At 41.0% G+C, this 115,343-nt stretch carries 100 protein-coding genes, 1 tRNA gene and 4 pseudogenes (1 of these 105 cut by a window edge); 61 read left to right on the top strand and 44 right to left on the bottom strand.

Annotation, left to right across the window (positions count from 1 at the left end):
• Window positions 1-53: 53 nt before the first annotated feature.
• Window positions 54-1,961 carry a PAS domain-containing hybrid sensor histidine kinase/response regulator gene (locus INE92_RS00990; RefSeq protein WP_008644426.1) on the bottom strand — a complete coding sequence of 636 codons (1,908 nt, stop codon included), beginning with the start codon at window positions 1,959-1,961 and terminating at the stop codon, window positions 54-56.
• A gap of 134 nt (window positions 1,962-2,095) precedes the next feature.
• Here INE92_RS00990 and mnmE point away from each other — a divergent pair, with 134 nt between their 5' ends.
• The 9 genes from mnmE (at window position 2,096) to INE92_RS00945 (ending at window position 10,909) form a co-directional block, all read left to right on the top strand.
• Window positions 2,096-3,493: a tRNA uridine-5-carboxymethylaminomethyl(34) synthesis GTPase MnmE gene (gene mnmE / locus INE92_RS00985; protein WP_009040376.1), complete on the top strand. Its 1,398-nt coding sequence runs from the start codon at window positions 2,096-2,098 to the stop codon at window positions 3,491-3,493.
• A 270-nt stretch (window positions 3,494-3,763) separates the two neighbouring features.
• Complete coding sequence (locus INE92_RS00980) at window positions 3,764-4,642, top strand: helix-turn-helix domain-containing protein (RefSeq protein ID WP_032581293.1); 879 nt, start codon at window positions 3,764-3,766, stop codon at window positions 4,640-4,642.
• Window positions 4,643-4,759: 117 nt separating this feature from the next.
• Window positions 4,760-5,875: a tyrosine-type recombinase/integrase gene (locus tag INE92_RS00975; protein WP_211421282.1), complete on the top strand. Its 1,116-nt coding sequence runs from the start codon at window positions 4,760-4,762 to the stop codon at window positions 5,873-5,875.
• Window positions 5,876-6,042: 167 nt separating this feature from the next.
• The gene (locus tag INE92_RS00970) at window positions 6,043-6,888 is read left to right on the top strand and encodes a membrane protein (RefSeq protein WP_032531600.1); all 846 of its coding nucleotides are present in this window, start codon (window positions 6,043-6,045) and stop codon (window positions 6,886-6,888) included.
• Between the two features lie 99 nt (window positions 6,889-6,987).
• Entirely contained in the window at window positions 6,988-7,362 is a 375-nt protein-coding gene (locus tag INE92_RS00965) for a helix-turn-helix domain-containing protein (RefSeq protein WP_014774676.1), read from the top strand.
• A 2-nt stretch (window positions 7,363-7,364) separates the two neighbouring features.
• Entirely contained in the window at window positions 7,365-8,435 is a 1,071-nt protein-coding gene (locus INE92_RS00960) for an AAA family ATPase (protein ID WP_014774677.1), read from the top strand.
• Between the two features lie 314 nt (window positions 8,436-8,749).
• Window positions 8,750-9,169: a plasmid mobilization protein gene (locus INE92_RS00955; protein WP_014774678.1), complete on the top strand. Its 420-nt coding sequence runs from the start codon at window positions 8,750-8,752 to the stop codon at window positions 9,167-9,169.
• Complete coding sequence (locus INE92_RS00950) at window positions 9,166-10,377, top strand: relaxase/mobilization nuclease domain-containing protein (protein ID WP_032531601.1); 1,212 nt, start codon at window positions 9,166-9,168, stop codon at window positions 10,375-10,377. Before INE92_RS00955 ends, INE92_RS00950 begins: the two co-directional genes overlap by 4 nt.
• A 4-nt stretch (window positions 10,378-10,381) precedes the next feature.
• Window positions 10,382-10,909 (top strand): hypothetical protein, encoded by a 528-nt coding sequence (locus INE92_RS00945; RefSeq protein WP_014774680.1) that lies wholly within the window; start codon window positions 10,382-10,384, stop codon window positions 10,907-10,909.
• A 60-nt stretch (window positions 10,910-10,969) separates the two neighbouring features.
• Here the strand turns inward: INE92_RS00945 and INE92_RS00940 are convergent, their stop codons facing one another.
• On the bottom strand, window positions 10,970-11,356 hold the full coding sequence (locus INE92_RS00940) for a hypothetical protein (RefSeq protein ID WP_032531602.1): 387 nt from the start codon (window positions 11,354-11,356) through the stop codon (window positions 10,970-10,972).
• 105 nt (window positions 11,357-11,461) lie between these two features.
• A complete protein-coding gene (locus INE92_RS00935) occupies window positions 11,462-12,388 on the bottom strand; it encodes a tyrosine-type recombinase/integrase (RefSeq protein WP_014774681.1) in 927 nt (308 codons plus the stop codon).
• A 58-nt stretch (window positions 12,389-12,446) separates the two neighbouring features.
• On the opposite strand from INE92_RS00935, the gene INE92_RS00930 reads away from it, so the two are divergent.
• The gene (locus INE92_RS00930; protein ID WP_233476921.1) at window positions 12,447-13,568 is read left to right on the top strand and encodes a restriction endonuclease subunit S; all 1,122 of its coding nucleotides are present in this window, start codon (window positions 12,447-12,449) and stop codon (window positions 13,566-13,568) included.
• Here INE92_RS00930 and INE92_RS00925 read toward each other — a convergent pair.
• Window positions 13,561-14,151 carry a restriction endonuclease subunit S gene (locus INE92_RS00925; protein ID WP_211421281.1) on the bottom strand — a complete coding sequence of 197 codons (591 nt, stop codon included), beginning with the start codon at window positions 14,149-14,151 and terminating at the stop codon, window positions 13,561-13,563. The two genes, INE92_RS00930 and INE92_RS00925, sit on opposite strands and share 8 nt — an antisense overlap.
• A gap of 82 nt (window positions 14,152-14,233) precedes the next feature.
• Between INE92_RS00925 and INE92_RS00920 the strand changes: the two genes are divergently transcribed.
• A complete protein-coding gene (locus INE92_RS00920) occupies window positions 14,234-14,704 on the top strand; it encodes a restriction endonuclease subunit S (RefSeq protein WP_192919023.1) in 471 nt (156 codons plus the stop codon).
• Here the strand turns inward: INE92_RS00920 and INE92_RS00915 are convergent.
• From INE92_RS00915 to INE92_RS00875, 9 genes are all read right to left on the bottom strand, one after another.
• The gene (locus tag INE92_RS00915; protein ID WP_211421280.1) at window positions 14,697-15,902 is read right to left on the bottom strand and encodes a restriction endonuclease subunit S; all 1,206 of its coding nucleotides are present in this window, start codon (window positions 15,900-15,902) and stop codon (window positions 14,697-14,699) included. The two genes, INE92_RS00920 and INE92_RS00915, sit on opposite strands and share 8 nt — an antisense overlap.
• A gap of 5 nt (window positions 15,903-15,907) precedes the next feature.
• Window positions 15,908-17,314 carry a RhuM family protein gene (gene rhuM, locus INE92_RS00910; protein ID WP_014774686.1) on the bottom strand — a complete coding sequence of 469 codons (1,407 nt, stop codon included), beginning with the start codon at window positions 17,312-17,314 and terminating at the stop codon, window positions 15,908-15,910.
• A 7-nt stretch (window positions 17,315-17,321) separates the two neighbouring features.
• Window positions 17,322-18,875 (bottom strand): type I restriction-modification system subunit M, encoded by a 1,554-nt coding sequence (locus INE92_RS00905; RefSeq protein ID WP_014774687.1) that lies wholly within the window; start codon window positions 18,873-18,875, stop codon window positions 17,322-17,324.
• Between the two features lie 4 nt (window positions 18,876-18,879).
• Window positions 18,880-19,584, bottom strand: a complete 705-nt coding sequence (locus INE92_RS00900; protein WP_014774688.1) for a GIY-YIG nuclease family protein — start codon at window positions 19,582-19,584, stop codon at window positions 18,880-18,882.
• A 13-nt stretch (window positions 19,585-19,597) separates the two neighbouring features.
• Window positions 19,598-22,426: a type I restriction endonuclease subunit R gene (locus INE92_RS00895; protein ID WP_014774689.1), complete on the bottom strand. Its 2,829-nt coding sequence runs from the start codon at window positions 22,424-22,426 to the stop codon at window positions 19,598-19,600.
• A 23-nt stretch (window positions 22,427-22,449) separates the two neighbouring features.
• Window positions 22,450-22,731, bottom strand: coding sequence for a helix-turn-helix domain-containing protein (locus tag INE92_RS00890; RefSeq protein WP_080714326.1), 282 nt, complete (start codon window positions 22,729-22,731; stop codon window positions 22,450-22,452).
• A gap of 112 nt (window positions 22,732-22,843) precedes the next feature.
• Entirely contained in the window at window positions 22,844-23,905 is a 1,062-nt protein-coding gene (locus INE92_RS00885) for a DUF2971 domain-containing protein (protein ID WP_032531604.1), read from the bottom strand.
• 26 nt (window positions 23,906-23,931) lie between these two features.
• The gene (locus INE92_RS00880; protein WP_014774692.1) at window positions 23,932-25,305 is read right to left on the bottom strand and encodes an ATP-binding protein; all 1,374 of its coding nucleotides are present in this window, start codon (window positions 25,303-25,305) and stop codon (window positions 23,932-23,934) included.
• 119 nt (window positions 25,306-25,424) lie between these two features.
• Window positions 25,425-25,745, bottom strand: coding sequence for a helix-turn-helix domain-containing protein (locus INE92_RS00875; protein WP_032581284.1), 321 nt, complete (start codon window positions 25,743-25,745; stop codon window positions 25,425-25,427).
• A gap of 792 nt (window positions 25,746-26,537) precedes the next feature.
• Between INE92_RS00875 and INE92_RS00870 the strand changes: the two genes are divergently transcribed.
• From INE92_RS00870 to INE92_RS00860, 4 genes are all read left to right on the top strand, one after another.
• Window positions 26,538-30,368 (top strand): YecA family protein, encoded by a 3,831-nt coding sequence (locus INE92_RS00870; protein ID WP_014774694.1) that lies wholly within the window; start codon window positions 26,538-26,540, stop codon window positions 30,366-30,368.
• A gap of 368 nt (window positions 30,369-30,736) precedes the next feature.
• Window positions 30,737-31,462, top strand: coding sequence for a hypothetical protein (locus INE92_RS00865; protein ID WP_014774695.1), 726 nt, complete (start codon window positions 30,737-30,739; stop codon window positions 31,460-31,462).
• A gap of 167 nt (window positions 31,463-31,629) precedes the next feature.
• Complete coding sequence (locus tag INE92_RS27060) at window positions 31,630-31,755, top strand: hypothetical protein (protein WP_255021542.1); 126 nt, start codon at window positions 31,630-31,632, stop codon at window positions 31,753-31,755.
• A gap of 224 nt (window positions 31,756-31,979) precedes the next feature.
• Complete coding sequence (locus INE92_RS00860; RefSeq protein ID WP_004310964.1) at window positions 31,980-32,822, top strand: TrmH family RNA methyltransferase; 843 nt, start codon at window positions 31,980-31,982, stop codon at window positions 32,820-32,822.
• A 14-nt stretch (window positions 32,823-32,836) separates the two neighbouring features.
• On the opposite strand, the gene INE92_RS00855 is transcribed toward INE92_RS00860, so the two are convergent.
• Both INE92_RS00855 and INE92_RS00850 read right to left on the bottom strand, forming a co-directional pair.
• Entirely contained in the window at window positions 32,837-33,313 is a 477-nt protein-coding gene (locus INE92_RS00855; protein WP_004302014.1) for an arsenate-mycothiol transferase ArsC, read from the bottom strand.
• A gap of 15 nt (window positions 33,314-33,328) precedes the next feature.
• A complete protein-coding gene (locus tag INE92_RS00850) occupies window positions 33,329-34,369 on the bottom strand; it encodes an alcohol dehydrogenase (protein ID WP_032842214.1) in 1,041 nt (346 codons plus the stop codon).
• Window positions 34,370-34,618: 249 nt separating this feature from the next.
• On the opposite strand from INE92_RS00850, the pseudogene INE92_RS00845 reads away from it, so the two are divergent.
• From INE92_RS00845 to INE92_RS26825, 5 genes and pseudogenes are all read left to right on the top strand, one after another.
• A pseudogene (locus INE92_RS00845) lies at window positions 34,619-34,825 on the top strand (hypothetical protein); the annotation flags it as partial.
• Between the two features lie 105 nt (window positions 34,826-34,930).
• Window positions 34,931-35,398 carry a DUF4425 family protein gene (locus tag INE92_RS00840; protein WP_008644421.1) on the top strand — a complete coding sequence of 156 codons (468 nt, stop codon included), beginning with the start codon at window positions 34,931-34,933 and terminating at the stop codon, window positions 35,396-35,398.
• A 262-nt stretch (window positions 35,399-35,660) separates the two neighbouring features.
• Entirely contained in the window at window positions 35,661-38,492 is a 2,832-nt protein-coding gene (locus INE92_RS00835; RefSeq protein ID WP_008644420.1) for a type I restriction endonuclease subunit R, read from the top strand.
• A gap of 15 nt (window positions 38,493-38,507) precedes the next feature.
• Window positions 38,508-40,052 (top strand): type I restriction-modification system subunit M, encoded by a 1,545-nt coding sequence (locus tag INE92_RS00830; protein ID WP_151927467.1) that lies wholly within the window; start codon window positions 38,508-38,510, stop codon window positions 40,050-40,052.
• A 46-nt stretch (window positions 40,053-40,098) separates the two neighbouring features.
• Window positions 40,099-41,357, top strand: a pseudogene (locus tag INE92_RS26825) (restriction endonuclease subunit S).
• On the opposite strand, the gene INE92_RS00815 reads toward INE92_RS26825, so the two are convergent.
• Complete coding sequence (locus INE92_RS00815) at window positions 41,350-42,057, bottom strand: restriction endonuclease subunit S (protein ID WP_233476920.1); 708 nt, start codon at window positions 42,055-42,057, stop codon at window positions 41,350-41,352. The pseudogene INE92_RS26825 and the gene INE92_RS00815 sit on opposite strands and share 8 nt — an antisense overlap.
• 22 nt (window positions 42,058-42,079) lie before the next feature.
• On the opposite strand from INE92_RS00815, the gene INE92_RS00810 reads away from it, so the two are divergent.
• A complete protein-coding gene (locus tag INE92_RS00810; protein WP_233476919.1) occupies window positions 42,080-42,508 on the top strand; it encodes a restriction endonuclease subunit S in 429 nt (142 codons plus the stop codon).
• On the opposite strand, the gene INE92_RS00805 is transcribed toward INE92_RS00810, so the two are convergent.
• On the bottom strand, window positions 42,501-43,676 hold the full coding sequence (locus INE92_RS00805) for a restriction endonuclease subunit S (protein ID WP_233476918.1): 1,176 nt from the start codon (window positions 43,674-43,676) through the stop codon (window positions 42,501-42,503). The genes INE92_RS00810 and INE92_RS00805 overlap by 8 nt on opposite strands.
• Before the next feature lie 76 nt (window positions 43,677-43,752).
• Between INE92_RS00805 and INE92_RS00800 the strand changes: the two genes are divergently transcribed.
• The 5 genes from INE92_RS00800 (at window position 43,753) to INE92_RS00780 (ending at window position 47,455) form a co-directional block, all read left to right on the top strand.
• The gene (locus INE92_RS00800; RefSeq protein WP_008644409.1) at window positions 43,753-44,679 is read left to right on the top strand and encodes a tyrosine-type recombinase/integrase; all 927 of its coding nucleotides are present in this window, start codon (window positions 43,753-43,755) and stop codon (window positions 44,677-44,679) included.
• A 123-nt stretch (window positions 44,680-44,802) separates the two neighbouring features.
• A complete protein-coding gene (locus tag INE92_RS00795) occupies window positions 44,803-45,654 on the top strand; it encodes a GIY-YIG nuclease family protein (RefSeq protein ID WP_008644407.1) in 852 nt (283 codons plus the stop codon).
• Window positions 45,655-45,852: 198 nt separating this feature from the next.
• Window positions 45,853-46,260 carry a helix-turn-helix domain-containing protein gene (locus INE92_RS00790; protein ID WP_008644405.1) on the top strand — a complete coding sequence of 136 codons (408 nt, stop codon included), beginning with the start codon at window positions 45,853-45,855 and terminating at the stop codon, window positions 46,258-46,260.
• 35 nt (window positions 46,261-46,295) lie between these two features.
• Window positions 46,296-46,694, top strand: coding sequence for a helix-turn-helix domain-containing protein (locus INE92_RS00785; protein ID WP_004301999.1), 399 nt, complete (start codon window positions 46,296-46,298; stop codon window positions 46,692-46,694).
• A 326-nt stretch (window positions 46,695-47,020) separates the two neighbouring features.
• Entirely contained in the window at window positions 47,021-47,455 is a 435-nt protein-coding gene (locus tag INE92_RS00780) for a DUF6078 family protein (protein WP_008644403.1), read from the top strand.
• 100 nt (window positions 47,456-47,555) lie between these two features.
• On the opposite strand, the gene INE92_RS00775 is transcribed toward INE92_RS00780, so the two are convergent.
• The 7 genes from INE92_RS00775 to INE92_RS00745 form a co-directional block, all read right to left on the bottom strand.
• Complete coding sequence (locus tag INE92_RS00775; RefSeq protein ID WP_083823419.1) at window positions 47,556-49,646, bottom strand: BT4734/BF3469 family protein; 2,091 nt, start codon at window positions 49,644-49,646, stop codon at window positions 47,556-47,558.
• A gap of 605 nt (window positions 49,647-50,251) precedes the next feature.
• On the bottom strand, window positions 50,252-51,139 hold the full coding sequence (locus INE92_RS00770; protein ID WP_032842199.1) for a HEPN domain-containing protein: 888 nt from the start codon (window positions 51,137-51,139) through the stop codon (window positions 50,252-50,254).
• An 87-nt stretch (window positions 51,140-51,226) separates the two neighbouring features.
• Window positions 51,227-52,981 (bottom strand): SWIM zinc finger family protein, encoded by a 1,755-nt coding sequence (locus tag INE92_RS00765; RefSeq protein ID WP_195365681.1) that lies wholly within the window; start codon window positions 52,979-52,981, stop codon window positions 51,227-51,229.
• 9 nt (window positions 52,982-52,990) lie between these two features.
• Window positions 52,991-53,851, bottom strand: coding sequence for a DUF7281 domain-containing protein (locus INE92_RS00760; RefSeq protein ID WP_195365682.1), 861 nt, complete (start codon window positions 53,849-53,851; stop codon window positions 52,991-52,993).
• Window positions 53,848-57,516, bottom strand: a complete 3,669-nt coding sequence (locus tag INE92_RS00755; RefSeq protein WP_195436634.1) for an ATP-binding protein — start codon at window positions 57,514-57,516, stop codon at window positions 53,848-53,850. The genes INE92_RS00760 and INE92_RS00755 overlap by 4 nt, the downstream gene beginning before the upstream one ends.
• A complete protein-coding gene (locus INE92_RS00750) occupies window positions 57,500-58,051 on the bottom strand; it encodes a condensin complex protein MksE (protein ID WP_004308256.1) in 552 nt (183 codons plus the stop codon). The genes INE92_RS00755 and INE92_RS00750 overlap by 17 nt, the downstream gene beginning before the upstream one ends.
• A gap of 29 nt (window positions 58,052-58,080) precedes the next feature.
• A complete protein-coding gene (locus tag INE92_RS00745; protein WP_004320669.1) occupies window positions 58,081-59,277 on the bottom strand; it encodes a hypothetical protein in 1,197 nt (398 codons plus the stop codon).
• A 285-nt stretch (window positions 59,278-59,562) separates the two neighbouring features.
• On the opposite strand from INE92_RS00745, the gene bla reads away from it, so the two are divergent.
• The 3 genes from bla to INE92_RS00730 all read left to right on the top strand — a co-directional run bounded on the left by bla (window position 59,563) and on the right by INE92_RS00730 (window position 62,476).
• Window positions 59,563-60,444: a class A beta-lactamase, subclass A2 gene (gene bla / locus INE92_RS00740; RefSeq protein WP_134993462.1), complete on the top strand. Its 882-nt coding sequence runs from the start codon at window positions 59,563-59,565 to the stop codon at window positions 60,442-60,444.
• A gap of 71 nt (window positions 60,445-60,515) precedes the next feature.
• Complete coding sequence (locus INE92_RS00735) at window positions 60,516-61,928, top strand: GNAT family N-acetyltransferase (protein ID WP_004308259.1); 1,413 nt, start codon at window positions 60,516-60,518, stop codon at window positions 61,926-61,928.
• Window positions 61,929-61,948: 20 nt separating this feature from the next.
• Window positions 61,949-62,476, top strand: a complete 528-nt coding sequence (locus INE92_RS00730) for a hypothetical protein (RefSeq protein ID WP_004308260.1) — start codon at window positions 61,949-61,951, stop codon at window positions 62,474-62,476.
• Window positions 62,477-62,504: 28 nt separating this feature from the next.
• Here the strand turns inward: INE92_RS00730 and INE92_RS00725 are convergent, their stop codons facing one another.
• The gene (locus tag INE92_RS00725) at window positions 62,505-63,179 is read right to left on the bottom strand and encodes a MarC family protein (protein ID WP_004308261.1); all 675 of its coding nucleotides are present in this window, start codon (window positions 63,177-63,179) and stop codon (window positions 62,505-62,507) included.
• 158 nt (window positions 63,180-63,337) lie between these two features.
• Here INE92_RS00725 and INE92_RS00720 point away from each other — a divergent pair, with 158 nt between their 5' ends.
• Window positions 63,338-64,318 (top strand): linear amide C-N hydrolase, encoded by a 981-nt coding sequence (locus INE92_RS00720; protein WP_004308262.1) that lies wholly within the window; start codon window positions 63,338-63,340, stop codon window positions 64,316-64,318.
• A 115-nt stretch (window positions 64,319-64,433) separates the two neighbouring features.
• Here INE92_RS00720 and INE92_RS00715 read toward each other — a convergent pair whose 3' ends face one another.
• Both INE92_RS00715 and INE92_RS00710 read right to left on the bottom strand, forming a co-directional pair.
• Window positions 64,434-64,898 carry a MaoC family dehydratase gene (locus tag INE92_RS00715; protein ID WP_004308264.1) on the bottom strand — a complete coding sequence of 155 codons (465 nt, stop codon included), beginning with the start codon at window positions 64,896-64,898 and terminating at the stop codon, window positions 64,434-64,436.
• 120 nt (window positions 64,899-65,018) lie between these two features.
• Window positions 65,019-65,546, bottom strand: coding sequence for an SGNH/GDSL hydrolase family protein (locus INE92_RS00710; protein ID WP_008771180.1), 528 nt, complete (start codon window positions 65,544-65,546; stop codon window positions 65,019-65,021).
• A gap of 119 nt (window positions 65,547-65,665) precedes the next feature.
• Between INE92_RS00710 and INE92_RS00705 the strand changes: the two genes are divergently transcribed.
• Complete coding sequence (locus INE92_RS00705; RefSeq protein ID WP_015532535.1) at window positions 65,666-67,360, top strand: RluA family pseudouridine synthase; 1,695 nt, start codon at window positions 65,666-65,668, stop codon at window positions 67,358-67,360.
• A gap of 39 nt (window positions 67,361-67,399) precedes the next feature.
• Here INE92_RS00705 and INE92_RS00700 read toward each other — a convergent pair whose 3' ends face one another.
• Both INE92_RS00700 and INE92_RS00695 read right to left on the bottom strand, forming a co-directional pair.
• The gene (locus INE92_RS00700) at window positions 67,400-68,773 is read right to left on the bottom strand and encodes an MATE family efflux transporter (RefSeq protein WP_015532534.1); all 1,374 of its coding nucleotides are present in this window, start codon (window positions 68,771-68,773) and stop codon (window positions 67,400-67,402) included.
• 120 nt (window positions 68,774-68,893) lie between these two features.
• Complete coding sequence (locus INE92_RS00695; protein ID WP_225472758.1) at window positions 68,894-69,097, bottom strand: hypothetical protein; 204 nt, start codon at window positions 69,095-69,097, stop codon at window positions 68,894-68,896.
• A gap of 184 nt (window positions 69,098-69,281) precedes the next feature.
• Here INE92_RS00695 and INE92_RS00690 point away from each other — a divergent pair, with 184 nt between their 5' ends.
• From INE92_RS00690 to INE92_RS00670, 5 genes and pseudogenes are all read left to right on the top strand, one after another.
• Complete coding sequence (locus INE92_RS00690; RefSeq protein ID WP_049703237.1) at window positions 69,282-69,581, top strand: nitrous oxide-stimulated promoter family protein; 300 nt, start codon at window positions 69,282-69,284, stop codon at window positions 69,579-69,581.
• Window positions 69,582-69,601: 20 nt separating this feature from the next.
• Window positions 69,602-70,333 carry an SDR family NAD(P)-dependent oxidoreductase gene (locus INE92_RS00685; RefSeq protein ID WP_015532531.1) on the top strand — a complete coding sequence of 244 codons (732 nt, stop codon included), beginning with the start codon at window positions 69,602-69,604 and terminating at the stop codon, window positions 70,331-70,333.
• Window positions 70,334-70,451: 118 nt separating this feature from the next.
• Window positions 70,452-70,577: pseudogene (locus INE92_RS00680) on the top strand (zinc ribbon domain-containing protein); the annotation flags it as partial.
• Between the two features lie 131 nt (window positions 70,578-70,708).
• The gene (locus INE92_RS00675; protein ID WP_172725346.1) at window positions 70,709-72,067 is read left to right on the top strand and encodes a transposase; all 1,359 of its coding nucleotides are present in this window, start codon (window positions 70,709-70,711) and stop codon (window positions 72,065-72,067) included.
• A 225-nt stretch (window positions 72,068-72,292) separates the two neighbouring features.
• Window positions 72,293-72,439 (top strand): annotated as a pseudogene (locus INE92_RS00670) (zinc ribbon domain-containing protein); the annotation flags it as partial.
• Between the two features lie 85 nt (window positions 72,440-72,524).
• Here INE92_RS00670 and INE92_RS00665 read toward each other — a convergent pair.
• A complete protein-coding gene (locus INE92_RS00665) occupies window positions 72,525-72,800 on the bottom strand; it encodes a GNAT family N-acetyltransferase (RefSeq protein ID WP_004314771.1) in 276 nt (91 codons plus the stop codon).
• 180 nt (window positions 72,801-72,980) lie between these two features.
• Window positions 72,981-74,294 carry a TIGR01777 family oxidoreductase gene (locus INE92_RS00660; protein ID WP_195436780.1) on the bottom strand — a complete coding sequence of 438 codons (1,314 nt, stop codon included), beginning with the start codon at window positions 74,292-74,294 and terminating at the stop codon, window positions 72,981-72,983.
• Window positions 74,295-74,605: 311 nt separating this feature from the next.
• Here INE92_RS00660 and INE92_RS00650 point away from each other — a divergent pair, with 311 nt between their 5' ends.
• On the top strand, window positions 74,606-75,586 hold the full coding sequence (locus tag INE92_RS00650; RefSeq protein ID WP_008021109.1) for a lytic transglycosylase domain-containing protein: 981 nt from the start codon (window positions 74,606-74,608) through the stop codon (window positions 75,584-75,586).
• A gap of 131 nt (window positions 75,587-75,717) precedes the next feature.
• Window positions 75,718-76,587: an ion transporter gene (locus tag INE92_RS00645; protein WP_004314767.1), complete on the top strand. Its 870-nt coding sequence runs from the start codon at window positions 75,718-75,720 to the stop codon at window positions 76,585-76,587.
• A gap of 3 nt (window positions 76,588-76,590) precedes the next feature.
• Here INE92_RS00645 and INE92_RS00640 read toward each other — a convergent pair whose 3' ends face one another.
• Entirely contained in the window at window positions 76,591-76,959 is a 369-nt protein-coding gene (locus tag INE92_RS00640; RefSeq protein ID WP_004314766.1) for a ribosomal maturation YjgA family protein, read from the bottom strand.
• A gap of 175 nt (window positions 76,960-77,134) precedes the next feature.
• On the opposite strand from INE92_RS00640, the gene INE92_RS00635 reads away from it, so the two are divergent.
• The 3 genes from INE92_RS00635 (at window position 77,135) to INE92_RS00625 (ending at window position 78,553) form a co-directional block, all read left to right on the top strand.
• Window positions 77,135-77,803, top strand: coding sequence for an MgtC/SapB family protein (locus tag INE92_RS00635; RefSeq protein WP_004314765.1), 669 nt, complete (start codon window positions 77,135-77,137; stop codon window positions 77,801-77,803).
• A gap of 82 nt (window positions 77,804-77,885) precedes the next feature.
• Window positions 77,886-78,251, top strand: coding sequence for a type II toxin-antitoxin system RelE/ParE family toxin (locus INE92_RS00630; protein ID WP_008644356.1), 366 nt, complete (start codon window positions 77,886-77,888; stop codon window positions 78,249-78,251).
• Complete coding sequence (locus INE92_RS00625) at window positions 78,239-78,553, top strand: helix-turn-helix domain-containing protein (RefSeq protein WP_004314764.1); 315 nt, start codon at window positions 78,239-78,241, stop codon at window positions 78,551-78,553. Before INE92_RS00630 ends, INE92_RS00625 begins: the two co-directional genes overlap by 13 nt.
• A 6-nt stretch (window positions 78,554-78,559) precedes the next feature.
• Here INE92_RS00625 and INE92_RS00620 read toward each other — a convergent pair whose 3' ends face one another.
• The gene (locus tag INE92_RS00620) at window positions 78,560-79,333 is read right to left on the bottom strand and encodes a TIGR03915 family putative DNA repair protein (RefSeq protein ID WP_008016343.1); all 774 of its coding nucleotides are present in this window, start codon (window positions 79,331-79,333) and stop codon (window positions 78,560-78,562) included.
• A gap of 186 nt (window positions 79,334-79,519) precedes the next feature.
• A complete protein-coding gene (locus INE92_RS00615) occupies window positions 79,520-80,782 on the bottom strand; it encodes a putative DNA modification/repair radical SAM protein (RefSeq protein WP_004314762.1) in 1,263 nt (420 codons plus the stop codon).
• Between the two features lie 279 nt (window positions 80,783-81,061).
• Here INE92_RS00615 and INE92_RS00610 point away from each other — a divergent pair, with 279 nt between their 5' ends.
• The 6 genes from INE92_RS00610 (at window position 81,062) to INE92_RS00585 (ending at window position 85,697) form a co-directional block, all read left to right on the top strand.
• Window positions 81,062-81,337, top strand: coding sequence for a DUF4248 domain-containing protein (locus INE92_RS00610; RefSeq protein ID WP_004314761.1), 276 nt, complete (start codon window positions 81,062-81,064; stop codon window positions 81,335-81,337).
• A 601-nt stretch (window positions 81,338-81,938) separates the two neighbouring features.
• Complete coding sequence (locus tag INE92_RS00605) at window positions 81,939-82,559, top strand: hypothetical protein (protein WP_008016337.1); 621 nt, start codon at window positions 81,939-81,941, stop codon at window positions 82,557-82,559.
• A gap of 17 nt (window positions 82,560-82,576) precedes the next feature.
• Window positions 82,577-83,938, top strand: a complete 1,362-nt coding sequence (gene dnaB / locus INE92_RS00600) for a replicative DNA helicase (RefSeq protein ID WP_008021099.1) — start codon at window positions 82,577-82,579, stop codon at window positions 83,936-83,938.
• A gap of 190 nt (window positions 83,939-84,128) precedes the next feature.
• Entirely contained in the window at window positions 84,129-84,653 is a 525-nt protein-coding gene (locus INE92_RS00595; protein WP_008021096.1) for an HU family DNA-binding protein, read from the top strand.
• Between the two features lie 267 nt (window positions 84,654-84,920).
• Entirely contained in the window at window positions 84,921-85,244 is a 324-nt protein-coding gene (locus INE92_RS00590; protein WP_004314756.1) for a hypothetical protein, read from the top strand.
• A gap of 3 nt (window positions 85,245-85,247) precedes the next feature.
• Window positions 85,248-85,697 (top strand): N-acetylmuramoyl-L-alanine amidase, encoded by a 450-nt coding sequence (locus tag INE92_RS00585; protein WP_004314755.1) that lies wholly within the window; start codon window positions 85,248-85,250, stop codon window positions 85,695-85,697.
• A 432-nt stretch (window positions 85,698-86,129) separates the two neighbouring features.
• Here the strand turns inward: INE92_RS00585 and INE92_RS00580 are convergent, their stop codons facing one another.
• Both INE92_RS00580 and INE92_RS00575 read right to left on the bottom strand, forming a co-directional pair.
• The gene (locus INE92_RS00580; RefSeq protein ID WP_229097091.1) at window positions 86,130-89,159 is read right to left on the bottom strand and encodes an ATP-binding protein; all 3,030 of its coding nucleotides are present in this window, start codon (window positions 89,157-89,159) and stop codon (window positions 86,130-86,132) included.
• 373 nt (window positions 89,160-89,532) lie between these two features.
• Window positions 89,533-90,471: a tyrosine-type recombinase/integrase gene (locus INE92_RS00575; RefSeq protein ID WP_074909532.1), complete on the bottom strand. Its 939-nt coding sequence runs from the start codon at window positions 90,469-90,471 to the stop codon at window positions 89,533-89,535.
• A 150-nt stretch (window positions 90,472-90,621) separates the two neighbouring features.
• Here INE92_RS00575 and INE92_RS00570 point away from each other — a divergent pair, with 150 nt between their 5' ends.
• Both INE92_RS00570 and INE92_RS00565 read left to right on the top strand, forming a co-directional pair.
• Complete coding sequence (locus tag INE92_RS00570) at window positions 90,622-92,370, top strand: ATP-binding protein (RefSeq protein WP_009041271.1); 1,749 nt, start codon at window positions 90,622-90,624, stop codon at window positions 92,368-92,370.
• Between the two features lie 253 nt (window positions 92,371-92,623).
• Window positions 92,624-94,372, top strand: a complete 1,749-nt coding sequence (locus tag INE92_RS00565; RefSeq protein WP_008644306.1) for an ATP-binding protein — start codon at window positions 92,624-92,626, stop codon at window positions 94,370-94,372.
• Window positions 94,373-94,461: 89 nt separating this feature from the next.
• Here INE92_RS00565 and INE92_RS00560 read toward each other — a convergent pair whose 3' ends face one another.
• Window positions 94,462-94,638 carry a histone H1 gene (locus INE92_RS00560; RefSeq protein ID WP_004301965.1) on the bottom strand — a complete coding sequence of 59 codons (177 nt, stop codon included), beginning with the start codon at window positions 94,636-94,638 and terminating at the stop codon, window positions 94,462-94,464.
• A 147-nt stretch (window positions 94,639-94,785) separates the two neighbouring features.
• Here INE92_RS00560 and INE92_RS00555 point away from each other — a divergent pair, with 147 nt between their 5' ends.
• The 4 genes from INE92_RS00555 to INE92_RS00540 all read left to right on the top strand — a co-directional run bounded on the left by INE92_RS00555 (window position 94,786) and on the right by INE92_RS00540 (window position 100,233).
• Window positions 94,786-95,433 carry an AlbA family DNA-binding domain-containing protein gene (locus tag INE92_RS00555; protein ID WP_008644298.1) on the top strand — a complete coding sequence of 216 codons (648 nt, stop codon included), beginning with the start codon at window positions 94,786-94,788 and terminating at the stop codon, window positions 95,431-95,433.
• Window positions 95,434-95,473: 40 nt separating this feature from the next.
• Window positions 95,474-96,862, top strand: a complete 1,389-nt coding sequence (locus INE92_RS00550; RefSeq protein ID WP_009041270.1) for an alanine/glycine:cation symporter family protein — start codon at window positions 95,474-95,476, stop codon at window positions 96,860-96,862.
• A 111-nt stretch (window positions 96,863-96,973) separates the two neighbouring features.
• On the top strand, window positions 96,974-97,606 hold the full coding sequence (locus INE92_RS00545; RefSeq protein WP_004314086.1) for a hypothetical protein: 633 nt from the start codon (window positions 96,974-96,976) through the stop codon (window positions 97,604-97,606).
• 485 nt (window positions 97,607-98,091) lie between these two features.
• On the top strand, window positions 98,092-100,233 hold the full coding sequence (locus INE92_RS00540; RefSeq protein WP_015532525.1) for a KamA family radical SAM protein: 2,142 nt from the start codon (window positions 98,092-98,094) through the stop codon (window positions 100,231-100,233).
• Window positions 100,234-100,349: 116 nt separating this feature from the next.
• Here INE92_RS00540 and INE92_RS00535 read toward each other — a convergent pair whose 3' ends face one another.
• The 4 genes from INE92_RS00535 to INE92_RS00520 all read right to left on the bottom strand — a co-directional run bounded on the left by INE92_RS00535 (window position 100,350) and on the right by INE92_RS00520 (window position 107,328).
• Window positions 100,350-101,663: a nucleobase:cation symporter-2 family protein gene (locus tag INE92_RS00535; protein ID WP_008644291.1), complete on the bottom strand. Its 1,314-nt coding sequence runs from the start codon at window positions 101,661-101,663 to the stop codon at window positions 100,350-100,352.
• Window positions 101,664-101,804: 141 nt separating this feature from the next.
• Window positions 101,805-102,512: a nucleoside-specific channel-forming Tsx family protein gene (locus INE92_RS00530; RefSeq protein WP_134993398.1), complete on the bottom strand. Its 708-nt coding sequence runs from the start codon at window positions 102,510-102,512 to the stop codon at window positions 101,805-101,807.
• 73 nt (window positions 102,513-102,585) lie between these two features.
• Complete coding sequence (locus INE92_RS00525) at window positions 102,586-104,181, bottom strand: SusD/RagB family nutrient-binding outer membrane lipoprotein (protein ID WP_015532524.1); 1,596 nt, start codon at window positions 104,179-104,181, stop codon at window positions 102,586-102,588.
• A gap of 15 nt (window positions 104,182-104,196) precedes the next feature.
• The gene (locus INE92_RS00520) at window positions 104,197-107,328 is read right to left on the bottom strand and encodes a SusC/RagA family TonB-linked outer membrane protein (protein WP_015532523.1); all 3,132 of its coding nucleotides are present in this window, start codon (window positions 107,326-107,328) and stop codon (window positions 104,197-104,199) included.
• Between the two features lie 108 nt (window positions 107,329-107,436).
• On the opposite strand from INE92_RS00520, the gene INE92_RS00515 reads away from it, so the two are divergent.
• From INE92_RS00515 to INE92_RS00505, 3 genes are all read left to right on the top strand, one after another.
• Window positions 107,437-108,015: a uracil-DNA glycosylase family protein gene (locus INE92_RS00515; RefSeq protein WP_195436777.1), complete on the top strand. Its 579-nt coding sequence runs from the start codon at window positions 107,437-107,439 to the stop codon at window positions 108,013-108,015.
• 69 nt (window positions 108,016-108,084) lie between these two features.
• Window positions 108,085-108,438 carry an arsenate reductase family protein gene (locus tag INE92_RS00510; RefSeq protein WP_008021073.1) on the top strand — a complete coding sequence of 118 codons (354 nt, stop codon included), beginning with the start codon at window positions 108,085-108,087 and terminating at the stop codon, window positions 108,436-108,438.
• 65 nt (window positions 108,439-108,503) lie between these two features.
• Window positions 108,504-108,576, top strand: a tRNA-Trp gene (locus INE92_RS00505).
• A gap of 120 nt (window positions 108,577-108,696) precedes the next feature.
• Here INE92_RS00505 and INE92_RS00500 read toward each other — a convergent pair.
• The 3 genes from INE92_RS00500 to INE92_RS00490 form a co-directional block, all read right to left on the bottom strand.
• Window positions 108,697-109,632, bottom strand: a complete 936-nt coding sequence (locus INE92_RS00500) for an ISAon1 family transposase (protein WP_008025715.1) — start codon at window positions 109,630-109,632, stop codon at window positions 108,697-108,699.
• A gap of 40 nt (window positions 109,633-109,672) precedes the next feature.
• Complete coding sequence (locus INE92_RS00495; protein ID WP_008640050.1) at window positions 109,673-110,044, bottom strand: ISAon1 family transposase N-terminal region protein; 372 nt, start codon at window positions 110,042-110,044, stop codon at window positions 109,673-109,675.
• 249 nt (window positions 110,045-110,293) lie between these two features.
• The gene (locus INE92_RS00490; protein ID WP_211421279.1) at window positions 110,294-112,138 is read right to left on the bottom strand and encodes a vWA domain-containing protein; all 1,845 of its coding nucleotides are present in this window, start codon (window positions 112,136-112,138) and stop codon (window positions 110,294-110,296) included.
• 188 nt (window positions 112,139-112,326) lie between these two features.
• On the opposite strand from INE92_RS00490, the gene INE92_RS00485 reads away from it, so the two are divergent.
• The 5 genes in view from INE92_RS00485 to INE92_RS00465 are tightly spaced (at most 24 nt apart) and all read left to right on the top strand, a layout consistent with a single transcriptional unit that may run on beyond the window.
• Complete coding sequence (locus INE92_RS00485; RefSeq protein WP_004325081.1) at window positions 112,327-112,983, top strand: CDP-alcohol phosphatidyltransferase family protein; 657 nt, start codon at window positions 112,327-112,329, stop codon at window positions 112,981-112,983.
• Entirely contained in the window at window positions 112,980-113,936 is a 957-nt protein-coding gene (locus INE92_RS00480; RefSeq protein ID WP_004325080.1) for a phosphatidate cytidylyltransferase, read from the top strand. Before INE92_RS00485 ends, INE92_RS00480 begins: the two co-directional genes overlap by 4 nt.
• 24 nt (window positions 113,937-113,960) lie before the next feature.
• Window positions 113,961-114,617 carry a lysophospholipid acyltransferase family protein gene (locus INE92_RS00475; protein ID WP_212702053.1) on the top strand — a complete coding sequence of 219 codons (657 nt, stop codon included), beginning with the start codon at window positions 113,961-113,963 and terminating at the stop codon, window positions 114,615-114,617.
• Window positions 114,618-115,190: an RNA polymerase sigma factor gene (locus tag INE92_RS00470; RefSeq protein WP_004325078.1), complete on the top strand. Its 573-nt coding sequence runs from the start codon at window positions 114,618-114,620 to the stop codon at window positions 115,188-115,190.
• Window positions 115,187-115,343 carry the 5' end (the start) of an energy transducer TonB gene (locus INE92_RS00465; RefSeq protein WP_087318273.1) on the top strand. 1,109 nt of this gene lie beyond the right edge of the window, so the window shows 157 of its 1,266 coding nt (coding positions 1-157); it begins with the start codon at window positions 115,187-115,189; the stop codon falls past the right edge of the window. Before INE92_RS00470 ends, INE92_RS00465 begins: the two co-directional genes overlap by 4 nt.

Below are 115,343 nucleotides of genomic sequence, written 5' to 3'. Positions count from 1 at the left end.
ATAATAAATAACACTACAACATTCAGAATGTTAGTTCTCTTTTAGAAAATTAATTATCCGATATAAGATTCTATTGTCTCTTTCAACCTTTCCAAAGAATAGGGCTTTGAGATAACAGCGTTGCATCCTGCCTGAATAGCCTGTTGCTGTTCAGTATAGAAAGCATACGCGGTCACTGCAATAATAGGCACAGTCAGAGAAATAGTACGGATCTTTTCAGTGGCTTGAATACCGTCCATGATCGGCATACGAATATCCATCAGAATCAAATCCGGCTTTTCGCGGATAAAACTATTGATGGCTTCCTGTCCATTGCGTACCCATGAAATAATATATTCCTTATTCAGAAAAATATTAAGTTGGACAAAGTTCGACTCAATGTCTTCTACCACCAATATCTTTTTACGTTTATCCTCATCGACATTCTTCTTATGCGGAAGTCTTCTTTCGGCAACCTCCTTCGGTATTTCCTGATAGGGTAAATAGAGTGCAAACATACTCCCCTGCCCTAATTCTGAAGTTACTTCGATACGGCCGCCCAGTCGTTCTACAATGCTTTTACAAATTGAAAGCCCTAATCCGGTGCCTTGCACAAAATCATTCAGTTTCTCAAACCGGGTGAAAATTTGAGGGAGTTTCTCTTTGGATATACCGCAACCCGTATCGCTGACATACAGTTTCAGCCAGGGTCCTTCATGTTTCAAGCCTAAAGTTATACTTCCCTTTTCCGTATTTTTAATCGCGTTCGACAAGAAATTGAACAATACCTGCATCACACGGTTACGATCAGTAGAAGTCCAGTATTCTCCTTCGGGACGAATCACTTTCAATTCTACATTCGACTTCATCTTCAGCTGGTGCACTTTTTCCACTTCTTCCACTAGTCCTGCGATCTCAACCTGCTGGAAATGCATTTCCGATTTGCCGGATTCAATACGGGAAAGGTCTAAAATATCATTAATCAACTGCAGTAACAGGTTGCTATTTCTCTGAATAATTTCCAGATACTCCATTTTCTCTTCTTCACTTTCTGTCACTGCGATAATCTCCGAAAAACCGACAATAGCATTCAACGGAGTACGAATTTCATGGCTCATATTAGCTAAAAAGACCGACTTCATTTTATCAGCATCTTCCGCACGACGTTTAGCTTCGATCAATTCCTGCGAACGCTGAATCCGGTCTCCGATATCATGTATCAACGCAAGTACCCTGTTTCCTTCAAAGGGGGCGATACGTGCCTGAAAATAATGCAGACTTCCATCCACTTCAAGCGGATATTCTATTTCCTTCAACTTACCATCACGCAAACATTCCCTAATGTTACAAATAAACAAGTCGCTAACCTCCGGTGAATAAATAGATCGTCCATCTGCTCCGCGTAGCACTTCCACAGGGTGAAGCAATATCGTTCCCGGTGCCATCAGGACATCGGTAATAAAGAAATTATCATCAAAAATAAAAATGAATTCTGGCAATGCTTCAATTATTTTGCGATTATACTCTTCCAGATATTTGATATGTTGCTCCTTTTCGCATTGTGAAGTGACGTTCACCGTATATGCCAGCAGTTTACCCGGATGACTTTCGCAACTCTCTTTGTAAGACAGAAAATGATCTTCCAGCCAAATTACTTTCCCTTGTTCACTTATACAACGAACTCTAATTTGTGAGGTCTTAGAGTCTGATGAAAGCATTTCTGCAAAGGCTTGTTTATAGAATTCAATATCTTCCGGATGAATAAACCGATAGAAATCATCTATATCTTCAAAAATGATCCCGGCATCCTTTAATCCCAGTGTAAAAAAATAATCGTTTGAAAAGGAGCATTTGCCCGTAATGATATCATATTCCCACAAAGCTATTTGATGAGCTGCAAGGACAGAAAGTATTTCTTGTGAGTTCTCCCGTATGAGTTCACTCTTTTCATTGGAAGAATATAAATTAATCGCTGGTTCCATAAGCATTATTGTTTTATTTTGTTTGGTGTACCACTGCATGGCAGCAAATATAAACAAATAAAGCACAAGTTGTGCTCAATTTTCTGTTTTTTACTTAGAAACAATTATCTTTGCTCATCCAAAAAGAAAAAACAATGATTCAAGATACTATCTGTGCCATCGCTACCGCTCAAGGCGGTGCTATCGGAAGCATCCGCGTTTCCGGTCCGGAAGCTATTTCTATTACCGGCAGCATCTTCAAGCCAGCCAAAGCTGGCAAATTATTGAGCGAACAAAAACCATATACTTTGACATTCGGGCGTATTTATGACGAAGACGAGATGATTGATGAAGTGCTCGTCAGCCTTTTCCGTGCTCCTCATTCGTATACGGGAGAAGACAGTACGGAAATCACGTGTCATGGTTCCACTTATATTCTTCAACAGGTAATGCAGTTGCTTATTAAAAACGGTTGCCGCATGGCCCAGCCGGGAGAATATACGCAACGTGCTTTCCTCAATGGAAAAATGGATTTAAGTCAGGCAGAAGCTGTGGCGGACTTGATTGCTTCTTCATCTGCTGCCACTCACCGATTGGCAATGAGCCAGATGCGGGGTGGATTCAGTAAAGAGCTGACAGATCTACGCAACAAGTTGTTGAATTTCACTTCCATGATTGAATTGGAGTTGGATTTCAGCGAAGAGGATGTGGAATTTGCCGATCGTTCGGCATTAAGGAAACTGGCAGATGAAATTGAACAGGTCATTTCGCGGTTGGCTCATTCATTTAGTGTCGGCAACGCCATTAAGAATGGTGTTCCCGTAGCTATCATCGGTGAAACAAATGCCGGAAAATCGACTTTACTGAATGTATTATTGAATGAGGATAAAGCCATTGTCAGTGATATTCACGGGACAACACGTGATGTAATCGAAGATACTGTCAATATCGGAGGAATCACTTTCCGGTTCATTGATACCGCCGGAATCCGGGAAACCAATGACACGATTGAAAGTTTGGGTATTGAACGTACTTTTCAGAAGTTGGATCAGGCGGAGATTGTTCTTTGGATGGTAGATGCTGTGAATGCCGCTTCTCAAATTGAACAGTTATCGGAGAAAATAATTCCACGTTGCGAAGGAAAACATTTGATTGTTGTATTCAATAAGGCTGATTTGATTGAAGATAAACAGAAAGAGAATGTATTATCTTTATTAAAAGACTTCCCCAAAGAATCTACGGAATCTATTTTCATCTCGGCCAAACAACGAAAGAATACAAGTGAGCTACAAAAAATGCTTATTGATGCCGCACACTTGCCTACAGTGACACAGAATGATATTATTGTGACAAACGTAAGACATTACGAAGCTTTAAACAAAGCTTTGGAAGCTATTCATAGAGTACAAAACGGACTTGATTCGCAGATTTCCGGGGATTTTCTTTCGCAAGACATACGAGAGTGTATCTTCTTTATTTCGGACATAGCGGGGGAGGTTACGAATGATATGGTGCTTCAAAATATCTTTCAACATTTTTGCATCGGAAAGTGATGGCTTGGAAATAGCCATAAGCAACCATAACCATTTAGAATAAAGTCGCTGTATTTCAGTGACTTTTCTATTTTAACGGTTTCCAATCCGTATTTGGAGATAACGGTTTTTATCCATATTTTTCTATCATATTTCTACCACGACAGAAATTCACGGTTAACCCGAATGTCACAGTGACGCATTAGTTGACGTGTGTTGACAGTGGTTTACATGTGTTGACAAAAATCGGGAGAAATAAGGCGAAATTACCGCCAATATAAACGAGAAAATATGGAAGTAAGAAAGATTTGTCAATGGTGCGGAAAGCCATTCATAGCTCAAAAAACAACGACCTGTTATTGTAGCCATCAGTGTTCCAATCTTGGCTACAAGGAGCGCATCCGGGAACGTAAGCGACAGTTGAAACGGTCGCAAGAATTATTGCAACCTCGACAAGCCGCCGAGGGGCAGGATTTCTTCTCTTTTGCCCAAGCAGCAAAGTTAATAGGCGTAACCAGACAGTACATATATAAATTGGTAAAGGAATCCAAACTTCGGGCTTCACGCATCAGCGGCAAGAAGTCACTCATCCGCCGTGCTGACATTGAACTGATGATGAAAACCAAACCTTACGAGCGTGTCGTGCCCAAAGAGGACTTCGACATCTCTGAGTATTGCACAGCCGAAGAGATTGCAGAAAAATACAAAGTCAACGCTAAATGGGTGTGGACTTACACAAGGCAACATAAAGTGCCGAAAGTGAGAATCCGCCAGTTCAACTATTACAGCAAGAAACATATCGATGCCGCCTTTGCCAAATACGAGGTGGATTCCGACCTTACTGAATGGTACACACCGGAAGAGATTCAAGAGAAGTACGGCATGACACGTGTCGCCATCCGTTCGCAGGTGTATCGGAACAACATTCCATCCAAGAAGGAGCATGGGCAGATATTCTACTCCAAGCTCCACTTCGACCTCTCAAAGAGTTCCGAACAGGAGAGCAAGGCGGAATACTATACCGTCAAGGAGGCAATGGAGAAATTCAAGCTCTCTCGTGATTCGGTTTACGGTATTCTGCAATTCCATCAGATCAACCGTGAGAAGAACGGACGGTTCGTCAGATTCCTGAAAGTGGAGTTTGACCGGGTAATGGGTGTCCGCAAATAGTCTAATTTATGACTATCCGTAAATTATTCAAAAATTAATCCCTGCTGTAGGTAATCTGCATGATTACATTATAGAGTTTCGCCGACGAATTAATAATAACCATAAAAATATAACATTATGCATGAATGCAAGACCGTGACATTAAGGACACGTCCGCTAAAAGGCAGGATGATGTCTTTCTATCTGGATTATTATCCGGGGTATCGAGACAAAGAGACAATGAAAGTTATCCGTCATGAATCGCTTGGTATTTATATCTATGCCAATCCGAGAAACAAACGTGAACAGAATTTCAACGAGGTAATGACCGAGAAAGCCGAAGCCATCCGTTGCCGCAGGTTCGAGTCGGTAGTCAATGAACGGTATGACTTCTTTGACAAGTACAAACTCAAGGCAGACTTTCTGGAGTATTATCGCAAGCAGCTCCGTAAGCATGACCAGAAATGGGAGTTTGTCTATCTGCATTTCAGTAACTTCGTACATGGTAAATGCACCTTTGAAGAGATTGACATCGACCTCTGTAACAAGTTTCGGGAATATCTGCTGAGTGCCAAGAAGCTAAGGCGTAACGGACGTATCACACGGAACTCCGCATCAGGATACTGGTCTACTTTCAGAGGTTTCCTGAAAATACTCTATCGTAATGGGATGACAAAGACCAATGTCAATGATTTCTTGGAAAAGATAGAGACAGAAGATGTAATGAAAGAGGCCCTGTCAGTTGAGGAATTGTACAAATTGGCTGAGACACCTTGCAAGAAACCTATTCTGAAAACGGCATCGCTGTTTTCCTGTATGACCAGCTTGCGCATCAGTGACATTCTCTCGCTATGTTGGGAAGACATCGTGGACTATTCTGCCGGTGGGAAATGTGTACACATCATTACGCAAAAGAACAAGGCGGAAGACATCATTCCCATCAGTGAAGAAGCTTTGGGATTGATTGGCTATAATTCTGAAAAGAAAGGTTTGGTATTCAAGGGGCTTATGCGCAGTTGGACGCAAATACCGATGAAAGAATGGATTCGTTCTGCCGGAATTACCAAGAACATAACATTTCACTCGTATCGTAGAACATTTGCGACGCTACAAGCAGCTGCCGGGACGGACATCCGCACCATACAGAGCATCATGGCACACAAGAGTATCACCACCACTCAAAGGTATATCAAAGTCGTGGATGCCAACAAACGTGAAGCCAGCAAGAAAATCACCCTGACACGGCAAGACTGACAGCTGCTTTGTCCTCGATTTCTGCAGTCAGAGTATGATTTTTCACCCAAAATCATACTCTAACCGTTATTTTTTACAAATATTGAGCGATTCGTCATCACTAATTATATATATCTGGAATATAGCACATAACTTTGCCATATAACCATTTCAAATACTTGCAGCAGATGACAAATAATACTCAAATTCGGACCAAGAGGATAAGTTTTATTCTTGCATTATTGGTAATTGCCTATGTGGCAGTAGACACTTACCTATTCACTTATCACCAAATCAATACCACAACAATAACAACTCCAGTTATAATAGGCCTTGTGGTTACAATTATATTGTGCGGTCTCCTGCAACGATTTTTCTACACTTGGCTAACGAAGAATCCTATCAACTTCTCTTTGGGCGAGCTATTTACGCCTATTGTAGAATCAGAGAACGCCATAGAATCTATGGATGCTACTGAAATACTGCCCATCGAGCAACCGATGGGTTTGGCTGAACAGGAGTGTCCTCCGTCCCAACAGTCAAATCAAAATACTGTAAACTCTGATTGTCCGCAAGATTCTCATTTGAATAAATATGATTCCATATTAGTGGAACTCAAAAAGAAAGAGATTGAAAGGCAAGCGGAAATCATGGATGCGATTCGGGAATATGTAACCGTCAAGACTGCCCCCTATCTCTCCAAAGAGGATATTGCCACCCTCATTTCCAATATAGAGTATATGGCTTACGATCAACCTGAGTCATATAAACCGATTCGTTCCAATATAGACAATCCGCTGAGGTCGCCTGGACTTCGCCATTTGGCATGGAATGTCGGTGAACGCTTGGGAGTACCCTTGGCGAAAAGAGCCGTTTTTATCAAAGAATCATTTCCATACGAACTCGTAAACGCGACCCTTGAATATCTTAAACTTAATTTACGGGATAATGTTCCAAGCCAGATTCCCATTGATGTACCAGATAAAGGCGACTATCGCTTCCATTTAGATGTAGATAATGATGACTCGCAATAAAAAAAGTATGCAGACGAAATAATTAATCCGGTCTGTATTGTTCTGCAAGGTTTCATTGAGTTGGTTCGCAGCATGTTAAACGATTAAAATAGTCATAATATGGAAAAAGACCAACTGACATTCAACGACCTACCGAATGTGGTAGGCGAACTATGCGACAGAATCGCAAGTATGGAAAACCTGCTTACGGAGAAACTTTCCAAGCAGTACGAAACCAAAGAGAACACGCACGTCCCCATGACCGTACAGGAGGCTTGCAACTATCTTAAAATGCCGTTGTCGACCTTTTATTACAAGGTCAAGAAAGACGATATTCCGGTTATAAAACAGGGAAAGCATCTCTACATCTATCGTGACGAACTGGATAGATGGCTGGAATCTTCCCGGAAGAATCCGGCTCCGCAAAGTTTCGAGGACGAGAATGAGTCTTTGCTCGCCTCCCATCGCCGTAAACCGAACCCTAAAAACTGGTAGCGATGGAAAAGACAGACACTATTATTCTTTCTCCTGAAGAATTGGCCGCTTACATGGCGGAGTCTACAATAAGCGTAACGAGTACATACGAACACTCCCCGGTGGTTCTGATGGTGGACGATACCATTATCGGAACATTGGGAAACTTCAGTGCTTCCATCGGAAAAGCCAAAAGCAAGAAAACTTTCAACGTTTCAGCCATTGTCGCATCGGCATTGAATAACAGCACCGTACTTCATTACCGGTCTACATTTCCCGAAAATAAGCGGAAAATTCTATACATAGACACAGAGCAGGGGCGGTATCATTGCCAACAGGTATTGAAACGCATATTACGTTTGGCCGACTTGCCGGAATACAAGAATCCGGATAATCTGATTATGCTGGCTCTGCGCAAGTTTTCCCCTAAACTACGTCTGGCGATAGTCGAACAGGCCATTGGCATAATACCGGATTTGGGATTGGTCATCATAGATGGCATTCGTGATTTCCTTTACGACATCAATTCCTCCAGCGAATCCACCGACATCATCTCCAAATTCATGCAGTGGACGGATGACAGGCAAATCCATATCCATACCGTCTTGCATCAGAACAAGAATGATGAACATGCCCGTGGTCACATCGGCACGGAACTAAACAATAAAGCGGAAACCATCATGCAGGTCGAAGTGGACAAAGAGGACAAAGCTGTAAGCGTGGTCGAAGCCGTCCATATCCGTGACCGTGAGTTTGAGCCTTTCGCCTTCCGCATAAACGAGGAAGCCATGCCCGAACCGGTAGAGTCCTATCTGCCCAAAGAGAAGAAGACCGGACGACCAACCAAAGGACCGTTCGATCCGGACAAGGAGATTCCAAAGAATGTACATCGTCCAGCATTGGATACCGTTTTTGCCAATGGCAACATCAGCAATTACGATGATTATATAGAACGCTTGAAAGAGGGTTACGGATTGCAGGGTATAAAACTCGGTTATAACAAGGCGGTAAAGGTCGCAACATTGCTCAGCGACGAACGAATGGTTATAAAAGAAGGGAAAGATTATGCCTTCAATCCAGAATACCATTATTGAGTTCAACTTTACTTTATTGTCGGGGCGTATACATAAGAATAAAGTAAAGTCGGCAGGAAGACATCATGTGAGATATTCATATTCTCCCCTCTTTTAGAGGCTCATTTCATTCTATGTTTCCTATCCGAGTGCCAGTTCACTATACGCATCCGATATGGCTTGCCGTGAAGCATCAACAGGTAACTGTTGCGAGATATGCCAAGGTATAACCTCACTGCGTTACGGTTGTACATTGGCGCTCTCGCCTGCTCAGTTCCCTCGCCGGTGCGGTACTCGCAAGCTCGCACCTATTCAACCATTATAAAACGATTCAAATGAAAGAAGATATTGAAAATACATCGGACTCCTCGAAAGAAACCAGAAGTGTCTTTATCGGAGCTAAAGTCACTCCTACTCAGAAGGAGCATATAAAATCACTGGCCGGGCAATGCAGCATGACCGTAAGTGACTACATATTATCACGTGCGTATAACTTCAAGCCCAAAGCAAGGCTTACGAAAGAAGAAGCTGCTCTGTTGCAGAATCTGGACGATTGTCGGTCAGACCTCATAAAATACACATCCGCCCTACACGGAATGTCCACAAAGCAGCGCATGGCAATGTTCAATCAGATTCCGTTCATGGTCGGCTGGCTCAAGGAACTTGGCAATGTGGCCGAAAATGTCTGCCAGTTCCTGAATGCAGTAAAAGAGAAGAATAAAATTCCGTCTAACCCAAAATCCGAAGAAGAATGATTGCGAAAGCCAAAGCCATATCGCACGGTATAAACGACATCCGTTACATTACCGGCGAATCACAGCACAAAAAACATCCGGAGAAGATTTATCGGGTATTGGACAACCTATTGCCCTCAGAACCGGACGCTATGGGGATATGGAACTCCATGCAATTGACCCTATCCCAGCATCGACCGATAAAGAACTCCGTTATCAGAATCGAGCTGAGTCCTTCGCCCGAACATACCCAGTTCTATGACATAGAGGACTGGCAAAAGCTCTGGCACGACTTTGCTGAGGAGTTCGACAAACAAGTGATTATCGGCAAGGACGGAAAAGTCCGTTCTTGCCAAACCAATTTGGCTAATAGCAAATACTCGGTTTGGCTGCATACGGAATCTAAAGGCGAAGTCCCCCATCTCCACGCTGCGATTTGCCGTTTGGATGAAAATGGCAATATCAACAATGACCACAACATTCATCTTCGAGCACAACGTGCAGCCGAGCGAGTGGCAAAGAAACGTGGCTGGACGACTGCAGCACAAATCCGAAATCTCAACATTCCACAAGTAAATCGGGACTGCATGGAGGTGCTGAAAGCAATGCCATTGTGGTCATGGGATGACTACAAGAATGCTCTTATACGGAAAGGTTATACCGTCCATGAAAGGGAGGACAAGAAAGGTCTTCTCCGTGGATATGCTCTCATGAATGGAAACACCAAATACAAGGCTTCAGAATTGGGAATCGGCAGGAACCTGATGGTCTCGAAACTTCCTGCAACATGGAAGAGACTGCACCATCAGCCAACTTCCGTCATTAGAAATAATACTTCCCAAACCGTTCAACAGGTAGCGACACATAAGGTTGCCCCTATTGACTATACCCAATATCTCACATATAGTCAGGATATGATTTCCTATGTCCTCAGTCATGAAGGCAAGGATTACAAATTCTATATCCCAGAAAAAGTACTTGACTGTTTCAATGACGAATTTGATTACAGGTTTATTGCCAACTGTCAGGAACTTACCGATATGGCTGTAGCTATATTTGTCGGACTGATAAATACCCCCAATGTAACAACCGGTGGAGGTGGTGAAGGTTCGCAAAGCGAGCTTCCGTGGAGAGACAAGGACGAAGACGATTTGCAATGGGCTCGCAGATGCGCTCGTGCTGCCAGCCGTTCGTTAGGGAAGAAACCGAAAACAGGACTAAAACGCTAAGCCCATGAAAAAGAAATTTGATTTTTCCGCAGAAATGAGTGAAGTGGAATCCATAAAAACCACTCCCAAGAATGAATATCTGGAAGAAGAAAAACGACTACTCGATGTAAATGCCAAGGAACTTGCCAGCCTGAATGACAATGTATATAAGCTGAGAATAGAAGTTGAAAATCTGTCCGGCTCTATACGAAAGTGCAAACCTATCATTTCTGAAGAAATGCAAAAGTTGGCAATTGAATTTGGAGCAACACTTCTCTGCAATTTTCTTGGTCAGATTGAAAGCAAATGCAAGGAAGCCGAGCGGAGAATAAAAAAAGCCGACAATGCTATCCATATCCCGGCTACCGCATTCTACATTTTGATTATCATTGTAGTCGCTCTGTCTTCTTTTTTCGTGTGCATGATAGTGGCTAATGCAGAGATTTTGCATTCCGGATTGATTTGGAAAGCAGTTATCTGCTGTATTCTCATTGCCGTTTTAGGAATTGGTATAGCGTTAATAGTACAGAAGTTTTTAGATAGAGGTAAATAAACGAAAAGTCTCAATCGGATAGAGATTGCTACCAGTTGAGACTTTTATAATATGCCTATGTTATTGAAATTTTATTACAGGAACTACTTTTTCACCAAGTTTGGTCTCATAACGAAATGTTCCTATTTGCATAGCCTTTTTACCTTTAGGTACTTCAATTACCTGATCATCATAAAACAGATTCTGGCCATCTGTCACAATATAGACGACCGGCCCAGTAAAAAATGAAGTTGAATGCCCTTTCTCCTCACAATTGGCCAAAGCACCATCCCCAAGAACCTGAAAAACTTCAAATTTTGTTGCGGTAGTAAATACCGTCTGTTGCTCGGCAATCGTAATATCCGATTCGTTAGCATTTGAATTGGTAATACCTATAACAAAAAGTACTGCAATTGTTAATACACACCCAGTAACAATTCCCAAGAAGAATATCAAACCCTTTCTCATAAGTAATATTTTTAATAACATTCAAATATACAACATAATTCTGAACCACAAAACAATTGTGAGCGAAGAAATTACAGCATTAATTCCCTCGCTCTATACATAACTTTATTTACCCAGTGACTTGAAAACCTTGGTAATGCAACGCTTTTTCTGCTCCATATTGGGATGAACATATAAATCCAAAGTAGTTGAAATGTTGGAATGCCCTAATAATACGCTGACTGTTTTATAGTCACAACCGACTTCTATACAGCGAGTCGCGAAACTGTGACGGAGTCCATGATACTTCAGCTTGGGAATATCAAGTTTCTCCATAAGCCTTTTATAGTAGTTGCGATATGTGCGTGGCTCTGTCGGACGCTCATCATTAGTAAGAATGTAATAATCGTCATTAATTACTTTTTTCAAAGGCTTTAACATAGTAAGCAATTCTTTGTTTATCGGGATTTCACGGCAAGAGTTTTTTGTCTTTGGCGTGTTGATGACCAGCTCTGTATGTTTTCTCTCTCCTTCTATGATATAGATGCGTTCTATCGTCCGGTTAACGGTTAGAATCCCGTCATATACATTGATGTCGCTCCATTTCAAAGCACAGATCTCCCCTATACGCAGACCGGTACTAAGGCTGATATAGATACCAAGTCCCGGAAAGGAAAAGTGGCTCTGAATATAGTTCAGAATCTTTTTATGATTTGCCACGGACAAGACCTCCAACTTTTTACCAGCAACGTCTGTTGGGTACTTAATATCCCATTCGTAATAGTTCATCCATTCGTTTTTCACCCCGAATTTCATAACCATCTTTAGGACAATAAGAATGTCCTTAACAGATTTCACGCTCAATCCGCCTTCCAACTTTTCAAGCACAAAGCCTTGTACATCATTTTCATGAAGTTCGTTACTCTCACCAAACTTTGGCAAAATGTGATTTTCAAGAATCAACATGTAGGCTGCCAATGTCGATTGTTTCACATACGGTCGCTTGTTCTCTCGCCATGCGTCCGAAATTTCTCTAATTGTCTTCTGAATCATAATTTTGAATTTAATTGGTTCTAATAATTAGAGAAATATAATAGGTAATGTTCCCCATTTGAGATTTCCGGAGTTTAGTGGAGAGTGGGAAGAGCATACGCTTTCTGAATATTTGGAGTTCAAGAATGGTCTTAATCCAGACGCTAAACGTATTGGAAGTGGACTACCATTCATTTCGGTGATGGATATTCTTTCAGAAGGAGTTATCAATTATGACAATATTCGTGGCAAGGTCAATGCTACTGAAAAAGAAATAGAATGTTTCGGAGTGAAAGACGGAGATTTGCTATTCCAACGTAGCTCAGAAACATTGGAGGATGTTGGACGAGCTAATGTGTACATGGATAATCGTACCGCCATTTATGGAGGCTTTGTTATTCGTGGTCGTAAAATCGGCAATTATGATCCTTTGTTCTTTAAGTATTTGCTTGCTACGCCATTAGCGCGCAAAAGAACTTGCAGAATGGGAGCAGGAGCACAACATTTCAATATTGGGCAGGAAGGATTATCCAAAATATCATTATATTTTCCATCAATTGAGGAACAGAGAAAAATAGCTGAATTTCTATCTCTCATTGACGAACGAATAGCAACCCAAAACAAAATCATTGAGGATTTGAAAAAACTAAAGTCTGCGATTTCAGAAAGACTTTTCAATGCCATAAAAGGTGATGTTGTTGTATTGGAAGATATAGGTGATGTAGTTAAAGGCAAACAAATCAATGGTGAATTTCTTTCAGAAAGTGGCAAGTATTATGTTATGAATGGAGGAATAGAGCCATCTGGATTTTATAACGATTATAATGTAGAAGCTAACACCATCTCAATAAGTGAGGGTGGCAACTCTTGCGGTTATGTACAATTCAACGCCTGTCCTTTTTGGAGTGGCGGACATTGCTACACAATTCAAAATACTACGGATAATGTAAAAACGGAATACCTGTACCAATTTCTAAAATCAAAGGAGAGTGAAATAATGAAACTTCGTATAGGTTCTGGATTGCCAAACATTCAGAAAAAGGATTTGGCAAAATTTAAAATAACTATACCGAACATCTCTGAACAAAAAGTAATTTCGGCTTTTCTCTCTTCATTTGAAAGAAAAGCCGATGTCGAGATGAATTTTGTAAACTTGTTGCTTGAAGAAAAGCAATATTTACTCCGTCAGATGTTTATATGAACATTTGGTGAAGCAAATAAGTCTTCTGTTGCTGGACGAATTGCAAGATTTTCATTTCCAAATCAATCTTTTGCGCCAATTTTGACAGATGGAGATCAACTTGTTTTTGTTTCTCGATTGATGGTATCACAATTGGAATGTTGCAAAGCTCCTCATAAGAAAGGCAAAGCCTTACACTTCCTTCCAATCTCTTTTGTATGTGATAGAAGAAATTTCTGGATTCAAAGAAAAGTTCAAGATATTCTGGCAGTAAGCAGTCCTTTGTACGAAAACAAATGTACATTGGACTGACAATGCCAGTCTCAAATTTTGTAAGGCGAGCAATTGATCCCACGTTTATTCTTGCAGGGTTATAAGCAAAGTCATTCTTTTCTACAATTTTGTAATTTGATGTGTCGTCACTTGCAACATTCCTATCTTCAAATTGTTCGCTTTGCTTTATAAATCCTTGGCGATTACTAACTGATAATACATTGCATAGATGATTATCCTTGTTTCGTTTTGATATTTGTACAATAGCACCCCCTATATGGGAATGGTAGCTATCTTTGGGGCTATATTCTATTTCAATAATCGCAGACATTTCCGTTATTCAATCCTTAATCAGAGGAATTGCACAGAATATGGTGCATAGGGGGAAGCCAAATGTACGTTTGTCGGATTGCATGATTTGCAATTCCTCAACTTTACAAGAAAGTGAGGTCTTAGAAAGTGGTACATATCCTGTATATGGTGCTAATGGCATAGTTGGATACCTTGATTGTTACGCAACCCTCAATGAAGCCATTTATATTATCAAAGATGGTTCAGGAGTTGGAACTGTTTTTTACGTGGCAGGCAAGTGCTCTGCGGCAGGCACATTGAACACCTTACAAGCCAAAGAAGGTTATTCTCTCCAATACCTTTATTATTTGCTGACGGTCTTCAACTTTGAACCTTATAAAACTGGTATGGCGATACCTCACATATATTTCAAGGACTATGGAAAAGCAAAAGTCTTTTGTCCGTCACATTCAGAGCAATTTAAATATACCAAGTTGTTATCTACAATAGATAGTAAACTATTAGCAGAACAGAATGCTCTGGTAAACTATAATTTGCAGAAGCAATACTTGCTTCGTCAGATGTTTATATGAACATCTGACGAAGTAGATACTGCTTTTGTCCTTGAGATTGTTTTAGTATGTTTTGCAGAAATTCCAGTTTTGTATTTAACGAGCATAACAATTTTGATATTGCTAACAGTTCGTTAGCATTACTGGGAATAGCGACATAGCTCTCTAAGAAGCGTTGGTTGGCAATATTTATTGTGTTCTTTGCTCCTTTCTGAACGAGAGGGTGAAGATAGTTCAGAGTATTCAATTCACTCTTGAAATACTCATGCAAGAACACACCCGTTGAAAATGTTTTAGGCTCATAAACTCCATATAGAGGTGACACAGCGACTTCGTTTTGATTGTAACTTTGCTTTATAATTCCGTAAGGAAATGAACCTGTTGGACTTTTCGTATATACCAAATCACCATAATGTACCACATGATATTTTGATGTATCACTGGCAGCGAACGAGCGACCAAGATATTCCATTTGATTTACAATCCCTTGAATAACAGACACGGAATAAACTGGGTAAAGGCTCTTATTCAATTCATTTCTTTCGGTAAGAACATTGGAAAGGAGAACCTTCTTCCAAGTCCCATTTGACAGTCCTCGCTTTTGCAGTTCAACCATAATTCCTTTGATTAAGGATTGAAGTTTCTCAATGATTTTGTTTTGGGTAGCGATACGCTCATCAATTAAAGATAAGAGCTTCGCAATTTGTTCCTGTTCGTTTTGTACAGGAACAGCAACTTTAATCTTGCGAATTTCATTTGCTGAGATTTCTAAGAATGTTGATCCACAAGCATTTCTAATCAAATCTTTTTTCTTAGTTTGAATCAAGTAGTATAGAAAATCAATATTACATTGTTTCGCAATAAGAGATTGAAAACCTTGATTTGTAGTACATTCATTTGATGCAATAGAACATTCTCCTACCGTGGCACGAGAACTTAATAATATAGTGTGTAATGGTAATAGCTTTGCACTTGAATTATCTAAACCATCTCTTGTAATAGTTCTTTTGCTAAAGTCTACATATTTATTTTTACCGATTTCACTTGGAGTAAACCATTGTATATCTCCACCCCAATATGATTTCACTGTAGTATCAGGTGTGCCACCTCCAACCACTGTTGCTAAATCATTTATGGTGTACTTGTTCCACTCTCCACTAAACTCCGGAAATCTCAAATGGGGAACATTGAGGACTTTATTTTCGTTATTATCTGCCATAATCATTATTCTTTATCGGGATTGATATCAAACGGCAACAATTTGTCACCATCATTAAACCGGTCGAAATCGGAGATAAACGAACGGTCTTGAATCACTTTATATTTTTCATACTCACCATACGCCTTCTCTCGTGCCTCTTCTTGAGAAACTTTACCGGCCGAATCTTGTGCTTGATAGTCCATTGTAGCAAGAAACTGTTCAAGACGCTGCTTCCAGTCTGCCATCGTTGTAATGATATGGCGTTGAGCACGCTGTTCTGCAAATTCAAGAAATGCGTTAGTTACGCCGTTGAGTTCTGAAACCTCTTTGTCAGACAAGTAGTTCTTTGCTACAATCGTATCAGATTTCTGTACTCTGCCATTGGGAGCTTTTTTCCAAGTAGTCAGTCCCATGTGCGGCATTTCCGAGTCGGCACGTTCATATACTATTTCGGCAGCAGTACGATGAGTTACAGCCAAGTGCATCATGTTTTGCACCATCTTGAAGAACAATTTGGTACAATCCGACTTCGGGTCGTAATCCGCACTGCATTCGGCATAGATGTCTGTTATCTTTTGGTAGTATCTGCGCTCTGAGGTACGTATCTCACGAATACGCTCCAGTAAATCGTCAAAATAATCTTTGCCAAAATGTTTTCCCTGCTTCAAACGTTCATCATCAAGCGCATATCCTTTAATAATAAACTCCTTCAATACAGATGTAGCCCAGATACGGAACTGGGTGGCTTGATAGCTATTGACACGATAACCTACCGCAATAATAGCATCCAAATTATAGAACAGAGGTGTACGTTCCACATCCCTTTTTCCCTCTGATTGAACTATCCCAATTTTTCGGATAGTTGCCTCTTTTGTAAGCTCGCCTGTTTCGTAAATCTGACCAAGATGATAGTTGACAGTCCGTACATCCACCCCGAACAAATCGGCCATACGCTTTTGTGACATCCAAAATGTTTCACTGTTGAATATCACTTCTATTCGTGCCTCGCCTTGCGCCGTTTTATACAGCAAAATGTTAGAACTCAACGAATTTTGCATCAATTCGTTTATCGAAATTGTTCGAGTAAAATAATCGCGAGCTTGTTGTACCAACACTTTTTTGACATTGGCATTTTCGGCAACAATCATACATGCCATACGAGACAGACGGAAGATATTGACCTTACGGAATGAACCGCTTCCAATCCTTACCATATCAACCGCTTGGTTGAAATGGTCGTCTACATTCATTCCTTTTTCACCTGCCACCTTGATAGCCTTGTCTATGACTCTTTGGAATTTCCAATAAGCCGAATAGCCCATAGCAGCGCACAGGTCGCGAGAACTCCAGTATTCGTTTCCGCCCTCATCCTGACGGCGTATATTGTCGAATGATGGACGCATTTCGGGGATGTTGTCTATCTCTGCCATAGTGTAATTATTCAACCAGTCCCAATTCTTTCAAATAGCCTTCTATCTCCTTATCCAGTTCGGCTCGCTTGGCTTCCAATTCCTTTATTTCAGCCATGACTGCTTTGATGTCAATAGGCTCTTCTTCCTCAAAAGTATCGACATAACGAGGAATATTCAGATTATAGTCATTTTCGGCAACCTCCTGTAACGTAGCGAGGTGACTGTACTTTTCAATTTCCTTGCGGTCACGGTAGGTTTCTACAATCTTCTGTATATGCTGAGGGCGGAGTTTGTTTTGGGTCTTGACCTTTTCAAACTCTTTGCTGGCATCAATGAACAAGATATTATCGTCTTCCTTACGGCATTTCTTCAATACGAGAATACAGGTCGGAATGCTTGTACCATAGAAAATATTGGCAGGCAGCCCGATAATGGCATCAATATAGTTTTTCTTCTCTATCAGGAAACGGCGTATAACGCCCTCTGCATTCCCTCGGAACAGAACTCCGTGCGGAGCAACGCAAGCCATCGTACCACCTTCATTGAGGTGATGAACCATATGCAGAATAAAAGCATAGTCGGCTGTTTTCTTAGGTGCAAGTCGTCCTGCTTTACTGAAACGGTCGTCGTTGTTGAATTTGTCGGCAGCACTCCATTCGGCAGAGAACGGAGGATTTGCAACCACTGCATCGAACTGCATATCATCGAATGCGTCCCATTCAAGCGTATCGCCATTCTCTATTTTGAAGCTGCTGAATCGGATACCGTGCAGCAACATATTCATTCGGGCAAGGTTGTAAGTAGTCGGATTTTTCTCCTGTCCATAGATATATGCCGCCTTACCGATACTTGCTGCACGGAGCAATAGTGAACCACTACCGCAAGTAGGGTCGTAAACATTACGCAAACGGTTATGCCCAAGAGTAACAATCTCCGCCAATATGCGGCTGACCTCTTGCGGAGTATAGAACTCACCGGCTTTCTTGCCTGCACCGGCAGCAAACTGACTGATCATATACTCATAAGCATCGCCCAAAATATCAATCTCCTGAGAGGCCTCCACTCCGAATTTTATATCATCAAGTGCAAGCAGAACATTGCTTATAAGCGTATTCTTGTCATCGGTTGTCTTTCCGAGCTTAGGGGAAGCAAGGTCAATATCCGAAAACAGACCACCAAAATCCTCTTCGCTGTCACGTCCGAGCGTACTATCCTCAATGCGTTTCAATGAGCGTTCCAGCATCGGAAGGATATTTTCTTTCCGCTTGATAGTTTCGATTACAGACGAAAACAAGAATTTCGGTTCAATGAAATAGCCTATATTTTCCAAGCATTGGTTCTTGACCTCTTCCTGCAATTCCGCAGCATCCGAATCGGTCATTTCCCATAATTCCTTGAATGTAACTTCATCATCCTCCAATGCACTGTTGGCGTATGTTTCTATCTTCTCCGACAGGTATTTATAGAAAATGAATCCCAAAGTAAAATACATAAAATCGCTTGCCGACATATTGCCGCGCAAACGGTTTGCGACCGCCCAAAGCTGGTCACGGAGTTTCTGTTGCAGTTCTTCACTCATATCCTTATTGCTCTATATTATTCTGTATTACATCACTTTCCGGCAATGGTATATTGCTTTCAATTATACTTCTCAGGTCATCCAGCACTTTCCCTTTATATGAGAAATATTTTGCCCCTTGATATGCACCCGATGTATTCCGTTTCTCTTCCGGCATAAACGTACCGACAAAAGGGGACAATTTATAAATACGACCTTGATATTCAACGGAATCATCGCTTGCCACCTTGACTTCTGTATTCGTAGGCATGAAGGTAACACATTCCCCTATTTTAATACCGACCATGCTGAATTTGAAACGCCCTCGCTTTACGGTTCGCTTCTGCACGACAGGCAATGAATCTTTTTCGTTATGGCAAACCGGTTTATTATCTACATAGACCGTAACAACCGCATCATCAATCATCTTGGCTATGTCATTGAATATATCCAAAGCTATTTGCGGCGGCACATTGAAAAACTCCCGATTCTGACGAATACGCAAATCCGTCAACCGATCAATAGTCTTGTGTACATGCTTTTCAACATCGTTATATTTGACCGTCTGAATGGTTGCATAAATCTCAAAAGGCAACGGAACAGCCGTGTTGTCAAGTTCCTTGGAACGTATATCTACAGGCCGCGCACTTTTACCGATTTTGACCCAATCCTCACGAAAACTTGGATTAGTCAAGATATACACATATCCGGGTTCATTTGTCTTTACCATATCAGTATTTCTTTTAATCCCAACTGAAAGTGCGTATGATATTACGCAATCTGTCTAAAATCCTCGTCAACGCCTTTCTCGTCTTTATCAATCCGAGATGCTTCTCTTTCAATGCCTTTTGTATGATTTCTGGCTGCTCTTTTTGCAGATAATCATATTCTTTAAGGAAATGATTCAATACTGATGACGATATTTTCTCTTCCTCAGCCAATGAGTTGACGGCATTTTCTCGTTCAACAGCAATATAGCGGTTCAACCGTTCTTCCAAATCGCTTGTACCGTCAGCCTTGCCTCGCTGCATCATGAAATTTTCCTTATCGTCATCCACATTCTTTTGAATGAAGCCATCAATAAGTTTTGCCTTGCTGCGCATTTCAGCATCCTTAATCATCGTGTCAATGATATTCTGGCGGCGTTCCGCGTAATCGGCACTATATGGGTCAAGTTCTGCAATGAGTTCAAGGATATATGCCACATTGATAATGTCGCTATGTAGGAGTTCAAGGCAGAAATCCACATCACCGAGGTCTCCGTCATCCGGAACATCTGTATCATCATCCGGTTTGGGTGACGGTGCTGGAACAACGAGTGCAAAAGTATCATGGATATCAAGATACTTACTTCTGAAATCCATAAATTGCTGTTCCGTCATGCCGAGATCATCAGACTCTTCATTATAATCCTCGTATATCTGTATTTCAGCATGTTTACGGATAATATCACGGAACGCCAAAACAAACTCTTTCTTAGCTTTTTCACTCTGCAAAAGGTCTATACAATTTGTGTCCGGATATTTCTTCAAAAAATTGGTAGCAAGCTCCTTGTATTCCTGTTTGACTTCTTCAAACGGAGGTCGCACTATTTCTTCCGGATTGTTACTGTTGCTGAACAATTTGATAGCGGTATCAACATTGCTTTTCAAATCACGGAAACACACAATCTTTCCGAAGCGTTTCTTTTCATTCAGCACACGGTTTGTCCGGCTGAATGCCTGCAACAAGCCGTGGTATTCCATATTCTTGTCTACATAAAGCGTATTGAGTTTCTTGCTGTCAAAACCGGTAAGGAACATTCCGACGACCAGACAAAGATCAAGCGGCCTCATATCAACTCGCTTCTTTTTCATACGCAGGTTGATGTCATCGTAATATGCACGGAAGTTCTCTGTCGTAAACGATGTCCCGAACATTTCATTGTAGTCATCCATGATGGCTTGCAGTTCATCAACCTCACCGGCACTGTCATTCAGATAAGAACCTGTACCCATTCCTGTCAGATCATCATCTTGACTTCCATTGGCTGCATAAGTAAAAACTGCACCTATACGAATCTTGGGATTCAGTTCCTTGAATATCTTGTAATAACGGATAAGCATCGGTACGGACTGTACAGCAAACAATGCATCGAACTCTCCGTCAAATGTTGACTTATTGAAATTATTAAGGATGAATTTAGCGATTTCCGTCATGCGATTAGTACTGCCGTTCTGCACTTCCTCACTGCCATGATAATACTCTACAAGGAAACCGAGAACATTTTCATCGGCAATGGCATCTTTAATCAGATAGCGATGCAGGCAGTTGCCGAATACCTCTTTGGTCGTATGCCCATCAACTGCATTTTCTGTAAAAATAGGAGTTCCGGTAAAACCGAATATCTGGGCATTATCGAAGAATTGCATAATCTTCTTATGACTCTCCCCGAAGTGACTGCGGTGGCACTCATCAAATATCATCACGATACGGGAGTGGCATATCGAATCTATCTTGCTGCTGTACCATATCTTACTTACGGCAGCATTGAGTTTCTGAATAGTGGTAATGATAATCTTGGAGTTACTATGCAGCCGTTTTACCAGTTCATCCGTATTGTCCGTACCGTCAACAGCTCCCGGTTCAAAGGCTTCATATTCCGACTGCGTTTGTGTGTCAAGGTCATGACGGTCAACAACGAACATTACCTTATCTACATCATCCAACTCCGAAACAAGCTGTGCTGTTTTGAATGAAGTCAAGGTTTTTCCTGCGCCTGTAGTATGCCAGATATAACCGTTATCGTTGGAGTTCTGTACCCGATCCAATATCTTTTCTACAGCATAAAACTGGTATGGGCGAAGTACCATCAAGCATTTATCCCCTTCATGCAATACGATATATTTTCCGATAATCTTACCGAGCGTACACTTTTCCAAGAAAAATACAGCAAACTTATCCAGTTCATTGAATGGCAGATTTGCCGCATCCGTCCAGTTGAACGTGAATTTATATCCACCATTGGGATTATTGGCGAAATAACGAGTATTTACGCCATTGGAGATAACAAATAGCTGAATATAGTCGAACAGCCCATGAAAGGATGTCTTATGATAGCGTTGTATCTGATTGTATGCCTGCTTGAGTTCTACACCCCGACGCTTCAATTCAATCTGAACCAGAGGGAGGCCATTGATAAGAATCGTCACATCATAGCGACACTTCTTTCGTCCCTCCACCGTAATCTGATTCGACACCTGAAACTCGTTCTGACACCATTGTGTACGATTAAGGAATTCCACCCAAATACGCTGCCCGTTCATCGTGTCAAGAGGATATAGGTCACGAAGTTTCTTAGCCTTTTCAAAGCGAGTACCACCTTCCAGATATATCAATATCTTCTCAAACTCTTCATCCGTAAATGAGTTACGACCAACTTCCGCCAGCTGTTTCTTGTTGTGAATTTCCAACTGCCGCTTGAAGTTGGCATAAAGATTATCTTCTTCGGTAATCTGGACATACTCGTAGTCCATTTGCCGAAGTGTGGCTATAAGTCCGGCTTCCAATGCCGCTTCGCTCTGTATTGACATATTCTTTCCCTACTATGGTGTTATTACTTATTTATTCCAGCTTGTAGTATTTTGATACCTAATGCATTTTCTATTTTGCACAAAGTTTCCAATGACAGATTCTCGCGACCTTTCAACACCTTGGATACATATTGCTGGGTGCAGTTCATTTTCTCAGCCAACGCTCGTTGTGTCATGCCAAGTTCCTCCATTCGGTTTGACATGGTTGCAGCTATAGCCTGCGAATGGCAAACCCAATCTTCGCTTTTGCATTCCACTGTTTCCTCTTTTACTTCCAGTGCGTTGTCTATCTTATCTTCTGCCATTGTATGCATCAAAAATACCTTTGCCTTATTTGGTAAGCAAAGGTACTATAAATAATTGAGATGACACAACTTTCAGGTTGTTAATCGGTTCTTTTTTGCGCTAAGAATATTCTTATTTAATTGCTGTTACTCTTAAATCATATCTACGGCTACCCGTGTCAAGATCGACATCATACTCTTTCAGTCCTTTTTCAACTGCAATCTGATGTAATTCTTGCTTATCCTTTTGTGATATATCTGGACCATAATATATTGCTTTCAAGCATCCAACATCCGGTATTGCAACATAATCATTCTCATCTTCTAAATTATAGTAAATCATTCTCCATTCATGTTCGTGCTCGTATTCTTTTCTGTCTTTATAAAGATAAACTCGATACCAATATAATTGATTAACAGATATTATAGACGACAAAAAGCTTAACCAATTTTTATCTCCAATCTGCTTGAAATATTCGTAAGTATGAATATTTCCCTCATCTAATGTAACATCCGGTCTTAAATCTGTATAAATCACAGGAAAGAGATTAACACTCATTCCCAATGAATTATATTTAAAAATGCATCGTCTGAGATCATATTCTAATGCAAACCCCTTATATCCATCTGCATATCTATCCCACATATACTTAGACTGCACACTTTCTGTAAAACAGGCAATTTTTGCACTATTTCTTGGATTTCTAAAACGCGATTCTTGTTTTTTTATCGCAGCCCCTATATTATTGCAAAAATCAACATAATCATCTGTCAATATTTTATCTATAATTTGTTCATCCGTATATCCGCACTCTCTATAATAACATATTTTCGTTGCTTTTTCCGCCCTTATTTCAGGGGATTTCTGTGTTATATGCGACAATGTTATGCGCAACGCATCTTTCAATGCATTTTTTAGATCTTTGTGAATCTTATCTTGATCTATATATAAATACGAATCATATTTATCTGGAAACATTCCCGCATGGCATAATGAAATAGTTTTAGATTTAAATGATTCAATTGTATAGCCCTTATCGTCTATTCTACGATACCTAAAAAGTTTTTCCGGTATATTAGGAAGTACTAACTTATAAATATTACTCCATACGTCAGAAGTCGCAGTTTTATCTATATTGAAAGGGATATAAGATTGTTCTATAATCTCTTGGAATTGTTTTCTAAAATCCAACATCTGCAAATCACGAATTTGTTATTTCTTTATTTCATTAACTCGACAATATTTTCTGGCAACACGGCGTTTCTTATACCATCTTTCGGAGCATTCTTAAGGAACAGCATTGGAACGACGGTGTAGCACTTGGCAAACGGTAGCAGATTAGCTTTGCGGAGAAGTTCGGCAGTCAGTTGTTTGCCATTCTCTTGAGTAGTCCATTTGCATTCTCCGACCAACAAATACTTTTTGTCAAGCGATTCGGCCATAACATCAAACTCGACTTGTTCCGGCTTCTTATCCTCATTGAGCACAGAACCCCACCAGCGTTTTGCCTTGCCATAAACCACTCCATTGACAAGATTTCCTGTTACGGCATCCCGACATAATTTTTCCCATTGCATACTCACATACTCCGATAAATGAGCAGTCAAAGCCTGTTCTATTGGCAAACGACGACCAAGCTCGATGAACGAACGATTAGGTACGACAAACTGATAATAAAATGCCATAAACGGATCGGCTATCTTGTAAAGACTCTTTTTCGCATTCTTTTCATCAATCCCAAACGGAACATCTTTCTCCAAAAATCCGAGATCAATAAGTTTCTTCAATGGACGCGACAGGTTGGTTGCAGGCTCATTGCATCTTGCGGCAATCTCAGAAAGCCGATTTGCGCCAGTACCGATATAAGACATTATCGTCGAAGTCTTAACAATATCCTTTACATCGTCCTGAAACAATTTTATCGGTTCTTCGTAAAGAGTTCCATTTACAGAAAGGATATTGTGCCACAAAGCATCATTAAGTGAATTTTGGTTTTCCCTTAGTTCCCAATAACGCGGTACACCTCCCCAAACAGCATATTCTTCAATGGCATTCATCGCATCAAGGCTCAAAGCCTCTTGAATATATGGCAAACGTATCGGTGCAAGTTTCATGATCTCATCAGCACGACCATAGAGAGGTGCAGTAGAATCAAGAAACAATCCATACATCATATTTTGTGACGAACCGCAAAGCACAAGATTATACTTCAACAGCTTTTCATCAACCAGTTTTTGTAGCACAGACGGCAGTTCAGAAGATTGCTCTACAAGATACGGAAACTCATCCAAACATAAAGTAAAACGCTTGTCTGTTCGATAATTGACCGCACGAAACATAGATTCCCAATCCGGATATGTCAGTTTGTCGAAATCCGGGAACACTTGTGCTATTACTTTTGCAAGCAATACTCTCTGATGTTGCCCTTCAGAACGGTCAGCAAGGAAGTAAACATCCGTATCCGACAACACCCTTTTGATAAGCGTTGACTTACCCAACCGTCTGCGACCGTACATCACGACTAACGAGGACTTCTCTCTTGCAAGAGCATCCTTTAATCGTGCAGCTTCATCTATTCTATCAACGAATTTCATATATCTTATTTATTATGCAGCGCAAACATAATGCTTTTATTGCATAACACAAATTTTTGAGCCATATTTTTTTATTCCCAAAGAGCAAATTGCAACTTATGTATAGGAGAACATGTGCTCTATTCCTTTTTTGAAGCTCTTTTCCTTGTTTTCAAACTCAAATCTTGCAAAGCTTTTCCCAACTTGTCTTCTTTGGCCAGCCATAGAATATCATCGTCAAGCTGTAAAGCATACAGCACTCGCAAATAGATTCCGATTGCTACTGTCGGTGTGCCTTTTTCTATTCGGGACACAGTCAACGGAGAACAAGTGGCACGTTCTGCCACCTGAGCCACACTCAGATTCCTGCGCAAGCGAGCCAGTTTAATCTGCTCTCCCACAATTGACATCTTCTGCACCAATTTTCGGGGCAGCTTAGTCCCCATTGTATTCTTTGCCATATTCAACACATCATATAATATGTAAATTTATAACTTTTCATCTATTTAATGATGTATTACAGGTAAAAAATCACAAGATTAGAAGAAACGCTTGACCAAGTACAATATAACGGTTATACACTTTTTCAAGCGAATAAATCAGATTCGTTATACTTTTTCAAACGAATTCTATGTTTATAAAAGTTGCAGCAGCTTCCGACAACCATCTTGGGGAAAGTGTGTAAAACAAGATAATTTTGCTTTGGAGAAATATAAACGCTATTATATTGTTTATAAGCGCCAATATATCCACACAACAAACAATATGTTATTTGTTGCGTAAACACATACGATTCCTCCACACAACATATATTCAAGATTAGTTGGCTATTCAAATGAAAAACAACTTTACTTTATCCCCGTATTTATATATACGTGCATTAAAGTAAAGCTAACAGAGGGAGAAAAAGAAATGACTTCGCCAAAGCCGAACCGAACTATATCTGCCGACTTTTTTGGAGACTGCAAAATAATCACATAATTTGCCAAATCCCTTTGACCATTATGTCTCATTTTTGAGTCGAAAACAGTTCATTTTAGAAATTCCATCGTTTATCATTAAATGTTATCAACTAAAATCAGTACCTTTGTATAAGAAATCACTTAGAGTATAAATGTGGTAAGAATTTGATTATCACTCATTTCATCTCTAACCCATAATACATTCTTCGTCTCGCACTGTAAATGATTAATAGTTCTTGGCTGAGCTAAGTGATTAAAGTTTAGATAGATGTTACTAGTAGTTCAAATATAATGTCAAAGAAGATAGGTCGTAATGAGCCTTGCCCTTGTGGCAGCGGCAAGAAATATAAGCATTGTTGTATGCAAAAGGAACAGGCAATAGGAATATTGCCAGTAGCAAATCATGCTTTGTGGCCATCTTCTTGGCTTGATGTACCAAAAACGATAGCGTATTTAAGTAATCATGCAGTCCCTCCCATATTGGACTATTTGATAGCAATGCAACTTAATCCACAAAATCGAGGGAAGAATATCCGAATTGAGCACCTTTTGCAAATAGCAGTTGCGAATCTCGGAAAGAGTAGCCAGATTCCTGACATCAGTGAGTTCAAGAGTATAATTGACCAAGAGTTCTCATTTGATCTTATGGAAGACATGCCGATTAACATGTTTGCCGAACCTGTAGTGTTTTATGGAGGCAATTACACATTCTTTCCTGGCATCTCGACACATGCGACAGAAATTTTCCGTTCAATGACAGAAGCCATATTCAATAAAAGAAATATATTTACGGAAGCTTTCCGTAATGAAATTTATGATGGAGTACTCTTCATGCTTGAACTGAGCAAGCTTTTGTCAACCCAAGCAGGGATAAGTGGCTTAGTACGCGGAAATGAGACCCCTCGCGAGACGCTTAACGAACCAAAAACTAGCCAATCTTTTGTTATTAATTTGCCGACAATGACAGAACTCATTCATCGGAATAGGCTGAATCCAAATGTTTTGAAATCATTTTTGTTAGAAGTTAATGCTACTGATATACTAACCCAAGATGCAGAAAAGAATCCGTTGTTATACAGACCAATCGTTGAGTTTGACAATAACTTCTACTTTGCCGGAATTTCCAGTCAAGGCTGTGCCATTAACAACTTTATCTTAAAAACAGCTCTAAAACATCGTTGTCTTGAAGAACTAGTAAAACAGACCCATTATGGTGTCTGGATGCGCATCGGGCGTTCCTGTATAGAACAGCTGCGCTGGGTACAAAATTCAATGGATGAAATACTTGCTCCTGTTGAAGGCTATTACGAAGATGTATTCCGCATTGATGTCAACTGGCTTGCATACGTGTGCTATGCTCATGATTTAGCCCGTAATGTAGCCATAGATGGCAATGAGAGTTTCAACAATCGAGATCTCAGCCAACATTTACAAAAACGTATTGATACCATCAGAAATGATAAAAGGTCGAAAGATGACCATATCCTGACGCTTGTTCTGTATTCTACAATGGGGGAGACATACAGATTTGCCATGAAAAAGCAAAATGGAACTGACTATTTTCTTCAATTCTCTGCTTATGATTTCTTACAACTGATACAGACTGAGAAATGGGACAGCTTGAGTCTTGTTCGTTATGCTCGGTCCAAAGAGAACGTATCATCTCTCGAGACTCCTCTGAATCAATCTCTCGATGTATATGCTATATATAAGCATTATGGTGAAAGTTTCTATATGACAGACAACACACCATCAGACATGCTTTATATTGAGCCAAATGATGGATGTGATCTCATATTCAAAAGTAAAGATCAACTGTATTTCCACGGAACGCTGAAGAGATTAAATGGACAGTATGCTTATATACCAGTGATACGTGATCTCGACTATGCGGCAATTTTTAAGCCTGTCCATTCAGGTTTCAATGCCAAGAGTTGTGAATCTTATAGTATTCCTGTGTGGGTAAGTTGTTATCAAGAAGAAAAACAGGGAATAAATCCATCCTCTATTTCCGATACTGTAATAACAGCTGTTGCATACTGGATGGATACTTTACAACCAGCCATAGCCGATATGATCAGCCAACGCTATGAGCACTCCGTAGAAATAGAACTTGTCTTCAGTGAAAAGGTCTTGGCCGATAAAGGGATACACTATGATGACGACATAAAGCCTACGCAAGGAGGAAATCTTAACGTATCCAAGACAGAAGGCGGAGTTTCCGTTACATTTGATGATGATTATATCCATTCTTTTATGGGAGCTGGCAATGAGAGTGAGCGCAACATGATGCGTTGTATCATAAAAAAACTCCTGGAAATAGACGAAGAGACTGCATGCCAAATTATTGATACTCGCATCCCCTTTGGTCAAGCAAAGATGATTCTGATGATGGAGCAGTCACTCAACCCCCTGTCAATACCCTTGTGGCTTTATACTCCTATCTATATTCATGCCGCCACCAGCCAACTACTACAAGACAAATTCCCACAGTGGATGAAGGAGAAAGGTCATGATATAGCAGGTAAACTCAATACAAAAACTGAGAAAGAAGACTTCCTCCACAAAGGAGTAGATGTGCTCCTTAATGAACTTGATAAACGCCTATCATCATTTGATACATTGTGGTTGCTGCGTATGCTCATGCAGAATCACGAGACATTGGTTTATCAGCGAGAGCATAACAGAGTCTTACAACCCGCACAGATTCTTTGTTTTGGAGAAAATGAGTCAAAACGTAAAGAATTCTTCGATACAGAAAGACGACTTGCTGATGCTGGAATATCTACCCGTGCTATGATAGAATATATAGCTGCGACACAGTATCGTGGCGGTGGTGTTAAACCAGGCAATGATGATGTAGAAAGCCTGTTAGCTATCATGAACGAAGTGATATCCATTGGTGGTATATGTGACGCCATACATTTAGATGTAGCTAATCATACCATTGAGAAATTAGGCTCTGGACGTTATGGTATCTACGATGATGTTTTTTCCGACAATGTAGGAGAGTTTGCAGCAACGCGCACTATTGAGAGTGTAAATGGGCAAATCGAAGATTTCGAGAGTAAGATGGCCAGGATGGCAGTACGTCCAGATACAAAAGAAAAAAACAAGGATGCAGAACTCGAGGAGATAGATGTGGCATTCTTAGAGGATTGGGGAGTATCATATTCTAACATCTTGCAGTTCCTTTATGTTTGTTACATCATAGCTATGAAGCAGCAGAAGTCTGTTATTGAGATGGAAGAGTCTCAACTCATCAAAGCTATGCAGGAGCATTGTACAGAACTAACTGAAGATTTAGCAAAGAAATGTATCATTCGCCTTTCTTTGGATAAACGGGAAAACTACCTCACTCCGCCAGTAGGATTAGCGGGCAAGGATATCTTCCCTTGGTCATACAATAGGGAATTAAGTTATCTGCGTCGCCCAGTGATTCGTTATCAATATGATGATGGCACAGTTATGTGCATGTTTGGGTTCCGCTCCTGTATTCAAGCCGGCATTCAGCTATCTGACTTGCTTTATTCTGGTCGCTTACGTTATGTGGGAAGGAAGATAGAAACCTTGCTTGGAAAATTTGAGGCTATAAAAGGGGCTGCGTTCAATGACGAGGTACGCTCTTTTTTGGCAAAGATACCAATAATGCGAGTATGGGAACATGATGTCACTATCAAATCTGGAGGTTATTTTGCGGCAGATAAAGATTATGGCGATATTGATGTGATGGCTTATGATACATCACGTGATATACTCTACTTGATAGAATGTAAGAATACCAATCCAGCCAAGAATATTAAGGAAATGAAAACCGAGATGGATGAATATCTTGGTCGTGGTGATAATCCCGAGAGAGACAAGAAGAGAGCTCTTGTTCTTAAACATTTGCGTCGTCATCGCTGGGTAACGGAGCATATTAATGAAGTTGCGAAACACATTGGTGTAGCAGTTACACCCCGAGTAAAGTCAATGATGCTGACAGCTACAGTAATACCAACATCCTATCTCAAAAGAGAGAAAATACCAATGTCAATTCTGAATTACCCTGAATTAAAGATAAAGGGCGTGAATTTACTAGATTCGTGCAAAGAACCAGATTTAAGCGTACTTGATATATGAGACTTTTAGAGGTGCTGATGCATCACGCCTTCTAATTTTTACCTACTCCTAAAGGTAGTATGGAGCAATCGCTGACGGTTTATCATCTCTGCAATCTGTTCAGTTCGCATTCCCCTATTCTGGCTTGCCAAACAGTAGAGTATAGCCTCTTCAATCTTCATATTTTCAATAATTTAAAGTGTGCAAATTTTGCACAGGTTGTTACAAAAGTACGGAAAAATACGGCAACGGAGGCTCTCTGAAAAAGAATCATATCTGAAAACTTTCTCTTTTGACTGCAAAAGAATACGAAATCCCGACTAACAAGCCTGACAAAATTTCATATATGAACTTTTATACATATTTTCGTCCCCCAAAGAAACAAAATTATGGAAACATCAAAAACATACAATAGAACAATTAATTTATTAGATAAGTACACAAAGTTTATCAAGTCTATTGACACCGAGGATATTGGCAACAATCTTACACTAGATAAATTAATAGAACTAAAATCAATACTGTCCGATATTAATAACATAATGACATTAATATCGACTCGTTCTATTGCAACAAAGTTATCAGATATATTATCATTTAAAAATGAAGATAGAGAACGGATATTTAATGATATTGATAAACAAAAGCCAAACACAAATGGATTCGACATAAGAATTGACTCTCCTGTAAAAATATTAGTAGAAGTCAAATGCAATTCTCTAATCCGCAACAAAAAATTTGGTGCTGCACAAATCAATGCAATTCTTGAAGATGCTAGAAAATTACGGTTAGAATCATCTCGACATATAAAGGCAAGTAAAAGTATTCAAGACACAAAAGATTATATTAAGATAATTGCTATTGTCAATTTTGGCAATAGGTCTGACAAAGATTTAACGTCTCAACTACTGAGAGAAACCAAGTGTAAAGAATCCACTAATTCTGCAAGAAAAGAACGAATGAAAGTGAAAAAGTTTTTAAGACCATTATATTCACTATCGCAAATACATGAAATAACAGATCTAGAAAATGTTTATCTAACAATTTTACATATAAATGATTTAAAAAATGAGTTAGAGCGAATACGATGTGAGTACAGTTTATCACTCAAGTAAAAATACAACATAGCTTTACTTTATCCCTGTATTCATATATACGTGCATTAAAGTAAAGCTAACAGAGGGAGAAAAAGAGATGGCTGCGCCAGAACCAAGCCGAACCATAACTGCTGACTTTCTCTTTTGGCTGCAAAAGACACAGAAATCCTGCTCACAAAACAAACATGATTCGAGCCCTTGTCAAGCCACCAAAAGCCCATCCGAAAATCCGTAAAATTACCCTCTATTTTACAGCCACAATCGGCGAAATAATCACCGATATGCCTTATCTTTGCGAAACGGAGATTTAAGAGCAAAAGAGAGCCATTATTCTCTTTTCCCCTTCGTTTGAAGACAAACTAAGGTTAAAAACGTTAAATCTTCGATTTTCGGCGAAAAAACAAGTAAATTTTTGAGCAGTCTATCTTTTAAGCCGTAAATTATTGATAATCAATTAGCATAATATGCTGTATCGGTAAGTAAGAAGCGCATACTATCATTGCTGCAATAAAATAGATCGTTTAAAGAAATCACTATGCCCATTATAGAAATATCATCCTTAACAGACTCCGGAGTAGAAATATTCAGTACCCTCACCGAAGCTCAATTACGGAATCGTATCGAGCCTGATAAGGGATTGCTTATTGCAGAAAGCCCCAAAGTTATCCATGTAGCTCTGAATGCTGGTTATGAGCCTTTAGCCCTCTTGTGTGAACAGAAGCATATCACTGGTGATGCCGCTGGCATCATTGAACGTTGTGGTGATATACCTGTCTATACCGGTGAAAGAAAGTTACTTGCCACATTGACCGGATATACACTGACGCGCGGTGTCCTCTGTGCCATGCGTCGTCGGGCACTACCAAGTGTAGAGGAGGTGTGTCGGAAAGCTCGACGGATCGTAGTCATTGAGGGCGTGGTAGACGCTACTAATATCGGAGCCATCTTCCGTTCCGCAGCCGCCTTGGGGATAGATGCTATATTATTAACACGCAATTCTTGTGATCCGTTAAACCGACGTGCAGTCAGGGTTTCGATGGGTTCTGTCTTCCTGATACCATGGACTTGGTTGGACGGTTCTCCCAATGAGTTGCGTAAACAGGGTTTCCGTACAGTCGCTATGGCACTCACGGAGAAATCAATCTCTATCGATAATCCTATCTTAGCAACCGAACCCAAGTTAGCCATCGTAATGGGAACAGAGGGGGATGGTCTTCAAAACGAAACAATCAATGAGGCGGACTATGTAGTCCGCATTCCTATGGCAAACGGTGTCGATTCTCTCAATGTAGCCGCCGCATCCGCTATTGCTTTCTGGCAACTTCGCGTTCAAAATGACACAGATCTGCCACCATCACCGGATGATGTACATATATGATTTTACTTATATTCCTACTCACACCTACAATACGTATTTGCGCCACAGGAACAGCGAGGTAACAACTTTTCCATCAATTCACTTCGAAAGAACTCATACAGTTCTTTATGCATGATGTCATATAGTGCCCTAACCCGTTCTTCCTGCTCATCTTCTACATGAATTCCTCCCTGAAAGGGATCTGTAAAGTTGAAAGAAACGTATTTTCTCACTACACCCTGCATTTCCTTTTGCACTTCCTCTGCTTCCGGACAAAGGGTAATGACATAATCCCACGTCTGTTGGGCATATGTCGCAACGTCACAGGGCTTTCTACGCGAAAAGTCATATCCATTTTGTTCCATCACTTGGCAAACAACGTCAGGGACAGAATTTCCAGCCAAAATACCGGCAGTACTAATCTTCATCCCTCTACCGAAGGAGTTCAAAATTTCCTGTGCCATACGACTGCGGCACATATCATTATTACTTACTATCAGTATATTCTTCATACACAAATTCTATTTTTATTTATTTCCTGATATAGCTACTTTAATAACTCCATCTAATTTGTTTTCAAAGATACGATAGGCCTCCTCAATCTCATTCAACGGAAATCGATGTGTAATAAGAGGAGTAGTATCAATTTTACCTTCCTCAATCAGCTTGAGAATCTCGTTACAATCGCAGCCATCCACTCCACCTGTTTTAAAAACCAAATTCTTGCCATACATATCAGGTAAAGGAAGAAGTTGTGGTTTATCATAGAGGGCTACAATCGTGACAATAGCATTAGGACGGGCACAATCCCAAGCCAAATGGAAGGAATCGTCACCCCCTGCCACTTCCAAAACGACATCTGCACCACCATGGTCACTATTCTTGAGAACAAAATCCTTGCAGTTTTCCGGTTCAGTCACCAACACATCAGGATAATGCTCACAGACAAACCGAATTCTTTCAGGAGACTTTTCACAGACAATAATGCGTTTGGGCTTCTTCAGCATCACACACAACAAAGTACAAATCCCAGTAGGCCCGGCACCGATGATAAGAACAGTATCTTCCGCGGTTATTTCCGAGATGCGTGTTGCCCAAAAGCCTGTTGCAAGCACATCACCGACAAACAAAGCTTGTTCATCACTCACTGTATCCGGAATACGATTCAAACCTTGATCCGCATAAGGAACTCTGACATATTCCGCCTGACCGCCATCAATTCGGCAACCTAAAGCCCAACCGCCATTAGGATCAGTACAGTTATTCACATATCCATGCTTACAGAAAAAACACTCACCGCAGAAAGTTTCGACATTCACAGTCACCCTGTCACCAGGCTTCACCGAAGTGACATCAGCCCCTACTTGTTCTACCACACCTACCATCTCATGCCCGACAGTTATTCCGGGCACAGCACGCGGCACACTGCCATGTTTAATATGAAGATCACTGGTGCAGATGCTACCAAGTGTTACACGCACGATTGCATCCCGTGAATCCTTTATTTCCGGTCTCGCCTTCTCTCGCAATTCAAACTTTCCGTGTTCAATATATGTGTATGCAAGCATAATATCCTCCTCGTTCATTAATATATACCTTGCAAAGATAATGATTTCATTGGCAAAACAAATCTCTTTTATCACGTTCAATACTCCCAAACCGAATCTCACTCTATATTTATAACAATACAAAGCTGAATAAAGTCATTCACTGTTTTTTCGACTTCGGTTTTGATATTCTGGAAAATATTCTTACTTTTATATCCCAAATAATAAATAAAAACAGCTGCACGACTTATTATATTTACACACAAGCCTATGATAGATACTTCCGAAAATCTGATTATTATAAAAGGTCAAATCAAGACTCCCGAAATAGAAAGCTGCCAGAATTATGATGGCAGCTATAAGATAGTATTCCGAAATGTTCCTAGTACTTATACTTATAAAGAAGAAAATGTCCTTTGGCTGACTGATCCGGACAAACCGGCCCCCAACACCCCATCTCTTAAATCCAAAAATCAGAATAAAAAATATCCTTACAAGCCTCTGTTTTCAAAAATAAATACGTATCTTTGTCCTTTGAAGCACAGGAAGAAGAAATAATTAAGTAATAATAAACAAAAAAACATGAAGAAGCGAATATTATCATTATTAGGCATAATTGCCCTATTTTTAGGAGTCATCCTAGTTAGCTGTGGAAACGATGACGATAATAAAAACACAACAGGAGTACACAAAATTGTTATAGAGCAGTCGGGAAATACAGACGATTTTGATCTAAATATCGCATTCGGAGCAGCCAACACCAGCGGAGTTGCAAAATTATACAATGAAAATGGCGAATATTTAGGTGATTCATATTTGGTAAATAAAGTGACAGAAAATAAGATAAGCTGCCAGACAGGTAAAGAAGGTTCCATGATGACTTGTGCAGGATCAGTAATAAGTACATCAGAACAAGCAGGCAAAAAACTAAAAATTTCTGTTATTGCCTATATAGACAACAAAGAGGTTAACCGCTTAGAAAAGGAATATATAACGAAAGGTAGTACATTAGTAGAGAATTTCAGTGTATCAACTACAAGTGTAGAATAAAAACGCATTCATAAGCAACTATCAATTCTAGCAAAATGCTAGAATTGATAGTTGCTTATGAGACTAACAGAATAAAGACCTATAGAATATCAGTTTTACAATAACACACGAACTGATAACAATAAAATCAATACTTTACAACATAATTTGATAGAAAAGTAAGATATTAAAATCATCTTTTCTTTTTCCTCATTGAAAAGATTCAATTTTAAGCTCCCTTATCCTTAATCTATTAGATTATGGATTAAAAATACGACAACATATGGTTACCCAAAGTGAACAAGTATTAGAAAACGGATTAATAAAAACCTTAATGGAAATGAACTATGAATATATTTCTATCAAGGAAGAAGATAATCTGTACGCCAATTTTAAAAAGCAACTTGAGAAACACAATAAAAGAGAACTCTCCCTACACAAGAGAAAACATTTCACTGATAAAGAATTTGAAAAGATCTGTATTTATTTGGAAGGAGGAACACGTTTTGAGAAAGCTAAAAAACTTCGTGACCTATATCCATTAGAAACAGAAGATGGAGAACGTATTTGGGTAGAATTCTTGAATAAAAATAAATGGTGCCAAAATGAATTCCAGGTATCCAATCAAATAACAGTAGAAGGGAGAAAAAAATGTCGCTACGATGTAACCCTCTTAATAAATGGATTACCATTAGTTCAGATAGAATTAAAGAAACGAGGAGTTGAATTAAAAGAAGCATATAACCAAATTCAACGCTATCATAAAACCTCATTTCATGGATTATTTGATTATATACAATTATTCGTCATATCCAATGGTGTAAACACACGCTATTTTGCCAACAACCCTAATGGAGGCTACAAATTTACTTTTAATTGGACAGACCCCGAAAATATACCTTTTAACGATTTAAGTAAATTTGCTTATTTCTTTTTTGACCAATGTAACTTGGGAAAAATGATAAGCAAATACATTGTATTGCATGAAGGCGATAAATGCTTAATGGTACTCCGTCCCTATCAATTCTACGCAGTAGAACGTATATTAGAACGAGTAGAGAACTCCAATAAAAACGGTTATATATGGCATACTACTGGGGCAGGAAAGACATTAACATCATTCAAAGCCGCCCAGTTAGTTTCAGAGCTTGATGGTATAGACAAAGTTATGTTTGTTGTAGACCGTCATGATTTAGACACACAGACCCAATCAGAATACGAAGCATTTGAACCAGGTGCTGTTGATGGAACTGATAATACCTATGAACTAATCAAACGATTAAGCGGTAATTCTAAAATCATAATTACTACTATTCAAAAGTTGAATTGTGCTATAACCAAAGATTACTATAACAAGTATCTTCAAGAAGTACGCCATCAGAAAGTTGTGATGATTTTTGATGAATGTCATCGCAGTCATTTTGGTGATTGCCATAAAAATATTGTCAAATTCTTCAGTAACCTTCAAATTTTCGGATTTACAGGTACTCCTATATTTGTAGAGAATGCCAAACAAGAGCATACCACAAAAGAAGTGTTTAGTGACTGCCTTCACCGTTATCTCATCAAGGATGCTATTGCTGATGAAAATGTGCTAGGTTTCTTAGTTGAATATTATAAAGGTAAAGATGAATCTGGAATTGATTATATGAATGAAGCTCGCATGAAAGAGATAGCCAGATTCATACTTACAAATTTCAACAAGTCAACAGTTGATGGCGAATTCAATGCGCTGTTCGCAATCCAATCTGTCCCCATGCTATTACAATATTACAAAATATTTAAAGAGCTCAATCCTAAAATTAAGATTGGGACTGTATTTACATATGCAGCAAATAGCAGCCAAGATGACGAACAAACAGGAATGAACCAAGGCTATGCTAATGATAAAGTTACGGCAGATGAACTACAAGTCATTATGAATGATTATAACAACACATTTGGTACATCTTTCACAACAGATAACTTTAGTGCCTATTATGATGACATAAATCTACGCATGAAGAAAAAAAAGAAGGATATGGAACCTTTGGATCTGCTTCTTGTTGTAGGTATGTTTCTTACTGGCTTTGACGCTAAAAAACTAAATACACTTTATGTTGATAAGAACTTAGAATATCATGGATTGCTACAAGCCTTTAGCCGAACCAACCGTATATTAAATGAAAAGAAACGTTTCGGAAAAATTGTATGTTTCCGTGATTTAAAAAACAATGTAGATGCTGCCATAAAATTATTTAGCAACAATAATCCCGCAGATACAATTCTACGTGAACCTTTTCCTGTTGTAAAAGAAAAGTTTAATGAGTTATCTTTGAAATTTAAAGAAAAATATCCTGATGTACAAAGTATTGATAAATTACAAAGTGAATATGAAAAAAGAGACTTTGTATTAGCTTTCCGTGAAATTATAAAAAAGCGGGCAGAAATGCAAATCTATGAAGACTTCGAACCTGACGACAAAGAATTCATCTTATCAGAACAAGAATTCATGGATTTTCGAAGTAAATATTTAGATATTACCACCGGGGTAATTAACCCTAATCCTGATGACAAGAAAAATACAGGAGATACAGATGTGCCTCCTTATGGCAAAGATGAAAGAACTCTAGACGATATTGATTTCTGTCTGGAACTCCTTCATAGTGACGTGATAAATGTAGCATATATCCTGACACTAATCAATGACTTAGATCCTTCGAGCAATGATTATCAAGAAAGACGTCAACAGATTTTAGATACTATGATAAAAGATGCTGTTATGCGTAACAAAGCCAAACTTATAGATGGCTTTATTCGCCAAAACGTGGATAATGACAAAGATGGATTTAGCAAATCTAAATCTGATGGTTCAATTGACTTAGAAAGTAGACTGACGAATTATGTTAGTCAACAACGTTATAAAGCTATTCAAGAGTTGGCAGAAGAAGAAGGAATTGATGAAGAAGCCCTCATTAAGTTTCTAAATGAATACGATTTTTTACAGAAAGAAAAGCCCGAAATCCTTCAGGAAGCCGTCAAAAAGAAAAGAATCGGACTAAAAGAACGCCGTACACTACTCAAAAGGATAATGGACAAACTACATTCGATAATAGAATTATTTAACTGGGAATAAAATTACATTAAATATATGAGCGAAGAACTACAACAAAAATTGCGCAGTCAATTATGGACTGTCGCCAATACTTTAAGAGGAAACATGTCTGCTAGTGATTTTATGTATTTCACTTTAGGCTTTATTTTCTACAAATATCTATCCGAAAAAATAGAACTTTATGCCAACGAAATATTAGAAGAAGATCATATTACTTTCAAAGAAGTATGGAATGGCAAGGATGAGGAATTAAAACAGGATGTAAAAGAAGAATGTATTCAAAATCTAGGTTATTTTATAGAACCGGAATATCTTTACTCCACCATCATAGAGCTAATCAGCAAGAAAGAAAATATTTTGCCGTCTTTAGAACGTTCACTCAAAAAAATAGAAGATTCTACAATAGGACAGGATAGTGAGGATGATTTTGGTGGTTTATTTTCTGATCTGGATTTAGCTTCTCCCAAACTAGGAAAGACTGCTGACGACAAGAATAAGTTAATTAGTGATGTATTAATTGCACTAAATGGTATCGACTTTGGATTACAAGAAGCCGGAGATATAGATATTCTAGGGGATGCTTACGAGTACATGATAAGTCAATTCGCTGCCGGAGCAGGAAAAAAAGCGGGAGAGTTTTATACTCCACAAGAAGTTAGTCAGATTTTAGCTGAAATTGTAATAACAGGCAAAGTACGATTAAAAGATGTGTTCGACCCGACATGCGGTAGCGGTTCCCTACTTCTTCGTACAGCTAAAAGTGGTAAAGCCGATTCTATTTTTGGTCAAGAAAAGAATCCTACAACGTTCAATCTTTGTAGAATGAATATGCTTCTTCATGGTGTAAAATACAATGACTTTGACATCCAAAATGGAGATACATTAGAAGCTGACGCTTTTGGAGACAGACAATTTGACGCCGTAGTTGCCAATCCTCCTTTTTCTGCAGACTGGACTGCAGCAGATAAATTCAATAACGACGACCGTTTTAGTAAGGCTGGAGTATTAGCTCCGAGATCTAAAGCAGATTATGCTTTTATCCTTCACATGATTTACCATCTCAATGATGGAGGAACAATGGCTTGTGTAGCACCACATGGAGTATTATTTCGTGGAGCTGCAGAAGGAAAAATCCGCCAATTCTTAATTGAAAAGAAAAATTATATTGATGCTATTATTGGACTGCCTGCCAATATTTTCTATGGAACCAGTATTCCCACTTGTATCTTAGTAATAAAAAAATGCCGCAAAGAAGATGACAACATCCTCTTTATAGATGCAAGTAAGGAATTTGAAAAAGTAAAGACACAGAATAAGTTACGTCCTGAACATATTCAAAAAATTATCGATACATATCGTGAAAGAAAAGAAATAGAAAAATATAGTCATTGTGCTACTTTACAAGAAATTAAAGAGAATGATTATAATTTGAATATACCTCGCTATGTAGATACTTTTGAAGAGGAAGAAGAAATAGATATCCATGCGGTCATGACTGAAATTAAAGAATTAGAAGCAAAACAAGCAGAACTAGATAAACAGATAGATGTTTATTTGAAAGAGCTAGGCTTAATCCAATAATTTTTGTTCGTTACAAATCCTCAATGTTATTTTCTAGAAAAATAAAATGATTATGGCAAATAATAACAATAAAGATAAATGCAATGTTCCAAATTTGAGATTTCCGGAGTTTAGTGGGGAGTGGGAAAAATGTAAAGTTTCAGAATTATTAGATTTCTATTCAACCAATTCACTTTGTTGGGAACAGCTTGAATATGATACAGAAAACATTTCAAATTTGCATTATGGGCTTATTCATGTTGGGCTTCCTACAATGGTAAATTTAGTACAAGATAGATTGCCAAATATCAAAGATGGGAATAAACCTAAGAATTATGAGTTATGCAAAGAGGGTGATGTTGCTTTTGCTGATGCATCAGAAGATACCAATGAAGTGGCAAAAGCTATTGAGTTCTATAATTTGAATGGGAGAGATGTTATTTGTGGCTTACACACTATTCATGGACGAGACAATAAGGATAGAACAGTAGTGGGATTTAAAGGATATGCTTTTTCTTCTACTGCGTTTCATAACCAAATAAGACGTATTGCCCAAGGAACAAAGATCTATTCTATCAGCACTAAGAATTTTTCGGAATGCTATATTGGTATACCATCTAAGGTAGAGCAAGCCAAGATTGCCTCTTTGTTACATCTTATCGATGAACGCATTGTTACCCAAAACAAAATCATTGAGGATTTGAAAAAGCTAAATCTGCGATTAGTAAATATTTGTTCGCACGAAAAGATTTGTTAGAAACTACTATATGCTTGTCGAATATTGCGACATTGAAAAATGGTTACGCATTCCAGAGTGGCAAGTATAATGCACTGGGCAAATGGAAAATCCTCACAATAACAAATGTGCCTGGCGAGCGATATATAAACGATGAAGATTGCAATTGCATAATCAACTTGCCGAACGATATACAAGACCACCAAGTATTAAAAGAAGGAGATATTTTAATATCTCTTACGGGTAATGTTGGGCGTGTTTCTCTTTGTAAGAATGGGAACTATTTACTCAACCAACGAGTTGGTTTGTTACAACTTGCGAAAAATGTAAATCAAGAGTTCCTATATCAAATTCTATCTTCTCAAAGATTTGAGAATAGTATGATAGCTTGTGGTCAAGGTGCTGCCCAAATGAATATTGGTAAAGGGGATGTAGAAAACTATGTGTTACCGTATTCCTCAAATGGCAATAACATTCTTTTTGCTGCAAAAATACTACATTCATACGATGAGTGCATCATTAATGAGCTGCGAAGACTAACCTTGTTAACCATGCAGAAGCAATATCTCCTTACCCAGATGTTCATATAAACATCTGGGACAAAAGATAGTTCTTTTGCCTATTGAATAGTTTAAGAACTGATAACTCATTGTCGATTTTCGCATCAATGCCTTGCAGTGTTGACGCAATTTTCATATTGCGACTATGTCCATAAGTTGGAATCATTATTCCGCGAACAATATCAGCGTTAATATTACTTTGTGTACCAGTTTCAAGATATTTGTGGATGTGGCGATACTTAAAATATGACAAGTAGTAGTACAGATAATCCAATAAATCTTTGTCTCTGAGCTGCATCGCAAACATTGCCTGGCTTGTAGTAATAGGTACTTCATTTATAGTTACCAAGCCAACCGATGCGTACATTGATATTATTAAACTATACTCTGGAACCACCCATGCCGAAGAGTTCTCTAATCCACTTCGGCTCAAATGATTTTCCGTGTATCGGACATACTTACCTTGCTTTGTTATATCGTTAATACTCAAGAATGGTATTTCTCCATTATAGTATTCTTTATTTGTAGAAGTTGGAGTGCCGCCAGCCTTACCTTTTGAGAACAAAGTGTCTAATCTATTCCATCCATTAGGCTTTTGAGCAAATGCCTGTTTACTAATCGCAGACCTATAGACTTCATAATCCTTAATCAGAGGACTTGCAGCACAACTTACACAGTCAGGAACTCCCAATATACGCTTGTGTGATTGCCTTGAATGCCATTCATCCACATTGCAAGAAAATTGCGTATCTGTGACTGGCTCATATCCTGTATATGGTGCAACTGGACTTATTGGCTATACCAACAACTATGCTTATAATGGCGAATCAATTTTAATAGTCAAAGATGGTTCCGGTGTTGGTTCTTTGTCGTATGTTAATGACCATTTTTCTGTAATTGGAACACTCAACTATCTAACAGCCAAAGAAAACTACTCAATTCTTTACCTGTATTATGCACTTATGGCGTTCAATTTCACTCCATATATAACAGGAATGGCTATCCCTCACATCTACTTCAAAGATTATGGGAAGGCAAAATTATTCTATCCATCCATTGAAAAGCGAATAAGGATTGCATCATTGCTACATAACATCGAGCAAAAGTTAGTTGTGGAACAAAACCTTATTATATCACTAAGCGCACAAAAATCTTACCTGCTGCGTATGTTGTTTATATAAATATCATGTGCAATAGATATTGTTTCTGTAAATTCAAGAACCTTAAAAGTTCCTGTTCTATAGACAGTTTTTCCTCTATTGAGGATGTTAAGTTTGTTATATTCTTTTGTTGTGCCATAGATGGTAAAGGACATTTGATATGATTGATGTCCTTAAGATATGCAGTTTTCATTGTTCCCTCTGTAATAATTCTGCTTATTTCTTTTGAGAAGTAAGAAGAAGACATCAGCAAATACAAATACTCTACATTGATATTTGTGTTCGGAACAATGCCCAATATACCTTGCTTGGTACAAACTGGATATTCATTTATAGATATTGCACCTATGGTAGCACCATTGGAGTATATAACAGACTTTGATGGAATAAGCCATGCTGATGATTTTTGCATACCCAGTTCTGTTATAAAGTCTTTATTATTTGTCAGATATTTACAAGACAAGTCTTCAATCTTAATAAATGGAATTGTGCCTTCTGTATAATATTCAACTACCGATGTCGTCGGAGTGCCACCTTCACCAGCTTTAATATAGAAAGAAGAAAACGGATAAAGTTTTCCTTTCAAAAGAACTGTCATCAATTCGTCAACAAGTCCTTTGATTAAGGATTTCAATTTATAAATGATTTTGTTTTGGGTGGCGATACGTTGGTCTATTAATGAAATAAAACGAATTAATTTTTTTTGCTCTTCCATACAAGGATATGATATGTTGAATCTCTCAATAATATCATAACTAAGATTTTGTTGCTTAGTTCCTTGGGCATATTTTATACCAATGATATTGCCATGCTTCTTATACCACGAGTAAAGAAATTCATTTTGGATGTCCATTTTAGATGTAAAAGCCATACATGCTTGGCTGATGGTCGATTCTCTTGTTGTAATTGAACAAGTACCCCTAACACCATTTGCTTCAAGTCCATATATCGCTATTACAAATGTTCCAACAGGAAGAAGTTTTAAGCTGTTATTTTTTGCAGCTTCCTCTGAAATTTTCTCTTTAGTATCAGATATATAATGCTCTTTGAGTTCACCGCTGGTAATCCAATTTATAGAGCCATCAAACTGATTTTTATTCATTCTACTTGGTGTATTTCCAGAATAGAGTTCGAATTGTTCTCCAATAGAAGACATTTCCCACTCCCCACTAAACTCCGGAAATCTCAAATTTGGAACATTATAGCAATTATATCCTCAATTCCCGTAGCTTTACCCTGTTTTGTTTAACTAAAAATATATAAGTATGATTCAAAAAAAAACTATCAAAGAAATTTCCGTACTTTGGAAAGAAGACAAAAAGCAATATGTAAAACAATCGACACTTGCTGCGTATGTACTAATTCTTGAAAATCACATTTATCCGACATTTGGAGAAATGTATGAGTTAGAAGAAAATAAGGTACAGGAATTTGCTCTTCAGAAGATTAATAATGGGTTAAGTAAAAAATCCATTAAGGATATTTTAATTGTATTGAAAATGATATTAAAATTCGGAGTAAAACATGGATACTTAGATTATAAAGAATGGGAAATCAGATTTCCAACGGAAGATGAGAAACAACATTTAGAAGTTCTTAGTATCTCACATCAAAAAAGGATCATGAGTTTTATCCAAGAACATTTCACATTCAAGAATTTAGGAATTTATATTTGCCTTAGTACCGGACTACGAATAGGAGAAGTATGCGCTTTAACATGGGATGATATAAACATAGAATTAGGAATAATTTCTATTAAAAGGACAATTGAACGCATCTATATCATTGATGGAGAGAAAAGACATACAGAACTTATTATCAATACTCCAAAAACTAAAAATTCCATTCGTGAGATCCCAATTACAAAAGAATTAATCAGAATTCTAAAGCCATTAAAAAAGATAGTGAACGGTAACTATTACATTCTAACAAATGAAGAAAAGCCTACAGAGCCTAGAACATATCGCAATTATTACAAGAAACTAATGAAAGATCTAAATATTCCAGAACTAAAATTTCATGGTCTTAGACATAGTTTTGCTACACGTTGCATAGAAAGCAACTGCGACTACAAAACTGTAAGTGTTATTTTAGGCCATTCTAATATAAGTACAACACTTGATCTTTACGTTCATCCCAATATGGAACAAAAGAAAAAATGTATAGATAGAATGATTAAAGGATTAAAATAATCCACGTAAAGGGGAAAAGTCAATTTCTTTTTCCCTTTATAACTTTTTCTTCATATATTTGTACTCAAGCTATCCAAATCGGAAAGCTTATCTTAAAACTACTAATCTTAAAAACAAATTACTATGGCAATCATCAAAATTGGAGAACTATTAAAACTTAGAGGGTTAGATATAAATAAAAGAATCAAGTTAGTAAGACATAAAGACGCACGCCAGAAACAATTCATAAATGGAGTAGAAGTAGAAGGTAACCCGTATGACTGGTATAGAAATGATAAAGACAAATTTATAGCATATCAAAGTGAGCAGCATAGGGATGTATTTAAAAATGTCGATTATATTGTTTCCTTTATTGGAGAAAACGGCACTATTGCCCGTTTTATCGGTATTTACAAAATTGAAGGTCCTGACAACGAACGCAACACTAACAAATATTGCTATAAAATAACTGAAGTAGAAGGCTTTGATGAACTAAAAGAACGTATCATTATAGACTGGGGGCCTTCAACCATATCTTGGCATCAATGGCTTAATGATAAAAATGATAAAGAGATTATTGAAATTACTCCAGGATTTGACCATATTTTCCCCGGATATGAAAAAATAGCTCTAACCCTCGCACAGCTAAAAAATATAATATTAGAAAAAGAATATCCTGAATGGAAAAAAATGCTTTCTGCCGTAAACTGTATTTATATAATAACAGACAGAAAAACTGGAAAAAATTATATAGGTTCAACATATGGGAAAGAAGGCATTTGGGGTAGATGGAAAGAATATGCCAAAACAGGAGGACACGGAAACAATGTAACCTTACAAAAATTATACGATCAAGACAATAGCTATCCTAATAATTTCTCTTGGTCTATCCTTGAAACACTATCTATTAGCATTAGTAGTTATGAAGCCATAAATATCGAGAAATGCTATAAGCAAAAGTTAGGTACCCTAGCTTTTGGCTTAAATAATAATTAATGATACAAGAAATAGTTAGTTAATCGAAAAATTGTAAGGCTGCCAAAGGTGCATTGACTACCCACGATTAACATATTGTATGAATCCTCAAATGATAGTGTCAATAAGCCATACACTAAAAAATAAAGCACACTTTCATTTGAATTAAACTGTTTCTTGTTATCTTTGCCTAGACGTATTCATTTAAAGAACAATAATATGGATGTTGAAATAAAAGAGAAAGAAAACCGAAGACATGTCGGGCGCAATTTACAAAGGATTCGTGTATATTTAGGCATGAAACAGGAAGCGCTGGCTGCCGATCTTGGTGTAAATCAGCAGGTCATTTCAAAGATTGAGAAACAAGAGGAAATAGAAGAAGACTTTCTAAAAAGAATTGCTGAAGTGTTGGGGATATCCGAAGAAGTCATTAAAGACTTTGATGTTGAAAAGACGATTTTCAATATTAATCATCATAATTATAAGGATGCAAATATCTCTGAAGGTGCTACTACATACGCTATCGTTCAACAAATAAATCCACTTGAAAAGATAGTTGAGTTATATGAGCGTTTATTGAAAAGTGAGCAAGATAAAATTGAGATCCTGAAAAAATATATGAAATAATCACTGCTAGATTCAGCAATCTAATATATAGAAGAATGGAAACAATAGAAAATATAAAATCAAATCACCTTCACCTTGGGAAAAAGATAGAACGTGTACGCAGACTTCGCGGTATGACTCAAACGGAGCTAGGCCAATTATTAGGAATAACCAAGCAAGCTGTTTCAAAAATGGAACAAACCGAGAAAATTGACGATGAACGATTAGAAAAAATAGCCTCTGCATTAGGAGTTACTACCGACGGATTGAAAGAGTATAACGAAGAAACAGTTTTATATAACACAAATAATTTTTACGAGAATTGCGGTGTAAAAAATGCAATTGGTAATAACCAAACATTCAATAATTTTCCCATAGAACAAACGATTGAACTCTTTGAGAAACTGTTAGAGAAACAGAAAGAACAATTTGAGAGCTTAAAAAAAGAGAAATAGATGACCTTTATAAAATACTCAACTTCGTTTATAACAATTATTTCCCTAAGGAAGTTGTAGATGAATTGATTTCCTCAAAGAACAAAGAAATTGATTGGCTAAAAATAGAGATAAAGAACCTTAAACAAGAAAGAGAAACCTTGCTGCAAATAATTAGGGATATGTATTGAGTATCCCTAATTATCAAATGTTGATAAGAAATCCCCATTACATACAAATAAAACAATCCCAACGCTTCCCATTCCCAAAATAAAGTCCTACTTTTGTGAAGAATTCTGTTTGCTATATTTACAACAGTATCTCACAAATAAAATAAACCCTACAAAATGAAAGAAGAACCCGACAGCCTGTCTGTCCCTTACAATTTTGCCCGTTGCTTCAACGCTCAATGTCCACAAGCCCCCAAATGCCTGCGCCACATAGCTACACAACTTGATACAGCCGACAACCTATATATCACTATCATTAATCCGGCACGTTATCCTGCGGATGGAAACCAATGCGAATGTTTCAAGACTGCTGTCAAAGTCCATGTGGCATGGGGACTTAAACAGTTGCTTAACAGAATCCCCTATGAGGATGCGGTCAGTATCAGAATACAAATGGTCGGACACTATGGAAAAACAGGATATTATCGGTTCTATCGCGGAGAACGGGGGCTTATGCCCAAAGACCAAGCCTACATCAGACAACTATTCCGTAATAAAGGGATAAAAGAAGAACCAACTTACCAACGTTACACAGAAGAATATATTTGGTGAGTTGCTGTCATCTGTCACAGTTTAGGGGTTAATTGTTTAGTAATGAACCGATAAGACTGTGACAGCAAGGGGTGACGGCAGGGTGATGGCATTTTTGCCGTCACCTGGTTATTAGTCTTACAACATGATAGAGTGTACCGCTACGCGTATGTTTGGAAGGTATTTCTTGCTTTTTCAGTATTCTTCCGAAGGAATTAACCCTTTTGACAGACATTGGAATTGAACTGCCTTTTTGAATATCCTCCATAATCTCCGCTGGAGACAGCCACTCCCCTTCTTCAGGCTGTGCGGCACGAAAATAACGGAAGAAAAGTTGCTCTTCCGGCGGGACTTGTTCAAATTCACGGTTGTTTTCCACCATGATCTTTTCTTCCTCCTGATCGAACCAGTAACGTTCGCCATGTTCCAGTTCATACATAGCTTGTGCGTAAAGCTGCTCATAGTCTATCGGACGGTTGGTGTCAATCACTCCGGTCACTTCGATACAAATAAAACGACGACTGCCGGAAGGGTCGGTCAACAGGTCTTTTTGGTTACTCGTAGCTATGAATGAGGCGTAACGACGCATTTCAAGCACGGCACTGCCATGAGGTTTCTTCACATTCAATACTGGCTTTTGCAGAATATGTTTCAGGAAGCCTTGTTGTGTCGAACTCACCTGGTCAAATTCATCGATATTGATAAGCGCAAAACGATTGAGGTAAAGTTCGGCATCTTTCTTTCGGGAGAAATCAATGCTATCAGTATAGTAGGAACGCTCGGAAGGGGGCATTATGCTCCGGCAAAAGGTGGATTTACGTGTTCCTTGCGGTCCGACGAGTAAGGGAGAAACACTGTTTGCATACTTTTTATTGCTTCCTTTCCAATGAGAAACCATATTGAGGAACCAACGGTGGAACAAATCCATCCAATACGGATTCTTACAAGGGACGGTGGCTGCCAATGCACGGATACGGTCTTTACCGTCCCATGCGGGAAGCCGGTAGAGAAAATCTTCCAACGGGTTGAATACAGGCACGCGATTGGAGTAAATATAACGACTAATATCCCTGTCCCACAACGGAATACCTTCCATTTGTGCATCCAAAGCAATGCTGTTCAGCGCACGTTTGTCGAGAGGATTGAAGCGGAAACGGAAAGAAAGCCTTTCACGATATTCTACCTCACCAATTTGGGTATTATGGCGGAATTCATATCGGCGTTTCATGAATTCTTCAGTCTGCAAGGCGAGTTGCTGCTCTTTGCTTAGGCTGATATTCTTGCCGAAGCCTTTGCACTCGGTATATATATTGCCAATCATTTGCCGGATAAGCTCTTCTTGTTTATACATATAGAAGTGGAAAACGGTACGTCTCACGACTTCTTCTTGCGGAAGTCCCGAAGCAAAACAGTTTTTAGCCAGTTGGACAACTAAAGGATGCCATGTGTTTTCGCTCAATTCGAGTCCCGCTTCCCGGAGATCGGCATACGCTTTCCGAAAAGCGGCTTCGAAAAGCATCAGGAAGGCATTTTCCGCATCATATCCCGGTACGGCACGGGTTAATGGGGATTTCTCCGCCTGAACCGCTTCACGGAAAGTGGTTTCTTCGGGCATGGATGACGGTTGAGAGAGATAAAATTGAACAGAATCCGGACGATATATGATGTCCGGATCGTGGGATAATCGCGAGTATTGTTCCAGGGTCGGTTCTTTGGGAAGTATATCGAACGGAATTTGGGGTTGATAACACTTTACAGCCAGTCGATAGGCGTGGGCGTGGAATAGTTCTGCTTCTTCCCGTGTTTTGGGAAGGGAGTTGTCCGGTCGGGTAAAGGTAGCCCATATTTTCACCGTTTTGCCACTTGAGCCCATAAAAACACAACGGGTTTGCGGTTGCTCGCAGGCTTTTTGTTTCACTAATGCTATTTCAGATTTATTGGATAAAGGACCGATGGTCAGTTCTACAATACCGTTGTAGTTTTTCATCTGTTTCTGACCGTTTACCTTACGGAATTCAGCGGCAGGAATTATCTTAGGCAGTTTATCGGCAAACATACACCGTTCATCGGAAAGAACATATCGCAGATGCTCTCTAAATGTAGAAACAGGACGGGATTTTATTTCTGTCTTTATCTTATTTACCAGTATATCAAGATCCATTACGCTGAGCGCTATCGTATCTTCATTCTTACGAAATTGAGTAATTTTCATTAATTTGATAATAAATTGTTTTGTCAGCGCCTTTGTGATCGTTGAGACTGCTAAATTACTCATATTATTCGGGACCGACAAGAAAAACAAGATTTTAATATAGAAAATTATTGATATATCAAGTGCCTATTTAGCCGAAAGAAACGGGATCGTTATCACTCAATTACGGTTCAAGTTATTTTTCTCTGCTTGAAACTAAAGTTTCAACTAGGAGAAACTCTAGTTTCATCGGCAAGAAACCAATAGTTTCAAGTAATTGGAACTAGAGTTTCAAGCGTATGAAACTAAAGTTTCAAACCGCAGAACCAACAGTTTCACGCCTTGAAACCGTTAGTTTAAAGGCAGAGCACAACTCATAAGTACGGGGATAATAAATTGAACGACTTATCTTTCTATAGCTGATACTATCAAATTCCAAACAGTATCTTTGATTTTTTCTTTGTTTTTTGGGGTGACAGCATTATTGCTATCACACTGCTGTCACCTTGTGCTGTCACGCTACTAAGTTCTTATACTCTGCAAGTTAGATTATAATCTGTGACAGATGACAGATATATTTTGTTTTTTATTTCATAGGAGGGCTAGTCTTATTTCACAGGGGACAATTATTCCGTCATCATATCATATTCCACAATCTTCTCCTTACATAAGCGTTCAGTAATATCTTTCAGAATATCTATGCGGGAAATAAGATATTCCAGTTGTTCTTGTGAGATACTGAAATCTTTGTTATAGCGAGCTTCAATGTAAGAACGGCATAATAAATCAAAACATTCTTTCTCTACATCCGTATTTTGAGGAAAGACTGTAGTTAATTCCATAGAAAAACGTTTCACCATCCCACCGAGTTCCTTGATTTTATGACTCTTTGGGCGATAGTTCGTAAAGACCATCAAGATACAATTATAAAGTTTCTCACAAGCTTGATGAAGCATGAAAGCTGATAAGTTATATTGTCCTTTAGGCACGAAATATTCCTTCACACTACCTAAAAAGTCACAGGCATAAGGAAAAAGCTTATTAAATTCACTCTGCGCAATATCCCGAATCTCCTTAAAACTCAGCTTCCGTGGTTTAGCCAATTCGTGTTTGCCACTATTATAAAGCATAATGCCCTCCTTTACTATATCCGTAAAGAAATACTGGCTGACTTCCAAGTTACGGTTTACTGTATTAATATGCTCTACTATAAATTGTGGGAATGCATGACGGCGGTCTGCAAACAAGTCATGATATTTATTAGTAATACGATAGAGTTTTTCTTCCACGTGTTTAGTAGGTCCGGTCACGACGACAAGAATGTCATAATCGCTTTGATAGGAAGTATGAACACCAAATTCTATATTAGTGTCCCATAAAACATAGTTTCCCCTTGCATAACTTCCGAACAGGATAACCATCTGACAATTCCCGATGCTTTTACACACTAAATCCAGCAAGACTGTCAATTCTTCCTGTGTACATTTGGGTAAACGTTTTATAGACTTCTTCATTATCATTCTTATTTGTAACTTTACAAAGGTACGAACTTTATCATCCCTAAACTACAGAGATACAAAAAAACTTATAATAAAGTCTTTTCAAAAATCCTTCAACACTTCCATCATTGCCGGACGACGTTTATATTTTATCCGAAATTCCGCTACTATGTTTTTCACTGCAGTCTGTCCTCCCTTTAGTTTATGTATGCACGGTAACACTTGTGCGATAAATTCATAATTCCTCCGTCCCATTTTCCGTTCGGCATAGTCATTCAACGAAGAAGTATACATAGCAATCAGCTGTTCCGAATGAGTATCCTTCAAATAATGAGCATACCGCATCAATGCTTCCAGTTGATCATATCTAGTTGATGACAACAAGGTGAACAGACGCTCATTATCCTGTTCTTTCACATAGATATCAGCTTCAGCACTTCCACCGAAAGAAAAATAGTTACTAAATTCTGTTTCCTTCATCATCGCATCCAGAAAACTCTTCCATTGTTCTTTCGGAATCAGAGTTTTGAGTTTATTGTAATATGTCAGTTTATCCCTGCCTGTCACAAACAATAGACGACATGTATCAATTACTTCGGAAGTCCGGTTGGTCGTCTCGTAAATCTTAAGTTTTATTTCCAACCATTTACTATCGGTACCGGGATATATCTCTTCTTTCGCAATCTCTATTCCTTCATCCAGCAAACGGATGGCTTCATCGTATTGGCAACGGACAATCAATTTTTCAACCTCCATCTCCCGTATTTCAGTCAGATAAAGATATTGGCGGATCATTTCATTCGCTTTTTGCTCTTCATTCTGCTCCAATAATAAGTTGACTTTGCGAAGAACTAACTGATATAAATCATGAGTGTCCTTTCTTGTTTCAAGAAGTCCATCAATCAATTCCAAGGCTTTTTCTGTCGGCTGAATCGAAAGATTGATTTGCATCATAAGTTCATCTATATCATAGATTCCGTAATTTCGATAAGTAGATATTTCAGCAATCTGACGTAATTCCTGTAGAATATCCGTCTTTTGTTTCTGAGTTGTTTTAGGATGTCCAACCACTTTCATGAGTAAACCTCCTGCATGCTCACAATAAAGGGAAGTGCCAAAGTCATCATCATCGTCAATATATAGTAATTCATCCTCATAATTCTCACCGATAGAACGAAGTGTTTGAAGAGCTATGGCAATAGTACTATCCATATCTCCCAGACTCAAAAAGAAGTCTGCTTTCTTCAGAAAAACATCCATTCGATTGAAAACAGTTTCCCAATCACGACTGTAATCATTATAACGATTATGATAACGAGACTTTTTACTGTCACCGAAACTATTAAAAATCTTTTGGATTTCCGTTCTATAATCTTTTCCCTTTGATGTCGAAGACGATTCCTTGAATATAAAACGCTTCAAAAACGCTGCCTTAAATTCCGGATTCGTTGAGGCATATTCACTGATAAATGTAGAAATTTCTTGCGGACTAATGAATGACAGCAATTGTTTGATGTCCACATCGGGCTGTACAACCTCTTCTTCCTTTGTAACTATTCTCATTTTTGAAAATGCACTACGACTTACTCGTTTATTATTATCACGAATTGCCAGAAGTGCTGCCACGACATGCTTGCAGATTTCTCCATCACACGGACAATCACAGTACCAGGATTCTACTTCCTTTCCGTTCATAGATATTTCTACATTATAATCATCCGTTCCCTCTACGGTTGCAGTCCATTCACCGGGTGAGGTTTCTTCCAGTTCGGAAACGGCATCTGTATCATAATACTCTTCCCCGCGCACTAATATCTTATAGGGGACAAAGTTCTCAAAATTATCCAGTGTAATCATATGACTAATTTAATACTTTATATATCCTTCTTGTTCATACGCTTTCCCATATTTATGAATCATTGCCACCAACGGCCTTAAACGTTCGTCAGAAACCAACATAGCCCTATAACGCAAATACTGATTATCATAAAGCTGCCGGTTTCCGTCCTTGAGGCGTTTCTTCACATCCGCAGGAATGAAAAATTCCGCACGATTGCCCAATTTTACATAGAATTCATTTAAAAAGATAGAAATGCCAGCCAAATCTATGTCTCCGAAATGAATATAGCGATTGGGGATTATCTTTAGCCAGTTACACAAATCCTTCGATTGCGGATAACGGGACACGAAAAGAACTTTCATTCCTTCAAACAAGTACTTTTGGGCACGGATATGCTGGAAATTTTCTCCATTCTCTATACCCACTACTACAACATCTTCAGGAATACGAAAATATTCGTAATCCTGCATGAAAATAGAAGTGCCTTGCAAGGGAGAAAGAACACATGGTTCGCCATGAAAAGTAGCTTCTATAGGCGTATAACAATTGAGGAGAAAACCTTTGAACGTACGGGTATATCTCAATTTAGAGTCCCCCGCCTTCGCCACTTGCTCCGAACGTAACACTTCATCCGGACAGTTCTTCATCTCAATCCAATCTTCCAGCTCCATGCCGGAAGTATAATTCTGGGAGATGTAGATACGGCATCCTTCCGGATCAATCATACGAAAACTACGCTTACTCCCTCGGGGAACAATAGTGATGATTCCCTCATCCATTAATCTATTTGCTATCAGTCCATCAAACTTTGTGTAAGGTATGAGCTCGCCGCCCAGCATTTTCAGAACCAGCCTCGCCATCGCCAATGTAAATAAACTGCCACTCATTTTTCTATCTTATTATAGGTTAACAATGGGACAACCTGTGTGTTTGACCGCCCGTCTTTACTCAATAAATAGGTATAACGATAATCTTCCACATTGTAAGTAGTGGGAGAACTATTTACCAACAATATATTCCGGCAATTGGCAAAGTCTAGAATACCTTTCACATTGTTGGGGTGTAACTTGCCTATTTCATCCATCATACAATGGATTTTAAAGTCACCAAACTTACGTGACGCCTTTTCTTTGAACACATTAATCAGCATGATATTGACCATTGCTTTCACCAGAATGTCCGTACCGTCGGAACCTACATTGGCTATCTTCTCCACCCATCCCGTATCATTATCATTCTCTTTCACGCGGAACTCCAGTTTGAATGTATCGGCAAGCGCCAACCGTCTGCGTCCCGGCTCGTCAAGCAGGAATTTCATAAACGACAACAAATGCCGGACAGCCATCGCATTGACATCTTCACGGGAATCCTGCGAGAACAAGTCAACCTTTCCCATATTATATTGGTTCTCATCGCTAAACCGTTTAATCTCCAGCAATAACTGCATCAGTTTATCGCTGCTCTGAAGCGGGCGAAGAGCTATTTCCTTTATTACTCCGGCAAAATTCCGCTTGACAAAATCGTCGTTGATATCCTTTATTGTTCTGTGTATCTCACTTTCATTACGGGTCAGTCCTCCCACTTCCTGCGAAATCCGGCGGATTATATCCGTATACCGTTCACTGATATGTTTCTGATAGTCGGAAATCTTATCATTATCCACAAACTCGCACAGATTGGAAGCGAAATCATAATAATCCTGTTCTCCAACCAGTTCCGTACGGAAATGAAATGTGTTTTTTGACGAGAAGTTTCCATTGAACTGCGTCACCGCTTTCTTGAATTCTTCTGTTTTTCTGATAGTGGATACGATGAGCGACTTCAACTCTTCCACAATAACATCGCAATTTTTCCGAGTAGGCTTCTCTCCTATTTCTATCACAGAAGGCGGACAGAAAGTTTCATCTTTCCGGAACATATCCACTTTTTTCAATCCGTCCTCCAGCAGGTGCAATTCCTTGCCAATCCGGTCGAGATGCTCGTCCGCCCCTTTTTTCTGAAGCTGCAACTTCTCCTTTTTCAAAGCGAAACGTTCGTCCAATGCAATCAGCTTCGCATCCAGTTCTTTCTTCCGGCTTCGCGTAGCAGGTTCCTTATCAAACAGTTCCGCCTTGTCTCTTTCATAATAAAGAACTTGCGGACGGGATTTGCTGATAAATTCCAATTCTTTATTTATTTCGGCAAGCCTGTCATCATACTTGCGGATAGTGACCGTATCAGCACCCTTTCCATTTAGTTCATTCTCCTGTGCCTGTTTCAGTTCCTTTTCCCGCTCCGCAGTCTGTTGTTTCATCCGGTCTATCTCTTGCTGAACGCCCGCAACAAACTCCTCCAGTTCCTTCCGGAGTTCCGTCCTGCTGTCATTATACACTTTCCGGCAGGCTTTCAACAGTTTTTCCCGTTCATCCAAATACTTCTGCTTCTCTCCTTCCGCCACATAGAGACGGTGTCCGATTTCATCCAGTTGTGCCTTCAATTCTTCAGTACATCCTCTTTTCCATTCCTCCTCCTTCGTCTTCCATGAGGCGTAATCAGCCTGCAGGTTCTTCAATTTTGCAGGAATCTGCATTCGCTCGGCTTCCATCAGATGTTGTTCTTCCAGAATACCATGTATTTGCTTCGAATACTTCTTCTCCAAAGAAGAAACTGCTTCCCCCTCTTCTTCCGCTAGTCGGGTGAGACGGTCGGTACAGAGTTGCCGGGCTGCTTGTTGCCTGTCACGCTCCTGCTTCATTTCCTCGGGAGTGCGGACAGAACGCTCGATTGCTGTCAGATTGAGTGAAACGCCGAACAAAGTAGCTTCCTTATTCACTAATTGAGGTTGCAGTTCATTGTTGTACAACACCAGTTCCTCATCCGCCACCTTGCCTATCGTCTCCTGCCAATCCGGTTTGTTCTTCTCCAGCCATTCACACAAAGAACCTTTTCGTTTCTCAATCAAGGCATCCAATGTTTGTAACTGTTCTTCAATCGCGCTCCGTTCTTTACGAACGGTCTCCATCTTTGTCTGAAATTCCCATTTCAATTCTTTCACTTTCCATTCACACTCCTGTCTCAACTGCTTTATTTCTCCTTGCTGCTGACGGATGCCAAGTTCCAGTTCCTTGTCCTTTTTGCGCAGTTCGTTAATCCCATCTTCACAATCGGACATTTCCTTTTGATGGGGATGTTCGTATTTCACCTTTTGAAGTTTCAGGTTACACTGTGCCTGTTCGTCGCGCAACTGCCGGATACGATTATCCACAGTCTGCACTTTCTCTTCTTGCGTTACCCTTACTTTTTCTTCTTCCACACGAAGCTGTTGCATCAATTCTTCCTGCTTGCCGGCAATCTCCGCATTCCGAGCATTTATCCGTGCTTGCTGGCTATTCTCAAAAGTACGGAAATCAGCTTCCAGTTTCTCAAACAGCAATCGGTACTTACTCAATACGTCCTCATAAGCTCTTGTCAGTTCCGATTTCATATTCCGGACTTGTTCAAGTTCCTGAATCAGTAATTCTTCGCAAGATACCCGTTTGATGATTTCTTCAATCTGCATCTGCTCGTAATGCAGACGTTTCTCACGTATCTTTTTGAGCAAATCGTTTATTATACCTATATCCCTAATTAAGCCATCACGCTCATTGGTGTACTTTTGTTGCAGTTCACCCATAAGCCGCAGCAACCGTTCACGTTCCGTCTCCGCTTTAGCCTGTTCTTCCTTCACTAACGGAATCTCATGCAAAGCCTGTTTCTCCGCAAAGTTAAGCTCCGCACGCCCTTCACCAATCTGCTTTTGAGTATAAATCAAGTCACGATAGGCGTTCATTACTTTCTCCGCCATCTTCCGGACAGGCACTTCTCCATTCTTGTTCTTTGTAAACCAAAGCATCACGTCCCTGTATTCCTGCTCGAATTCCTTTATCTGGCTACGATAGAAGTCCAAATCGACAGAAATATCCTCATCACTCATCGAACGGATAATGGTATCTTTTATAAAGTCAGCATCCAGTTTGGAATTTAAAAAGACGTTCTGTATCGTACGGGGAATATTCTGATATTTTGCACTTTCCACAATGGCAAACTTGCGGTAGGGTATCATTTCGTGCTTGCGGTTATTACCGAAAATAATGTCCCGATACATTTCATAGCTAGTCACTTGTGCAGTAATCTGAATCTTCGAACCGATATGTTCGCGGATGCGTCCCCACTCGGAATGTACCACATTGTGTTCGTCAATGAACCAGTCCTGTTGGAATGGCGCATCAATAAAACGGAAAAACACCCGTCCCTGGGATTTGGCAGCTACCACACAATACGCCCCATTCTCCCGCATCACCTCATAGATAATGTAAGAATTGGCGTATGGAAAGTAAAAAGCATCGAAGCTTTTCTTCTCCTTCGGAATGCCTAGTCTTAGTTTGTCAGCATTATAAAAGAATAGGATGGCACGGAGCAGCGTACTCTTACCGACACCTTGCGTACCTATAAAATGTACGTTCCCATCCAACTTCACTTCCGCATACGGAATATGGGCACTGTTCAGAAAAATAATCTTATTCAGGTATCTCATCTTGCACCTCCTCTGAAATTGTGATACAATCAACCAAGTCCTCCATATAATGGAAAGCCGACAATACTTTATACGTCCCGTCAAGTTCGTTTTCTTTCTCTATCAGTCCTATACTCTCCAGTTCTTTCAGCAGTTTGCCGACTACTTCATCATATTTCTTCTTATCCGAAAACAGTTTGGTTGCCTTTTCTTTCAGTTCGATATCGCATCCTATCTGAATCTCAATATCAGCAGCACGGAACAGAAAGCCCGGGCCAAATGCCGAATGATAGGTTTTCAGGAAACTCAAGTAATCAATCCACTTCTGAATTGCTTCCAGTTTACGTTCCAAATCGACTTTCGATTCCTTGCGGGTAAAGTAGTAATAACCGTCACCACCTTCCAGATAAAAACCGATGCCTTTGTAGTAATCATAATAATCGGGCAAATCTTCCTCAATGGCATCATACAAGCGTTTCACTTGGGTAGAGACACTATTGGAAGAAATGAATCCCCCTTTGCTAAGTATATTAAATATCTCTTCAGTATATTTCATAGTCATCTGTCTTTAGCATTCAGCATACATCATTTGGCATATATTAAAGGGTATTCCACCTCATCGGAGATTTCATAAGTATCCGTAAAGCGAAGTTCGTCGGCATACTGTGACGCCAATTGGCAGAAAAAGATTAATTTCTCTCCACGTGTCACCTCTTTCCGGTAGCGATAGTTCATCACAAAAGAGAACAGATGGGTGCTGGACGCCATAAATGAATTATGCACCTCCTGCAAGTTTACGGTATCTATCATTTGCGACTGCCCATCCAGGTATCCTTCCGGAATGGCATCTGCCAGTTGTTTCATTCCTTTCGGAGAATTTCTCTGCCGCGCGACAAGTTTCTTCAAAATCTGAAAAGCCTCATCGGAAGTCCGTAGATTATCAATGGAAAGCTTGATGCGATAACCGACCTGCGGCTCCATCCAGACAGGATTTTTTTGTGCGGCAACAGAACGGATACTTGTATGTTCTTCCAACAAGAACTGGTCTTTCAAGTACTTCAACTTCTTTACTTTCTCAAAGATACGGTTCTGATAATCTATCAGATTCAGATAATGGATGATTTGTTTCTGGATTTCAATCAGGTTATGGTACGAGTCATTTAGCTGAAGTTTTACGTCACTTACTACATTCCGCATCTGTACGTCCATCGCCACCCGGAAGAAAACAGGCTGTCCGTAGTCTATCAATTCCTCACTTTTACGGATCAGCAGAGCAATATTGTTCCGTTTCTCATCAAGCCGGACGAGTTTGGTTTTCTTTATCTTATAATTCGGTTCGTTCTTATAAGTATTATCCATGTTCCTTTTCAAGTCCATCACATTGCGGACTGTAGTCAGAGCGATGTTTTTTAGACAGCGTTTCACTTCACGCTGGTAGTTGTATTTACGTTGCTCGTTATTCTCTTTCAGATAATAGTCAATATTTTCATTCAGTCGCGTCAGGTAATCCTGCACGAAAGAAACATTGATTTCTTCATTTACTTCGAGCACATCTTCGAAGAATTTCAGATAGATATCTTCCATTTCCAGAAAGTCACCAGTATCCCGGATAACCCCATAGTCAATCAGATAACGGATACGCTCTTCTTTGTACTCTGTCATTTCAAGCGCATAATCGTAGCGGAACGAAAGAGACTTCCGTTTGGCAAACATTTCTTTCAGAAGTTCTTTCTCCCTGTCCAGACTTTTGACAAGTTCTTCTATAGAACGAAAAGTGCTCATATTAGTTTTGTTTTTTAATGGTGTTTACTACTTCCAAATATTTACATAGTATATATTTCAGTAATAAGATATCACAAAAATAACATAAATGAAATAGTAAACCTAATTTCTGTATCAATATTTTCATTACTACAAAAATTGAGAAACTAACTCTACATATTCATTATACAACTATAAATTTCAAGTAAGAATTTGCAAAGGCAATTACTATTTATACCTTTGTGACTTCAACAGAAAATATGATTTCAATAGAGAATTAGTAACCCGTTAAAAGAGAAATTGATTATGCGTTCATTCATAGTATTTCTTTGTTTGGTCCCCACCCTCCTGTTTGCCCGACAAACTCAACTTGAGACACAGTTGAAAGAAGCCATCAAAGGAAAGAAGGCCGAAATAGGAATAGCCGTCATCATTGATGGAAAAGATACGGTAACTGTCAATAATGATATTCACTATCCACTGATGAGCGTATTCAAGTTTCATCAGGCATTAGCATTGGCAGATTATATGGGAAAACAGAAGCAATCGCTGGAAACCAGGTTACCCATTAAAAAATCGGATTTAAAGCCGGATACTTACAGTCCGCTACGGGATAAATATCCGCAGGGTGAAATTGAAATGAGTATTGCCGACCTGCTAAAATATACACTCCAACAGAGTGACAACAATGCCTGCGATATTCTTTTTGATTATCAGGGAGGTCCGGATGCCGTAAACAAGTATATCCATTCACTAGGAATTCGGGAATGTGCCATTGCCGGTACGGAAACTGCCATGCACGAAGACTTGAACCTATGTTATGAAAACTGGACTACTCCGTTAGCCGCAGCCGAATTAGTGGAAATATTCCGTAAGAAGCCATTATTTCCCAACGTGTACAAAGACTTCATTTTTCAAACAATGGTGGAGTGTCAAACCGGACAAGACCGTCTGGTTGCTCCGTTGCTCGACAAAAAAGTAACCGTAGGTCATAAAACCGGAACGGGAGATCTTAATGCGAAAGGACAACAAATCGGTTGTAATGACATCGGTTTCGTACTTTTGCCCGGTGGACGTACTTATAGTATAGCTGTCTTCGTGAAGAATTCTGAAGAAAATAATCAGGCGAACAGTAAGATTATCGCTAATATTTCCCGTATCGTTTACGAATATATAATGCAGCATTAAGATGGAGACAAAGTACGTTCGGTACAAATGAAGATAGAAACAAAGTAATAGAAATTAGAAAATTCATTTATATGAAACTACATCATATCGCTATCTGGACTTTTCGTCTGGAAGAACTAAAAGAGTTCTATGTCCGCTTCTTCGGAGGAAAAAGCAACGAAAAATATATCAATCCCAAGAAAGGATTCGAGTCCTATTTTATCTCTTTTGGAGAGGGAACAGACTTGGAACTGATGAGTCGTACAGATGTACAGAACACTCCCATTGAAGAAAACAGGGTTGGACTGACACACTTTGCTTTCACCTTTCCCAGCCAGGAAGAAGTATTACGCTTCACCGAACAAATGCGTTCGGAAGGATATACCATCGCCGGCGAACCGCGTACTTCGGGAGACGGATACTTTGAAAGTGTAGTCCTCGATCCTGACGGAAACCGGATTGAGTGCGTATATCGGAGAACTGCAAACGAATCGAAAAACAAAGCAAGACAGGAAACTGAAATAGAAAGTATTCCCCCCGTGACGCTCCATACAGAACGTTTATTTTTCCGCCCTTTCGAAGAAAGAGATGCAGAAACATTTTTCGCTTGTTGCCAGAACCCGAATCTGGGAAATAATGCCGGATGGCCGCCCCATCGTACGTTGGATGAATCCCGCCGGATACTTCATTCCACATTTATCAACCAGGAGGGGATATGGGCAGTGATACTAAAAGATACGAAACAGCTAATCGGTTCCGTAGGAATTATCCCCGATCCTAAACGCGAAAATCCGCAAGTGAGAATGTTGGGTTACTGGCTCGACGAATCTTATTGGGGCAAAGGATACATGACCGAAGCAGTGCAGGGTGTCCTCAACTATGGCTTTGAAGAATTGCGGCTTAGCCTCATCACAGCGACCTGTTATCCGCACAATAAACGTTCGCAGAAAGTACTGAAAAAGAACGGTTTCATCTACGAAGGTACACTTCATCAGGCAGAACTGACTTACAACGGAAACATCTACGACCACCAGTGCTACTACCTGCCCGGCATCTCCCAACCTACTCCGGAAGACTATGATGAAATCCTCCATGTATGGGAAATGTCCGTTCGCCACACGCATGATTTCCTGACGGAAGAACATATCCAGTTCTATAAACCACTGGTGCGGAAGCATTATCTACCCGCTGTTGAACTTTTTGTTATCCGGAATGCCAACGGAAAGATTGCCGCCTTCATGGGATTGAGTGACGAACTGATCGAAATGTTATTCGTACACCCCGACGAGCAGGGAAAAGGATATGGCAAACGATTAATGGAATATGCAAGAGACAAAAAACATATGGATAAGGTGGACGTAAACGAGCAGAATGAAAAAGCACTCCAGTTCTATCTCCATTTGGGATTCCAAATCATCGGCAGAGATGAAACGGACAGCATGGGCAAACCTTTCCCCATTCTCCATTTGCAACTGCCGGAAGCTGATTCCGCTAATAGAGATTAATTCCCCCAAACGAAAGCTACATGAACCTACGTGCAAGATTATCCGAACGAGTACACATTGAAGATATCAGAGAGGTACTCCACTTTATACAGGATGATGAACGGCTTAGAGAAGAAATCTACCAACTGATATTCGACGAAGACGCTATCGTCTCCTATCAGGCATTGTGGGTATGTACGCATTTCTCAAAGGCAGATGTAGAATGGTTGAGCCGGAAACAAGAAGAATTGATTGACGCTGCCATGACCTGCCCACACTCGGGAAAACGGAGAATGATCCTGAACCTGATATGCCAGCAACCTGCCGCCGATCCGCCACGAGTGGATTTCCTTGATTTCTGCATGGAACGCATGATATCCCGCGAGGAACCACCGGGCGTGCAATCGCTCTGCATGAAACTGGCTTATCAACTGACACGCTCCATCCCGGAACTGCAACAGGAACTACGCACAATACTGGAAATCATGGAGCCCGACTTACTGGTTCCCGCTATCCGTTCCGTACGAAAAAACACCCTGAAAGCCATGAAAGCAAAGAAAAACAGATAATTTCTATCGCTTTTATCTCACCGTTCAATTAGAGTATATTCAGATGGAATATCTGGGATATACCCGTCACCGAAATCTGGATACCGATGCAAAAAGTGAAAAAAGCAACGAGCTTATTAATGATTTGATTTCCCACCGGTCCCAACCTCTGAATAAACCTCTGTCCTTGTGAAAGGAATACATAAAAGATGGCCGCCATACAAATAATAACAAGCGCAATGACCAAATAATTAATCCCAGTTTGCAACAATTTGCCTTTAACACTGGCAGACGCCATCAAAGTAAAGATAACCGATATACTGCCCGGTCCGATACTGATAGGAAACGTGATGGGATAAAATATCTTCTGCTCGATGTTTTTCCATCTGAAACCGTCTACATTCTTACTGGCTTCTTCTTTATCAGACGAACCCGAATCGCCCAACAGCTCCATTGCCGTTTTACAAATCAGCATTCCACCTCCCAACTGAATAACAGGAATAGCCAAACCGAAAATCAACAGAAACAAATGTCCTATCACCAATGTCCCTACACCGATCATTATAAAATTGAGTGTCAGCTTCTGAATGGCTGCTTTCCGTTGTTGAGGATCGAGGTCTGTAAAAAATCCATTGACGACAAAACCATTCCCCAAAGGATTTATCACCGGAAACAGCGCCATAAACGATGACGAAAATATGATGAGAAGATTACTTAATGACATAATACCTGTTTTTTGATACTTTATTAATATCTGATATGTATCTAAAACATAAATGAAACGTTATTGTTTTGAGAATATGCTTTTGCGAGATGAATCCGCATCGGTTGAATACCTCGTGAAAGCAGCTTATAATAAACCTTTAACTAGAAATTAAAATTATGTGTACAAGAGTCGTTTATTCGGGAAAAAATGGAATGGTGGTAACCGGCCGGTCTATGGACTGGAAAACAGAAATGCACAGCAATCTTTGGGTATTTCCCAAAGGTATGGAAAGAAATGGAGAAACGGGAGCCAACTCCCTGCAATGGACGTCCAAGTATGGCAGCGTGGTGACTTCAGCTTTCGAGATTGCCAGTACAGACGGGATGAATGAAAAAGGATTGGTTGCCAATCTGTTATGGTTACCCGAGACGGAGTATCCGGTCAGAGATCAAAGTAAACCGGGACTTGCCATTACTGCATGGGTGCAATATATGCTGGATAACTTCGCCACCGTAGACGAGGCTGTCGCTTTCATTGATGAAAACACTTTCCAAGTGGTATCGGACCTGATGCCGGATGGTTCCCGCCTGGCAACCTTGCATTTATCTATTTCCGACGCAACGGGCGATTGTGCGATATTCGAATATACGGGTGGAAAGCTGACTGTTTACCACAGCAAGGAGTACAAAGTAATGACCAACTCCCCTACCTACAACAAGCAACTGGCACTAAACGAATACTGGAAATCAATAGGAGGATTGAGCTTCCTGCCCGGAACCAACCGTCCGTCCGACCGTTTTGCAAGAGCCAGTTTTTATATCAATGCCCTGCCCCAAACAGATGATGTGAGAATAGCCATAGCAAGCGTATTCAGCGTTATCCGTAATACTTCTGTTCCTTATGGCATATCCACTCCCGAATTTCCGGAAATTTCCACCACACAATGGAGAACGGTATCGGATAGTAAGAATTTGCTCTACTTCTTCGAATCAAGTCTGACACCTAATACATTCTGGGTAAACTTACGGGAAACAGACTTGTCGGAAGGAGCTCCGGTACTCAAATTATCTATCGCCAACGGTGAAACTTATCATGGAAATGCAACGAAAGAGTTTAAACCGGCACAGCCGTTCAGATTTATGGGAGTAAAAGGATAAAATTATCCCCGGAAACGATCCATCTGAAGCACATCCCAAAAGTTTTTGTATCTAACTTTTAAGACGTATTTCGATCATTTCCGGGGATAAAATCTGTTTCTTTAACAGCTTGCCATTAATTGAAATAATAAAGGAACACAGCAATTCCTTCCAGCGCCTTCTTTGGTTGGTCTTTTATTTCGATAGCAAACTTGATTTCCGCTTTTGCCACACCACGCAGATTAGTCAGCGAGTGCAAAGTAGTCACCAGACGGATGCTCTGTCCTGACAATACAGCCTGACCGAATTTCATTTTGTCCATACCGTAGTTAATCATCATTTTCAGGTTATTTACCTGGATAATCTGATTCCACAAATAAGGAAGCATGGATAATGTCAGGTAGCCGTGAGCAATCGTGCTATGATAAGGGCTGTCTACTTTCGCACGTTCCGTATCTACATGAATCCATTGATGATCCAGCGTTGCATCAGCAAAAAGATTGATACGTTCCTGCGAGAGTTCCACATAATCGGAAACACCTATCTGTTGGCCTACTAGTTTTTCGAATTCTTCGTACGAATTGATAATTACTTTTTCCATAAGTCTTATCGTTTTTATGGGGGTTATTTACTATTAAATTGGGGACAAAAATAGGAAAAATAAACTGATATGCCACCAAATTTATAAATAAAAGCAAGGAATGAAGTATTTAGGTATGTTTTACAAACCGGAAGCCTGTTTCAGTGCTTCTGTCAGAATACTGTACCCCTTACCATTCAAATGTAAATCGTCGAGAGTCAACTCCGGATTCAGCCTGCCATCCTGCAATAAACGATTGAATACGTCCAGATAGACAATATCTGTTCCCTGCAATTTTTCGTGTATCTTCCGGTTAAGGATCTGGATAAATTTATTTACGGCCGTACTGTAATCATCGTAATCATTACGCGGAAAAATACAGAAAAGATATGTTTTCAGTGAAGGGACGGCAAGAACCGCTTTTACATAACGCTCTACATATTCATCTATATTTTCATCGTTCAACTGATAAATATCATTGGTTCCGAATTGAACAACGACCTGGCAACCGGAAGTGTCTACCGCAAAAGACTCCACATAGGCCAGCCCTTCACCGGGAGCACCATAGTTCAGACATTCCCATTGTGGGAAATAGATATCCAGTGCCCAAAAAGCCATGTGACTGTTGCCAAGAAAGGCAAATTTTGGTTTTTCTTCTATCCTATCCATACAATTTCATTCAAACGTCCACGTTATCTCACTCAAACTCTCAAACAAATATAGAATAAAATTCGCGGATTTACGTTACTTTTGCAAAGGTAATCACATTCATTCATATATATAAACCGATGATACATTTTTTCAAGAAACCCGTTTCTCACCTTGCGTTGCCGGAAAAATTCACTTATCCTTTCCATTATACACCCCATCCATTGTGTGTGTTGGCTGCGGAAGAAGTGAAAGCATATATCGCAAGCCGGAAAGAATGGCAAGAGGAGTTGGCTTCCGGAAAGATGTTTGGAGTGTTGATTGTGCAAACGGACAACGGAATAACAAACAACGAAGAAAATCAGATTGGTTATCTTGCAGCTTTCTCCGGCAATCTGGCCGGAAAGAATCTGCATCCTTATTTCGTTCCTCCTGTTTATGACCTATTACAACCGGAGGGATTCTTCAAAATCGAAGAAGAACAGATTTCTGCCATTAATATCCGTATTCGTGAATTGGAAAACAGTAGTTCTTATCTCGATTCAAAAGAGAAATGGAAGATAGAAACGGAACAGGCTAAAGCTGTTTTGAATCAAGCAAAAGCGGAACTTAAAATGGCAAAGGAGGCGAGAGAGATTCGCCGCCAGTCATCTCCCGAGCTTTCCGAAGAAGAACAAGCCTCCCTGATTCGGGAAAGCCAATACCAAAAGGCGGAATACAAACGACTGGAAAAGGAATGGAAGAAACGATTGGAAGAGCTCGAAACGGAAGTCAGGTACTTCGATATTGAAATAGAACGACTGAAAACCGAACGAAAAGAACGTTCGGCAGCTTTACAAAGAAAATTATTCGAGCAGTTCCGGATGCTAAATGCCCAAGGAGAGGTGAAAGACTTATATACTATTTTCGAGCAAACGGTTCAGAAAGTTCCTCCTGCCGGTGCGGGTGAATGTGCTTTGCCTAAGTTATTGCAATATGCGTATCTTCATCAATTAAAGCCATTGGCTATGGCTGAATTCTGGTGGGGCGACTCTCCTAAAAACGAAATCCGGCATCACGGATATTATTATCCTTCCTGTAAAGGGAAGTGCGAACCGATTCTGCAACACATGTTGCAAGGATTGGAGGTAGACGAAAATCCACTGCTGAATCCTGTTCATGAAGAGGAAGAACTAGAAATCGTGTTTGAGGATGAATGGTTACTGATAGTCAATAAACCGGCAGGGATGTTGTCCGTTCCGGGAAAAGCGGAAGATAGAGATTCAGTCTATCATCGTTTGAAAAAGAAATATCCCGAAGCTACCGGTCCTATGATTGTACACCGGCTCGATATGGCTACTTCAGGATTATTACTCGTTGCCAAAACAAAAAAGGTACATCAGGATTTACAGGCACAATTCGCAAACAGAAGTATCAAGAAACGCTATGTGGCTGTGCTGGATGGAATAGTACTATCAGAAAGAACAGGAAGGATCGAACTCCCTCTCTGTTTAAATCCCCTCGACCGTCCCCGACAAATCGTTAGTAAAGAATACGGAAAAGAGGCGATTACAGAATACAAGATTATCAGTGAATCAGAAAAGATCATTGATGAATCAGAAAGGAGTATCAATGAGCCAAGAAAATACACCCGGATTGTCTTCTATCCGTTGACCGGACGCACACATCAGTTACGAGTACACGCCGCCCATCCGGAAGGCTTGGGATGCCCCATACTTGGAGACGAACTCTACGGAAAGAAAGCAGACAGACTATACCTCCATGCCGAATATATAGAGTTTCGCCATCCCATATACGGAGACATTTTCCGTATACAGAAAAAGGCCGATTTCTAAATTCAAACAAAGAAATATTCCTAGCCTGAAAAAAGACAATTATGCAACAGTCTGCTGTACAGTCGAACTCGTAAATACCTGCTTCTTCAACCTGCGATAAACGTAGATAAAGGCCGGCACGAGGAATAAGTCTGCCGCTATCCAAGCCATCGGATCACCGTAGCAGACAGCAATAAAACCGAATACCGGTACGGCATAGAGACTGACAAGAATACGAGCAATCATCTCCGCCACTCCGGAGAACATGGCAAGATTGGTAAAGCCCACTCCCTGAATGGTATAACGCAAGATGCACAACAAACCAAGCATCGGGAAGAACATACAGGAGACATGCAGGAACAACTCCGTATCCAGCAGAATCTCCGTTTCCGACGGGTCTACGAAGATCAACGCGAAATATTTAGCCCCTACCATCAGAAGAAGGAACGTGAAGGCCGCATAAATAATCATCATCAGAGCACTAGCCTTGATTCCCAACCAAATACGTTCCGGTTTACCCGCTCCGTAATTCTGTCCGCTATATGTAGCCATCGCAATGCCCAAACTTTCGAACGTACAGATAAAGAACATCTTGATGCGCATAGCAGACGTAAAGGCTGCCACACACGCCGTTCCCAAGGCATTATTCGCACTCTGAAGCATGATGCTGCCGATAGCCGTGATAGAAAACTGCAATCCCATAGGCACACCGATGTAGAGCAGCGTCTTAGCCAGTTTCGACTGGAACCGGCGTTCTTTCGGAGTACCCTGCAATATTTCAAACTTCCGGTACATATAAATGTAGCAGAGAACAGCCGACAATCCTTGCGAAAAGACAGTAGCAATAGCAGCTCCCGCCACTCCCCAGTCAAGTACCAGAATACAGAACAAGTCGAGAATGATATTCAGAACAGCAGCAAACAGCAGAAACCAGAAAGGCGTCTTACTGTCTCCCAACGCACGGATAATGCTCGAAAGAAGATTGTAGAAAAACGTACACGGCACACCGATGAAAGTGACAAGCAGATAAGCATAAGCCCCTTCAAAAATATTCTCCGGTGTACGCATGATCCGAAGAATATCCTCACATAAAATACAGGTGAGAAGTGCAATTACCACCGACATTCCCGCAGCCAGTTTCAGACTGACAGCCACATAACTGCGCATCGTACTGTAATCCCGCGCCCCAAACTTCTGCGCAACGGGTATTCCGAACCCTCCGCAACATCCATTGCAGAACCCGAGAATGAGAAATACCACTGACGTGCTTGCTCCAACAGAAGCTAACGCGTTTATTCCCAAGAACTTTCCTACAATTGCAGCATCAACAAGCGAATACGTTTGTTGCAACAGATTGCCGAGTAAAAGCGGCAGTGTAAACTTTAAAATGAGAGGTAATGCCGGCCCTGCCGTCATTTCTTTAGAAGTTGCCATACGTCTATGTTCTAAAATTGGGCGCAAAGATACATAAAATCCAACGAATTAATCCTTGTTTCCCGTCCCTCTTTTAGTTGACATAAATCAAAAAATTGTGATTAATCACTAAACAGTTAATCACTTAATAAGTCGTTTAGGCGAACCATGCCACGAACAACCCAGGCAGAAAACCTCTGTCAGGTCGAACCCTTCCATCGAATCTTCCGGATATTTGGGAACGACTTCACCATTTTCGAGCACATAAACCAGCAGCCTTTCCCCCTGTTCATTCTTCACATACATGGCTGCAATCTTGCATTGCGGACATAATAACTTTTTCATGCCGCAAAGATACAGATTGTTTCCGTCATCCACAAGCTCTTCAGAAGATGTTTCAAAAAGCCTGTTCATGATTTACCATCAGAAAAGAAAATACCCACCAAAAAGATGCATTTTAACAAAATACGCCTGTGATTCTGCATAATCTTCGCTATCTTTGTCAATCCAAAGTGTAAAGAAGAAAGAGATGAAGGTATCACGCATCGCACACGAAAAGAAAACAGTAGAGTTAATGATCCGCCTCTATTGTCGGAAAAAAGAAAAAAACAAGACTCTTTGTACCGACTGTGAAGAGTTGCTTCGCTATGCGCATGCCCGTCTCGACCGTTGTCCGTTTGGAGAGAAAAAGGGTGCATGCAAAGAGTGCACGGTACATTGCTACAAGCCTGTCCTGCGCGAACGAATGCGACAGGTAATGCGTTTTTCCGGACCGAGAATGTTGTTCTATGCACCCTGGCAAACCATACGACATTTATTGAACCTATAACTTACTAAAAAAAATCAGTAATGAAAAAAGCCATTATCATAGGGGCCACCTCCGGTATCGGACAAGAAGTTGCAAAATGCCTGTTACTGGAAGGCTGGAAAATAGGAGTAGCCGGCAGACGGCAATCTTCTCTCGAAAACCTGCAACGGGCAGCACCGGATCAAATTCAAATCCAAGCATTAGACGTAACCCAAGAGGATGCAAGCGAAAAGCTGAATCTGCTCATCGACAAACTAGGCGGCATGGATTTGTTTCTTCTTAGTTCCGGCATCGGTTTCCAGAATATGGACCTGAACATGGAAGTAGAACTGAACACAGCACACACCAATGTAGCAGGCTTTATCCGAATGGTAGATACCGCTTTCACGTACTTCAAGAAAAACGGAGGCGGACATCTGGCCGTTATCAGTTCCATTGCCGGAACGAAAGGGCTCGGAGTTGCTCCTGCCTATTCCGCCACCAAACGTTTTCAAAACACTTATATAGATGCGCTCGAACAACTGTCATACCTGCAAAAGCTACATATCCGTTTTACCGATATTCGTCCCGGATTTGTAGCCACCGATTTACTGAATGACGGAAAGCATTATCCACTGCTGATGGACGCCGCCGAAGTGGGCCGTCATATCTCCTGGTCGCTGAAGCGCAAACAACGGGTAGCAGTAATCGACTGGCGTTACCGGATTCTGGTGTTTTTCTGGAAAATGATTCCCCGCTGGATGTGGAAACGCCTGCCGGTAAAAACAAATTAACCCCAAAAGTGAACAAGCCCGGAAATGAACAGGTAATTAGCAAGATCGGATAACTCCTATTCCAATAATTCTACCTATATTTGTCCTGTAACATAAACTTATAATCTAACAAAAAAAGATGGAACAAAAAATTTGTCAGAGTTGCGGTATGCCGATAGACGACTCAACTTTTGGAAAAGAAGCAGACGGTAGCAAGAATCAGGATTATTGCCACTATTGCTATGCGGACGGACATTTCACGAAGGGATATTCCTAAAATAATAAAATTTAAGGCAACTAATTCATTGCGAGTTAGTTGCCTTTTTTGTATCTTTAAGCATTCCCCCCAAAAAACGGTTTGACGGCCAAAACGGGGGTAATTAAAAATAAAAACACATGGTAAAGATACAAAAAATCTCAGAAATCGAACCTTGTTTAGGTTTTACCGAGTTCGATATGCTTAAAAAATATCGTCAAAGTTTTGCAACGAGTGAATTAGGTCGCCTCCATTCTCTGTTCCCTTTCTCGGAACTGGCCCGACAAATGCATTTGAAGTCCTCTCCTTTTGGGCGTAAAAGTTATTTTTCTCCCGAAGGTAAAATAGCCTTGATGGTCTTGAAGTCCTATACCAACTTTTCCGATGCACAACTGATTGAGCATTTAAACGGTAATATTCATTACCAGTTATTTTGTGGTGTTCAGATTGATCCGCTTCATCCACTAACCAATCCTAAAATCGTTAGTGCAATTCGTCAGGAACTAGCGGATCGCCTTGACGTTGAGTCCCTCCAGCTCATTCTTGCCGAGCATTGGACACCTTATCTTGAGAACCTTCATGTCTGTATGACCGATGCCACCTGTTATGAAAGTCATCTGCGTTTCCCTACTGATACCAAACTCTTATGGGAAGGTATTGTATGGCTTCATCGTCATCTGTGCAAACATTGCCAGACCTTGCACATACAACGTCCCCGTAACAAGTATCTTGATGTACGCCGTGCCTATCTTGCTTATAGCAAACTGCGTAAACGCAGGAAATCACAGACTCGTATGCTTACACGAAGGTTACTTCAGTTATTGGAAAAGTTACTTGACCAGCTGGAGCTGCTTCATTCATCCTACAGGAACAGGCTTACACTATCCTCTGATTACCAAAGACGTTTCTCGGTCATACAGACAGTCCTTGAGCAAGGGAAGAATTTATTTGCAGGCAAAAAAGTGTCCAACCGTATCGTGAGTATCGACCGGCATTACCTTCGCCCCATTATCAGAGGCAAGGAAACCAAATCCGTTGAATTCGGAGCCAAAGTCAACAATATACAGATAGACGGAATCTCCTTTATAGAACATATCTCCTTTAAGGCTTTTAACGAAGGAGTACGTTTGAAAGACTGTATTCATCTGCAACAACAACTGACCGGGGTTAGGGTTAAGGCGCTTGCGGCGGATTCAATCTATGCCAATAATGCCAACCGGAAATTTTGTACAAAATATCATATAAGTACTTCCTTTAAGCGTAAGGGCAGAGCTGCCAAAGATGAGCCGCTTCGGAAAATCTTACGGTCGGAACTCAGCCGTGAAAGAGCTACCCGCCTGGAAGGAAGTTTTGGAACGCAGAAACAACATTACTCACTGGCCAGGATAAAAGCTAGAAACAGGAAAACGGAAGTACTTTGGATTTTCTTTGGGATACATACAGCCAATGCGGTATGTATGATAGAAAAGGTCGAAAAGAAAAAAAGAAAGGCAGCATAATCTAACTAAAATAACAGGAAAAACAGGAGAGGTTTTAACTTCCCCTAAAAAAGACATGTACATAATGCATGGGTGGGAAGGAAAAAATAAGAATATGTAAACAATATTCTACAAAAAAGATAGAAGACTGGGAGAGTTGAACGAAAAAATCAAGAGAAAAGCTCACGTAAAGCAAAGCTTTTCTCTTGATTTTTTAGAAAGAGGAACATTTACTGAATATCCCTCACGAAAGAGTGTACGATGGACGAAATGATCGAACTCAACCTGAATTACCTCGATGAGTTTAATAAAGACTCGGAAGTGAAATACACGGTGGAAGAAGCACGTAAAACGATGAAAGAGTTCTTCCCCCAGTTGAAGAGATGGAAATAATCAATCATGAATATAGAAATGTGTCGAAAATAACCTAAAACCATATCTCGACACATTTTTACATTCTAAAGCTTTTTCACTGAAATCAATCACTATTGCCATTCAGTTCCGGATGGCGTTCCAACCACTTCACTGCGTAAGAACAGGTGGCTTTCGGTTTCATTCCGTTGGCTATTGCGTAGTCGTACGCAGCTTTCACCAATGCAGCGGCTATTCCGCGACCTTCTATCGGGCGGGGCACGATGGTATGAATGATGTCGAGAGAATCACCTAAGAGGCGATATTGCACAAAGGCGGTACGACCGTCTACTTCTGTCTTAAACAAATGCTGTTCGGGCTGATGAATAATTTCGTAATCCATAATCTATGTTGTTTTAAAGTTCATTATTGTTTTAAGTACTCTTGCCTAATAATTATCTATTATCAGGCACGGATTTTACGTTTTTTTTTCAAAATGACGCATAGATAAAGCAACAGTGTTCATCAGCGTAATTCGTGCCTAGATTTATTATATAAACTAATTATGAAAGCATATTTATAATCAAAATTGTTCTATCCATTGCAACCGGTTGGTATCGTAACCGCGGCGTTCGGCAGCGGTGACGAGTTTCTTTTTGATTTCCTCGGGCAGTTGCGGCGTGCGGCTTAGTATCCAGAGATATTTATCGGTGCTGCTGCCTACAAGGGCATAGTTGTAATTCTCTTCATCCAGCTCCAATATGTAATAATCAGAGTAGAAATTAAGGAAGAAAGAGACTTTCAGTTTACCCGGTTGCGCGGAATCGGGTATCTTGGCGTGTCCGTTGGCAGTCTTGCAGATATCATAAGGAGAATTGCGCTTGCATCCCCGGTTCTCCACACGAATCGTACCGTCGGGACGAAGCGTGTAAGTGGCCGTGACATCTACCAGTCCGTGTTCGAAACGGTTCTCGTAGCGGGCTATTTCGTACCAAAGTCCCATATATCGGTTCAGGTCGAGAGAGGAGACCGTAGTGTGATCCGTACCTTTAAAAAGACGTTCGACAGTAGGGATGGAAAAACGAAACCCGGCTTCCGTCAGACGTGTCGGGCGGACTTTCTGACCGGCTGTAAAGAAAGAAGCCGCTTCACCGTAAAATATACGGAAAGCCCGCTGCGGAGCAATAATCGTTGTCCATGCCTGATAAGCTTTTCCCATCTCACGGGTAAAAGAATATTGCGAAATCTGTTGCGGAGCCACCAGATTATACACACCCCGCGTTTCTTCGTGGGCGATAAAAAACTCCATGGCACGGCAAAGGTCGTGCATGGCTATCCACGGGAAAGACTGGGTGCCGGGACCGATGGCGGTAGCTACCTTCGTGGCTTGCAAAGGACGAAGCATCTGCTGCATCGCTCCCCCATCCGGAGAAAGCACTACGCCAAAGCGTGTAATGACGAGCCGGGTAGGTTGGGGACAGTGTTTGGCTTCTTTTTCCCATGCATAACAGAGATCGGAAAGAAAACCGTCGCCACGGGTACGGGTATATTCGTCCGCTTCCACTTCCGGAGGATAATAGCCCACGGCGGAAGCTGAAATCATCAGTTTCGGTTTTGTCTTGACGGCATTTAACGCACGGATAATACGGTGCGTCACCACAATGCGGCTGTTGAACAATTCCTGTTTGTACTCCGGTGTCCAACGCTTATTGATGGGTGCGCCAGCCAGGTTGATGATTACGTCGCAATGCGTCAATGTCTGAATCAAATGTCCGGACATACCTTCGCGGAACATCGATCTTCCCAAGGGAATAATCCGGTGTCCGCCCTTTTCTGTGAGATAATTGGAAAGATGTTTACCTATATATCCGGTAGCTCCGGTCATTGCTATATTCATCTTGATTCATTATTTATTTTAACTCTATTAGAAAAACGTATAAAATGCAAGAAAAGTTCTTTGAAAAAAACAAAATGGGGCTATCTTTGCAAGGCAGACTTTAATACTGAAAGAAAAAAATCTCTGAACAGACTGACAAAGAGAGAGAAAATTTGTTCTATCAAATAAAGGAGACGATGAACGGCATCTACAAACAGGGCGGACGGAATACAGAAAGCGATCTGTTTGGAGAGAATGGCAAGTATGTGAACAGTCCGACAAAGTCTGAACAAGAAACTGAATGGTATTAACTGAAATAATGAAATAAATAAATGAAGAAACAAACTAAAATCAACTATATTCTTACGCTCATATTAGTATTTTGCATCGGCGCATCCATTCCTGTATTGACAGGCAGCAGCCAGGTGACCGAACAACATTCCGCCAAATCGGAAGTTCCTTATTGCGTCACCTCGCCCACCGTTCCCGCCCAGGTTACTTTTGACGGAGAAACCATTGACCTCCGCCGCTATGACCGCCGCGAACGGATGGATCGTGAGATGATGGCTTTCACCTATATGCATTCCACCACCATGTTACTGATAAAACGTGCCAACCGATACTTCCCCATCATAGAACCGATACTGAAAGCCAACGGCATCCCCGACGACTTCAAATACCTGATGGTAATCGAAAGTAACCTGAACAACATCGCCCGCTCTCCGGCAGGAGCAGCAGGACTGTGGCAGTTTATGCCCGCCACCGGACGGGAATTCGGACTGGAAGTGAACGACAACGTAGACGAACGCTACCACATTGAAAAAGCAACCGTAGCCGCCTGTAAATATTTCAAACAAGCGTATGCCAAATATGGAGACTGGATGGCTGTCTCCGCCGCCTACAATGCCGGACAGGGACGTATCTCCTCCCAACTCGACAAACAACTGGCAAGTCATGCCATGGACTTATGGCTGGTAGAAGAAACTTCCCGCTATATGTTCCGCATATTGGCAGCCAAAGAGATATTCAACAACCCGCAACGTTACGGGTTTCTGTTGAAGCGGGAACATCTGTATCCGCCCATTCCCTACAAAAAGGTGACCGTCTCCACTAGCATCAATGATTTGAATGATTATGCCAAATCACAAGGTATCACATACGCACAACTCCGTGATGCCAACCCCTGGCTGCGCGACACCTCATTAAGGAACAAGACCGGAAAGACATACACCCTCTATATTCCCACACAAGAAGGTATGTATTACGATCCGAAAAAAACAGAGGCTTATAATAAACAATGGGTCATTGACTGAAAATCCTCTCCCCCCAACCTCTTCTCATAGCGGAAAACGGAGTTTGCACTGCCCATTCACAGCCAAACAACCTCTTTCTACAAGAAGATGCCGGAGGAACGTCCAAATAGCATTTAGTATGAACTGTTAGTATGAAACTGAAAGAAAGAATCCATCGTTTTTTACATGACGAAAAACTGAAACGAAAGTTGTACGTCATCATCTTCGAATCGGACACTCCCGCCGGGAAACTGTTCGACGTGATTCTGATCGGCTGTATTCTAGTCAGCGTACTGCTTGTCATCATCGAAAGTCTGAAAGGACTTCCCAGCTTTCTGACGACTCCGTTCGTCATTATGGAGTACCTTTTCACCGCTTTCTTCACTTTCGAGTACCTGACGAGAATCTACTGCTCGCCCCGTCCCCGGAAATACATATTCAGCTTCTTCGGAATCGTAGACTTGCTAGCCACCCTTCCGCTCTACATCGGCCTGCTCTTCCCCGGTGCACGCTATCTGCTCATCATCCGTGCTTTCCGCCTGATACGGGTATTCCGTGTCTTCAAGCTCTTCAACTTTCTGAATGAGGGCGAACGACTGCTCACCGCCTTACGCGAAAGCAGCAAGAAGATTGCGGTATTCTTCTTATTTGTCGTTATCCTGGTGACTTCCATCGGTACGCTGATGTATATGATTGAAGGAACACAACCCAACTCCCAGTTCAACAACATCCCGAACAGCATTTACTGGGCTATCGTCACCATGACTACCGTAGGCTATGGAGACATCACCCCCGTCACCGGTTTCGGGAAGTTCCTTTCCGCCTGTGTCATGCTAATCGGTTACACAATTATTGCCGTACCGACAGGGATCGTATCTGCCTCCATGATGAAAGACTACAAACGCAGAAGAGACAAAGAATGTCCCAACTGCCATCGCTCCGGACACGAAGACAATGCCGAATTTTGCAAATATTGCGGACATCATCTGAATCCGTCCGAAACAGACTTGGAAAAGAAATAAATTTTACGACTTATGCTGAAAGAAACGCTCGAATAAAACAATAAACACACAGCCCACCGCATAACAAGCTATGTCCGCCCAATCGAACGTAGAGCCCAGAATGATTCTGGCTACACGGTTCGTGATCCCCAATGTTTCCACCAACTGGAAGTATTGTAGCACTTCCACAAAACAGGCAAAAAGAAAGACATAAAACGGCATCCGCGGAATTCCTGTCGGGAGAAATATCCTCACAAAACTATACACCAGCACTACCACCAGCATATCTCCGACATAAGGACGTATGAAATTGTCACGCACATATAAAGCTATCAATACCTCGATGCAAAAGATCAGCAGAAAGCTGATTATATAAAAAAATCTTTTCTTCATTATTCACTCAATCACAGGATTAAACATTCATTTGAGTCTGCGAATATACGATAAAATAGATCGAATACGTTCAAATATTACTAAATGATTGATCCATAAAAGAGAAATAATTGTATATTTATAGTTCCAAGTATTTTTCCACAAACAATAAAAAAACAGAAAGGAGATTGAACACATGATGTTGAACATAGATTTCGTCATTCGTTTATTGGTCGCCGGCATACTGGGGGCGATCATCGGACTAGATCGTGAATACCGTGCCAAAGAAGCCGGATACCGTACTCATTTCCTCGTATCGCTAGGCAGTGCCCTGATTATGATTGTTTCCCAATACGGATTTCAGGAGATTATAAAAGAAAGCAGTGTCACGCTCGACCCCAGTCGTGTGGCGGCACAAGTCGTCAGTGGCATCGGATTTATCGGTGCGGGAACCATCATCTTCCAAAAGCAGATTGTACGCGGACTGACTACCGCCGCAGGAATCTGGGCAACTGCCGGTATCGGACTGGCAGTAGGCGCAGGAATGTACACCATCGGAATCGCTGCCATGGTATTGACCCTCATCGGACTGGAATTACTTAGTTACCTGTTTAAAAGCATCGGAATGAAAAGCTCGATGGTTTCTTTCTCTACTTCCAACAAAGACACTCTGAAACAGATAGCGGACAGATTCAACTCTAAAGACTACCTGATAGTCTCTTATGAGATGGAAACGTTGCATAAGGGCGAAGCAGAGTTTTATCAGGTGAGCATGGTCATCAAGTCGAAACGAAATAACGATGAAGGACATTTGCTTTCATTGATACAGGAGTTTCCGGAGGTAACAGTGCAGCGGATTGAATAATTGAAGAAATAATGTATAAAAAGCATAGTTGTTTCCATATATGGAACTATTTTTATTATCTTTGTAGGATAAAACCCAATTAATGGAACCAAAAGCAAAGTTTAAAATAGTATATTCTGAAGAAGCAGACAATTTTCTGAATCTATTACCATCAAAAGTAAAGGAGAAAATTATCTATAACATAGCAAAGTCTAAGTTTGTTATTGACCCGGAGCTCTTTAAAAAGCTAGATAATACAGATATATGGGAATTTAGGACACTATACAATAAAACCCAATACAGACTATTAGCTTTTTGGGACAAAGTAGATGAAGTAGATATCTTAGTAATAGCTACTCATGGTTTTATAAAGAAAACCCAAAAAACACCTCCCAAAGAGATAACAAAGGCAGAAGAGATAAGAAAGATATATTTTAATTCTAAAAAAATAAAGATATGGAAAAAATGAAATTCTATACGGAAGAGGAAATAACAGATAAGCATATAGGGAAAAAAGGAACCCTTGCACGTGATAAGTTTGAAGGAGATTTGCAGTCTTTTCTTATTGGCGAAGCTATCAGAAAAGCCAGACAATCCAAGAATCTCACTCAAGAAGAGTTAGGAAATTTAATAGGAGTACAAAGAGCACAAATATCACGGATAGAGAACGGGAAAAATCTCACTCTCTCTACCCTGTCAAAAGTTTTTAAGGCAATGGGAATAAGCGCCAAATTAGAAATCGGTAACCTGGGGAAAGTTGCCTTATGGTAGACTCTGCTATTTCTGCTTTTCCGTCAGATACTTCCAATAACGTACAGGCATATCCTGCCTGTGCTTTCTCGGGTTCATACGTTCTTTGATACAAATGGCCTTGAAATAAGTTTTCCAGAGTTGTTGGAAAAGTTTCTCATCCTTGTCCATCAGACTTTCATCCAGCATCCCCGTAATCAGATGGGATTCACGGCTGTCATCATCAAACGAGATGGTTGTCACCTCCTGCAAGTCATAATAAAAACCATAACGGCGTTTCATGTCGTAGATAATCCACTTCTGATCGGCAAAACGGTCTTTGAAATGGTGAACGGTAAGAGGAAGCGCATTATACTGCGGTTCGAAAGCCGCAAAGAATGTACCATCCGCAGCTTTCTGAAAACGGACAAACTGCATCAGATGCACACGTTCGCCATCCACTTTCTTCCATATTTGCGCCAATCGCAAAATGTCCGGATCGCCAAAATTGGTTTCGATGGAACGGGGTGCGTCGATCGCTTTACGGATATAACGAAAAATGAGCATCCCTACCTCCGGAAGCTCCGACAGCCAACTTTGTGTGAGGCAGCCCAAAGCAGATACAGAGACTTTCTTCTGCAATCCCCGCCACACACGCCCTGCCTTTTCTTCATCAGTGACTACAGTATGCAACTCATCATAAAATAAGGGCAAAGCATCTCCTTCCGACAACAAATCATCGGGAAAGGTCTTGCGAAAATAGGCGTCGAACACAGCAGTCAGCAGACCATCAAAGCTTTTATCGTAAACGAAAACTTTCAAGATTTCTGATTTATGATTTATGATTTCCGGGTTATGATTTATTTTTAGGCACGGATTACAGGGATTAATGCGGATTCTTTGCAGCAATGACAACACTAAAAACCGTGTAATCCGTGTAATCCGTACCTAAATTATTATATAAGCTAATTAACATACTTAGTAATTCGTTTAATCAGAATTCATAAATCAGAAATCAAATCGTAATTGTCGTTCATCCACTTTCTTTTTTGGTTTCGGGAGCAATAAGCTACGTACCCGTTGCGGCGAAAGTTCGTTCACAGTCAGCATTTGGAGAGGCAGTTCTTTGCAGGTGATGAAATATTGCGCCTTCTTCATCACCACTCCTATCTTCTTCAGTTCATAAAAACCCAGTCGCGAAAAACGGCGGGAGGCGACAATCAACTTCGCCGACTTCACTCCCACTCCCGGCACACGGAGCAACATTTCGTAGTCCGCTTTGTTGATGTCGACAGGAAACTGTTCGGGATGGCGCAAAGCCCACGAGAGTTTCGGGTCTATCTCGAGGTCGAGATCCGGATAGGCATCATCCACAATTTCGTCCACCTTGAATTGGTAAAAGCGCAATAACCAGTCAGCTTGATAGAGCCGGTTTTCACGTACCAAGGGTGGTTGCTTCAATGCCGGAAGACGTTTATCGTATGTATTCACAGAAACGTAGCCCGAATAGTAGACACGCTTCATGGTCGGCCGTCCGTAAAGAGCCGACGAAAGGAAAAGAATATCTTTATCCGACTCGGAGGTAGCGCCTACAATCACCTGGGTACTTTGTCCCGCAGGCGCGAAACGGGGTGCATGGCGGAACTTCTGCCGCTCTTCCTTACTCTCCAACACACCTTGCTGAATGTATTTCATCGGAGCAAATACACTTTTATGATCTTTCTCCGGTGCAAGGAGTTTCAGGTTTTCTTCTTTGGGAATTTCGACGTTGACACTCAAACGGTCGGCATACAGCCCGGCCTCATTCACCAATTCACGACTGGCACCGGGAATACTCTTGAGATGAATATAACCGTTAAACCGGTACACTTGCCGCAAATCTTTGGCTACACGCACCAGTCTCTCCATCGTATAGTCCGGATTGCGGACCACTCCGGAACTAAGAAACAACCCTTCAATGTAGTTACGACGATAGAATTCCATCGTCAGTTCCACCAATTCCGAAACGGAAAATGTGGCGCGGGGAAGATCGTTGCTACGCCGGTTGATACAGTAGGCACAGTCGTAGATACAATAATTGGTAAGCATGATTTTCAATAGCGAGATACACCGCCCGTCCTCGGCAAAGCTGTGGCAAATCCCCCATCCTCCGACAGTGTTTCCCAGCGTGCCCGGCTTATTGGAGCGCACCGTACCACTGGAAGAACAAGAAACATCGTACTTGGCAGATTCCGCAAGTATCTTCAGTTTAGCTAAGACGTTTTCGTTCATAATTCCCAATCTTGATTCTTTTCGCAAATATACGATTTAATTTGAGATGCGTATAGAAGAAAAAAAGTTTAGCAAATATATCAATACAAAACAAGTCAAATTTTATGATACAAAAAGCTACGCTTAAAAAAGGAGTTTACCAGATACAATATTTTATTACATAGATCAAATAAGATAATAAAATAAATCGATTATTTTATCACAACAAATATATTTTCATTAACTTTGCAAAGTCAACACAAGAAGTGTTGCATTAATAAAAAATTTAATTTTACACAAATGAAGACTTCAAAGGAAAACGAAGAAGAAATGGAAGAACGAGAATGGGTTATCAATGGTTTTAAAACCTTCTCTGCCGTAGCGCAGGAGTATTTTCCCGAATATTCTAACGCTGACACAGCCAGCAAAAGAATGAGAAACGAAATAGAACTCGACAAACAGCTCTTCGACGAATTAAAAGCCGCACATTACGTACACGAAACAACGCGTCTAAGTCCGAAGCAACAGCAGATCCTTTTCATGACCTGGGGACCGGAAAAAATAATCCTACGTTAGCGCATCACCCATAAGTAAAGATTTACTGCATCCTGACACCTCCGAAAACACAGAAAAAACGTGTTGAACGAACTATATTATATAGATTATTATATTTTAGTATTTATATATGTTCGGTTGGTGGTTCGCCTACTTTTTTTCGAGCGTTGCAAACGCATGACAGACAAGCAGTTGAGCCACCTTCAGGGGGTGTTCGTTTGGCTGTTCGATTTTTTGTCAAAAAAAATACTAAAAAGAAAACCGCATATCCCCGAATAGAGCCTCTATTTACGGCAAACAGAGGTTCTATTTCTAATAAACAGAGGCTCTGTTTCTAATAAACAGAGGCTCTGTTTCATCCCAACAGAACCTCTGTTTTTCTATTCATCCCCCCCAATCTCATCTTTTACACCCGCGCGGTGTCACACAGAACAACATTATTTCCGTCCTACAGCCCCCAATACAGCCCAAATACCACCATACCGTTCAAAACACCCCCATTCCAGCCAAAAAAGATTTGCACGAACAGCCATTCATGCACTACCTTCGCAGCCGCATCCGACAATGTATGCACAATGGGGATAACCCGCAATCAACAACAAGTAAATAAAAATACGCCTCAATGAAACAACTTCCAAACAACCTCCTGCACGAAGGCTACATCCTGATTCCCAAAGCACTGTTAAAACGTCAGATAAACGACAAAGCGCCGGGAGAACTGGAAGCGCTCCTCCAAGTCCTGATACACGCCAACTACTCGGAAACCACGTACAAGATTCAGCAGATCGACATCGTATGCCAACGCGGAGAATCCGTCATCAGCCAGCAACACTGGAGCCGACTCTTCCAATGGAGCCGATCCAAAACCCTCCGCTTCTTTCAAAAAATCCAGGAAGAGGGCATTATCAAGATCATCCCGCACCAGAAAGGAATCTTCCACATTCATATCAACAACTATGATTTCTGGACCGGCTGCATCTCTCCGGAAGCCCGCGAAGAAAAAAAGAAAGAAAAATCCGAAGTGTTCGACGTTTTCTGGGATAAATATCATGAAACGATGCAAAAACCCAAACAGTACGTCGCCCGTGCCCGCCGCGAATGGGACAAGCTCACCAAAGAGGAACAACAGACAGCCATCGACCACATCGAGGAAGTCTACTACCACACCAACGACACACGTTTCATCCCCCTTGCCGCCACCTACCTGAAAGACAAGGCTTTCTTAAACGAATATATAGACTAAAAAAACATCGAAAAGAAATGCAACCACACGCCAGCGAACTCGAAGAAGCCATCATTGGAGCCTGCCTGATAGAACAGGAGGCCCTGCCACTCGTAGCCGACAAGCTACGTCCCGAAATGTTCTACGACGATCATCATCAGCTGATCTTCGCCGCCTTGATAGCCATGTATCAGGCAAACAAAAAGATAGATATTCTCACCGTCAAAGAAGAGCTCACCCGTCGCGGAGTGCTCGAAAAGATAGGCGGGCCGTATACCATCGTACAACTAAGCAGCCGGGTAGCTTCCTCCGCCCACATCGAGTATCACGCGCAAATCGTCCACCAGAAATATCTGGCACGCGAAGCCGTAGTCGGCTTCAACAAACTCCTCACCTGCGCCATGGATGAAACAATCGACATCGACGACACCCTCATCGACGCGCACAACCTGCTCGACCGTCTCGAAGGCGAATCCGGACACCACGACCACATACGCTGCATGGACACCCTAATGACCGACACGCTGAAAGAAGCTGAATTACGTATTGCCAAAAGCGTGAACGGCGTCACCGGCATCCCCACCGGTCTGACCGAACTCGACCAGAAAACGGGCGGTTTGCAGGATAGTGATCTGATAGTGATTGCCGCCCGGCCTTCCGTAGGTAAAACGGCTTTTGCCCTACACCTGGCACGCAGCGCGGCAATGGCGGGCAATGCGGTGGCCGTCTACAGCCTTGAGATGCAAGGGGAACGCCTTGCCGACCGATGGCTGGCAGCAGCAAGCAACATTAATCCTTACCGGTGGAGAAACGGAATACCTACCCTGCAAGAGATGGAAAATGCCCACACCGCAGCTTCAGAACTATCGGGACTCCCCATCTACGTGGACGACAGCACTTCTGTCAGCATGGATCACATTCGCTCAAGTGCCCGGCTACTGAAGAGCCGCAATCAGTGTGACGCAATTATTATCGACTACCTGCAACTCTGCGACATGGCTACCAAGCAGGCCAACCGCAACCGCGAACAGGAAGTGGCACAAGCCACCCGGAAAGCCAAGTTGCTGGCCAAGGAGCTGCATATTCCCGTCGTACTGCTTAGTCAGCTGAACCGCGAGTCGGAGAATCGTCCCGGAGGACGTCCGGAACTGGCACACCTGCGCGAGAGCGGAGCTATCGAACAGGATGCGGACGTCGTGATGTTGCTTTACCGACCGGCCATGCAACGCGTCGTCACCGACCGGGAAAGCGGTTACCCGACAGAAGGACTGGGGGTGGTTATCGTTGCCAAGCAGCGTAATGGAGAGACTGGGAATGTATATTTCGGACATAATCCGTCGATGACAAAAATATATGACTATGTTCCGCCATTGGAATATTTGGAAAAACATGCTAAATAAAGCGGTATATTGTATAAATAATCAAGACAATTTATCAAAATAGTATTGATACATATCCGGTGCAAAACTTTTTATATTATCAGAGAAAATAAAACCATATTTACTTGACTTTGCCTCTCTGATTTTGTATATTTGTAGTATCAAAAAGAAAAGATATAATTATTCACTTAAACCTTAACTTTTCAAATTTATGGATGTATTAGTAGAACGCTATCAGCGCAGAAAGTATGTAAATCAGGAGGATGCTCCGTTACTGTATTACATACGTCAGAAATCGGGCAATGTAAGAGTGATGGACGTTGATACGATGGCTACCGCCATCGAAAGTAAATCGTCACTGACTGCCGGAGATGTGAAACACACCATTGAGGCATTTGTGGAACAGTTGCGCCTGTCGCTCACCCAGGGCGATAAGGTGAAGATTGACGGATTGGGTACGTTCCACATCACGCTGACTAGTGACGGTACGGAGACTATGAAAGATTGTACGGTGCGCAGCATCCGCCGTGTCAATGTCCGCTTTGTTGCCGACAAAGCGTTGAAGCTGATGAATTCGAGCCATACGAGTACACGAAGCGAAAACAACGTGAACTTCGTCCTGGGCGGAAAGGGCGATGGAAGCGATTCCGGAAACGGTGGTTCGGACGATGATTCCGGCAGCGGTTCGGGGGGCAATAAACCGGGCGGTGGAGAAGCACCGGATCCAGCAGCGTAAATAAGCTGCCCGCTCTATCTTCTTTGGCAGAATGAAACTTCATCCTTAGAAAAAACAGTATCACATGGTTTCAGGAACTGATCCATGTATGGTTCCTTGCCATGTGGTTGCTGTTTTTCTGTTTTTCTCTTTCCCGCATTTTCTCATTTTCTTTATTTCTCCATTTTCTTTCATTCTCGTGTTTTTTTAGTTTTCCTATTTTTAGTTTCTCTTATTTTTTAATTCTCAATTCTCAATCTTTAATTTTTAATCTTTAATTCAAGAAAGATGTTAGACAAAATCATTGATATTATTACAGCCATCCTCCCTTTTTTCGGAGGTCGCAAAAAACGTCAGCAAATGATGCAGGACGTCAAAGAGTTCAGCGAACTAGTGAAAGAGCAGTATGGCTTCCTTATGAAGCAGCTCGAAAAGGTGCTAAAAGACTATTTCGATTTGAGCGACCGTGTGAAGGAAATGCACTCGGAGATTTTTTCATTAAAAGGCAAGCTTTCGGAAGCTGTCACTTTACAGTGTGTCAATAAAGAGTGTATTCAGCGCAACAATGGTTCCGAATCCGCATCATCATCCACTTCTTTAATACCTGCCTAACGCATGAGAACTATTAATCTGATTGTCGTTCATTGCTCCGCTACCCGCGAGGATAAATCTTTCACCGAACATGATTTGGACGTTTGTCATCGTCGCCGCGGCTTCAATGGTGTGGGTTATCATTTTTATATTCGTAAGAACGGGGATATTAAGTCTACCCGTCCGTTAGAACGGATCGGTGCGCATAGCCGTGGTTTCAACCGGGAAAGTATCGGTATCTGCTATGAAGGCGGACTGGACTGCATGGGACAGCCGAAAGACACGCGCACTTGTTGGCAGAAACACTCGCTACGGGTTCTTATCCTGACTTTATTAAAGGATTTTCCGGGATGCCGTGTCTGCGGACATCGTGATCTTAGTCCTGATCTTGACGGAGACGGTGAGATTGAGCCGGAAGAGTGGATCAAGGCTTGCCCCTGTTTTGAAGCGAGCAAGGAGTGGGATAAAGAATAGGTTTCTTTTTTCATTTACATACTCTATTATTAGTTGTTATTGGTTTATTGTTATTGGTTATTAATCAAGAAAACCCGGACTTTCGCAAGCCCGGGTTTTCTGCATCTTGGGAACGCCTCTTTTACCTATAGGGAAATGGGGGACTAGCACTTTGATTCTAGTACAACAAAAAGACGCTCCAAGAGTAAAAAATAAAAAGGGATACCTGTGGGAAATGTGGGAGGCATCCCTTTTCTAAAGAAGAACAAAGATGGAAGGATTGACTTTCACAAGCTGTGTCCTTCGCTTTGTTCTGGGGTAAAAATATCTTCACACACAAGTGAAGAATGGTTTTATTGTTTATAAAAATTTATCTATTTAAGAGATATCATCTCTCCCTCTATTCGAGATGTTAGAATGAATGTAAAGGAGAGATGATCTTAGAAACAGCTATTAGTCAAAACTTTGGTCTGACGCTGTACCTAATTTAATCTCTACTGTAACTGTCTTATTTGAAGCATAGTTAGTAATAGTTCCCCATCCGGGAGCTGCAACGATGGTTACCGTAATTGTTTTCTTAACAGAAGGAGCCAAAGCCTTACCAGTTTCAGTAAGTGACAATACGCCCGCTTCAGTAATAGAAACATATTTTTGATCAGCAGATGCCACTGTGAAAGTAGGAAGATCTACTCCAAATACAGTTAACGGAGATGCACCCCAATCAGTAGTGTTTGCGCTACCATCTTTCCAGATTGTCTTATCATTAGTCGCTTTCCATGAGAAACCATTTGCCAGATCAAACGTACTTTGATAGTTATCCCTACCAATCTTCACTGTCGTGCTTGCCGGTGCAGTCCATGAACCTGCAAGACTAGTCGGAGTGATATTTAAAGTCTTTTCTGCTGATGATAATGTAACATCAGCATCTTCGTTATTTTTACCTACAACATTCACCTTAACAGCAATATTATCTCCTTTATATTTACTGCCATCAACCGTCAATACATGATCTTCGCTAATAGATACACCTGCTATAGGAGCATTATCTATTGCAAACTTAATGGAAGCGCCTGCGTTATCTGCGTTACCTTCAACTGTAGCATAATTATTAAATGCATTTTTCAAATCAGATGAGAAGCTCACTAATGTCGGCTTATCAAACGGAGCATAAGTAGGCTGGAGTGTCATAGTACCACCAGCTGCTATATCCGTATTGAAATTCAAAGCATAATCTGCATTAGTTATCTGAACCGTAGCATTAGCTGTTATCGTAAATTTCTGGGTAGGCGATACTGTTACTGTCAGTGTCACATCATTATAAGTATTAACCGGTATACCTGCCGGAACAACCACTGTTAACCCGTTCGTAGTTGTATTTTCCTTGAATGCAAATTTAATACCGCTCTTAGCACCTGTCTCAAAGTCGAAGCATTCACTTCCAAGAGCCTGGTAATCAGCCTCTGTAATGCCAAGAGTAGAGTAATTAGGACCAGTTAAGTCAACATCAAATACCGATGCTTCTTCTCCTTTACTTTTGAATTCTACGGTACCGATTCCGGAAGGATTCACTGCTAAAGTCTTAATAACCTGTTCACCAGCTGTTACTTGCGCAAATTCTTTTGTAAAAGTAGATACAGCATCCCCTGCAGCATCCTTCATTGTAATTCTTGCTTGGGCAGTTACTTTTTTATTATTGAACGAAGAACTATAGGATTTTAGTTCCAGAACACCATTAGTTTCTCCAATTTTGAAGTCGTTGTAGTCGTCCGCTGCTTTTAGTGTATATTTCACCGCAAAACTCTTATTCACCGCATTCTCGCTAATAGCTTCGTCGATGATAGCATTTCCTGCTCTGTCCTTACCAGTCATCAGCACTTTAGCACCTGTACCATAGTCGATTTTTGAAGCAGCGTTATCAGAAAGCATAGTAGCCACGTCCTGGTTCGGTGAATTCAATGTTACAGATGTAATCACTCTATAATCCGCAATTACAGGGAAATAATTAGAACTGATATCCGTCAAATTCTTAGTTGCATCTTTAGCTTTCAGATTCAGGCTAATAGCATAGCTCTTGTCTGTAGTCGTAGAAAGAGTATAGGTTACGATACCTGTAGCTTCGTCCACTGTCGGCGTGCCTTCAATGCTATAAATCTCTTCTGCTGCACGAGTCTTTATTTCCTGTGCGTCGAATGAAGGAGTATAGTTGGCTACAAAGTTGGCGGCAGCTGTTGCCGGAGAAATACGGAACTTCACCTGGATAGGATCGGCTTGCGCAATCATTTTTCTAGCTTCTCCTTCACCATAATAATAAGACATGAATTTCACCTGTCCATCTTCGTATTCAGGAATATAAACAATGCTCTGAATTTGGTTTTCAAGTGCCGTGAGACGTTTTTCCAATGCAGCGAATTTATCATTTACCGTTTTTTTATAATCAGCAAAATAAGCTTCTACTTTCCCATCGAAAACTTCTTTAGTAGCACAATAACCATAACTGGTTTTAATCGTGGTAATTTCAGTCAATACTGCCGCAAAATTTTCATAACCACCATCAGTTAAAGCTGTCTCGATAGTCGTTTTGAATGTGGTAAGCGTAGTGATATTACCAGTCACAGTTTGGTAAGCAGTTGCCTGTTCTTGTTTATATGTTTCAAAGTTAGTGCTCAACGTTGCTAATTTATCGTCTACACCTTTGATAGAAACATTGATAGCAGAGGCTTCCGCCAATACCTGTGATTCGATAGCATCGTTTACGTATTTAGCAATAGAGCCATTGTCTTTCAGCAACTCCAGAACTTCGCCATCAACCAATCCTGCAAGTTCAGAATGGGCTACGTAATCAGCCAAATCATCCTTCGATGCAGCGTTTTGATTAAATGTTTCCAATGCGGTGATTCTGCCATCCAATTTTTGCAATTCTAAAATATCAGCTTGTATACTAACGATAGCAGCCGCATTATTCTCGGCCATTTCTGTCACAGCCTTCAATTCATTCTTAGCTTCTGCCAGTTCATCAGCTAATTTTTTCAGGTCTTCGCTAGATGCAGCACCAGCCAGCTTCTCTGTCAGGTCGGCAACTTTAGCTTCGAGGTCTTCCTTCGTTTTGTTCAAAGTTCCCTCAATAGAGTTCACTTGTTCTGAAAGAGCGGTGATCTGGTCGCCCAATGTTTTAATAGTACTTGCGTCTGCTTTGTTTTCCAATGCAGTCTGCAATGCTTCTACTGTTTTCAGCAAATCCTGTACTGCTTTAGCATCTGCTTTACCATCAATAGCTGTCTGTAACTGTGTCTGCAAAGTCTGAATGGCACTAGATATGGCCGTTTTCATGTCCTCTGTGCTCACCGGATTAGTGGACGTTACTTTATCAATCTGCTCTTGCAGATTTTTGATGTCATCGTCATAGTCCTTACAACTTGTAACGGTTGTACTTACTGTAAGCGCCAATGCCCCGAAAAGCATTACCCTAACAAAATTTTTCTTCATAACTACTTAAAAATTACATTAATAATATATTATTAAACACTAAGTTTCAATAATAGCCACCCGTTACTTTGTAGGTAACGGAGAAACCTTTGTGCCTGCTCTTCGGGAGTAGTCAATACTGAAAAATGATACGATAAGCAATGAAACTTTTTTACCCCTGCTTCTGAAAGGCAGTAGAGGGAAGGAGATCTTTTGCAAAAATTTAGAAGTTAACAAAGCCCTAATACAAAGAATCCGCTTGTTTTATTTGGTTAATTCCTGTTTTGAGTAGTTTATTAGAAAAAATGTATGATTTCGTTTGGTTGTTTTAAGAAATATGCTCATATTTGCACCGATATTTACTCCCGTTACCTACAAAGTAACAGAGTAATTTTCAAGCGTTTACACCCACAATAGAGCGTTTCACAAAGTCAAGAACTTGTCTATTTGCTTCATCAATTTTCTTACTCCGGAAAGGTTTCAGATAAGTCTCCGTCACAGTGATAGACGAATGTCCCATCGCTTCGGAAATAATGCCCGGATGAATTTCACAATAATAAGCTGTCGTAGCCCAGGTATGGCGGGCGGTGTACGAGCTCAATTTATCGGATAATCCCAATAATTCACCTAACAACATCAACTGCTGGTTAAAGCTGCGCAATGCCAACTGATATTCGCGATATGCCTCTTTAGTTCCTTCACGGCTTTTCAACAACGGAAATAAATAGGGAGAAGAAGGATCACGATTCATATACTTCTTCACCAGGATCATCGCTTCGGGAGTCAATGTCACCGACAATGGTCGTCCTGTCTTACGTCTGCGATACGTTATTACGTTATCACGCAAATCGCTCTTACGCAAATAAGCGAGATCGACAAACGGCATACCACGAAGCGAAAACATCAGAATGAATAACTCTTGCGCCTGACATACAGCAAATGGCACACCTGACGTACGAGATAATTTTGCAAACACCTTCTTCATATCGTCATCACACAACGCACGTTTATGATCGGCACGAGTACCGGTATAAACAGAACGGAACAGATGAGGTACATAAGGAGCTTTCCCAAGATCGACGGCACGATTGTAAACCGCACGAAACGTACGCAGATAAGTGGAAACGGTGTTCCAGCTACAACCACGACTACGAAGGTAAACTTCGAATCCCTTCAGCCACTCCGAAGTTACTTCACTAAAAAGCAAATCTTCTTCCCCACAATAAGCAATGATGGCATTCAGACTGCTACGATAAACATGCGCAGTACCGAAGTTTCCCTCCATCTGTAGCCCCATGGCTACCTGCTTCATAAATGTTACTACTTTCAACATTTCTCAATTTATTAATTTATTCGACAATAAAGATACAAGTATTCTCACTATTACCACCCGGATAGTTCCAAAGATATTCTATCATTTATATAACTGCCATCCATCAATATTCATTTTTTATTGTTACTTTTGTGAGAAAATGAAAGAGTTATGAACCAACCAGTAAAGCGCAAACGTATTCCGTACGGAATGATGAACTTTATCGATGTCCGCGAAGACGACTGTTATTACGTGGACAAGACACATTATATCCCGCTTATAGAGAACGCGAACAAGTATTTCTTTTACATTCGCCCGCGAAGGTTCGGAAAGAGCTTAACGATCTCCATGCTCCACCATTATTATAACATATTAGAAGCGGACAAGTTTGAGAAATGGTATGGCGACCTGTACATAGGAAAGCATCCCACTCCCGAACGAAATTCATATCTCATCATTTATCTGAACTTTGCCGTAGTTAATGCCGAATTGAATAGTTACCGGCAATCATTGGACGCACATTGCAACACAGAATTCAATTTCTTCTGCGATGTCTACGCCCAATATCTTCCCGAAGGGATAAAGGAAGAAATGAATAAGAAAAAGGGAGCCGTAGAACAACTGGATTATCTATATAAAGAATGTGTCAAAACCAATCAGCAGATTTATCTGTTCATTGATGAATACGACCACTTTACAAACAAAATCCTATCAGAACCTTCCTGCCTCGAAGATTATAAAAGCGAAACGCACGGAACAGGTTATCTGCGCAGCTTCTTCGATACGGTGAAAGCAGGCACTTATTCTACGATCAAACGTTGCTTCGTAACAGGTGTCAGCCCCGTCACAATGGACGATCTCACCAGCGGATTCAATATCGGCACCAATTATTCGCTCTCTCCGGAATTTAATGAAATGACCGGATTCAACGAAGAAGAGGTGCGCGCAATGCTGGATTATTATGCCACTACCTGCCAGTTTCACCACTCTACCGACGAGCTGATAGAAGCCATGAAGCCCTGGTATGATAATTACTGTTTTGCAGAACAAAGTTATGGCAGCACTACAATGTACAACTCCAATATGGTACTCTACTTTGTGGATAATTACATCCGGAATGGAGGCTATATGCCACGTAATATGGTAGAAGAAAACATCCGCGTGGATTACAACAAACTACGAATGTTGATCCGCAAGGACAAAGAATTTGCTCATGACGCCTCGACTATCCAGACATTGGTACAACAAGGATATGTCACCGGTGAATTAAAAACAGGTTTTCCAGCCGAAACAGTTGCAGAACCGGATAACTTTACCAGCCTATTATTCTATTTCGGAATGTTGACTATCAGCGGTACTTTAGAAGGAGAAACGAAGTTGACTATTCCCAATCAAGTAGTACGTGAACAATTGTACAGTTACTTATTAGATACCTACAACGAAGCGGACCTCCGCTTTGACAACTGGGAAAAAGGAAAACTGGCATCCGCTATGGCTTATCGTGGCGACTGGAAAGCCTACTTCGACTATATTGCCGAATGTCTGCACCGATATTCTTCCCAGCGCGACAAGCAAAAAGGCGAAGCATACGTACATGGATTTACACTGGCAATGACCGCACAGAACCGTTTCTATCGCCCTATCTCCGAACAGGAGAATCAGGAAGGATATGCCGACATCTTCATGTTTCCCTTACTGGATATATACAAAGACATGCTCCATTCCTACATTATCGAACTGAAGTATGCCAAAGGAAAGGATAGTGACGAAAAGGTAGAGCAACTCCGGCAAGAGGCTATCACACAAGCCAACCGCTATGCCGCCAGTGAAACGGTGCAAAAAGCAATCGGAACAACGACGCTGCACAAAATTATAGTCGTTTATCAAGGGATGAAAATGGTGGTGTGCGAAGAAGTTTAAAGTTCGTATATATTTTAATGTACTATAATAAAAGGCGACTCATTGCAACGAGCCGCTTTTTTTGTATTATCTATTTTTCTTCAGCTATCCACTTTTCAATATTACGGGTTTCCACACTAAAGAAGAGCAAATCCGCTTTCCCACTATAAGCAATAATGGCATTGAGACTACTAAAGATATTCTATCATTTATATAACTGCCATCCATCAATATTCATTTTTTATTGTTACTTTTGTGAGAAAATGAAAGAGCTATGAACCAACCAGTAAAGCGCAAACGTATTCCGTATGGAATGATGAACTTTATCGATGTCCGCGAAGACGATTGTTATTACGTGGACAAGACACATTATATCCCTCTCATAGAGAACGCGAACAAGTATTTCTTTTACATTCGCCCGCGAAGGTTCGGAAAGAGCTTAACGATCTCCATGCTCCGACATTATTATAACATATTAGAAGCGGACAAGTTTGAGAAATGGTATGGCGACCTGTACATAGGAAAGCATCCCACTCCCGAACGAAATTCATATCTCATCATTTATCTAAACTTTGCCGTAGTTAATGCCGAATTAAATAGTTACCGGCAATCATTGGACGCACATTGCAACACAGAATTCAACTTTTTCTGTGATGTCTATGCGCAATATCTTCCCGAAGGGATAAAGGAAGAAATGAATAAGAAAAAGGGAGCCGTAGAGCAACTGGATTATCTATATAAAGAATGTGTCAAGACCAATCAACAGATTTATCTGTTCATTGATGAATACGACCACTTTACAAATAAAATCTTATCAGAGCCTGCCTGTCTGGAAGATTACAAGAGCGAGACACACGGAACCGGTTATCTGCGCAGCTTCTTCGATACGGTGAAAGCAGGCACGGACTCCACTATCAAACGTTGCTTCGTGACTGGTGTCAGCCCCGTCACGATGGACGATCTCACCAGCGGATTCAATATCGGCACCAATTATTCGCTCTCTCCGGAATTTAATGAAATGACCGGATTCAACGAAGAAGAGGTACGCGCAATGCTGGATTATTATGCCACTACCTGCCAGTTTCACCACTCTACCGACGAGCTGATAGAAGCTATGAAACCTTGGTATGACAACTACTGTTTCTCAGAGAAAAGTTATGGCGGTACTACAATGTACAACTCCAATATGGTACTCTACTTTGTGGATAATTACATCCGGAATGGAGGCTATATGCCACGTAATATGGTAGAAGAAAACATCCGCGTGGATTACAACAAACTACGAATGTTGATCCGCAAGGATAAAGAATTTGCTCATGACGCCTCGACCATCCAAACATTGGTGCAACAAGGATACATCACCGGTGAATTGAAAACTGGCTTCCCTGCCGAAACAATTGCAGAACCGGATAACTTTATCAGCCTATTATTCTATTTCGGAATGTTGACTATCAGCGGCACCAAACGAGGCAAGACATTATTAACCATTCCTAATCAAGTAGTACGTGAGCAACTGTACAGTTACTTACTAGATACTTACAACGAAGCAAATCTCCGCTTTGACAACTGGGAAAAGGGAGAACTGGCATCAGCAATGGCTTATGACGGCGACTGGAAAGCCTACTTCGACTATATCGCCGAATGTCTGCACCGATATTCTTCCCAGCGCGACAAGCAAAAAGGCGAAGCATACGTACATGGATTTACGTTGGCTATGACCGCACAGAACCGTTTCTATCGCCCCATCTCCGAACAGGAGAATCAGGAAGGATATGCCGACATTTTCATGTTTCCCTTACTGGATATTTATAAAGATATGCTCCATTCCTACATTATCGAACTGAAGTATGCCAAAGGAAAGGATAGTGATGAAAAGGTGGAGCAACTCCGGCAAGAAGCTATCACACAAGCCAACCGCTATGCCGCCAGTGAAACGGTGCAAAAAGCAATCGGAACAACGACGCTGCACAAAATTATAGTCGTTTATCAAGGGATGAAAATGGTGGTGTGCGAAGAAGTTTAAAGTTCGTATATATTTTAATGTACTATAATAAAAGGGGCTGTCTAAACTTGTTAGACAGCCCCTTTTCGATATCTTAGTAGTCTTCTAAATTATTTCTTAGAAGCTTCCAAAGATGCTTTACGGAATTCTTTCATTGCTTTTTCGATTTCCAAAGAAGCTTTACGAGCGCGAGTTCCTGCTGCTTTGTTACCGTTTTCGATCTGTGCGTTAGCATCTTTTGAGAAGTCAGCATACAGAGCTGCTACCTTTTCTACCAATTCTTTCATAATCCTTTTATTTTTTTCGTTAATAATGTGCCGCAAAAATACACTGTTTCCCGAAATAAAAGCATAAAATCAATATTTTTTTTGAAATAATCTTCGAAAAATATCTAAAAAAGGGGCTTTTCACCATTTTTACCTACCTTTGTAGCCATGAAACTGCTTACAGATACCGATTATATACATGCATTGATTGCTGAAGGGGAGCACCAGCAACAGGACTTTAAATTCGAAATTTCCGACGCACGCAAAATTGCCAAAACACTCTCGGCTTTTGCCAACACGGACGGAGGAAGATTACTTATTGGCGTAAAAGACAATGGAAAAATCGCGGGAGTACGCTCCGAAGAAGAAAAATATATGATTGAAGCCGCCGCACAACTTTATTGCGTGCCGGAAGTGGAATACACATTGCAAACATATATAGTGGAGGGACGGCAAGTGTTGGTAGCGACCATCGAAGAAACTCTGCATAAACCGGTTTACGCCAAAGACGAAACCGGGAAACCTCTAGCCTATCTCCGCATCAAGGATGAAAATATTCTGGCAACACCTATACATCTCCGTGTATGGCAACAAAGCGACAGCCCCCGTGGCGAACTGATCCGTTACACCGAACGTGAACAGCTCCTGCTCGAACAACTGGAGCATGGCACTTTACTTTCACTCAACCGCTACTGTCGCCAAACCGGACTTTCACGACGTGCCGCTGAACATCTGCTCGCCAAATTTGTTCGTTATGATATTGTGGAACCCGTATTCGAAAATCATAAATTCTACTTCCGAATAAAAAACGAATAACCACAAACAATACTTAATATTTGACACTTAATACTTAACTATGACCTTTATCAACGAGATTAACGACATACTCTGGACCTATATTCTGATTATCATGTTATTGGGATGTGCTGTCTGGTTCAGCATACGGACACGCTTCGTACAATTCCGCATGATTCGCGAAATGATCGTACTGTTAAGCGAATCTGCGGGCAAAGGGAAGCAGGGAGAGAAACATGTATCTTCTTTTCAGGCATTCGCTATCTCTATCGCCAGCCGTGTAGGTACGGGAAATCTTGCGGGAGTGGCTACCGCCATCGCTATCGGCGGTCCCGGAGCTATTTTCTGGATGTGGGTCATCGCACTGTTAGGGGCTTCGAGCGCTTTCATCGAGTCTACCTTAGGGCAATTATACAAAATACGCGGAAAGGATTCATTCATCGGAGGTCCTGCTTATTATATGAAGAAGGGATTGAAACAACCGTGGATGGGAATGCTTTTTGCCATATTAATAAGCATCACTTTCGGTTTTGCTTTCAATTCTGTACAGAGCAATACCATCTGTGCTGCTGCGGAGCATGCTTTCGGGGTCAATCATATTATATTGGGAGGGGTACTGACATTACTGACGTTGGTTATCATCTTCGGAGGTATTCAACGCATTGCCCGTGTCAGCAGCATTATCGTGCCGGTTATGGCATTGGGATATGTGGGGCTGGCGTTGGTGATTGTTATACTCAATATCACTCATTTACCGGGCGTCATCGCTCTGATTGTCAGTCATGCTTTTGGTTGGGAACAGGCACTGGCAGGAGGAGTCGGCATGGCATTGATGCAAGGTATCAAGAGAGGGCTCTTCAGCAATGAGGCCGGTATGGGATCGGCTCCGAATGCGGCTGCCACAGCTCATGTCAGTCATCCCGCGAAACAAGGATTGATACAGACTTTGGCAGTATTTACGGATACATTATTGATTTGTACTTGTACGGCTTTTATCATTCTGTTTAGTGGTGCTCCGCTGGATGGATCGACCAATGGGGTGCAGTTGACTCAACAGGCATTGACGAACGAGATCGGTTCTTCGGGCAGCGTCTTCGTTGCTGTGGCTCTTTTCTTTTTCGCTTTCAGCAGTATTCTGGGAAATTATTATTACGGGGAGGCCAATATCCGCTTTATCACTCACCGGAAGTGGGTGCTTCATGGTTACAGGATATTAGTGGGCGGTATGGTGCTCTTCGGTTCACTTGCCACATTGGATATGGTATGGAGCTTGGCAGATGTCACTATGGCATTAATGGCTATCTGCAATCTGATCGCTATCCTCTTCCTTGGAAAATATGCGATCCGCCTGTTAAATGATTACCGGGCGCAAAAGAAAGCCGGCATCCAAAGTCCTGTTTTTAAGAAAGAGTCTATGCCGGACATCGAAAAGGACTTGGAATGTTGGTGAAAACCAACTGTTTTTGTACCTTTGCACGGAAATTGACAGATGGTAGTTATATTATATACCTTCCACGCACTCAAATAGTAAATTGTAAATTGTAAAATTGTAAATATAACAATGGGCTTATTTGGTTTATTCAAGAAAAAATCCGATGAAACGAAAGTCGGCAATGTAGAAGATTTCATTTCACTGACCCGGGTGTATTTCCAGTCAGTGATCGCCACAAACCTAGGTATCACCAATATCCGATTCTTGCCGGACGTAGCTAACTTCAAACGTTTGTTTAAAGTGCCTACTCAAAACGGTAAACTGGGATTGGCCGAAAAGTCTGCGTCACGCAAAATGCTGATGCAGGATTATGGGTTGAATGAGAATTTCTTCAAGGAAATCGACGCTTCCGTGAAACGTAACTGCCGCACTCAAAATGATATTCAATCTTATTTATTCATGTATCAGGGATTTTCTAATGATCTGATGATGTTGATGGGAAATCTGATGCAGTGGAAGTTCCGTATGCCGTCGATCTTTAAAAAGGCTCTGTATGGCATGACGCAGAAGACGGTACATGATGTTTGCACCAAAATGGTATGGAAAGCGGATGATGTGCATAAGACGGCTGCGGCTATCCGCCAATACAAAGAGCGTCTAGGGTACTCGGAGCAGTGGATGACGGATTATGTGTATAATATCGTTCTACTTGCCAAGAAGGAACCGAAACGGAAGGATGACGACACGGAAACGAAAAAATAAGTCGCGTTAAATGTTAGAAAAGCGTAAAGATTAATATGATAGAGAAAGCGGGGGTTTTGTACTTCCGCTTTTTTTGTTATCTTTATGTACTTTTTTCTTTTGTCTTGATACAAAAGAAAAAGTACCAAAAAGAAAAAATCAAGGCTGCGTCTGCCCGGCTACTCCGGTCTCATCCCCGGCTAAAGGGCAGAAACTCGCTTCGCTCAAACAGTCTGCCCTTCTTAACGCCGGGAATGAAACCTCCGCTTGACGCCGTGCAGACGAGGCCGGGAGGCCATGCGGCGTAGAGTGCTATGCAGTGTAGAGTGCTATGCGGTGTGATTGTGTATTATGTTGCGCTTTGATGATTATGTTGGTAGGTTATGGATGGAGGATACTTAGGGGATGAGATGCTGTTCGGGATTTGAGACATATAGTTCGGGGGGAAGGGAGGTCGTTCAAACTTAAAATGCTTATTATATAATTTAAAAATTGATAGATTGCTTATGAAACAAAAGAAAATGCTTACACTTACTTTTTCACAGTTGAAACAAATCTATGGTCAGGAGACTCCGGAGATAGTGGAGATAGCGGATAAGAGCTCTACTGTTGAGGATTTCAAGGCTGGAATACTGCGGTTGCTGGAGACTTGCAGGATAGAAAACGAAGCTGCGGAGGAGGCGAGGGAGCAAATTCGACTCTTACTTGATTATGATGGGCAAAATGTTCATGAACTGTCTACGGGACAGGATATGTCAGTACAGACTATTCGGCTGCTTTATGAGTTTCTGACGGGGACGTTGGAGAATATGGAGATGCCGACGGATTTGTTTATTGAAATTTTTCATATGTTTAAACGGTTGAAGGGAGAAGTTATGCCTTTGCCGTCACCGCAGCGTATCAAAAGTCGGAATGACCGGTGGGAAACCGGACTGGATGAAGAGGTACGGGAGATACGGGATGAAAATAAGGAGCGGATGTTGCACTTGCTGATTCAGAAGATTGAGAACAGGAAGTCGAAGCCTTCGGTGCGTTTCCACTTTGAGGAAGGAATGAGTTATGAGGAGAAATACAGGTTGGTGAGTGAGTGGTGGAATGATTTCCGCTTTCATTTGGCGATGGCTGTGAAGAGTCCGGGAGAACTGAATCGGTTCCTGGGGAATTCTCTTTCTTCGGAGACGATGTATTTGCTTTATCGGGCACGAAAGAAGGGGATGCCGTTTTTTGCGACTCCTTATTATTTGTCGTTACTCAATATTACCGGATATGGGTATAATGATGAGGCTATCCGGAGTTATATTCTGTATTCGCCACGGTTGGTGGAGACGTATGGAAATATTCGCGCGTGGGAAAAGGAGGATATTGTAGAGGTTGGTAAACCTAATGCTGCGGGATGGCTTCTGCCGGACGGACATAATATTCATCGCCGGTATCCGGAGGTGGCTATTCTCATTCCTGACACGATGGGAAGGGCTTGCGGGGGACTTTGTGCTTCTTGCCAGCGGATGTATGATTTCCAAAGCGAACGGTTGAATTTCGAGTTTGAGTCTTTACGCCCGAAGGAGTCATGGGATCGTAAGTTGCGCCGGTTGATGACTTATTTTGAAGAGGATACACAGCTGCGGGATATTCTGATTACAGGGGGCGATGCGCTGATGAGTCAGAATAAGACGCTTCAACATATTTTGGATGCGGTGTATCGGATGGCGGTACGCAAGCAGAAGGCAAATCTCGAACGACCGGAAGGAGAGAAATATGCGGAATTACAACGGGTACGGCTGGGGTCACGGTTGTTGGCTTATTTGCCGATGCGTATCAATGACGGATTGGTGGATATTCTGCGGGAATTCAAAGAAAAGGCTTCGGCTATCGGGGTGAAACAGTTTATTATCCAGACTCATTTTCAAACACCGCTGGAGGTCACGCCTGAAGCTAAAGAGGCGATTCGGAAGATTCTTTCTGCCGGATGGATTATCACGAATCAGTTGGTATATACAGTGGCTGCTTCGCGTCGGGGACATACGACACGGCTTCGCCAGGTGCTCAATTCATTGGGCGTGGTATGTTATTATACTTTCTCGGTGAAGGGATTCAATGAGAATTATGCAGTATTTGCTCCCAACAGCCGTTCGATGCAGGAACAACAGGAGGAAAAGATTTATGGTCGGATGACACTGGAACAGGCGGAGGAATTATACAAAATATTAGAGACGAAAGTCGGAACGGAAGAGGAGACGAAAGAAGATGTTGCCAAGCAATTAAGACATTTCATGAGAAAACATCATTTGCCTTTCCTTGCTACGGATCGCAGTGTATTGAATTTGCCGGCTATCGGTAAGAGTATGACCTTCCAATTGGTGGGACTGACGGAAGAAGGAAAACGGATTCTACGCTTCGAACATGACGGCACTCGTCATCATAGCCCGATTATCGACCAGATGGGACAGATTTATATTGTAGAAAATAAATCACTGGCCGCTTATCTGCGCCAATTAGCCAAGATGGGAGAAGATCCGGAAGATTATGCTTCTATCTGGAATTATACGAAAGGAGAAACCGAACCTCGCTTCAGTCTTTACGAGTATCCTGATTTCCCCTTCCGCACTACTGATAAAATGAGTAATTTAGAAATAAGTAATAAGTACTAAGTATTAAGTAATAAGTATTACCGAAGCTGCTGGATAATACCTACTATTTGATACTTGTCGATTAATACTTAAACTTGTTGATTGATACTTGTCGGTTAATACTTAATACTTATTCATCATTCTTTTACACGTATTACTATATTTGCAATAATTGCAGTTAGGCCTCCGGTGGTGATCCCTGAAGAGAAGATACTTCGAATTGCTTCCGGGGCTTGTTGTAATACGTCCGGCATTAATTCTACTCCTAGGCCTAAGGAAAGGCTGACTGCTAATACCAGAGTTTCTTTACGGCCTATTTCTTGTGAGGAGATAATACGGATTCCTGCCGCTGCTACTGTACCGAACATTAGTAAGGTTGCACCACCCAATACAGGATCGGGCATTAAGGAGAATACGGCACCTACAATGGGAAATAATCCCAAAAGAACGAGCATTGCTGCGATATAATAACCGACATAGCGGCTGGCTACTCCGGTCAGTTGGATAATACCGTTATTCTGTGCAAAGATGGAGTTGGGGAAAGAGTTGAATATACCAGCGAGGAAGGAATTGAATCCATCTGCCATTACTCCACCGGAAACTCGTTTCAAATAGGAATCTCCTTCAATGGGAAGTCCGGAAATCATAGAGTTGGCAGTCACGTCACCTGTTGCTTCGATGGCAGTTATCAGGTAGACCAGACCAATGGCTATGAAAGAAGACACATTGAAATCAACACCATATTTAAAAGGTTGGGGAATATTAAAGCTCATCAGCATTTCTACATTCAATGCACTCATATCCACTTTTCCCAAAACAAATGCCAAACCATAACCCAGACAAAGTCCGAGTACAATGGAACTCATGCGCAGGTATTTGTTCCCACAACGGTTGAAAAATAAGACGCTAAGAAGTACCAGTGCTGCAATAGACAGGTTTTTCCAGGTAGCAAACGTACCGTTATCCATAGCTGCATATCCACCTCCGCAAGATACGATACCTACTTTTATCAGGCTCAATCCGATAAGCAGTACGACAATACCGGAAACCAGCGGAGTGATGATATTACGCAAATATTTGAATGTGCGGCTGACAATCATTTCGATAGGTGCGGCAGCCATACAGGAACCGAAAATCAACGGCAATCCGCCTACCATTCCTGTGGCGATGATAGGACCGATAAAAGAAAAACTGGTTCCCTGGATGCAGAGCAGCTTTGCTCCTATCGGACCGAAACGACGGCATTGTATAAAGGTAGATACTCCCGAAGCAAAAAGGGACATGGAAACTAGAAAGCTTGTCTTTTCTACATCCAGTTTCAAGGCACTTGCTATGATAAGCGGCGGTGTGATAATTGCTACGAAAATAGCCAAGAGATGTTGTAAAGCCGCAAACAGGGCGTCTTTAAAAGGGGGACGGTCTTCTACGCCGTAGATTAAATCAGTTTTCATTTAATAGGTTGTTCTATATATTTTGTAAGTTCCACAAAGGAATAAACGGAGATTCCTCTGAAGTTCGGATTCTTTTAGCCTGACTTCTTTTTAGTCTATTTCTTTTAACTCGCTTTTAATCCGTTTTTGGGTTCGATTTTTTTAGTTCAGCGTCCATTTCAGAGCAAGCGTCGGGATCACATAAAAGCCATCGCGACCACCGAAGTTGTTGCTCAATTCGACTTCGGAGCCAACGCTTAGATTGAAATTTTTATTTACTCCCTTGATTTGATTCAGGTTTACCCAGAATTGTGGTTCGGAGAGGAAGATAGTCTTTCCGTAGTTCGTTTCTTCACGCCACCAGTCGGCAAAGCCGGAGAAAGTGAGCAGGTTACGGCAGAAGTTTACGTACCATGTACCTGTCAACTGGAAGTTGTTAGGTGATGAATGTTTTTGAATATACTTATACATGGTGGTCAGTGTGAAACCTTTGGAGAAGGAGGCATTATTAAAGGTATACGTGGCTCCTGCCAGATAAGCATTTTTATAAGACATACCTTTGGATAATCCACCGTTATATTCAAGATGCGCAGAGAAAGGACCTTTCCAGAATTTCACTTCACGGGCTATTTCCCAATAAGCAGCAGCGACACCTTCGGAGGTATAATCCATATCGACAAAGAAATAAGTACTTCCCCAAGTATCAGGATGAAACTTCTCTACTGTGGAAGTTAACAGCGGACGACCTTGCAAATCTTTATCATACAAAGAACGTCCAAAATCATAATGTAACTGGATGTTTTGCGCCTGCAATCCCGGTACGGCAGAGAGCAACATACAAAGGAAAAGAGCAGAGATAATCTGTTTCATAAGTAAATGTGTTTAAATGAAGATGCAAAAATAGTTAAAGCTACACATATAAACACACTACTTTTATCTTTTTTTATTCCAGATTATTATTTCCCGTGTCCCACCAAAGCCTTGTACCTCCATGATCGTTTCCTCCTAAAGCTTCCACAAGCGCGGAATATTGTTCCGGGTCTTCCGTCTGCAAGGTACCGGGGAAGTTTAGACGGCGCACCATAATCTCCGTGTCGATAGAACCGTTTCTGCTATGGTTGAATCGCACGGGAAATAAACGGGGATACCCTGTTCGTCTTTGTTCTGCCCAAGCTTCGCAACCTTCCGGGAACATAGCAATCCACTTCTGTGTAATGATCTTCTCCAGTTTCGTTTCCTTATCATCCAGGCGATTCCATTTGGGAGAGACTTTACAACGGGCCTCTATATTATTTTCTTCATCATACGTGTCTATAAAGTCGGAGGCGGTCTGTTCACTTTGCAGATAATCTTCTACGCCATAGATTCCCCATTGATGGAAAGAAGTAGTTACACCGTTCTGATAACAGGTTTCTTCATCTTCATCCGTCCACCCGCGCAATGCAGCTTCGGCACGCAGAAACCAAACTTCCGAAGCAGTCATCAGAGGCGCATCGGTGCTTTGCTTGACAAACAGCTTCGACAATCCGGAATAATGACTATGAGCAAAACATGTCCCTTGACGAATTCCACGATATTGTCCTTTCAGGGTTTCATCCGTACAGCGTTCGAAATAAATTCCAAGACGGGGATCATTATACCCCACCAAGATTGATTCCATATTCGCACTCATGTAAGTTTCATTCCACACACGGTTAAGTTCTCCCAATGGATTGGTATATCCGGATTTGGTAGAAACAACGGCTCCGCCTGTTTCCGCTTCAAAGAAGCCGTAATCGTTTTCTTTTATTTTCCGTATTTCAGCACGTGCCTTATCGGGGGCAACAGAGGCAATACGCATAGCTAGACGCAAACGCAACGAATTGGCAAACTTTACCCAGGAAGGGTATTTACCATCCAACAAAATATCAAAACGTGCAAATCCATTAAATTCCGGTTTCTCCTCTATATAACCGGTGAGGGCAACCACGGCAGAATCGAGTTCATTGAAAAACTCATAATAAACATCTTTTTGTTTATCGGGACGGTAGTGGTTTTCTGCATTCGCAAAATTCTTATAAATGATGGGACCATAATAATCCGTCACACGATGCATGGCTTCTACCTTTAATATTTTCGTGATCCCGAACAAAGCAGGATGTGTATTCCGGGTAGCATTCTCCGATTGGTATATCTGCGGGAAAATATAAGAATACATATGCGTCCACATGGCGCTGTTCCAACCGTCCTGCATATTATAGTCGGAATTATGCGAACCTCCGTTCAAGGGTTTCCCGTCATGCATATATCCACCGAACATATCTGCGTTCAGATTCTGTATCAGTTGGAAAGGCCAGTTCTTCCCTTTTCCGAAATCGTAATTAAAATAAATCCCCTGCTGAATAATGCCCAAACGGATTCCATAACCATTGTCGTCAATAATCAGGTCATCATCTGTGATACCGGACAAGTCGGTATTGTAATCACGGAAATTACCGGTACATGCTACAGAAAAGAGCAGTAAGCCCAGCAAGTATAGATATACATATTTTCTCTTCATTTCTCTCTCCGACCTTTAAAATTCACATTTCAGAGTAAAGCCCAAACTACGGGTTGTAGGCATTCCGAATACTTCAATCCCTTGGTTATCATTCCCGGTGGAAAGTACCAAATCCGGATCAAAAGGAGCTTTCTTATATAAGAAACATAGATTGCGGGCCACAAACGAAAGCTGCACATCTTTCAGAACCTTCGTTTTCTGTATCCACTTCTTTGAGAAATTGTAGCTCAACGATACTTCGCGCAACCGTAAATTAGTGGCATCATACATATAATACTCTGTCACTCCGGCACGCCCGCCCACTACATTTTTATAGAATCCTTTCACATTATCGATCTGCTGACCTTCAAGCATCACATATCCTCTGTCGCGTGCATCAGCCGTAATTTCCGATACGCCATAGAGATCCATTTCCGCTTGTGTCTGTGAAAGGACTTTTCCTCCGTAACGCCAGTCAAGCAGGAAATAAAGGCTGAATCCTTTGTAAGAGAATGTGTGATCCCATCCCATCATAAAGACAGGGTTGGCATTTCCTACTTTCACCGTATTTCCGTCACCTTCCACCAATGGAAGTCCTTTGTAATCTCCTTCTGTTTCATAAACAATGTTTCTTGCGGCATCACGTACAAAGGCTTTACCGTAGATATCACCGATAGAACCACCTTTCACCAATTTCATTGCATAACTGGAAGAAAAGCTCGTAGGCCCGTAGACTAATTCTTTCAATTCGTCGTGCAGCTTCACGATCTTATTCTTGTTGGTAGAGAAGTTGATGGAAGTTTTCCAGGTGAAATCAGAAGTCAGTATCGGAGTTCCGTTCAGTGTCACTTCCCATCCTTGGTTTTGGATATTCCCAGCATTTACATATCGGAAAGCATACTTGTCACCTGCAAGAGCAGGAAGTTTGAAGAACTGATTATAAGTGTTGGTACGATAATAGGTCAGATTGATTCCTAACCGATGTTGGAAGAATCTCCATTCCGTTCCGAATTCCATGGCATGAGTCATTTCCGGCTCCATATCTTTGAAAGGAGCGGCATCATTTGCCTGTATCTCGCCACCGGCACTGATATGCGAAGCGGAATTAGTGACAAATACAGGAATATCGTTCCCCACTTTACTATAGGCACCACGCAGTTTCGCAAAAGAAATCCATTCGGGCAGCTTCACCCATTTATCAAGCAATATGGAAAGACCAACGGAAGGATAAGCAAATCCCGCTTTCTCATGTTCAGTATAAGCCAAGGTTGATGCCCAGTCATTACGAGCTGTCAAATCAAGAAATAATTTTTCCTTGTAGCCAATCTGTGCTGTACCGAAAATAGATTGAAGCTGACGATGCTCATCTATTTTCTGGTCAATACTGGCAGAACTGTTCATGATGATATTGGCAATATTAAATACATTAGCAAACTTCAGAGAAGCATTCTTAGAATCATAACGGGTCGAGTTTCTGATTCGATCATTTATACTACCGCCAATAGCCGCATCCAGTGTAAAATCTCCCCAGGTTTTCTTAAACATCGCCATGACATCACCATACATCTGCGTTTCCTGATAATCCATTTCAATATATCGACCGTTCGCTCCACACAGGGCAGTAGCGGTAGACGCATAGAATTTCTGACGCAACTTGTCAGCCCAGTAATCCATGTTGCCACGAGCTTGAATCGTCAACCAATCATTTATCTTAAAGTTTGCCGAAAGGGAAAGGATAATGCGCGTACGCGTTTCTTTACTTTGTATACGGTTCACTATCCAATATGGATTCTGTTCGAAGTCTTCGGTAAATGTATGCCAGTTTTGCACATTCAAATTCCGTTCTTCGTCATAGGTTTCAAAATGGTCTTTATAATAAGACAGATTCTCACCACGAGGAAAACGATAAAGCCCTACCAACGGATTCATATAAAAGCCTCCCGATACCGGCTTATTCTCAACAGTCTGTTTCATTACATTCACATTACCATCCAGTTTCAGACGTTTGTTGAACATGGTAGCTGTTTCGCGTAGGTTTATATTATGTTTCTTCAGCTCGTTTTTATCCATAATCCCCTTTCCGGTGGTGTTGGCATAGGAGAAATAAGTTTGTAGAGTTTCATTTCCATAGCTGACGGACACAGAAGTCATTGAAGTCAATCCGGTACGGAAAAAATCATTCAGGTTATCATGAGCTGTCAGATTCTCTTTCTCACCCCAGCTGTCTACCACATCACTGACACCGTAACGATCCTGCATTTTAGGCAGACTGAATGCTTTCTCGAAAGTTAGTCCTGTAGAGAAATTAATATTCCTTTGCCCGACAGAATTTCCTTTTTTAGTAGTGATAAGAATGACCCCGTTAGCAGCCATGCTACCATATAAAGCTGCTGCTGGAGCACCTTTCAAGATACTGATGCTTTCCACATCTTCCGGGTTCAGGTTAGAAATTCCATCACCTCCATCACGGTTGCCGGCATTCGCCGTACCTCCAATTGCCGAATAAGCCTGCTCGGAAGAGGTATTCGACATCGGCACTCCGTCTATCACATACAGCGGTTGATTATCACCGGACACCGAACGGATTCCCCGGAGACTGACTTTGGCAGAACCGCCCATACCGGAAGAGTTCTTATTGATTTGTACACCGGCCGCTTTTCCTGCCAAGGCAGTAATCATATTTATTTCTTTTACACGATTCAGTTCCTCACCTTTGATTTTCTGCGCAGAATAAGCCAGTGTAGCTTCATCCTTTTCAATTCCCAAGGCTGTTACGATGACATGGTCAAGCATCACCGCGTCTTCCTGAAGGCGTATTTCAAGCATAGTCCGACCTGTCACATTGACTTCTAAAGTCTTGTAACCTACAAAAGAAACCTGCAAGACAGCACTATCCGGAACAGATAAAAAGAATCGTCCATCAATATCGGTCACAGTACCATTGGCTCCCCCTTTTTCTCGTATTGTAGCACCGATTAGTGGTTCACCATAGACATCAATAACACGCCCTCTCACGGTATAATTGTCAGAAGGAGTTTCTATCGTCCCTCTTAACAGTTGTTGCTCCGAAGCATAACAATTCCCACCCTCCAGGAAAAATAAGCTCATTAAGAAACAACTTACTAAAATTTCTTTTTTCAATGATATAATAAGATACTGTTTGTTCATCACACCGCAAAAATAACTAAATATTTTAAATCTAGCATTTTTTCTCATTGATTTTGAGGGAAATAAACATTATCACTATTTTTGTACGAAATTAAAATGAACGATAACATGGAAATCGAAACACATCCGCTAGAACCATTTCTCCCAGCGAAATCAAAATTGCTTATGCTGGGCAGTTTCCCGCCACAGAAAAAAAGATGGTCGATGGATTTTTATTATCCAAACCTAAACAATGACATGTGGCGCATATATGGAATCTTATTCTTTAATGATAAGAATCACTTTCTGAATTCAACACTAAAATCGTTTTATCGTGAGCAAATCATAGACTTTTTGAACGAAAAGGGAATTGCCCTGTTTGATACCGCTTCATCCATCCGCCGGTTGCAGGATAACGCATCGGATAAGTTTCTCGAAGTAGTGGAGGCTACCGATGTAGCAGCATTGCTGCGACAACTTCCCGAATGCAAAGCCATCGTCACTACCGGGCAAAAAGCAACGGACACTCTCCGACAGCAATTCGAAATAGAAGAGCCGAAAGTAGGCGATTACTCCGAGTTCGTTTTTGAAGGACGCGCCATGCGGCTTTACCGGATGCCTTCATCATCAAGAGCATATCCACTGGCATTGGATAAGAAAGCAGCCGCTTACCGGATTATGTTTCAGGATTTGCAGATATTGAAGTGAGGTTTAAGTGGTAAGTATTAAGTATTAGGTATTAAGTATTACATAGTATGAATTAAATTATAAATGAATATGGCAACATTATTTTTGCAGTACCCGGCATGCAGCACATGCCAGAAAGCCAAGAAATGGTTAACAGAAAATAACATTGAGTTTACAAACCGATTAATTGTAGAAGAAAATCCTACGGCTGAAGAATTAAAAGCATGGATTCCACGCAGCGGTTTACCGGTGAAGAAATTCTTCAACACGAGCGGATTAGTATATAAAGAGCTGAAACTAAGCGAGAAGCTGCCTGCTATGAGTGAGGAAGAACAGATAGCACTCTTGGCAACGAACGGTAAATTGGTGAAACGCCCATTGGTAGTGACAGACAGCTTTGTTCTGGTCGGTTTCAAGCCCGATGAGTGGGAAAAATTAAAATAATTCAAAACTTATTTACCCGAATGTTTGGAGATTCAGAAGTTTCTACTACCTTTGCAGCCGCAAACACGGGAGTAGCTCAGTTGGTAGAGCACCGGTCTCCAAAACCGGGTGTCGGGAGTTCGAGCCTCTCCTCCCGTGCAGAGTTAAATAGCTGTAAACGATAAGTTTATGGCTATTTTTCGTTTTAGGTCAGACGAATTTCGGACGAAATTAAGGCTCAGTTGTAATTCTTGGGGGATTAAGTTTAGTCAATTCCCTTCATGCATATACCTTTGCTAGCCTAAAAAGGAAGAAGCTCATATCCACTACTCCTCTAAATGATGCCCTAAATGCTTTGATTTTAGCATTAAATGCTTCCGCTGCTGCATTTGTACTCCTGTTCACAAAGAAGTTCAGAATCCTTTCATAATGATTCTCAATAGAGTTTGCTACTGTTGTGAATGTATCGTATCCATATTCTTCAATCTTATTATACCATAGTGCCAGCTTTGCTCTTGCTACATCCTTGTCATAGTTTGTGGAAAAGATCTTTCCCAACTCCAATGAGTAGTAATATACGTGCTTAATATCTTCAAACTGCTTGAAAAGTAATTCTGCCCTGATTTTCTGACTCTTGGTCCATTTATCAGGTGATTTAAATAATAAATATCTGCTTCTGGCCAATAATTGCCTGAGTGTATCTCCGTTTTCGAGTTCTTCTGCTTTATATACTTCCCCCTTCTCTTTTGCCGCTTTCATAGCTTTATTCTCCTCTTTTATCACTTGCCATCTATATGTAATGCGCAACTCTTGTACAGCTTCGTATACAAGTTTTTGTACATGAAACCTATCAATCACCTGCATGGCACGTGGAAAGCACGTTTTGGCAATCTTTTGCATGCTCCCGGCCATATCCAGTGTAATTTCTTTGACCTGATTACGCAGCTCCTGTGGCATCTTTGTAAGTACCGCAATGATATCATCGGTTTTAGTGCCCTGAATTACAGCTATAATAGAACCTTTCCTACCTCGCTTATCTCTATTTATTAAGATGGTATAAAGATCTCCCTTACTTAAAGCCGTTTCGTCAATACATAGGTGATAACCCATATTCTTTGGATAAAGGATATACTCTTGGGCATGTGCTCTCTGATCCCAATTCTGGAAGTCACTCAGGTGGTCTTTATATTGGCTTTGAAGCTGTTTGCCATCCATACAGTAATGCTCAGCTACACTTTGGCAGCTAACGGCGTGATTATCTAAGTAATTCTTTTAAAAAAGCACCGAACTCAGCGGTTATGCGAGTACCGGTGGCTACCAAACTCCAGTCACGACTATATGTCTGCCCAGTGGATGGATCTTCCCAGCGACGACGCTTGATACGTAAATAAACGGCTTTACCACGGATAGGGAAGTCCTGAACTTCAATCTCAGGGAGGAAACCTTTTGAGTGAAGATGGAGATCAGAGTACTCAGCAGGAATAGTGGCTTTCTCCTCTAAATAAAGAATAAAGCAAGTATCCTGAGAAACATGATTGACTAGGGTAAAGTAATCAAGGATTCCTGAAGGCAAGAACAAGCTTAAAGAAGCAACAGGATCAATCGTTTGGGAAGAGGATGTTTTCATGATGCAAAAATAAGAATTTTAACGCAATCCCCCAAGGTTTCAGACTGAGGCGAAATTAATTATAGTGACGGTATCCGGCAAAGATAGTGACGGTATACAACAGTGATAGCGTCACTATCCCGAGCATATACCGTCACTATTATTTTCCAGGACTATCTATCTGGAATTGTACGTTTATTCATATCAGTGAATATTACGCATAATAATATGATGTACATTTCCAATGACTCCTGTTTGCTTTCCTAGTTCTTAATTTGTTCTTTCTAATCCTTTAGCAGCCTCAACCAAACGAATGAATTCTCTTCTATATCCTTTATCATCGTTATTCAGTCCCTGTTTGGCCAGATCAATCACTTTGTCGTAACTGGCATTTCCTTTAAAGTCAGACTCCCGGAGTAACTGTCCGAACATAGCCACTGCAGAAGCAAAGCGGAAATCGGAAGAAACATTATTTCCTTTATTATCTACGAAAGGAAGTTCCAGTTTCTTGCTGACATCTTTATCCGGGGCTTTATAACGCAGTTTCACAGTCAGGAGTTCATTAGAGCCTGTCGGCTTCACGGATACTTTCTCTTTCTTCTGATATTTCAAGTCGTCTATTTTACCTACATATTCATTCTTTACTCCTGTAGGAATCACTTCGTAAAAGGCTGTCACTGTATGTCCCGCACCCATATCTCCGGCATCTTTAGCGTCATTATTAAAGTCCTCGTCTTTCAACAGACGACTTTCGTAACCAACCAGACGATATGCCTGCACTTGGGAAGGATTAAATTCGACTTGCAGTTTGACGTCTTTTGCCACTGTATGCAGCGTAGCACCGAATTCGCCTACCAAAACACGGTTGGCCTCCTGCAAGTTATCTATATAAGCATGATTGCCATTTCCCTTTTCAGCCAACACCTGAATCTTCTTATCTTTATAATTACCCATGCCATAACCCAGTACGGTAAGGAATACTCCACTCTTGCGTTCTTTTTCAATCAATTGTTCCAATCCTTCAGCGGAAGAAACGCCCACATTAAAATCACCATCGGAGCAAAGTATGATACGGTTATTGCCGTTAGAGATCAGATTCTTCTTGGCTATTTTATACGCTAACAAGATACCTGCACCACCTGCCGTAGAGCCACCCGCCGTTAATTCATCTATCGCTTCGCGAATCTTCTGTTTGTCGCTACCCGGAGTTGCTTCCAGTTTCACACCGGCACTGCCTGAATAAGTCACAATCGCTACTTTATCTTTATCACGTAAGTTATTTACCAATAATTTGAGAGATGACTTCACCAAATCCAACCGGTTGGCTCCCCACATAGAACCGGAGACATCAATCAGGAATACCAGATTAGATGCAGGCAGATTATCCGTCGGGATTTCTTTTGCTTTCAGGCCGATACGTACAAGACGATGATTGGTATTCCAGGGACAGACTCCGGATTCCATGGTAATTTTCACAGGATCACTTCCTGTCGGCTTCGGATAATCATAAGAAAAGTAGTTCACTAATTCTTCTGTACGGATAGCATCAACCGGAGGCAGTTCACCTTTATTGATAAAACGACGCATATTACTATAAGAAGCGGCGTCTACATCAATAGAGAAAGTAGAAAGCGGAGCATCCGACACACTCTTGAAACCATTCTCCTGAAACTCTCCGTATTCTTCCGCATTTACAGCATCATACATGATTCCCGGAGTCGGACATACTGCCTTGTAAGCAGTAGACATTACTTTTGCAGCTCTTGTCTCATGGCCGTATCCTACCACCACACATTCTTCCAATACCAGTTCGTCGGCTTTCATTTTCACATCCAGCATGGCCGATTTTACCACCCTTCTCTCTTGCTTATACCCGATATACTGGAACAACAACGTTTCCCCTTTCTTAGCCTGTATCGTGTACCGGCCATTCATATTCGTTACCGTACCTTTCGTAGTACCCTTTATCTGTACCGAACAGCCAACAAGCGGAGTTCCATCCTTTGCATCCGTCACAGTACCCGACACGGTAATAGCTTGCGCGTTCACCATACCTAAAGAAACAACTGCCATCAGCAGTACGAGCATCATTGCTCTGAATTGATTTGTTTTCATAACTTCATTATTTAAAATGTTACTAATAGTTCGCTTTTACTATAGAGATGCAGATTTCACACTGATTCCATAAATGACTTGAACTTTTTTTATCCGGCAGAAAAAAGAGTCCTTTCAAAATTCTCCCTTATTCCTTTGCCACTCATCAGATGATGTGTATATTTGCGAATCATAAACATATCACAAATATGAAAAACGAAGTCGACGGAAGGCGGGAAATAGCCTCGCGAAACACGGCCTGGGCTAATAACATTGCCCGCAAACTAACTCGTTGGGGTGTCACTCCCAATCAAATTTCCATGATGAGTGTATTCTTCGCTATGGTAGGTTGCCTCCTGCTGATTGGCACAGTTATTTATCCCGGCTTCAATAAATATGTAGCCTATATCCTGTTCATCGTTTGTATGCAGTCGCGGTTGCTCTGCAACCTGTTCGATGGGATGGTCGCCATTGAAGGAGGAAAAAAAAGTGCCAACGGAGATCTTTATAACGATATGCCTGACCGCTTTGCCGATGCATTGTTCATCATTCCCGTCGGGTATGTAGCAGGTGGATTCGGAGTCGAATTGGGATGGCTGGGCGCCCTTCTTGCTGTTATGACAGCTTATTTCCGCTGGATAGGAGCCTATAAAACACATCAGCATTTCTTTAATGGTCCGATGGCCAAACAACACCGCATGGCGTTGCTGACACTGACCTTTGTAGTCGCCACCTGCACCATCCATTCAGGATACGACCGGATGGTATGCTTCATCGCTCTAATCATTATCAACATCGGTCTTATCGCGACACTGATACATCGCCTGTACCTCATGTCACACACAACAAACACTGAAATAAAATGAAAAATCTACTGGATAAAATATTCCCTACATTAAGCGATGAACTGATTATTGTCATCTCGCTTATCATCGGACTGCTTGTTACGGCAAGCCTTATTCTTTTCCTTGTAAAAAAGATATCTCCGAAAACAAATATCAGCGAACTCGCCGCACGCACGCGCTCATGGTGGATTATGGCGGGTATGTTTATCGGCGCTGTATTTATCAGCTATAACATTTCTTATTTCTTCCTTGCCTTTCTCTCTTTCATTGCTTTCAGAGAACTTTATTCTGTATTGGGATTCAGAGAGGCAGATCGCGGAGCACTGTTTTGGGGCATACTGGCTATCCCCATTCAATATTACCTGGCTTACCTTGCCTGGTATGGAGCATTCATCATCTTCATTCCGGTAGTCATGTTCCTCGTATTGCCTTTACGGCTGGTTTTAAAGGGAGACACACACGGAATCACCAAGTCGATGGCACTCTTGCAATGGATTCTGATGCTTTCCGTATTCGGTATCAGCCACCTCGCTTATCTCCTGTCGCTTCCCGAACTACCGGGATTCAGTTCCGGAGGACGGGGTCTGCTGTTGTTCCTTGTATTCCTTACGGAAATCAATGACATCATGCAATTTATCTGGGGCAAACTTCTCGGACGGCATAAGATTCTTCCGAAAGTAAGTCCGAACAAGACATGGGAAGGTTTCCTGGGTGGTGTCATCAGTACCACTGTCATTGGTTACTTTCTCGGTTTCCTGACTCCCCTCTCCGCTCCCAACGTTATTCTGGTTAGCGCCCTCCTTGCGATTGCCGGATTCTCGGGAGACGTGGTCATCTCCGCTATCAAGAGAGATAAAGGAATTAAAGATATGGGGAACAGTATTCCCGGTCATGGAGGAGTATTCGACCGGATAGATTCGCTGTCCTACACTGCTCCTGTATTTTTTCATTTAGTTTATTACATTGCATATTAAACGGAGAGAATGGAAAAAAGATTCATGCAAGCTACTGCGATGCAGATTATATATAAAGGTGTTTTCCAATGGTTCCTGAAATTAATCGTAGGGGTTCAGTTCACCGATTGCCGCTTCCTTAAAAAAGAAAAGCAATTCATTATCCTTGCCAACCATAACAGTCACCTGGACACCCTAAGCCTGTTGGCTTCCCTGCCCGGCGATCTTTTGTGGAAAGTCAAACCCGTAGCAGCAGAAGACTATTTCGGGAAAACCCGCTTTCAGGCTTCCATCAGCAACTTTTTCATCAATACGCTTCTTATCAGAAGAAAAGGGGAAAAAGATTCGGAGCACGATCCGATCCGTAAGATGCTTGAAGCCATTGATGCCGGGTATTCACTGATTCTCTTTCCGGAAGGAACCAGAGGGAAACCGGAGCAGATGGGAAAAATAAAATCCGGCATTGCCCGTATCCTGTCGCTACGACCTGAAGTGAAATATATTCCTGTATTCATGACCGGTATGGGACGCTCTTTACCCAAAGGAAAGATGATCCTGTTGCCATACAAAGCATCTATCTATTATGGTATGCCCGCTTTGGTAAAGAATACGGATACACATGAAATATTAGAGCAGATAACAGGTGATTTTGAAAGAATGAAAGAAAAATATCAAGTTGTTATCGACGAAGAAGAGGAATAGATGTTGTTTTTCAAAAGAAACATATCGAAACTATCGGACGAGGAATTACTGATACACTATACGAAGTCCGGCGATACGGAATATTTCGGTGAATTATATAACCGATATATCCCGTTACTGTACGGACTTTGCCTGAAATACCTGCATGATGAAGACCGGGCACAGGAAGCAGTCATGCAGTTGTTTGAAGATTTATTGCCTAAACTGGGAAATTATGAGATAAAAGTTTTCAAGCCATGGCTCTACCGGGTGGCGAAGAATCATTGCCTGCAACTTTTACGGAAGGAAAATAAAGAAATTCCGTTAGATTATACGGTTAATATTATGGAATCTGACGAATTTCTGCATCTATTAAGTGAAGAGGAAAGTTCGGAGGAACAACTGAAGGCATTACATCATTGTCTCGAAAAGTTGCCCGAAGAACAACGGACCAGTATTACGCGTTTCTTTCTGGAAGAGATGTCGTATGCCGACATTGTGGAACAGACCGGATTTACTCTGAACAATGTGAAAAGCTATATCCAGAACGGAAAGCGAAATTTAAAAATTTGTATCAAGAAACAAGCCCTATGAAACTATTGGACTACATACGAGGACTCCGCAAAGGAAAAGAGGCCCACCGACTGGAACGAGAGTCGATGCAGGATCCTTTCCTGGCCGATGCTATGGATGGTTACAGCCAGGTGGAGGGAAATCACGAACAACGGATCGAGAAACTGCGGATGC

The sequence above is a fragment of the Bacteroides xylanisolvens genome (assembly GCF_018289135.1).
GTDB classification, from domain to species: domain Bacteria; phylum Bacteroidota; class Bacteroidia; order Bacteroidales; family Bacteroidaceae; genus Bacteroides; species Bacteroides xylanisolvens.
This window is presented reverse-complemented; position numbering and strand designations above follow the sequence as displayed.

Bases quoted from the DNA above. Each gene is read 5' to 3' on its own strand.
- INE92_RS00515 (WP_195436777.1), top strand. From the start codon at position 107,437: ATGGAAATCGAAACACATCCGCTAGAACCATTTCTCCCAGCGAAATCA.
- INE92_RS00755 (WP_195436634.1), bottom strand. From the start codon at position 57,516: ATGAGATACCTGAATAAGATTATTTTTCTGAACAGTGCCCATATTCCG.
- INE92_RS00610 (WP_004314761.1), top strand. From the start codon at position 81,062: ATGAAGACTTCAAAGGAAAACGAAGAAGAAATGGAAGAACGAGAATGG.
- rhuM (WP_014774686.1), bottom strand. From the start codon at position 17,314: ATGGCAGAGATAGACAACATCCCCGAAATGCGTCCATCATTCGACAAT.
- INE92_RS00960 (WP_014774677.1), top strand. From the start codon at position 7,365: ATGGAAAAGACAGACACTATTATTCTTTCTCCTGAAGAATTGGCCGCT.
- INE92_RS00550 (WP_009041270.1), top strand. From the start codon at position 95,474: ATGACCTTTATCAACGAGATTAACGACATACTCTGGACCTATATTCTG.
- INE92_RS00950 (WP_032531601.1), top strand. From the start codon at position 9,166: ATGATTGCGAAAGCCAAAGCCATATCGCACGGTATAAACGACATCCGT.
- INE92_RS00660 (WP_195436780.1), bottom strand. From the start codon at position 74,294: ATGAATATAGCAATGACCGGAGCTACCGGATATATAGGTAAACATCTT.
- INE92_RS00630 (WP_008644356.1), top strand. From the start codon at position 77,886: ATGGAACCAAAAGCAAAGTTTAAAATAGTATATTCTGAAGAAGCAGAC.
- INE92_RS00955 (WP_014774678.1), top strand. From the start codon at position 8,750: ATGAAAGAAGATATTGAAAATACATCGGACTCCTCGAAAGAAACCAGA.
- INE92_RS00530 (WP_134993398.1), bottom strand. From the start codon at position 102,512: ATGAAACAGATTATCTCTGCTCTTTTCCTTTGTATGTTGCTCTCTGCC.
- INE92_RS00485 (WP_004325081.1), top strand. From the start codon at position 112,327: ATGAAAAACGAAGTCGACGGAAGGCGGGAAATAGCCTCGCGAAACACG.
- INE92_RS00725 (WP_004308261.1), bottom strand. From the start codon at position 63,179: ATGTCATTAAGTAATCTTCTCATCATATTTTCGTCATCGTTTATGGCG.
- INE92_RS00895 (WP_014774689.1), bottom strand. From the start codon at position 22,426: ATGTCAATACAGAGCGAAGCGGCATTGGAAGCCGGACTTATAGCCACA.
- INE92_RS00635 (WP_004314765.1), top strand. From the start codon at position 77,135: ATGATGTTGAACATAGATTTCGTCATTCGTTTATTGGTCGCCGGCATA.
- INE92_RS00520 (WP_015532523.1), bottom strand. From the start codon at position 107,328: ATGAACAAACAGTATCTTATTATATCATTGAAAAAAGAAATTTTAGTA.
- INE92_RS00795 (WP_008644407.1), top strand. From the start codon at position 44,803: ATGGCAATCATCAAAATTGGAGAACTATTAAAACTTAGAGGGTTAGAT.
- INE92_RS00940 (WP_032531602.1), bottom strand. From the start codon at position 11,356: ATGAGAAAGGGTTTGATATTCTTCTTGGGAATTGTTACTGGGTGTGTA.
- INE92_RS00585 (WP_004314755.1), top strand. From the start codon at position 85,248: ATGAGAACTATTAATCTGATTGTCGTTCATTGCTCCGCTACCCGCGAG.
- INE92_RS00640 (WP_004314766.1), bottom strand. From the start codon at position 76,959: ATGAAGAAAAGATTTTTTTATATAATCAGCTTTCTGCTGATCTTTTGC.
- INE92_RS00870 (WP_014774694.1), top strand. From the start codon at position 26,538: ATGTCAAAGAAGATAGGTCGTAATGAGCCTTGCCCTTGTGGCAGCGGC.
- INE92_RS00625 (WP_004314764.1), top strand. From the start codon at position 78,239: ATGGAAAAAATGAAATTCTATACGGAAGAGGAAATAACAGATAAGCAT.
- INE92_RS00475 (WP_212702053.1), top strand. From the start codon at position 113,961: ATGCAAGCTACTGCGATGCAGATTATATATAAAGGTGTTTTCCAATGG.
- INE92_RS00970 (WP_032531600.1), top strand. From the start codon at position 6,043: ATGACAAATAATACTCAAATTCGGACCAAGAGGATAAGTTTTATTCTT.
- INE92_RS00540 (WP_015532525.1), top strand. From the start codon at position 98,092: ATGAAACAAAAGAAAATGCTTACACTTACTTTTTCACAGTTGAAACAA.
- INE92_RS00525 (WP_015532524.1), bottom strand. From the start codon at position 104,181: ATGAAGAGAAAATATGTATATCTATACTTGCTGGGCTTACTGCTCTTT.
- INE92_RS00885 (WP_032531604.1), bottom strand. From the start codon at position 23,905: ATGTTGGATTTTAGAAAACAATTCCAAGAGATTATAGAACAATCTTAT.
- INE92_RS00580 (WP_229097091.1), bottom strand. From the start codon at position 89,159: ATGAAGAAAAATTTTGTTAGGGTAATGCTTTTCGGGGCATTGGCGCTT.
- INE92_RS00915 (WP_211421280.1), bottom strand. From the start codon at position 15,902: ATGGCAGATAATAACGAAAATAAAGTCCTCAATGTTCCCCATTTGAGA.
- INE92_RS00745 (WP_004320669.1), bottom strand. From the start codon at position 59,277: ATGAGCACTTTTCGTTCTATAGAAGAACTTGTCAAAAGTCTGGACAGG.
- bla (WP_134993462.1), top strand. From the start codon at position 59,563: ATGCGTTCATTCATAGTATTTCTTTGTTTGGTCCCCACCCTCCTGTTT.
- INE92_RS00605 (WP_008016337.1), top strand. From the start codon at position 81,939: ATGAAACAACTTCCAAACAACCTCCTGCACGAAGGCTACATCCTGATT.
- INE92_RS00840 (WP_008644421.1), top strand. From the start codon at position 34,931: ATGAAGAAGCGAATATTATCATTATTAGGCATAATTGCCCTATTTTTA.
- INE92_RS00545 (WP_004314086.1), top strand. From the start codon at position 96,974: ATGGGCTTATTTGGTTTATTCAAGAAAAAATCCGATGAAACGAAAGTC.
- INE92_RS27060 (WP_255021542.1), top strand. From the start codon at position 31,630: ATGATTCGAGCCCTTGTCAAGCCACCAAAAGCCCATCCGAAAATCCGT.
- INE92_RS00495 (WP_008640050.1), bottom strand. From the start codon at position 110,044: ATGAAAACATCCTCTTCCCAAACGATTGATCCTGTTGCTTCTTTAAGC.
- INE92_RS00500 (WP_008025715.1), bottom strand. From the start codon at position 109,632: ATGGATGGCAAACAGCTTCAAAGCCAATATAAAGACCACCTGAGTGAC.
- INE92_RS00785 (WP_004301999.1), top strand. From the start codon at position 46,296: ATGGAAACAATAGAAAATATAAAATCAAATCACCTTCACCTTGGGAAA.
- INE92_RS00890 (WP_080714326.1), bottom strand. From the start codon at position 22,731: ATGGCAGAAGATAAGATAGACAACGCACTGGAAGTAAAAGAGGAAACA.
- INE92_RS00935 (WP_014774681.1), bottom strand. From the start codon at position 12,388: ATGATTCAGAAGACAATTAGAGAAATTTCGGACGCATGGCGAGAGAAC.
- INE92_RS00875 (WP_032581284.1), bottom strand. From the start codon at position 25,745: ATGGCAAAGAATACAATGGGGACTAAGCTGCCCCGAAAATTGGTGCAG.
- INE92_RS00945 (WP_014774680.1), top strand. From the start codon at position 10,382: ATGAAAAAGAAATTTGATTTTTCCGCAGAAATGAGTGAAGTGGAATCC.
- INE92_RS00555 (WP_008644298.1), top strand. From the start codon at position 94,786: ATGAAACTGCTTACAGATACCGATTATATACATGCATTGATTGCTGAA.
- INE92_RS00615 (WP_004314762.1), bottom strand. From the start codon at position 80,782: ATGAACGAAAACGTCTTAGCTAAACTGAAGATACTTGCGGAATCTGCC.
- INE92_RS00675 (WP_172725346.1), top strand. From the start codon at position 70,709: ATGGTAAAGATACAAAAAATCTCAGAAATCGAACCTTGTTTAGGTTTT.
- INE92_RS00990 (WP_008644426.1), bottom strand. From the start codon at position 1,961: ATGGAACCAGCGATTAATTTATATTCTTCCAATGAAAAGAGTGAACTC.
- INE92_RS00710 (WP_008771180.1), bottom strand. From the start codon at position 65,546: ATGGATAGGATAGAAGAAAAACCAAAATTTGCCTTTCTTGGCAACAGT.
- INE92_RS00905 (WP_014774687.1), bottom strand. From the start codon at position 18,875: ATGAGTGAAGAACTGCAACAGAAACTCCGTGACCAGCTTTGGGCGGTC.
- INE92_RS00765 (WP_195365681.1), bottom strand. From the start codon at position 52,981: ATGATTACACTGGATAATTTTGAGAACTTTGTCCCCTATAAGATATTA.
- INE92_RS00565 (WP_008644306.1), top strand. From the start codon at position 92,624: ATGAACCAACCAGTAAAGCGCAAACGTATTCCGTATGGAATGATGAAC.
- INE92_RS00775 (WP_083823419.1), bottom strand. From the start codon at position 49,646: ATGAAAATTACTCAATTTCGTAAGAATGAAGATACGATAGCGCTCAGC.
- INE92_RS00920 (WP_192919023.1), top strand. From the start codon at position 14,234: ATGATTTGCAATTCCTCAACTTTACAAGAAAGTGAGGTCTTAGAAAGT.
- INE92_RS00980 (WP_032581293.1), top strand. From the start codon at position 3,764: ATGGAAGTAAGAAAGATTTGTCAATGGTGCGGAAAGCCATTCATAGCT.
- INE92_RS00720 (WP_004308262.1), top strand. From the start codon at position 63,338: ATGTGTACAAGAGTCGTTTATTCGGGAAAAAATGGAATGGTGGTAACC.
- INE92_RS00830 (WP_151927467.1), top strand. From the start codon at position 38,508: ATGAGCGAAGAACTACAACAAAAATTGCGCAGTCAATTATGGACTGTC.
- INE92_RS00750 (WP_004308256.1), bottom strand. From the start codon at position 58,051: ATGAAATATACTGAAGAGATATTTAATATACTTAGCAAAGGGGGATTC.
- INE92_RS00560 (WP_004301965.1), bottom strand. From the start codon at position 94,638: ATGAAAGAATTGGTAGAAAAGGTAGCAGCTCTGTATGCTGACTTCTCA.
- INE92_RS00590 (WP_004314756.1), top strand. From the start codon at position 84,921: ATGTTAGACAAAATCATTGATATTATTACAGCCATCCTCCCTTTTTTC.
- INE92_RS00665 (WP_004314771.1), bottom strand. From the start codon at position 72,800: ATGGATTACGAAATTATTCATCAGCCCGAACAGCATTTGTTTAAGACA.
- INE92_RS00650 (WP_008021109.1), top strand. From the start codon at position 74,606: ATGAAGAAACAAACTAAAATCAACTATATTCTTACGCTCATATTAGTA.
- INE92_RS00975 (WP_211421282.1), top strand. From the start codon at position 4,760: ATGCATGAATGCAAGACCGTGACATTAAGGACACGTCCGCTAAAAGGC.
- INE92_RS00695 (WP_225472758.1), bottom strand. From the start codon at position 69,097: ATGAAAAAGTTATTATGTCCGCAATGCAAGATTGCAGCCATGTATGTG.
- INE92_RS00760 (WP_195365682.1), bottom strand. From the start codon at position 53,851: ATGAGTGGCAGTTTATTTACATTGGCGATGGCGAGGCTGGTTCTGAAA.
- INE92_RS00705 (WP_015532535.1), top strand. From the start codon at position 65,666: ATGATACATTTTTTCAAGAAACCCGTTTCTCACCTTGCGTTGCCGGAA.
- INE92_RS00645 (WP_004314767.1), top strand. From the start codon at position 75,718: ATGAAACTGAAAGAAAGAATCCATCGTTTTTTACATGACGAAAAACTG.
- INE92_RS00535 (WP_008644291.1), bottom strand. From the start codon at position 101,663: ATGAAAACTGATTTAATCTACGGCGTAGAAGACCGTCCCCCTTTTAAA.
- INE92_RS00790 (WP_008644405.1), top strand. From the start codon at position 45,853: ATGGATGTTGAAATAAAAGAGAAAGAAAACCGAAGACATGTCGGGCGC.
- INE92_RS00850 (WP_032842214.1), bottom strand. From the start codon at position 34,369: ATGCTTGCATACACATATATTGAACACGGAAAGTTTGAATTGCGAGAG.
- INE92_RS00595 (WP_008021096.1), top strand. From the start codon at position 84,129: ATGGATGTATTAGTAGAACGCTATCAGCGCAGAAAGTATGTAAATCAG.
- INE92_RS00855 (WP_004302014.1), bottom strand. From the start codon at position 33,313: ATGAAGAATATACTGATAGTAAGTAATAATGATATGTGCCGCAGTCGT.
- INE92_RS00865 (WP_014774695.1), top strand. From the start codon at position 30,737: ATGGAAACATCAAAAACATACAATAGAACAATTAATTTATTAGATAAG.
- INE92_RS00730 (WP_004308260.1), top strand. From the start codon at position 61,949: ATGAACCTACGTGCAAGATTATCCGAACGAGTACACATTGAAGATATC.
- INE92_RS00470 (WP_004325078.1), top strand. From the start codon at position 114,618: ATGTTGTTTTTCAAAAGAAACATATCGAAACTATCGGACGAGGAATTA.
- INE92_RS00880 (WP_014774692.1), bottom strand. From the start codon at position 25,305: ATGAAATTCGTTGATAGAATAGATGAAGCTGCACGATTAAAGGATGCT.
- INE92_RS00925 (WP_211421281.1), bottom strand. From the start codon at position 14,151: ATGTCTGCGATTATTGAAATAGAATATAGCCCCAAAGATAGCTACCAT.
- INE92_RS00800 (WP_008644409.1), top strand. From the start codon at position 43,753: ATGATTCAAAAAAAAACTATCAAAGAAATTTCCGTACTTTGGAAAGAA.
- INE92_RS00770 (WP_032842199.1), bottom strand. From the start codon at position 51,139: ATGAAGAAGTCTATAAAACGTTTACCCAAATGTACACAGGAAGAATTG.
- INE92_RS00510 (WP_008021073.1), top strand. From the start codon at position 108,085: ATGGCAACATTATTTTTGCAGTACCCGGCATGCAGCACATGCCAGAAA.
- mnmE (WP_009040376.1), top strand. From the start codon at position 2,096: ATGATTCAAGATACTATCTGTGCCATCGCTACCGCTCAAGGCGGTGCT.
- INE92_RS00735 (WP_004308259.1), top strand. From the start codon at position 60,516: ATGAAACTACATCATATCGCTATCTGGACTTTTCGTCTGGAAGAACTA.
- INE92_RS00490 (WP_211421279.1), bottom strand. From the start codon at position 112,138: ATGAAAACAAATCAATTCAGAGCAATGATGCTCGTACTGCTGATGGCA.
- INE92_RS00835 (WP_008644420.1), top strand. From the start codon at position 35,661: ATGGTTACCCAAAGTGAACAAGTATTAGAAAACGGATTAATAAAAACC.
- INE92_RS00965 (WP_014774676.1), top strand. From the start codon at position 6,988: ATGGAAAAAGACCAACTGACATTCAACGACCTACCGAATGTGGTAGGC.
- INE92_RS00685 (WP_015532531.1), top strand. From the start codon at position 69,602: ATGAAAAAAGCCATTATCATAGGGGCCACCTCCGGTATCGGACAAGAA.
- dnaB (WP_008021099.1), top strand. From the start codon at position 82,577: ATGCAACCACACGCCAGCGAACTCGAAGAAGCCATCATTGGAGCCTGC.
- INE92_RS00700 (WP_015532534.1), bottom strand. From the start codon at position 68,773: ATGGCAACTTCTAAAGAAATGACGGCAGGGCCGGCATTACCTCTCATT.
- INE92_RS00480 (WP_004325080.1), top strand. From the start codon at position 112,980: ATGAAAAATCTACTGGATAAAATATTCCCTACATTAAGCGATGAACTG.
- INE92_RS00860 (WP_004310964.1), top strand. From the start codon at position 31,980: ATGCCCATTATAGAAATATCATCCTTAACAGACTCCGGAGTAGAAATA.
- INE92_RS00715 (WP_004308264.1), bottom strand. From the start codon at position 64,898: ATGGAAAAAGTAATTATCAATTCGTACGAAGAATTCGAAAAACTAGTA.
- INE92_RS00575 (WP_074909532.1), bottom strand. From the start codon at position 90,471: ATGTTGAAAGTAGTAACATTTATGAAGCAGGTAGCCATGGGGCTACAG.
- INE92_RS00780 (WP_008644403.1), top strand. From the start codon at position 47,021: ATGAAAGAAGAACCCGACAGCCTGTCTGTCCCTTACAATTTTGCCCGT.
- INE92_RS00690 (WP_049703237.1), top strand. From the start codon at position 69,282: ATGAAGGTATCACGCATCGCACACGAAAAGAAAACAGTAGAGTTAATG.
- INE92_RS00570 (WP_009041271.1), top strand. From the start codon at position 90,622: ATGAACCAACCAGTAAAGCGCAAACGTATTCCGTACGGAATGATGAAC.
- INE92_RS00900 (WP_014774688.1), bottom strand. From the start codon at position 19,584: ATGGTAAAGACAAATGAACCCGGATATGTGTATATCTTGACTAATCCA.